General features: G+C 71.9%; 106 protein-coding genes and 4 tRNA genes (1 of these 110 only partly in view). 55 read left to right on the top strand and 55 right to left on the bottom strand.

Annotated elements, in window-relative coordinates:
• Positions 1-111: 111 nt before the first annotated feature.
• Positions 112-2,136, bottom strand: a complete 2,025-nt coding sequence (locus tag AC3EN4_RS22455) for a carboxypeptidase-like regulatory domain-containing protein (protein ID WP_435207683.1) — start codon at positions 2,134-2,136, stop codon at positions 112-114.
• Between the two features lie 160 nt (positions 2,137-2,296).
• On the opposite strand from AC3EN4_RS22455, the gene AC3EN4_RS22460 reads away from it, so the two are divergent.
• The 5 genes from AC3EN4_RS22460 (at position 2,297) to amcA (ending at position 7,009) form a co-directional block, all read left to right on the top strand.
• Positions 2,297-2,650: a sterol carrier family protein gene (locus AC3EN4_RS22460; protein ID WP_435207684.1), complete on the top strand. Its 354-nt coding sequence runs from the start codon at positions 2,297-2,299 to the stop codon at positions 2,648-2,650.
• 168 nt (positions 2,651-2,818) lie between these two features.
• Positions 2,819-4,357, top strand: a complete 1,539-nt coding sequence (gene purF / locus AC3EN4_RS22465) for an amidophosphoribosyltransferase (RefSeq protein ID WP_355048409.1) — start codon at positions 2,819-2,821, stop codon at positions 4,355-4,357.
• Positions 4,358-4,419: 62 nt separating this feature from the next.
• Positions 4,420-5,574, top strand: coding sequence for a phosphoribosylformylglycinamidine cyclo-ligase (gene purM, locus AC3EN4_RS22470; RefSeq protein ID WP_355048408.1), 1,155 nt, complete (start codon positions 4,420-4,422; stop codon positions 5,572-5,574).
• Between the two features lie 126 nt (positions 5,575-5,700).
• A complete protein-coding gene (amcB, locus tag AC3EN4_RS22475) occupies positions 5,701-6,804 on the top strand; it encodes a cyclophane-forming radical SAM peptide maturase AmcB (RefSeq protein ID WP_435207774.1) in 1,104 nt (367 codons plus the stop codon).
• Positions 6,773-7,009, top strand: coding sequence for a multiple cyclophane-containing RiPP AmcA (gene amcA / locus AC3EN4_RS22480; RefSeq protein WP_422737713.1), 237 nt, complete (start codon positions 6,773-6,775; stop codon positions 7,007-7,009). Before amcB ends, amcA begins: the two co-directional genes overlap by 32 nt.
• A 142-nt stretch (positions 7,010-7,151) precedes the next feature.
• Here amcA and AC3EN4_RS22485 read toward each other — a convergent pair whose 3' ends face one another.
• A complete protein-coding gene (locus AC3EN4_RS22485) occupies positions 7,152-7,367 on the bottom strand; it encodes a DUF3073 domain-containing protein (protein ID WP_007454329.1) in 216 nt (71 codons plus the stop codon).
• A gap of 302 nt (positions 7,368-7,669) precedes the next feature.
• A complete protein-coding gene (locus AC3EN4_RS22490; protein ID WP_435207685.1) occupies positions 7,670-8,752 on the bottom strand; it encodes a Glu/Leu/Phe/Val family dehydrogenase in 1,083 nt (360 codons plus the stop codon).
• A 194-nt stretch (positions 8,753-8,946) separates the two neighbouring features.
• On the opposite strand from AC3EN4_RS22490, the gene AC3EN4_RS22495 reads away from it, so the two are divergent.
• Both AC3EN4_RS22495 and AC3EN4_RS22500 read left to right on the top strand, forming a co-directional pair.
• Positions 8,947-9,786, top strand: a complete 840-nt coding sequence (locus AC3EN4_RS22495; protein WP_422737715.1) for a DUF8083 family protein — start codon at positions 8,947-8,949, stop codon at positions 9,784-9,786.
• A gap of 251 nt (positions 9,787-10,037) precedes the next feature.
• Entirely contained in the window at positions 10,038-10,247 is a 210-nt protein-coding gene (locus AC3EN4_RS22500) for a BldC family transcriptional regulator (RefSeq protein WP_007073996.1), read from the top strand.
• An 87-nt stretch (positions 10,248-10,334) separates the two neighbouring features.
• Here AC3EN4_RS22500 and AC3EN4_RS22505 read toward each other — a convergent pair whose 3' ends face one another.
• Positions 10,335-10,730 (bottom strand): PPOX class F420-dependent oxidoreductase, encoded by a 396-nt coding sequence (locus AC3EN4_RS22505; RefSeq protein WP_435207686.1) that lies wholly within the window; start codon positions 10,728-10,730, stop codon positions 10,335-10,337.
• A gap of 53 nt (positions 10,731-10,783) precedes the next feature.
• Here AC3EN4_RS22505 and AC3EN4_RS22510 point away from each other — a divergent pair, with 53 nt between their 5' ends.
• Entirely contained in the window at positions 10,784-11,563 is a 780-nt protein-coding gene (locus tag AC3EN4_RS22510; protein WP_435207687.1) for a class I SAM-dependent methyltransferase, read from the top strand.
• A 45-nt stretch (positions 11,564-11,608) separates the two neighbouring features.
• On the opposite strand, the gene AC3EN4_RS22515 is transcribed toward AC3EN4_RS22510, so the two are convergent.
• A complete protein-coding gene (locus AC3EN4_RS22515; protein ID WP_435207688.1) occupies positions 11,609-11,896 on the bottom strand; it encodes a hypothetical protein in 288 nt (95 codons plus the stop codon).
• 160 nt (positions 11,897-12,056) lie between these two features.
• Between AC3EN4_RS22515 and AC3EN4_RS22520 the strand changes: the two genes are divergently transcribed.
• Both AC3EN4_RS22520 and AC3EN4_RS22525 read left to right on the top strand, forming a co-directional pair.
• Positions 12,057-12,914, top strand: a complete 858-nt coding sequence (locus AC3EN4_RS22520; RefSeq protein WP_435207689.1) for a 3-hydroxyacyl-CoA dehydrogenase family protein — start codon at positions 12,057-12,059, stop codon at positions 12,912-12,914.
• Positions 12,911-13,654 (top strand): enoyl-CoA hydratase/isomerase family protein, encoded by a 744-nt coding sequence (locus AC3EN4_RS22525; protein WP_422737720.1) that lies wholly within the window; start codon positions 12,911-12,913, stop codon positions 13,652-13,654. The genes AC3EN4_RS22520 and AC3EN4_RS22525 overlap by 4 nt, the downstream gene beginning before the upstream one ends.
• 66 nt (positions 13,655-13,720) lie before the next feature.
• Here the strand turns inward: AC3EN4_RS22525 and AC3EN4_RS22530 are convergent, their stop codons facing one another.
• Positions 13,721-15,064 (bottom strand): ABC transporter substrate-binding protein, encoded by a 1,344-nt coding sequence (locus AC3EN4_RS22530; protein ID WP_435207690.1) that lies wholly within the window; start codon positions 15,062-15,064, stop codon positions 13,721-13,723.
• 155 nt (positions 15,065-15,219) lie between these two features.
• On the opposite strand from AC3EN4_RS22530, the gene AC3EN4_RS22535 reads away from it, so the two are divergent.
• Positions 15,220-15,609: a hypothetical protein gene (locus tag AC3EN4_RS22535; protein WP_435207691.1), complete on the top strand. Its 390-nt coding sequence runs from the start codon at positions 15,220-15,222 to the stop codon at positions 15,607-15,609.
• A 39-nt stretch (positions 15,610-15,648) separates the two neighbouring features.
• Here the strand turns inward: AC3EN4_RS22535 and AC3EN4_RS22540 are convergent, their stop codons facing one another.
• Positions 15,649-16,098 (bottom strand): hypothetical protein, encoded by a 450-nt coding sequence (locus AC3EN4_RS22540; RefSeq protein ID WP_435207692.1) that lies wholly within the window; start codon positions 16,096-16,098, stop codon positions 15,649-15,651.
• Between the two features lie 128 nt (positions 16,099-16,226).
• On the opposite strand from AC3EN4_RS22540, the gene AC3EN4_RS22545 reads away from it, so the two are divergent.
• Positions 16,227-16,931, top strand: coding sequence for a DUF2786 domain-containing protein (locus AC3EN4_RS22545; RefSeq protein ID WP_435207693.1), 705 nt, complete (start codon positions 16,227-16,229; stop codon positions 16,929-16,931).
• Positions 16,932-16,935: 4 nt separating this feature from the next.
• Here AC3EN4_RS22545 and AC3EN4_RS22550 read toward each other — a convergent pair whose 3' ends face one another.
• Positions 16,936-17,457, bottom strand: a complete 522-nt coding sequence (locus tag AC3EN4_RS22550) for an SRPBCC family protein (RefSeq protein WP_435207694.1) — start codon at positions 17,455-17,457, stop codon at positions 16,936-16,938.
• 167 nt (positions 17,458-17,624) lie between these two features.
• Here AC3EN4_RS22550 and AC3EN4_RS22555 point away from each other — a divergent pair, with 167 nt between their 5' ends.
• On the top strand, positions 17,625-18,878 hold the full coding sequence (locus AC3EN4_RS22555; protein ID WP_435207695.1) for a hypothetical protein: 1,254 nt from the start codon (positions 17,625-17,627) through the stop codon (positions 18,876-18,878).
• A 194-nt stretch (positions 18,879-19,072) separates the two neighbouring features.
• Here the strand turns inward: AC3EN4_RS22555 and AC3EN4_RS22560 are convergent.
• From AC3EN4_RS22560 to AC3EN4_RS22595, 8 genes are all read right to left on the bottom strand, one after another.
• Positions 19,073-19,146: transfer RNA gene (locus AC3EN4_RS22560), tRNA-Phe, on the bottom strand.
• Positions 19,147-19,245: 99 nt separating this feature from the next.
• Positions 19,246-19,319: transfer RNA gene (locus AC3EN4_RS22565), tRNA-Asp, on the bottom strand.
• 31 nt (positions 19,320-19,350) lie between these two features.
• A tRNA-Glu gene (locus tag AC3EN4_RS22570) sits at positions 19,351-19,423 on the bottom strand.
• A 143-nt stretch (positions 19,424-19,566) separates the two neighbouring features.
• Positions 19,567-20,373, bottom strand: coding sequence for a polysaccharide deacetylase family protein (locus tag AC3EN4_RS22575; RefSeq protein ID WP_435207696.1), 807 nt, complete (start codon positions 20,371-20,373; stop codon positions 19,567-19,569).
• A 76-nt stretch (positions 20,374-20,449) separates the two neighbouring features.
• Positions 20,450-21,394: a MerR family transcriptional regulator gene (locus AC3EN4_RS22580; RefSeq protein WP_435207697.1), complete on the bottom strand. Its 945-nt coding sequence runs from the start codon at positions 21,392-21,394 to the stop codon at positions 20,450-20,452.
• On the bottom strand, positions 21,384-22,004 hold the full coding sequence (gene idi / locus AC3EN4_RS22585) for an isopentenyl-diphosphate Delta-isomerase (protein WP_435207698.1): 621 nt from the start codon (positions 22,002-22,004) through the stop codon (positions 21,384-21,386). The genes AC3EN4_RS22580 and idi overlap by 11 nt, the downstream gene beginning before the upstream one ends.
• On the bottom strand, positions 22,001-23,482 hold the full coding sequence (crtI, locus tag AC3EN4_RS22590; protein WP_435207699.1) for a phytoene desaturase family protein: 1,482 nt from the start codon (positions 23,480-23,482) through the stop codon (positions 22,001-22,003). Before crtI ends, idi begins: the two co-directional genes overlap by 4 nt.
• A 28-nt stretch (positions 23,483-23,510) precedes the next feature.
• Positions 23,511-24,653, bottom strand: coding sequence for a polyprenyl synthetase family protein (locus tag AC3EN4_RS22595; protein ID WP_435207700.1), 1,143 nt, complete (start codon positions 24,651-24,653; stop codon positions 23,511-23,513).
• A gap of 64 nt (positions 24,654-24,717) precedes the next feature.
• Between AC3EN4_RS22595 and AC3EN4_RS22600 the strand changes: the two genes are divergently transcribed.
• Together AC3EN4_RS22600 and AC3EN4_RS22605 are read left to right on the top strand one after the other, a co-directional pair.
• Positions 24,718-25,641, top strand: coding sequence for a phytoene/squalene synthase family protein (locus AC3EN4_RS22600; RefSeq protein WP_435207701.1), 924 nt, complete (start codon positions 24,718-24,720; stop codon positions 25,639-25,641).
• Positions 25,638-26,963 (top strand): cryptochrome/photolyase family protein, encoded by a 1,326-nt coding sequence (locus AC3EN4_RS22605; protein ID WP_435207702.1) that lies wholly within the window; start codon positions 25,638-25,640, stop codon positions 26,961-26,963. The genes AC3EN4_RS22600 and AC3EN4_RS22605 overlap by 4 nt, the downstream gene beginning before the upstream one ends.
• 1 nt (position 26,964) lies before the next feature.
• On the opposite strand, the gene AC3EN4_RS22610 is transcribed toward AC3EN4_RS22605, so the two are convergent.
• Positions 26,965-28,041: a serine hydrolase domain-containing protein gene (locus AC3EN4_RS22610; RefSeq protein WP_435207703.1), complete on the bottom strand. Its 1,077-nt coding sequence runs from the start codon at positions 28,039-28,041 to the stop codon at positions 26,965-26,967.
• A 90-nt stretch (positions 28,042-28,131) separates the two neighbouring features.
• Between AC3EN4_RS22610 and AC3EN4_RS22615 the strand changes: the two genes are divergently transcribed.
• The 8 genes from AC3EN4_RS22615 (at position 28,132) to AC3EN4_RS22650 (ending at position 43,024) form a co-directional block, all read left to right on the top strand.
• Complete coding sequence (locus AC3EN4_RS22615) at positions 28,132-29,607, top strand: dihydrolipoyl dehydrogenase family protein (protein ID WP_435207704.1); 1,476 nt, start codon at positions 28,132-28,134, stop codon at positions 29,605-29,607.
• Positions 29,608-29,708: 101 nt separating this feature from the next.
• Positions 29,709-30,713: a LacI family DNA-binding transcriptional regulator gene (locus AC3EN4_RS22620; RefSeq protein WP_422737735.1), complete on the top strand. Its 1,005-nt coding sequence runs from the start codon at positions 29,709-29,711 to the stop codon at positions 30,711-30,713.
• 291 nt (positions 30,714-31,004) lie between these two features.
• The gene (locus tag AC3EN4_RS22625; protein WP_435207705.1) at positions 31,005-32,384 is read left to right on the top strand and encodes an ABC transporter substrate-binding protein; all 1,380 of its coding nucleotides are present in this window, start codon (positions 31,005-31,007) and stop codon (positions 32,382-32,384) included.
• Positions 32,385-32,466: 82 nt separating this feature from the next.
• Positions 32,467-33,423, top strand: coding sequence for a carbohydrate ABC transporter permease (locus AC3EN4_RS22630; protein WP_422737737.1), 957 nt, complete (start codon positions 32,467-32,469; stop codon positions 33,421-33,423).
• An 11-nt stretch (positions 33,424-33,434) separates the two neighbouring features.
• A complete protein-coding gene (locus AC3EN4_RS22635) occupies positions 33,435-34,322 on the top strand; it encodes a carbohydrate ABC transporter permease (protein WP_435207706.1) in 888 nt (295 codons plus the stop codon).
• A 97-nt stretch (positions 34,323-34,419) separates the two neighbouring features.
• A complete protein-coding gene (locus AC3EN4_RS22640) occupies positions 34,420-36,081 on the top strand; it encodes a glycoside hydrolase family 13 protein (protein WP_435207707.1) in 1,662 nt (553 codons plus the stop codon).
• Between the two features lie 153 nt (positions 36,082-36,234).
• Positions 36,235-39,126: a galactose-binding domain-containing protein gene (locus tag AC3EN4_RS22645; protein WP_435207708.1), complete on the top strand. Its 2,892-nt coding sequence runs from the start codon at positions 36,235-36,237 to the stop codon at positions 39,124-39,126.
• 187 nt (positions 39,127-39,313) lie between these two features.
• The gene (locus tag AC3EN4_RS22650; protein ID WP_435207709.1) at positions 39,314-43,024 is read left to right on the top strand and encodes a discoidin domain-containing protein; all 3,711 of its coding nucleotides are present in this window, start codon (positions 39,314-39,316) and stop codon (positions 43,022-43,024) included.
• A 31-nt stretch (positions 43,025-43,055) separates the two neighbouring features.
• Here the strand turns inward: AC3EN4_RS22650 and AC3EN4_RS22655 are convergent, their stop codons facing one another.
• A complete protein-coding gene (locus AC3EN4_RS22655) occupies positions 43,056-43,826 on the bottom strand; it encodes a crotonase/enoyl-CoA hydratase family protein (RefSeq protein ID WP_435207710.1) in 771 nt (256 codons plus the stop codon).
• A 185-nt stretch (positions 43,827-44,011) separates the two neighbouring features.
• Here AC3EN4_RS22655 and AC3EN4_RS22660 point away from each other — a divergent pair, with 185 nt between their 5' ends.
• Positions 44,012-44,866, top strand: a complete 855-nt coding sequence (locus AC3EN4_RS22660; RefSeq protein WP_435207711.1) for a Rieske (2Fe-2S) protein — start codon at positions 44,012-44,014, stop codon at positions 44,864-44,866.
• Positions 44,867-45,192: 326 nt separating this feature from the next.
• Here AC3EN4_RS22660 and AC3EN4_RS22665 read toward each other — a convergent pair whose 3' ends face one another.
• Genes AC3EN4_RS22665 through AC3EN4_RS22720 form a run of 12 tightly spaced genes read right to left on the bottom strand, consistent with a single transcriptional unit; the run spans position 45,193 to position 54,356 of the window.
• Positions 45,193-46,509 carry a LysM peptidoglycan-binding domain-containing protein gene (locus AC3EN4_RS22665; protein ID WP_435207712.1) on the bottom strand — a complete coding sequence of 439 codons (1,317 nt, stop codon included), beginning with the start codon at positions 46,507-46,509 and terminating at the stop codon, positions 45,193-45,195.
• A 14-nt stretch (positions 46,510-46,523) separates the two neighbouring features.
• Positions 46,524-46,958, bottom strand: a complete 435-nt coding sequence (locus AC3EN4_RS22670; protein WP_435207713.1) for a pilus assembly protein TadG-related protein — start codon at positions 46,956-46,958, stop codon at positions 46,524-46,526.
• Positions 46,955-47,422 carry a TadE/TadG family type IV pilus assembly protein gene (locus AC3EN4_RS22675; RefSeq protein WP_422737746.1) on the bottom strand — a complete coding sequence of 156 codons (468 nt, stop codon included), beginning with the start codon at positions 47,420-47,422 and terminating at the stop codon, positions 46,955-46,957. The genes AC3EN4_RS22670 and AC3EN4_RS22675 overlap by 4 nt, the downstream gene beginning before the upstream one ends.
• Positions 47,419-47,865, bottom strand: a complete 447-nt coding sequence (locus AC3EN4_RS22680; RefSeq protein ID WP_422737747.1) for a TadE family protein — start codon at positions 47,863-47,865, stop codon at positions 47,419-47,421. The genes AC3EN4_RS22675 and AC3EN4_RS22680 overlap by 4 nt, the downstream gene beginning before the upstream one ends.
• 5 nt (positions 47,866-47,870) lie before the next feature.
• On the bottom strand, positions 47,871-48,074 hold the full coding sequence (locus tag AC3EN4_RS22685; RefSeq protein WP_354853908.1) for a hypothetical protein: 204 nt from the start codon (positions 48,072-48,074) through the stop codon (positions 47,871-47,873).
• 25 nt (positions 48,075-48,099) lie between these two features.
• On the bottom strand, positions 48,100-48,969 hold the full coding sequence (locus tag AC3EN4_RS22690) for a type II secretion system F family protein (protein ID WP_435207775.1): 870 nt from the start codon (positions 48,967-48,969) through the stop codon (positions 48,100-48,102).
• Between the two features lie 37 nt (positions 48,970-49,006).
• Positions 49,007-49,909, bottom strand: a complete 903-nt coding sequence (locus AC3EN4_RS22695; protein WP_435207714.1) for a type II secretion system F family protein — start codon at positions 49,907-49,909, stop codon at positions 49,007-49,009.
• Between the two features lie 4 nt (positions 49,910-49,913).
• Positions 49,914-51,449 (bottom strand): TadA family conjugal transfer-associated ATPase, encoded by a 1,536-nt coding sequence (locus tag AC3EN4_RS22700; RefSeq protein ID WP_435207715.1) that lies wholly within the window; start codon positions 51,447-51,449, stop codon positions 49,914-49,916.
• Positions 51,439-52,239, bottom strand: a complete 801-nt coding sequence (locus AC3EN4_RS22705) for a CpaE/TadZ family protein (protein ID WP_435207716.1) — start codon at positions 52,237-52,239, stop codon at positions 51,439-51,441. Before AC3EN4_RS22705 ends, AC3EN4_RS22700 begins: the two co-directional genes overlap by 11 nt.
• A 2-nt stretch (positions 52,240-52,241) precedes the next feature.
• Positions 52,242-52,901 carry an SAF domain-containing protein gene (locus AC3EN4_RS22710; RefSeq protein WP_435207717.1) on the bottom strand — a complete coding sequence of 220 codons (660 nt, stop codon included), beginning with the start codon at positions 52,899-52,901 and terminating at the stop codon, positions 52,242-52,244.
• A 34-nt stretch (positions 52,902-52,935) separates the two neighbouring features.
• On the bottom strand, positions 52,936-53,838 hold the full coding sequence (locus tag AC3EN4_RS22715) for a hypothetical protein (protein ID WP_435207776.1): 903 nt from the start codon (positions 53,836-53,838) through the stop codon (positions 52,936-52,938).
• Positions 53,839-53,846: 8 nt separating this feature from the next.
• Positions 53,847-54,356, bottom strand: a complete 510-nt coding sequence (locus tag AC3EN4_RS22720; protein ID WP_435207777.1) for a hypothetical protein — start codon at positions 54,354-54,356, stop codon at positions 53,847-53,849.
• 580 nt (positions 54,357-54,936) lie between these two features.
• Here AC3EN4_RS22720 and AC3EN4_RS22725 point away from each other — a divergent pair.
• Positions 54,937-55,794, top strand: a complete 858-nt coding sequence (locus tag AC3EN4_RS22725) for a prepilin peptidase (protein ID WP_488179848.1) — start codon at positions 54,937-54,939, stop codon at positions 55,792-55,794.
• A 4-nt stretch (positions 55,795-55,798) separates the two neighbouring features.
• Here AC3EN4_RS22725 and AC3EN4_RS22730 read toward each other — a convergent pair whose 3' ends face one another.
• Complete coding sequence (locus AC3EN4_RS22730) at positions 55,799-56,425, bottom strand: phosphatase PAP2 family protein (protein ID WP_435207719.1); 627 nt, start codon at positions 56,423-56,425, stop codon at positions 55,799-55,801.
• 137 nt (positions 56,426-56,562) lie between these two features.
• On the opposite strand from AC3EN4_RS22730, the gene AC3EN4_RS22735 reads away from it, so the two are divergent.
• Positions 56,563-58,959, top strand: a complete 2,397-nt coding sequence (locus AC3EN4_RS22735; protein ID WP_435207720.1) for a glycoside hydrolase family 65 protein — start codon at positions 56,563-56,565, stop codon at positions 58,957-58,959.
• Between the two features lie 11 nt (positions 58,960-58,970).
• On the opposite strand, the gene AC3EN4_RS22740 is transcribed toward AC3EN4_RS22735, so the two are convergent.
• Complete coding sequence (locus tag AC3EN4_RS22740; RefSeq protein ID WP_435207721.1) at positions 58,971-59,441, bottom strand: hypothetical protein; 471 nt, start codon at positions 59,439-59,441, stop codon at positions 58,971-58,973.
• Positions 59,442-59,595: 154 nt separating this feature from the next.
• On the opposite strand from AC3EN4_RS22740, the gene AC3EN4_RS22745 reads away from it, so the two are divergent.
• Both AC3EN4_RS22745 and AC3EN4_RS22750 read left to right on the top strand, forming a co-directional pair.
• Positions 59,596-60,756, top strand: a complete 1,161-nt coding sequence (locus AC3EN4_RS22745) for a low temperature requirement protein A (RefSeq protein ID WP_435207722.1) — start codon at positions 59,596-59,598, stop codon at positions 60,754-60,756.
• A 181-nt stretch (positions 60,757-60,937) separates the two neighbouring features.
• Positions 60,938-61,828: a CDP-diacylglycerol diphosphatase gene (locus tag AC3EN4_RS22750; RefSeq protein ID WP_435207723.1), complete on the top strand. Its 891-nt coding sequence runs from the start codon at positions 60,938-60,940 to the stop codon at positions 61,826-61,828.
• A 55-nt stretch (positions 61,829-61,883) separates the two neighbouring features.
• On the opposite strand, the gene AC3EN4_RS22755 is transcribed toward AC3EN4_RS22750, so the two are convergent.
• The 3 genes from AC3EN4_RS22755 to AC3EN4_RS22765 all read right to left on the bottom strand — a co-directional run bounded on the left by AC3EN4_RS22755 (position 61,884) and on the right by AC3EN4_RS22765 (position 66,543).
• Positions 61,884-63,800 (bottom strand): ABC transporter permease, encoded by a 1,917-nt coding sequence (locus AC3EN4_RS22755; RefSeq protein ID WP_435207724.1) that lies wholly within the window; start codon positions 63,798-63,800, stop codon positions 61,884-61,886.
• 101 nt (positions 63,801-63,901) lie between these two features.
• On the bottom strand, positions 63,902-65,332 hold the full coding sequence (locus tag AC3EN4_RS22760) for an extracellular solute-binding protein (RefSeq protein WP_435207725.1): 1,431 nt from the start codon (positions 65,330-65,332) through the stop codon (positions 63,902-63,904).
• A gap of 440 nt (positions 65,333-65,772) precedes the next feature.
• Positions 65,773-66,543: an IclR family transcriptional regulator gene (locus tag AC3EN4_RS22765; protein ID WP_435207726.1), complete on the bottom strand. Its 771-nt coding sequence runs from the start codon at positions 66,541-66,543 to the stop codon at positions 65,773-65,775.
• A 144-nt stretch (positions 66,544-66,687) separates the two neighbouring features.
• Here AC3EN4_RS22765 and ybiA point away from each other — a divergent pair, with 144 nt between their 5' ends.
• The 6 genes from ybiA to AC3EN4_RS22795 all read left to right on the top strand — a co-directional run bounded on the left by ybiA (position 66,688) and on the right by AC3EN4_RS22795 (position 71,399).
• On the top strand, positions 66,688-67,257 hold the full coding sequence (gene ybiA, locus AC3EN4_RS22770) for a riboflavin biosynthesis intermediates N-glycosidase (RefSeq protein ID WP_435207727.1): 570 nt from the start codon (positions 66,688-66,690) through the stop codon (positions 67,255-67,257).
• Positions 67,258-67,347: 90 nt separating this feature from the next.
• Positions 67,348-67,899 (top strand): RNA polymerase sigma factor, encoded by a 552-nt coding sequence (locus AC3EN4_RS22775; RefSeq protein ID WP_435207728.1) that lies wholly within the window; start codon positions 67,348-67,350, stop codon positions 67,897-67,899.
• Positions 67,896-68,702, top strand: coding sequence for a zf-HC2 domain-containing protein (locus AC3EN4_RS22780; RefSeq protein ID WP_435207729.1), 807 nt, complete (start codon positions 67,896-67,898; stop codon positions 68,700-68,702). The genes AC3EN4_RS22775 and AC3EN4_RS22780 overlap by 4 nt, the downstream gene beginning before the upstream one ends.
• An 11-nt stretch (positions 68,703-68,713) precedes the next feature.
• Positions 68,714-69,511: an ATP-binding cassette domain-containing protein gene (locus AC3EN4_RS22785; protein ID WP_435207730.1), complete on the top strand. Its 798-nt coding sequence runs from the start codon at positions 68,714-68,716 to the stop codon at positions 69,509-69,511.
• Entirely contained in the window at positions 69,508-70,830 is a 1,323-nt protein-coding gene (locus AC3EN4_RS22790) for a hypothetical protein (RefSeq protein ID WP_435207731.1), read from the top strand. Before AC3EN4_RS22785 ends, AC3EN4_RS22790 begins: the two co-directional genes overlap by 4 nt.
• Entirely contained in the window at positions 70,827-71,399 is a 573-nt protein-coding gene (locus AC3EN4_RS22795; RefSeq protein ID WP_435207732.1) for a hypothetical protein, read from the top strand. Before AC3EN4_RS22790 ends, AC3EN4_RS22795 begins: the two co-directional genes overlap by 4 nt.
• 33 nt (positions 71,400-71,432) lie before the next feature.
• Here AC3EN4_RS22795 and AC3EN4_RS22800 read toward each other — a convergent pair whose 3' ends face one another.
• The 3 genes from AC3EN4_RS22800 to AC3EN4_RS22810 form a co-directional block, all read right to left on the bottom strand.
• Positions 71,433-71,834: a type II toxin-antitoxin system VapC family toxin gene (locus tag AC3EN4_RS22800; protein ID WP_435207733.1), complete on the bottom strand. Its 402-nt coding sequence runs from the start codon at positions 71,832-71,834 to the stop codon at positions 71,433-71,435.
• A complete protein-coding gene (locus AC3EN4_RS22805; protein ID WP_435207734.1) occupies positions 71,831-72,085 on the bottom strand; it encodes a FitA-like ribbon-helix-helix domain-containing protein in 255 nt (84 codons plus the stop codon). Before AC3EN4_RS22805 ends, AC3EN4_RS22800 begins: the two co-directional genes overlap by 4 nt.
• A 72-nt stretch (positions 72,086-72,157) precedes the next feature.
• Positions 72,158-72,229 (bottom strand) — tRNA-Lys (locus AC3EN4_RS22810).
• Positions 72,230-72,442: 213 nt separating this feature from the next.
• On the opposite strand from AC3EN4_RS22810, the gene AC3EN4_RS22815 reads away from it, so the two are divergent.
• Positions 72,443-73,525, top strand: a complete 1,083-nt coding sequence (locus AC3EN4_RS22815; protein WP_435207735.1) for an NAD-dependent epimerase/dehydratase family protein — start codon at positions 72,443-72,445, stop codon at positions 73,523-73,525.
• A 55-nt stretch (positions 73,526-73,580) separates the two neighbouring features.
• Here AC3EN4_RS22815 and AC3EN4_RS22820 read toward each other — a convergent pair whose 3' ends face one another.
• From AC3EN4_RS22820 to AC3EN4_RS22850, 7 genes are all read right to left on the bottom strand, one after another.
• Positions 73,581-74,759, bottom strand: coding sequence for a hypothetical protein (locus tag AC3EN4_RS22820; RefSeq protein ID WP_435207778.1), 1,179 nt, complete (start codon positions 74,757-74,759; stop codon positions 73,581-73,583).
• 111 nt (positions 74,760-74,870) lie between these two features.
• Positions 74,871-75,620: a ZIP family metal transporter gene (locus AC3EN4_RS22825; RefSeq protein WP_435207736.1), complete on the bottom strand. Its 750-nt coding sequence runs from the start codon at positions 75,618-75,620 to the stop codon at positions 74,871-74,873.
• A 123-nt stretch (positions 75,621-75,743) separates the two neighbouring features.
• Positions 75,744-76,934, bottom strand: a complete 1,191-nt coding sequence (locus AC3EN4_RS22830; RefSeq protein WP_435207737.1) for a GNAT family N-acetyltransferase — start codon at positions 76,932-76,934, stop codon at positions 75,744-75,746.
• Between the two features lie 53 nt (positions 76,935-76,987).
• Positions 76,988-77,680: an ABC transporter permease gene (locus AC3EN4_RS22835; protein ID WP_435207738.1), complete on the bottom strand. Its 693-nt coding sequence runs from the start codon at positions 77,678-77,680 to the stop codon at positions 76,988-76,990.
• Positions 77,677-78,522 (bottom strand): ATP-binding cassette domain-containing protein, encoded by an 846-nt coding sequence (locus AC3EN4_RS22840; protein WP_435207739.1) that lies wholly within the window; start codon positions 78,520-78,522, stop codon positions 77,677-77,679. Before AC3EN4_RS22840 ends, AC3EN4_RS22835 begins: the two co-directional genes overlap by 4 nt.
• Entirely contained in the window at positions 78,519-78,857 is a 339-nt protein-coding gene (locus AC3EN4_RS22845; RefSeq protein WP_422737777.1) for a PadR family transcriptional regulator, read from the bottom strand. Before AC3EN4_RS22845 ends, AC3EN4_RS22840 begins: the two co-directional genes overlap by 4 nt.
• A 104-nt stretch (positions 78,858-78,961) precedes the next feature.
• Positions 78,962-79,681, bottom strand: a complete 720-nt coding sequence (locus AC3EN4_RS22850) for a PP2C family protein-serine/threonine phosphatase (RefSeq protein ID WP_422737778.1) — start codon at positions 79,679-79,681, stop codon at positions 78,962-78,964.
• Between the two features lie 62 nt (positions 79,682-79,743).
• Between AC3EN4_RS22850 and AC3EN4_RS22855 the strand changes: the two genes are divergently transcribed.
• Positions 79,744-80,763 (top strand): LuxR C-terminal-related transcriptional regulator, encoded by a 1,020-nt coding sequence (locus AC3EN4_RS22855; protein ID WP_435207740.1) that lies wholly within the window; start codon positions 79,744-79,746, stop codon positions 80,761-80,763.
• Between the two features lie 7 nt (positions 80,764-80,770).
• Here AC3EN4_RS22855 and AC3EN4_RS22860 read toward each other — a convergent pair whose 3' ends face one another.
• Positions 80,771-81,331 (bottom strand): helix-turn-helix domain-containing protein, encoded by a 561-nt coding sequence (locus tag AC3EN4_RS22860; RefSeq protein ID WP_435207741.1) that lies wholly within the window; start codon positions 81,329-81,331, stop codon positions 80,771-80,773.
• A gap of 58 nt (positions 81,332-81,389) precedes the next feature.
• On the opposite strand from AC3EN4_RS22860, the gene AC3EN4_RS22865 reads away from it, so the two are divergent.
• Complete coding sequence (locus tag AC3EN4_RS22865; RefSeq protein WP_435207742.1) at positions 81,390-82,604, top strand: benzoate/H(+) symporter BenE family transporter; 1,215 nt, start codon at positions 81,390-81,392, stop codon at positions 82,602-82,604.
• 85 nt (positions 82,605-82,689) lie between these two features.
• On the opposite strand, the gene AC3EN4_RS22870 is transcribed toward AC3EN4_RS22865, so the two are convergent.
• The 4 genes from AC3EN4_RS22870 to AC3EN4_RS22885 form a co-directional block, all read right to left on the bottom strand.
• Positions 82,690-83,058, bottom strand: coding sequence for a hypothetical protein (locus AC3EN4_RS22870; RefSeq protein ID WP_421474041.1), 369 nt, complete (start codon positions 83,056-83,058; stop codon positions 82,690-82,692).
• A 187-nt stretch (positions 83,059-83,245) separates the two neighbouring features.
• On the bottom strand, positions 83,246-83,497 hold the full coding sequence (locus tag AC3EN4_RS22875; protein WP_435207743.1) for a hypothetical protein: 252 nt from the start codon (positions 83,495-83,497) through the stop codon (positions 83,246-83,248).
• Positions 83,498-83,578: 81 nt separating this feature from the next.
• Positions 83,579-84,052 carry a large conductance mechanosensitive channel protein MscL gene (mscL, locus tag AC3EN4_RS22880; RefSeq protein ID WP_435207744.1) on the bottom strand — a complete coding sequence of 158 codons (474 nt, stop codon included), beginning with the start codon at positions 84,050-84,052 and terminating at the stop codon, positions 83,579-83,581.
• Between the two features lie 38 nt (positions 84,053-84,090).
• Positions 84,091-84,786 (bottom strand): FadR/GntR family transcriptional regulator, encoded by a 696-nt coding sequence (locus tag AC3EN4_RS22885; RefSeq protein ID WP_435207745.1) that lies wholly within the window; start codon positions 84,784-84,786, stop codon positions 84,091-84,093.
• A 50-nt stretch (positions 84,787-84,836) separates the two neighbouring features.
• On the opposite strand from AC3EN4_RS22885, the gene AC3EN4_RS22890 reads away from it, so the two are divergent.
• Entirely contained in the window at positions 84,837-86,105 is a 1,269-nt protein-coding gene (locus AC3EN4_RS22890) for an MFS transporter (RefSeq protein ID WP_435207746.1), read from the top strand.
• A gap of 13 nt (positions 86,106-86,118) precedes the next feature.
• Here the strand turns inward: AC3EN4_RS22890 and AC3EN4_RS22895 are convergent, their stop codons facing one another.
• Entirely contained in the window at positions 86,119-86,475 is a 357-nt protein-coding gene (locus AC3EN4_RS22895) for an STAS domain-containing protein (protein ID WP_007454464.1), read from the bottom strand.
• A gap of 166 nt (positions 86,476-86,641) precedes the next feature.
• Here AC3EN4_RS22895 and AC3EN4_RS22900 point away from each other — a divergent pair, with 166 nt between their 5' ends.
• From AC3EN4_RS22900 to AC3EN4_RS22940, 9 genes are all read left to right on the top strand, one after another.
• Positions 86,642-87,502, top strand: a complete 861-nt coding sequence (locus AC3EN4_RS22900) for an STAS domain-containing protein (RefSeq protein ID WP_435207747.1) — start codon at positions 86,642-86,644, stop codon at positions 87,500-87,502.
• Complete coding sequence (locus tag AC3EN4_RS22905; protein WP_435207748.1) at positions 87,502-87,912, top strand: STAS domain-containing protein; 411 nt, start codon at positions 87,502-87,504, stop codon at positions 87,910-87,912. Before AC3EN4_RS22900 ends, AC3EN4_RS22905 begins: the two co-directional genes overlap by 1 nt.
• A complete protein-coding gene (locus AC3EN4_RS22910) occupies positions 87,909-88,328 on the top strand; it encodes an anti-sigma regulatory factor (protein WP_422737785.1) in 420 nt (139 codons plus the stop codon). Before AC3EN4_RS22905 ends, AC3EN4_RS22910 begins: the two co-directional genes overlap by 4 nt.
• Positions 88,325-89,332 carry a SpoIIE family protein phosphatase gene (locus AC3EN4_RS22915; RefSeq protein ID WP_435207749.1) on the top strand — a complete coding sequence of 336 codons (1,008 nt, stop codon included), beginning with the start codon at positions 88,325-88,327 and terminating at the stop codon, positions 89,330-89,332. The genes AC3EN4_RS22910 and AC3EN4_RS22915 overlap by 4 nt, the downstream gene beginning before the upstream one ends.
• Complete coding sequence (locus tag AC3EN4_RS22920; protein ID WP_435207750.1) at positions 89,329-90,699, top strand: sensor histidine kinase; 1,371 nt, start codon at positions 89,329-89,331, stop codon at positions 90,697-90,699. Before AC3EN4_RS22915 ends, AC3EN4_RS22920 begins: the two co-directional genes overlap by 4 nt.
• A gap of 2 nt (positions 90,700-90,701) precedes the next feature.
• Positions 90,702-92,240 carry a SpoIIE family protein phosphatase gene (locus tag AC3EN4_RS22925; RefSeq protein ID WP_435207779.1) on the top strand — a complete coding sequence of 513 codons (1,539 nt, stop codon included), beginning with the start codon at positions 90,702-90,704 and terminating at the stop codon, positions 92,238-92,240.
• 190 nt (positions 92,241-92,430) lie between these two features.
• Positions 92,431-92,967, top strand: a complete 537-nt coding sequence (locus AC3EN4_RS22930; protein ID WP_435207751.1) for a PadR family transcriptional regulator — start codon at positions 92,431-92,433, stop codon at positions 92,965-92,967.
• Complete coding sequence (locus AC3EN4_RS22935) at positions 92,964-93,665, top strand: ABC transporter ATP-binding protein (RefSeq protein ID WP_435207752.1); 702 nt, start codon at positions 92,964-92,966, stop codon at positions 93,663-93,665. The genes AC3EN4_RS22930 and AC3EN4_RS22935 overlap by 4 nt, the downstream gene beginning before the upstream one ends.
• A complete protein-coding gene (locus AC3EN4_RS22940) occupies positions 93,662-95,188 on the top strand; it encodes an FtsX-like permease family protein (protein ID WP_435207753.1) in 1,527 nt (508 codons plus the stop codon). Before AC3EN4_RS22935 ends, AC3EN4_RS22940 begins: the two co-directional genes overlap by 4 nt.
• An 86-nt stretch (positions 95,189-95,274) precedes the next feature.
• Here AC3EN4_RS22940 and AC3EN4_RS22945 read toward each other — a convergent pair whose 3' ends face one another.
• The gene (locus tag AC3EN4_RS22945; RefSeq protein ID WP_435207754.1) at positions 95,275-97,371 is read right to left on the bottom strand and encodes a S9 family peptidase; all 2,097 of its coding nucleotides are present in this window, start codon (positions 97,369-97,371) and stop codon (positions 95,275-95,277) included.
• Positions 97,372-97,467: 96 nt separating this feature from the next.
• Here AC3EN4_RS22945 and AC3EN4_RS22950 point away from each other — a divergent pair, with 96 nt between their 5' ends.
• Positions 97,468-98,826 carry an FAD-binding oxidoreductase gene (locus AC3EN4_RS22950; RefSeq protein ID WP_435207755.1) on the top strand — a complete coding sequence of 453 codons (1,359 nt, stop codon included), beginning with the start codon at positions 97,468-97,470 and terminating at the stop codon, positions 98,824-98,826.
• A 67-nt stretch (positions 98,827-98,893) separates the two neighbouring features.
• On the opposite strand, the gene AC3EN4_RS22955 is transcribed toward AC3EN4_RS22950, so the two are convergent.
• A complete protein-coding gene (locus AC3EN4_RS22955; RefSeq protein WP_435207756.1) occupies positions 98,894-100,963 on the bottom strand; it encodes a SpoIIE family protein phosphatase in 2,070 nt (689 codons plus the stop codon).
• A gap of 251 nt (positions 100,964-101,214) precedes the next feature.
• Here AC3EN4_RS22955 and AC3EN4_RS22960 point away from each other — a divergent pair, with 251 nt between their 5' ends.
• Both AC3EN4_RS22960 and AC3EN4_RS22965 read left to right on the top strand, forming a co-directional pair.
• Positions 101,215-105,582 carry a HAMP domain-containing protein gene (locus AC3EN4_RS22960; RefSeq protein ID WP_435207757.1) on the top strand — a complete coding sequence of 1,456 codons (4,368 nt, stop codon included), beginning with the start codon at positions 101,215-101,217 and terminating at the stop codon, positions 105,580-105,582.
• A complete protein-coding gene (locus AC3EN4_RS22965; protein ID WP_422737795.1) occupies positions 105,579-106,133 on the top strand; it encodes a response regulator in 555 nt (184 codons plus the stop codon). Before AC3EN4_RS22960 ends, AC3EN4_RS22965 begins: the two co-directional genes overlap by 4 nt.
• On the opposite strand, the gene AC3EN4_RS22970 is transcribed toward AC3EN4_RS22965, so the two are convergent.
• Positions 106,125-106,622: a GbsR/MarR family transcriptional regulator gene (locus AC3EN4_RS22970; protein ID WP_435207758.1), complete on the bottom strand. Its 498-nt coding sequence runs from the start codon at positions 106,620-106,622 to the stop codon at positions 106,125-106,127. The two genes, AC3EN4_RS22965 and AC3EN4_RS22970, sit on opposite strands and share 9 nt — an antisense overlap.
• Positions 106,623-106,715: 93 nt before the next feature.
• Between AC3EN4_RS22970 and AC3EN4_RS22975 the strand changes: the two genes are divergently transcribed.
• The gene (locus AC3EN4_RS22975; RefSeq protein WP_435207759.1) at positions 106,716-107,612 is read left to right on the top strand and encodes an ABC transporter ATP-binding protein; all 897 of its coding nucleotides are present in this window, start codon (positions 106,716-106,718) and stop codon (positions 107,610-107,612) included.
• Complete coding sequence (locus AC3EN4_RS22980) at positions 107,609-109,246, top strand: ABC transporter permease (protein ID WP_435207760.1); 1,638 nt, start codon at positions 107,609-107,611, stop codon at positions 109,244-109,246. The genes AC3EN4_RS22975 and AC3EN4_RS22980 overlap by 4 nt, the downstream gene beginning before the upstream one ends.
• 118 nt (positions 109,247-109,364) lie before the next feature.
• Here AC3EN4_RS22980 and AC3EN4_RS22985 read toward each other — a convergent pair whose 3' ends face one another.
• On the bottom strand, positions 109,365-109,700 hold the full coding sequence (locus AC3EN4_RS22985; protein ID WP_421474061.1) for an STAS domain-containing protein: 336 nt from the start codon (positions 109,698-109,700) through the stop codon (positions 109,365-109,367).
• 199 nt (positions 109,701-109,899) lie between these two features.
• Here AC3EN4_RS22985 and hemL point away from each other — a divergent pair, with 199 nt between their 5' ends.
• The 3 genes in view from hemL to AC3EN4_RS23000 are tightly spaced (at most 6 nt apart) and all read left to right on the top strand, a layout consistent with a single transcriptional unit that may run on beyond the window.
• A complete protein-coding gene (gene hemL, locus AC3EN4_RS22990) occupies positions 109,900-111,237 on the top strand; it encodes a glutamate-1-semialdehyde 2,1-aminomutase (protein WP_435207761.1) in 1,338 nt (445 codons plus the stop codon).
• A gap of 6 nt (positions 111,238-111,243) precedes the next feature.
• The gene (locus tag AC3EN4_RS22995; protein WP_422737800.1) at positions 111,244-111,891 is read left to right on the top strand and encodes a histidine phosphatase family protein; all 648 of its coding nucleotides are present in this window, start codon (positions 111,244-111,246) and stop codon (positions 111,889-111,891) included.
• Positions 111,891-112,080, top strand: the 5' portion of a protein-coding gene (locus tag AC3EN4_RS23000) for a TlpA family protein disulfide reductase (RefSeq protein ID WP_435207762.1). 380 nt of this gene lie beyond the right edge of the window; the window shows 190 of its 570 coding nt (coding positions 1-190); its start codon is at positions 111,891-111,893; its stop codon lies off the right edge, out of view. The genes AC3EN4_RS22995 and AC3EN4_RS23000 overlap by 1 nt, the downstream gene beginning before the upstream one ends.

Raw genomic sequence — 112,080 nt, forward strand, 5'->3', positions numbered from 1 at the left:
GGGCAATAGCTTCATGATCAACCGGGCTGAGACGGGGGGCGGGGGGACAGTGGAACGGCCGCCCGGGAAACCGGGCGGCCGTTCCACTGTGGTGTGGGTGATGTCTGGTGCTCAGTCGTCCAGCCAGTCGAGGCGGCGGCCGCCGCGCTCGGTGGGCGGGGGAGTGTCCGGGCGGGCCCGGCCACCCTGTTGCTGGCCGTAGCCGCCCTGGTCGTAGCCCCGGTCGTCGTAGCCGCCGCGTTGCTGCGGGGGCTCCTGGCCGTAGCCGCCCTGCTCGTACCCGCCGCCGCCCTGGCCGTAGCCGCCCTGGTCGTAGCCCCGGTCGTCGTAGCCGCCGCGTTGCTGCGGGGGCTCCTGGCCGTAGCCGCCCTGCTCGTACCCGCCGCCGCCCTGGCCGTAGCCGCCCTGGTCGTACCCGCTGGTCTGCTGGCCGTAGCCGCCACCCGACTCCGCCCCGCGACCGCCGCCAGACGGGGCGGTCGGATCGGGCTGGCCGTAGCCCTGGCCCTGCTCCGGCTGGTACACGCCGGTGGCGTACGGGTCGGCCGGTGCCGGGTACTGCGTGCTGTCGCCGTTGTACCGGCCGGTCGGCTCGTCGAAGCGCTCGCCGTAGCCACCGGCCGCCCCACCGGCCGGCGCCGGCGGGTAGCCGGCCGCGCCGGCCGGCGCGGTGTAGTCCCGGCTGCCGTAGCCACCGCCCGAGGAGGGGGCGCTACCGTAGCCGCCGCCGGGGGCCGTGGCGCCGCCGTAGCCCGCGCCGGAGCCGGGTGCGGTGCCGTAGGCGTCCGCGCCACCGCCGTAGCCGCCGTCCGGCGTCGCCGCCGTGCCGTAGCCGCCACCGGAGGCGGGGGCGTTGCCGTAGCCGCCGTAGCCACCCTGGCCGGGTTCGTCGTCGTAGCCGGTGCCACCCCACCCTTGCTGGTCCGCCGCGCCGTAGGGCTGCGCCGGCGCACCGTACGGGTCCGGAGGGACGTCGTCGACGACCGGGCGGTGCATCATCGTCGGCGCCTCGCTCAGCGCCGCGCCGCCGACCATGGTCGGGTCGGGGCCGGCACCGGCACGGTTGACCACCCGGGTCTGGTCGTCGGCTCCACGGAAGGCGCCACGGGCCGCCGGCACCGCGCCACCGGCACCGGCCGCGCCGGCCGTCGCCGACTCGTCATCGTCGTCGCCGTTCTCGCGGCGCTTCATCCAGAGCAGGACGATGGTACCGACGCCGGCCGCGACCAGCAGGCCGCCGAGCAGGATGATCAGGTACGAGCCGAAGCCGCCGCCGTCGTCCTCCTTGCTGGCGTTCGCCGGGGCGCCCGGGCTGGCCTCCTCGGAGGGCTGCTCCTCGGTGCCCTCCTCGGTCGCCTCGTCGGTGGGGGTGGCGTCGGCGGTGGGTGACGGGGTGGCGCTCGGCGTCACCTCGACCTTGATCTCCAGGCTGATCCGCTGGCCGGTGATGGTCTGCCCGGCGCTGGCGTTGAAGCTCTTGATCGCGTTGATGTTGTTGGCCGACGCGCCCACGTCGATCCGGCCAGGCGTGATCGGGTTCTGGCTGCTGCCACTGAACCGGAAGTTGCCGCTGCCGTCGCTGATCGTGTCGTAGCGGTGGCCGCCGGTGTCCTGCAGGATGACGATCGCGTTCGGCACGGCCTCGCCGTTCGCCTTCACGACCACCTTGCCGGAGACCGACTTCACCGTCTGGTTCTGCGGCGGAGGCGGCGGTGCGGCCTTGCCCTTGACGGTCAGCGAGACGTTTGCGGTGTCCGGACCCGAGGCGGCTTCGACCGCCACCGTGATGTTCGTGGTCGCGTCGCCGGCGTTGTCGTTGGCCGCGATCCGGACCAGCACCGACCCCTTCGGGCCGCCGAGGCCGCCGCCGGAGAGTTTGACATCGCCACAGCCGCTGGCGCAGCTGACGCCGGACGGCAGGCCGGAGAGGCTGACCTTCGCCGACTCGTCATTGTCACCGCCGGTGATGCGCACGGTGATCGTTGCGTCGCTGCCGGCGTTCACCGTGACCGAGCCGGGGGAGACGTCGACCTCCGCGGCCATGGCCGGTGTGGCGGGGACGGCGAGCAGAGCGCCGGCAACCAGCGCTACGACCACACCGGCCCGCTGCTTCCAGGCACGTCGGTGTGTTGACACGTCCACCGCCTTCCGGGCTGACGTCCCTCGGCCGGCGGGGCGCCGGGCCGGGGATCATCACGGTACGAATACGCCGTCGGCCACTATGCCTTGTCTCACTGGATCGGCGCGACCCAGGGCCAGCGTCAGGTGCTCCACCTGTGGGTCGTATCGTCCCGTCGTGTCCTCTCCGCACAGTAAGTCCGCCGCCGTCGTGGCAGCTCTGTCGGCGCTCGACGAGGGGCGTACGCCCGAACGGCCGGTACTCCGGGAGGCGGTCCGGTCCTTGTTGGCCGCCCTCGCGGAGCGCGCCCCCGGCCGATCGGTGGAGGTGCGCGTCCCACCATACGGTGCGATCCAGTGTGTCCCCGGTCCTCGACACACCAGAGGAAACCCGCCGAACGTGGTCGAGATGTCGCCGCAGACCTGGTTGGAGCTGGCCGCCGGCCGGATCGAGTGGGCTGACGCGGTCACCGATGGACGTGTTCAGGTGAGTGGCATCCGGGCGGACATCTCGGCATATCTGCCCCTCTAGCTGCGCCGATGTCCGAGTGATCGTGACTCTCGGCAGGGAAATCGTGACTATCTGTATTGACACCGACTCGCGTACACTGTCAGGCGACGACAGTGGTCCCGGCCGAGAAGTGTGGATCCGCCCCGTGATCCCCGCCAGGCCGGTCCAGACCAGCATGAGGGAGCGGTAGTGCCCCGAGGCGACGGCCGGCTGAGCCACGACCTTGACCCCCAACGACCTGGCCCCCAGGATGCCTGCGGCGTCTTCGGCGTGTGGGCCCCCGGCGAAGAGGTCGCGAATCTGACCTACTTCGGCCTCTACGCCCTACAGCACCGCGGCCAGGAGGCGGCGGGCATCGCGGTCAGCGACGGCTCGGGCGTGGTGGTCTACAAGGATCTCGGCCTGGTGGCCCAGGTCTTCGACGAGCCCACCCTGGCCAGCCTGCGCGGCCACCTGGCGATCGGGCACGCCCGGTACTCCACCACCGGCGCGTCCAACTGGGAAAATGCCCAGCCGACCATCCGGTCGACCGATTCCGGCACGACCATCGCGCTGGCCCACAACGGCAACCTGGTCAACACCGCCGAGTTGGAGAAGGAGGTCGCCGAGCGCGGCCTGGTCGCGGACGGCTCGACCAACGACACCTCCCTGGTGACCATGCTGCTGGCCAGCCGCCCCGACCTGTCGGTCGAGGCCGCCGCGCTCGAGGTGCTGCCGCAGCTTCGCGGGGCGTTCAGCTTCGTCTTCATGGACGAGTCGACGCTGTACGCGGCCCGCGACCCGCACGGCGTACGCCCGCTGGTGCTCGGCCGGCTGGAGCGGGGCTGGGTGGTGGCGAGCGAGACCGCCGCGCTGGACATCGTCGGCGCGAGCGTGGTGCGCGAGATCGAGCCCGGCGAGCTGATCGCGATCGACGAGGAGGGTTTGCGGTCCACCCGGTTCGCCGCGCCCGAGCCGAAGGGCTGCCTCTTCGAGTACGTCTACATCGCCCGTCCCGACGCGACCATCGCCGGGCGCAACGTGCACGCCGCGCGGGTGCAGATCGGCCGGCAGTTGGCCAAGGAGCACCCGGTCGAGGCCGACCTGGTCATCCCGGTGCCGGAGTCCGGCACGCCGGCCGCGATCGGTTACGCCGAGGCGTCCGGCATCACCTACGGCGCGGGCCTCATGAAGAACCCGTACGTGGGGCGTACCTTCATCCAGCCGTCGCAGACCCTGCGTCAGCTCGGCATCCGACTCAAGCTCAACCCCCTGCGCCAGAACGTCCGGGGCAAGCGGCTGGTGGTCGTGGACGACTCGATCGTGCGCGGCAACACGCAGCGGGCCATCGTCCGGATGTTGCGCGAGGCGGGGGCGCTCGAGGTGCACGTCCGGATCTCCTCCCCGCCGGTCAGCTGGCCGTGCTTCTACGGCATCGACTTCGCCACCCGGGCGGAGCTGCTGGCCAACGGGCTGGACAACGACGGCATCCGGCGCTCCATCGGCGCCGACACGCTGGGCTACGTCTCACTTCCCGGCCTGATCGCCGCGACCGAGCAGCCGAAGACCCGGCTGTGTCGGGCGTGTTTCGATGGGGAGTACCCGATCGAGCTGCCGGCTGGCAACCTGATCGGCAAGCACGTCCTCGAAGGGATGGGCCGCCGGGTCGCCAACGCGACGCCGGAGGCTCCGGAGAGCTTCGGCTCGCTCGTCGCCACTCCGGGTGGCGTGACCGCAAACCGCCCGTAGCACCAACCGGCGCGGCCCGGCCACCGCCGGCGCGGCACCGAGAACCACAAAAGGGGAGAACCGTGACGCACGTGTCCGAGCGCAGCGGCGCAGGAAGCAGCCCGAACGGCGCTGGTAGCGACCACCAGCCGTGGACGGGTGGTGCCGGCCGCCAGCGGGGCAAGCGCTCCGTCTCGTACGCCGACGCCGGGGTCTCCATCGACGCGGGCGACCGCGCGGTCGAGCTGCTGAAGTCGAAGGTGCGCGAGACCCGCCGCCCCGAGGTGCTGGGCGACCTCGGCGGCTTCGCCGGCCTGTTCCGGCTGGACACGAAGAAGTACAAGAACCCGATCCTGGCGTCCTCGACCGACGGTGTGGGCACCAAGCTGGTCATCGCCCAGCAGATGGACATCCACGACACGGTCGGCATCGACCTGGTCGCGATGGTCGTCGACGACCTGGTGGCCTGCGGTGCCGAGCCGCTGTTCCTGCTCGATTACATCGCCACCGGCGAGGTCGTGCCGGACAAGGTCGCCGAGATCGGCGCGGGCATCGCCGACGGCTGCCGGTACGCCGGCTGCGCGCTGCTGGGCGGGGAGACCGCCGAGCACCCCGGTGTGCTGCGCCCGGACGAGTACGACATCTCCGCGACCGGCGTCGGTGTGGTCGAGGAGGCCGACATCCTCAGCCCGGAGCGCGTCGAGGTGGGTGACGTGGTCATCGCCATGCGCTCCTCCGGACTGCACTCCAACGGCTACTCCCTGGTCCGGCACGTGCTGCTCGGTGCCGCCCGGATGCGGCTGGACATCGTGATCGACGACTTCGGCCGGCAGCGGACCCTCGGTGAGGAGCTGCTGACTCCCACCAAGATCTACGCCAAGGACTGCCTCAAGCTGATCGAGGAGGCCGAGGTGCGGGCGCTGTCGCACATCACCGGCGGCGGCATCCCGGGCAACCTGGTGCGGGTCCTCCCCGAGCACGTCGACGCGGTGGTCAACCGGTCCACCTGGAAGCCGCAGCCCATCTTCGACCTGATCCAGTCCAAGGGTCGGATCGACGACCAGGACATGGAGTCGACGTTCAACATGGGCGTCGGCATGTTCGCGATCGTCTCCGCCGAGGACGCCGACCGCGCCCTGGCCACGCTCACCGGCCGTGGGGTCGAGGCCTGGCAGGCGGGCGAGATCATCGAGGGCACCGGCAACGTGCAGATGGTGGGTCAGCACACCCGGGGATGATCACGCTCCGGTGACCGTACGGGTACCTGATCAGGGCTTCACCCGAGTGGCCAGCGCCGCCTAGCCTGAAAGGCTCGGGCTGGGCGGAGGAGGGTGATGGCTGCTGGAGAACCGATGTTCAGCGGGATGCGCGGACTGGCCGCGGTCCCGTCGTACGTCGTCATGCAGCCCACCACCCTGTGCAACCTCGACTGCGCGTACTGCTACCTGCCGTTCCGGGCCGTCGACCGGCGGATGTCGGTGCCGGTGGCCGAGGCGGTGGCGGCGGCGGTCAACCCCTGGGCGGCCGCCGGGCGTTTCTCCGTGGTGTGGCACGGCGGCGAGCCGCTGGCTGCCGGTCGGGACCACCTGGCCGCCCTGATCGCGCCCTTCGGCCCCGAGGTCGAACACCATGTGCAGACGAACGCCACGCTGATCGACGACGAGTGGTGCGAGTTCTTCGCCCGGCACGAGATGCGGGTGAGCGTGAGTGTGGACGGGCCGCGCGAACGCAACGGGGACCGGGTCAACCGGGGCGGTCAGCCGGCGTACGACCGGATCCTGCGCGGTGTGGCCGCGCTGCGTCGGCACGACCTGCCCTTTTCCGCGCTGGCCGTGGTGTCCCGGCCGGCGCCGGGGCTCGCCGCGGAGCTGTACGACTACTTCCTCGACCTGGGCTGCGATGTGCTGGGCATCAACATCGAGGAGACCGAGGGCGTCAACACCCGTGACAACAGCCACGACCCGGCGGCGGTGACCACGTTCTGGGCCGAGTTGGTGACGGCCTGGCGGCGGGCCCCCCGGATCCATCTCCGGGAGGTCGAGTGGTCGTTGCGGTACGCGGCGGCGGTCCTCGACGGCACGGCGGACGGTGTGTTGCCCCGCCGGTTGGATCCGATACCGACCATTGGGCACGACGGGTCGGTGACGGTGCTCTCCCCGGAGTTGGCCGGCTTCACCGACCCGCACTACGACGACTTCAGCAGTGGGAACGTGCTGACGACCCCGCTGGCCCGGATCCTGGCCGGTGCCACGTCGACTCCGTGGGTCGGCGAGTTCCTGACCGGCGTGGAAGCGTGTCGGGCGTCATGCCCGTACTTCGGCTTCTGTGGTGGCGGCCACGCCGCCAACCGTTACTTCGAGCTGGGGCGTTTTGACGGTACGGAGACCGAGCACTGCCGCAACAGCAAGATCCGCCTATTGGAGGGAGTGTTGGAGCATGCCCGAGACCACCAGTCACCGGCGGCCTGAGCGCGAAGCGGACGATGCCCCGGACGACGTCACCGAACGCGTGCGGGAGGCCGCCCCCGGGCTTGTCGCGCTGTTGCAGGAGGCCGCGGACGCGCGGCGGCTGCGGGCCGAGGTGCCGGGCGGCGACGGCGTCAGTGCCGTCTGCGCCTGGAACCACTTCGAGAACATCCCGACCTTCTACAACTGGAACAACCGGCCGCGCTAGGGCGGCCGTGATCAGGGGCCTGTCGGTCGGTCGGGGTTGTCCCCGGCCAGGGCAGGCCCCTGATGATCGGCACCGATCTCGCTCCCGAAGGACACATGCGTGAGCACGCGGGGGTTACCGCGTGCTCAGCTGCGTCGAGAGGTCAGCGGGTCGGACGGACCCAGGGATCCGGGTCGTCGTCCGCGTGATTCTCATCATCGTCGTCGACGAACTCTTTTGAGTCGTCGTCGAAGTGGTGCTCAGACTTACCAGCACCCGCCAGTTCGCGCTGCAAGGCGGTGAGGTCGGTGTTCGGGGAGTGGTACTTCAACTCCCGGGCCACCTTCGTCTGCTTGGCCTTAGCACGGCCGCGCCCCATGGCTCGACCCCCTCGCACAGAATGCGGGGCAGCCCGAAGGCGGGCCCCGATGACGTCAGGCATCTCTCGTGGCTCTTACGGTACATGGGGATGCCATCGTTCGGCACCTCGGGTTACCGTCAGCCGGCTCTGCGCGTCGCGGCGATCCGGCCGTCACCCAGTGTACCTGGTAAGGAGCGGAACGGAGAGCACCCGTGACACCGGGCAAAACACGCCAAACGTGACCCGGGGCTCAGCTTACCGAGTCACGCCGGTACGGGAGGCCCGGAGGCGGATCCCGGTCGATCCGCCTCCGGGGTGGGTCAGCGCAGGTGGATCGTGCGCAGCCGGCCGACCTCGGCCATCCGCCGCTCGGCCAGCCGGTCCGCGGCGACCGCGGGCGGCACGCCCTCCGCGTCCGCCAGGCGCAGGATCTCCCGGGTGGTGTCGTAGATCCGGGTGGCCCGCAGCTTCGCCCGGTCGAAGTTGAAGCCCTCGATCTCGTCGGCCACCTGGATCACGCCGCCGGCGTTGACCACGTAGTCCGGCGCGTAGAGGATGCCCCGGTCGGCCAGCAGCTTCTCGATCCCGGGGTGCGCGAGCTGGTTGTTCGCCGCGCCGGCCACCACCTTGGCGCGCAGTGCCGGAACGGTGTCGTCGTTCAGCGCGCCGCCCAGCGCGCAGGGGGCGTACACGTCGATGTCCGCCGCGGTCAGCGCGCTGGCGTCGTCCACCAGGGTGACCTGCGGGTGGTTGGTGCGTACCCAGGCCAGGGCCTTCGGGTTGACGTCGGTGGCGACCACCTCGGCGCCGTCGTCCAGCAGGTGCCCGGTCAGGTACTTGCCGACCTTGCCCAGGCCCGCGACGCCCACCCGGCGGCCGCTCAGGCTCGGCGTGCCCCAGACGTGCTCGGCGGCCGCCCGCATGCCCTGGAAGACGCCCCAGGCGGTCAGGATCGACGAGTCGCCGGCACCCCCGTGCTCCACGCTGCGGCCCGTCACGTAGCGGGTCTCGCGGGCGATGACGTCCATGTCGGGTACGTAGGTGCCGACGTCGCAGGCGGTGTAGTAGCGGCCCGCCAGCGACTCCACGAACCGGCCGTACGCGCGCAGCAGCGCCTCGCTCTTGATCTGCTCCGGGTCACCCCAGATGACGGCCTTGCCGCCGCCCAGGTCCAGGCCGGCGAGCGCGTTCTTGTACGCCATCCCCCGGGACAGGTCGAGCACGTCGGCGAGGGCGTCTTCCTCGCTGTCGTACGGGTAGAAGCGGGTGCCGCCGAGCGCGGGCCCCAGCGCGGTGGAGTAGATCCCGATGATCGCCTTCAGGCCGCTCTGCTTGTCCTGGCAGAAGACGACCTGCTCGTGGCCGGTTGATACCGGGTCGTCGGTGCTCGCGAATACGCCCATGACTGGCTCCTACGGTGGTGTGCGTTCCTTGTGGGACGCGGACCTGGTGGACCCCGGCGGGGATGCTGCCGGTGTGATCGAGCCTAGTATCGGCCGCCCTGTGGGTGCCCGACGCGCCGCCGCCGTCCCACGGTGCGGCGCGCACGGTCCGGCCGCTGGCCGCGCGGGGATGCGGTTCGTGGGAGGATCGCGCGGTGCCGTCGCTCTTCGCTTCTTACCTGCGCGTGTACGAGCCGCTGACCGCCTTCGACCGGGACCGGCAGAGTTACTGGCGTCGCTACGTCTCGGAGGGGCGGGCGGTCGCCCCGGTCGAGGGACCCGGCCGGCAACGGACGGCGGTGATCGAGGCGCTGGGCGCGGGCTGGACCCGGCTGCCCGACCTGCCCGAGGAGGCGTACGTCCTGGAGACGGACGAGAGCCTGCTGGTCTGCCCCTGGAACCTGCGCATCCGGGTCGCTGAGGCGGCGCTCAACGCCCGGGACGGGGTGCCCCCGGTGCTCGCCGACGCCTTCGTGCCGCCGGTGCTCGCCGGGCAGGCCCGGGCGGTCGTCGACGACTGGCGCAGCGGCGCGCGGGTGTTGGAGCACGGGGTGCCCCGGGTACACGAGCAGATCGCCACCTGGGGCGTACCCCTGCGGTGGTTCGTGCTCTTCGACCCGGCGGAGCGGGACCACGTCACCCAGCCCGGCCGGCGGGCGCTGCGCTACCGGACGGAGATCTCCAAGGCCCGTCGGCGCTCGTCCCGGGCGTTGTCGGTGCTGCGCAAGTCGGTGGGCGAGGCGCCGATCACCGAGGCGGTCCAGGAGGCGGCCCGCTGGTTGGAGGAGTTCCATCCGCGCTCGGTGGTGGAGCTGGACTACGGCGGCCTGGTCGACCTGCTCTCCGACGAGACCCTCGCCGCGGACGACTCGCCGGAGCTGGTCGCCGGTGGCCTCGCCGGCCTGTCCCGGGGGGAGGCGGACGAGGCGTCGGCCGCGTACGACAAGTTGGTGGCCCGCTGGCGCGCCGTGCAGCTGCTGGAGCGGTGCAACTAAGGCAAATCGCCCCTAGGAGCGCTCCCAAGGCGAGGGTGTCTCGTAGTTGACGCATCACGAACCGTGATCATGAGTCCGAATAAGGTACTTTCTGCCGTGTAAAAGTCGTAAAAATCGGGCATGGTTCATCCGTCCGTCTAGGGACCTTCATCCGTTCGGCCCATGTCGGACATCGGGGACTAGCCGGACCATGGGAGACGCGTCGGCCGGCGGGACCCCGGCCGATGTCTATACATGTGGAGGAGTGACCGATGGCATCGCGAACGCACGAACCAGAGCCGCTGCTCACACCGGCCGAGGTGGCGTCGATGTTCCGTGTCGACCCGAAGACGGTGACCCGGTGGGCGAAGGCCGGCAAGCTCAGCGCCATCCGCACCCTGGGTGGCCACCGTCGATACCGCGAGTCGGAGGTCAGGGCGCTGCTACAGGGCCAGATCCCGCAGCAGCGGCAGGGCGACTGACCGATAGAGCTTTCCGAAAAGGGGCGGTGGATCTCGATCCACCGCCCCTTTTCCTGTCTGCTCCGCGCCGCCCTCGGTTTCCGCGCGTCAGTCCGCGTCGTCGGGGCCGGTCAACGTCACCCGGATGCCGATCGTGCCCCCCTCGCCGCGCCGCAACCGGCTGCCCAGCAGGCTCAGTCGACCGATCAGGCGGTACTTGTGCTTGAGCAGGTCGCGGACCCGGCCCGTGTCGCGGCCGCCGTAGAAGGTCGCGTGGGCGGGCACCTCCGCACCGTGCGGCCGACCCCGCACATCGCACGGCGCCACGGTCACCTCGCCGTTGTGGCGGATCCGCTTGACCTTTCCCGAGTCGGCCCGGGTCCACACCGCCAACGCGTCCCCGTCGCGGACCGCCCACACCGGGGTCGGCACCGCCCGGCCGTCCTTACGGAAGGTCGTGAGCAGGAGGTACTTCTCGGCCGACAGCCGGTCCAGCGTGGTCACGCCGACAGGATAGGCCGCTGCGGGCCGCTGAGCGGCCAGATAGCGTGAACAGCGTGACGGGCGAGCCTGCAATCGGTGACGTGGTCGGCGAGCTGCTGCGGGACGCGCTCGCCGTGGCGACCGGGGTCGGCCCCCGGCCGATGGTCGGCGGTCGGCTGCCCCGGCCGGTCATCGAGATCATCGAACGGGACGACGGCCTGATCAACGGCGCTCTGGCGGCGCACTACCTCGACGGGCCGGCCGACTGGCAGCCGTACGACCACCGGGCCGTCGACCGGGCCCGGGGCGAGACGCTGGACGTCGGTACCGGGGCGGGCCGGATCGCGCTGCTGCTCCAGGAGCGGGGCGTACCCGTCACCGGGCTCGACACCTCGGCGGGCGCGTTGGACGTGAGCCGGCGTCGGGGCGTACGACGGCTGGTGCACGGCACGGTGGACACGCACGTGGCCGACGGCCGGCGGTACGACACGTTCCTGCTGCTCGGTAACAACCTCGGGCTGTTCGAGGGGCGCGAGCGGGCTCCGGTGTTCCTCGCCGCACTCGCCGCGCTGGCCCGACCGGGTGCCCAGATCATCGCGCACGGCACCAACCCGTACGGCACCCGCGACCCGGTGCACACCGGCTACCACGAGCGCAACCGGCGGCTGGGGCGGTTCGGTGGCCAGCTCCGGCTCCGGCTGCGCTACCGGGAACTGGGCACCGAATGGTTCGACTACCTTGTCTGCTCGCCGGACGAGTTCGCCGAGCTGGTGCACGGCAGCGGGTGGCGGTTGACCGATGTGGACGACCGGGACGCCCCCTACTACCTGGCCACCCTGCGGCTCGCCGGCTGAGCGACGGCTCCTGCGCCGCGTCGGGTGCAGGAGCCGTCGTACGGCTCAGACCTGAACGGTCGGGGGCAGCGGCTCGGGCGGAAGGCCGCCGTCGCCATCGACGACCTCGTCGGGGGTGCCGTCCTCGTCGATGTCGACCATGGTGATGTCCACCTTGCCGTCACCATCGGTGTCGAACTGGAACAGGTCGGCCTTGCCGTCGCCGTCGGTGTCCACCACCCACACGTCGGTCTTGCCGTCGTTGTTGGTGTCGGCGCGCAGCAGGTCGACCCGCTCGTCGCCCCGGGTCTCCACGGTCTCGGAGTCGGTGGTGACGCTCTCCGGTTGGCTCATCTCGATGCGGTCCTTCCCTTTGGTTGACGGGCCGTACGTACCCGATCCCGCGCTCCCCCACGCATCGGCCGGCTCGGGCGCTGTCTAGGGTCGCACCATGAGTGAGCGTGGCTGGCGTGGCGGAGATCCCGCGCGTCGCCGGGGCGGACAGGGAGGCGTGATGAACGATCGTTTCGTGGTCGTCGGTGCGGGCACGATGGGGCTCGGCATCGCGTACGTGGCGGCCGGCGCCGGCCACGCCGTCGAACTGGTCGAGGTGGACGCGGACCGGGGAGCGACCGCGCTGACCCGGCTCGCCGACCTGTGGGAGCGCGCGGTGCAGCGCGGCAAGCTGACCGCCGACCAGGCCGCCGCGAACCGGGAGCGGGTGATCCTGCGGCCGAGTCTCGCCGAGGTCGCCGCCGCGCCGCAGGTGGTCGTCGAGGCGGTGCCGGAGCGGCTGGACCTGAAGCGGGCGGTGCTGCGCGACGCCGCCGCCCTGGAGCCGGCCCTGCTCGGCAGCAACACGTCAAGCATCGCCATCGGCGAGCTGGCCGCCGGGCTGGCCGCCCCGGAGCGCTTCCTCGGCCTGCACTTCTTCAACCCCGTCTGGGCGATGCCCCTGCTGGAGATCGTGGTCGGCCCGGCCACCGCCGAGGAGACCACCACCGCGGCCGTCGCGCTCGCCGGTCGGTTGGGCAAGGACCCCGTCGTCGTACGCGACATGCCCGGCTTCGCGACCTCCCGCCTCGGGGTCACCCTCGGGCTGGAGGCGATCCGGATGGTCGCCGACGAGGTGGCCAGCCCGGCCGACATCGACAAGGCGATGGTGCTCGGCTACCGGCATCCCATCGGGCCCCTGGAACTGACCGACCTGGTCGGCCTGGACGTGCGCCTCGACATCGCCCGTACCCTCCAGGCCGCGTACGGGGAACGCTTCGCGCCACCGGAGCTGCTGGTGGAGATGGTGGCCGCCGGGCGGCTGGGCAAGAAGTCCGGGCACGGCTTCTACCGCTGGGAAGGCGGTGTCAAGCAATGAGTGGTCTGCGGATCGAGGAGCGGTCGGACCGGCTCGTGGTGACGCTGGCCCGGCCGGAGAAGCGCAACGCCATCGACGCCGACCTGATCGGCGAACTGCACGAGGTCTGCGCCGAGCTGGAGGCCCGCCCCCGGCTGCTGCTCCTGACCGGCGGTGCGGAGGGCATCTTCGCCGGCGGCGCCGATATCGGTCAGCTCCGCGAGCGGGGCCGCACGGACGCCCTGGCCGCGATCAACTCGGCGGCCTTCGCGCGGATCAGGGCACTGCCCATGCCGAGCGTGGCCGCCGTCGACGGGCCGGCGCTGGGCGGCGGCGCGGAACTGGCGTACGCCTGCGATCTTCGGGTGTGCACGGCCCGGGCGGTCTTCGGTCAGCCGGAGGTGCGGTTGGGCATCCTGGCCGGCGCCGGCGCGACCCACCGGCTGCCGGCCCTCGTCGGCGAGGGGCGGGCCAAGGAGTTGCTGTTCACCGGCCGTCGGGTGGACGCCGCGGAGGCCCTGCGGATCGGCCTGGTGAACCGGGTGGTGGACGAGCCCGGCGAGCTGCTGACGACGGCGCACGGGCTGCTGGACGAGATGGCCCAGGCCTCGCCCCTGGCATTGCGGCTCACCAAGCTGGCCGTCGACGCGCCGGCCGCCGCGCACCCGCAGCTCGACCTGGTGAGCCAGGCGGTGCTCTTCGAGGACGAGGAGAAGCACCGCCGGATGACCGAGTTCCTGGACCGCCGCCGGGCCCGCTGACGCGGCGACGGAAACGGCCGCACCGGCTGCGGAGCCGGTGCGGCCGTCGAGGTCCGCGGATGACGCTCAGTGCCGGATCTGCACCCCGGAGTCGGCGAGCGCCCGGATCACCTGGGCCGACTCACCGAAGCCGATGATCAGCACGGCGTCGGCGCCGAACTCCTTGATCTCCTTCGCACCGCCGGAGAAGTCCACCGGCGCCGCCTTGGCGTCGGCCGGCGGGTCGTACGTGAGCAGCTTGAGCCGGTCACCGGGGATGCCGGCCTTCTCCAGCTCGTCCCGGACGGTGGCCTGCAGACCCTCACCGTAGGAGTCCTTGCGGGCGACGATGACGATCTTCTGCGACCCGTCGCGGAGGACCACGTCGGCCAGTGCCCGGCCCTGGAGGCTGTCCGGCGGGGCGGTACGGAAGTAGAGGCCCTTGTCCTCGACGTCGGTCAGGCTGGCGTCGGTGTTCGACGGCGAGAAGAGGATCTTTCCGGCCTTGACCACGTCCGGCAGCACCTCCCGGGAGATGCCCGAGGCGCCCGCGCCGATGATGATGCTGACCCCGTCCGCCACGTGCTTGGCGACGGTCGCCTTGGCCACCGCCGGGCTGGTGCCGTCGTCGCCGTCCTTCCACGTCACCGGCTTGCCCAGCACGCCGCCGGCGGCGTTGATCTCCCGGATGGCCAGTGCCGCGCCGGCCGCCATCGGCGGGTACGCGATCGCCAGGTCACCGGTCTTCGGCAGCAGACCGCCCACGATCAGCGGCTTCTGGTCGTCGGCGTCACCGGGGCGTGGCTTCTTGCCCTTCGGCGGGGTCTTGGTGCTCGCCGCCGACTCGGCGCCCGCGCCGACGAACTCGGTCTTGCCGTCGTTGAGCTGCTGGCCGTCGAAGGTCAGCGTGGCGTAGCTCGCGGTGGCCGGCTCGCCCTTGTCGGTGAAGCCGGCGCGGGTCAGCGAGACGCTGCGGTACTCGATGTCCTGCCCGGCCCGGGCCAGCGTGAGACAGCTGGCCGGGTCCTCGCAGCGCTGACCGTTGTTGGTCACGCCGACGATCTGCTTGGCGATGGCGGCCGGGTCGGTGCTGCCGGCCAGTTGCGCGGCGAGCACACCGATGACCACCGCGTCGTACGTCTCGGCCGAGTAGAGGTAGTCCGTCAGCGCCGGATTGACGGACCGTAGCCGGCTCTTGAAGTCATCGGGCAGCGGTGTGAGCGGCGTGGTCCCCTTCATTCCGTCGACGAGGTCGGCACGCTCCTTCAACTCCGCTGGGTAGGAGTTCAGCATGTTGCCGTCCGTGCCGTAGAGGCGCACCTGTTGGGCGCTCCCCTCCTCGGCCTTGTCATCCCCGCAAGCGCTCGTGGCGAGCAGGATCGTCGCGCAGGCGGCCAGTGTGGCCACCCGCGAGCGGCGTGATACGAGCATGGTCGTCCTTCCTCCGGCGAAGGTCCGCTGCGCACATTAGCGTGCCGGGGCCGGTCGCGGTGCCGTGGAGGTGGCGCAATGCGTAGGTAGCTCACGTTGAATACGCAGAGTGACGGAAGTGCGAGGGCTTGACCCCTCCTCCTACTGTGCGCTGGGTGACGGACCTACCACAGCAGACGTTCGACGACGCGACCGCCGTACTCCGTTCGGCGCTGGCCGGGGACTCCGACGCCGTGACGGGTGCGTTCGACGCCGTCGTCGACCGGGACGGCCTGTCCGGGGCGTACGGGGTCGCCTGGTGCCTGGCCGCGACGATGGTCGGTGACGCGCCGACGAGCACCGGATGTGCGCTGGACTTCCCGGGCATCGAGCAGGCGGACTACGACACCCGCTGGGTGGCCCGCTTCGTGAGCGCCTACGCCAACCGGGACGTACCGACCGGCGAGGCCCTGTTCGGCGCGGCGGCGGCCGACGGGCTGCTCGCCGACTGCCTGCGCACGCTGGCCGGTTCGACGATCGCCACCCTGCGCAGCCGCGCCGAGTGAACGCGGCACCCGCGTCGGGCGCCGCGTCCCCGGGACCGTTCAGAAGGCGTGGTACGCCACCAGCGGCTCGTACTCGTAGCGCAGGTTCTCGAAGCGGACCCGGAAGTTGACCCCGTCCCGGACGTTGGTCGCGACGGTGGTCCAGCCGGAGTTGGCCGGGAGGTAGGTCCAGTAGTTGCAGTTGCCGGTCTTGTCGATGAAGATCACGCAGGCTTCGGTGGCGTACGCGCTGGTGTTGCGGACGTTGATGTCGCGGCACCGGCTCGTGGTGCGGTACGGACCGGCCTGGCCGCCGTACCCGCCCGTCTGGAAGAACGAGCGGACCGCGCCGCCGTAGCAGGTGGCGAGCGGGGCGAAGAGGTTCGGCCCCGAGGTGAAGTCGGTGGAGCCGGTGCCCGGGGTGGCCGTGGCGGCCTGGGCGGCTGCGCCGGTGGCGAGCAGCGCGGCGGCGGTGGCGACGGCGAGCAGGCGAGCGGTCGGGGATGACATGCAGGCGGCCTCCAGAAACAGTTAACTAACTGTCCGTATTGGACGGACGAGCTGACCGTGACGATGATACTGATCGATCAATAGCGGCGTGATCCCGGATCGTCGGTCGGGTGTGATAGCTCTGGGGCATGTCCGAGGCCATGCTCAGCAAGGTGCGCAAGCTGCTCGCCCAGGCCGAGGACCCGGCCTGCACGCCCGCCGAGTCGGCGGCGTTCACCGCCAAGGCGACCGAGCTGATCGCCCGCTACGGCGTCGACCGGGCGCTGCTCGCGGTCCGCGACCCGACCACCGACCCGGTCGGCGACCGCGTGCTCGACATCGTCGCCCCGTACGCGCGGGACAAGGTCGGCCTGCTCGCGGCGGTCGCCGAGCCACTGCGCTGCCGCTGCGTCCGGCGCAAGCAGGGCAACGGGTTCGTCGCCCACCTGTTCGGCTTCGCCAGCGACCTCGAACGCGTGGACCTACTCTTCACCTCACTGCTCGTGCAGGCCGCACACGGCCTCGCGGCCACGGCGGTGCCGGCGGACGACCATCCGGCCGCCTTCCGGCGGTCCTGGCTCGCCGGCTTCGCGGAGGTGATCGGTGGGCGACTCTGGGCGGCCGAGTCGGCGGCGGCCAGTGAGTCGGGTGCCCCGTCGATGGCGTTGGTCCTGGCCGACCGCTCCGACCGGGTGCAGCGGCGGCTCACCGAGGAGTACCCGCGACTGCGTACCGCCCCGGCCCGTCGGCTCGGCGGCACGGGCTTCAGCTCCGGCGCCGAGGCGGGCAGTCGCGCGCACCTGGGCGGCCGGAATCTCGACACCGGCCGGGTCGGCCGAGAACTCGGCCGCTGACTGGTCAGGCGGTCTGCTGGCCGCGGGACACCGCAGCGAGATAGCGGGTCAGCAACTCGTGCCAGCCCGCCGTGAGCGCCTTGCGATAGCCCTCGGCCGCCTCACCGTGCCGGTCGAAGTGCCGGTGCTCCAGCTCCACCCGGGTCCGCTCCGGCCCGTCGGCCAGGAACAGGACCTCGACCTCGCTCGCCTTCGCCGGGTCCGGCACCGGTACCCGGTCCGGCCCGAGTTGCCAGGCGAAGACCAGCCGTCGCGGCGGATCCCAGGTGAGCACCCGACCCCAGTCGGCACGGAAGCCGTACGGGCCGATCTCGTAGAGCATGCCGCCGGCCCGCGGCTCCATCCCCAGCTCGGCGAGAGCCTCCGGCCCGGACCAGGTGTACTCGGTGACCCACCACTCGGTCAGCTCGTCGGTGAACACGGCGAACGCCCGCTCGGCGGAACCGGGGACGAGGAGGCTGCACCGTAAGGAGAACCGCTCCAGGTCCTGCCGGATGTCGGCCGGATCAGCCATCCCCTGTCCCATAGGCCCGGACCATACCGGCTGATGCCCGGGTGTGCAGCTTCGCGCGGTGCCCTGTTCCAGACAGTGGGTTGCCGAGCCGTCACGGACGGGATGCCCCGCCGGAAAGCGGGTAACCGCGCCGGACGGCCCGAACGACCGGGTCGGCGCGACGGGCGGAGCGGGAGAGCATGAGCGAGAACGCGCAGCAACGAAGGCCGGACCGGGACGCCGACGTCGGAGACCCGGACGTCCTGCTCGACATTCCGAAGGTCTCGGTCGACTCGATCCGGCTGGCCGTGGACGGGCTGGACGCCGACCTCTCGCTGCGCGCCCGGCTGGCCAACCTGCTCCAACTCGACGCCGGCGTACGGGTCCACCTGCGCGGCGTCGAACTGGACATCGACGGGGTGCAGGCCGAGGCTCAGCTTCGGGTACGACTGGAGCAGTTGGTGGCACTCCTGGGCCGCGCGCTCGACACCATCGACAACAACCCCCAGGTCATCGAATCCCTCTCCCGGGCGGGCGGCGGCGCGCTCGACGACGTCAACCGGAGTACCCAGCAGGTGGCGGCCGGCGCCGCCGAGATCACTGCCCGCGCGCAGCACGGCAACGTCCGCGACGAACTGGCCCGACAGGCGGGTGTACCCGGCGGGGTCGGCGAACCGACGCGGGCACGCCCGGTCCGCCCGGTGAGTCCGTCGGCCGGTCCGTCCGTCTCGACCCCCGCTCCGGGCCCGTCCGGCCCTCCCGCCGGCGACCGAGGTGACAGGGGACAGCCCGAGGGTGGTCCGGGCGGTGGCGGTCCGTCCGGGGGCGACCAAGGCGGTGGTGGTCCGGCTGGGACTGGTCGGGCTGGTGGTGGCCCGGCGGGGCGCGGCGCGGACGGCCAGGGTGGTCGGGCTGAGGGCGGCCACGCCGGCGGCGGTCCTTCTGGTAGCGGGCCGACCGGTGGTGGTGCCCAGGGCGGCGGCCAGCAAGGTGGCGGCGGCCAGCAGGGTGCCGGCCAGCAGGGTGCGGGCCAGCAGGGCGGCGGCCAGCAGGGTGCCGGCCAGCGCGGCGGCGGACAGGGTGCCGGTCAGCACGGCGGTGGCCAGCAGGGCGGCGGACAGGGTGCCGGCCAGCAGGGCGGCGGACAGGGTGCCGGCCAGCAGGGAGGCGGCCAGCCGGGTGCCGGTCAGCGCGGCGGTGGCCAGCAGGGCGGTGACCAGCCGGGTGCGGGCCAGCACGGCGGTGGACGGCAGGCCGGTGGTCAGCAGGGCAGTGACCAGCGCGGCGGGCCGGCTGGCGCTGGTGTCGCGGGCGGGGCGCAGGCGGCGGCACAGAGCGCGGCGCAGCTCGCCGAGCAGGCGAGCGAGAGTATCCGTCAGGCCGGGCGCAGCGTGTGGGAGGCGATCCAGGGCGGGATTGCCCAGCACCGCCAACAGGGCCGCGGCGACCAGTGACCACCGCCCAGCGCGTCCGACCCGGTTGATCGACTCGACTTCGGCGATATCGCGGTATCCCGGTCGCTGCGATACCCCGACTTCGCCGAAAGCGAGTCGATCAAGGGGTAGGCAGGGCGCTCAGGGCACAAAAAGCAAGATCCCCACCTGCGTATTCGCTGGTGGGGACCTCTGTAGCCCGGCGAAAGGCTATGTGGCCAGGGGCGGGGTCGAACCGCCGACCTTCCGATTTTCAGTCGGACGCTCGTACCAACTGAGCTACCTGGCCGCGTTGCTCGGCTCATGCTACCCGTCAGCAGATTGAACTGCTCACAGGATCACACGCTCCGATACGCAGAACGCCGCGCGATGCGCGGCGTCAGCGCTGCGGTCCTGACGGGACTTGAACCCGCGACCTCCGCCTTGACAGGGCGGCGAGCACTCCAACTGCTCCACAGGACCTAGCTTGTGTTGCTCCGACTTGCGCCGGTCGTGCCCCCAACGGGATTCGAACCCGTGCTACCGCCTTGAAAGGGCGGCGTCCTGGGCCGCTAGACGATGAGGGCGGCCCCGCCATCATTGCACATTCGCAACTTCAAGCGGACTTGCTCCCATCCGGCCCCGCCGGAGGCTTGGAAAGCATACGTGATGCCTGGCCGGTCGACAAAACCGGTATGGCCGGGGCCGTCGTGGAGCGCATAACCGCAGGTCAGGGCCCATCCACTCGGAGTCGGGCGATGCCGAAGCGGTGCTTCAGGTCGGCGATCAGGTGGGGGCAGGCGGCGAGCGTCGCGGCCCGGTTTCCGCCCCCGTCGTGCAGCAGCACGATGGAGCCGGGACGTGCCGCGTTGTGGACCCGCTTGGCGATCGTGGCGGCGGTCGGCTTGTCCCAGTCCTGCGGGTCGACGGCCCAGTGCAGCGGACGCATGCCGAGCTCCTTGGCCACGGTGAGGACTTCCGGCGTCCACCGGCCGCCGGGCTGGCGGTAGAAGGGCACCGGTGTGCCCGGGGCGGCCGTCTGGATGGCCTTGTTGGTGCGGGCCAGGTCGGCCTTGATGTCGGCGACCGGCCGGCGGGCGAGGTCGAGGTCGTGTCGCCAACTGTGGTTGCACAGTTGGTGGCCCTCCCGGACGATCCGTCGGATCAGCTCCGGGTGTCGCTGGGCTTCCTGGCCCACCACGCAGAAGGTGGCCGTCACGTGGGCCGCCTTCAGTTGGTTGAGCACCTTCGGTGTCCAGGCCGGGCTGGGACCGTCGTCGAAGGTCAGCGCCACGGGTCGTACGCCGGTGTTGCGCCGCAGCCCGGCCGGGAGCTTCGCCGGCAGCGGTCGCAGCGGCGGCTTGGTGGGCTTGGCGTGGGTGGCGCTCGGCGAAGGGGTGGGCTTCGGCGTGGGTACGGCGGACGACTCGACGGGCTGCGGTGGCCCGGCGACGTGGATGGCAGTGTCTGGCTGAGCGCAACCGGACAAGACCAGCACCACGGCGAGGACGGACGCCAGGGCGGCGCGGGCTTGCATCTGTTCGCTCCCGGAGGGTCGGGGTGGGCGGACCACTCCGACGGTAGTGGAAGCGACCAGGGAGCCGACAGGTCGGTCAGGCCTCCCGCGACTGGTCCAGCGAGTCGCGCACCGCCATCGCCAGCGAGACCGCTTCGGCCAGGTCGACCGGGCGGACCACGCCGGCGGGTAACCCGTCGGCCCGCCAGCCCGGGCCGGCGGCGAGGATCAGCAGCGGGCGGCGGGGTGCGGCGAGCAGCGCGCTGAGCTGGGCCGGGTCGGCGGTGGACCGGGTATGCGACCAGAGCACCACGGCGGCCGGTCCGGTCCGGTTGACCGCCTCGACGAGGGCGGCCACCGGCACCCGGGCGCCCAGCATCCGGTAGCCCACCCCGGCCTCGGCGAGCGCGGCGGCCAGTGCTTCCAGGGGGAGGGTGTGCTGCTCCTCGTCGGCGCAGGAGAGCAGGATCCGGGCCGGCCCGGCGGGCGGGTTGGCCCGGCTGGCCGCGGCGAACGCCTCCGACACGCACCGGGAGACCAGGTGTTCCACCTCAATGAGGCCGGAGGTGGCGACGTGCCGCTCACCGATGCCGGCGAGCACGGGCCGCAGCAGGGTCTCCCAGGTGGTGATGATCCCGCTGGCGGCGATCGTGTGCGCGATCGTCTCGTTGATCGCCGCTGCGTCCAGGCGCATGGCGGCGCGGGCCAGGCCCCGGGCCGCCGGGCCGGCACGGCCCACCCCTATGGCGCCGCCCCCGTCGCGGCTCGCCGGTCGGATCCGGCCCCGGGTGGCGGCGTCCAGAAGGGTACGGTCCGGCGTCTGCCGGGCCCACCGGGCCGCCTCGGCCGGGCTGACGCCCTCGGCGGTCAACCGCCGCATGGTTTCGAGGCGGGCCAGGTCGGCCGGCGTGTACCGACGGTGATGGCCGGGCACGTGCTCGCTGGGCCCGAGCCCGTAGCGCTGGTGCCAGGTGCGCAGGGTGGTGACCGCGACCCCCAGCCGGCGCGCGACGGCGCCCGCGCTCAACGCCTCATCGGCCACCCGACCGCTCCGCCGCGTCGTCCGCCGGCGCTCCGGGCGGGGTCGTGGTGAAGCCGGGGACGTCCGACGAGGACCCCGAGGGGCGCAGCAGCCGGTTCACCACCCCGCCCAGCCAGGGGGCGTACGACCGGGGGTCCTGGTCGAGGTCGGTCTCCAAGGCGGCCGGGTCGGTCCAGCGCACCTCGGCCACCTCGTCCGGGTCGGGGCGCAGTGGCGCGGCGGGTAGGAACTCGCCGCGCAGCACATGGTCGTACTCGAACTCGACCCGGCCGGTGGCGGGGTCCTCGGCGTAGTAGACGTAGACGCCCACCTCGGTCAGCTCGACCGGACCGGTGCCCAGTTCCTCGCGCAGCCGTCGGTTCGCCGCCTCGGTGAGCGACTCACCCGGGCGCGGGTGGCCGCAGCAGGAGTTCGCCCACCGCAGCGGGAACCGGGTCTTGACCGCGGCCCGTCGCTGCAACAGCACCTGGCCGTCCGGGTCGACGAGCATCACCGAGAACGCCCGGTGCAGTTGCCCCGGCGGTTGGTGAGCGGCGGCGACGGTGGTGTCGCCGTGGGCTCGCCCGGCGTCGTCGACCAGCTCGACGAGATGGTCCTCGCGGCTGCTCATCGTCCCTCTCCCGTGATCCGGCCGGCGGCCAGTTTGCCAGAAATCAACACCATCGGTACGCCCACGCCGGGCTGCGTGCCGGAGCCGACGAAGACGACGTTCGACAGGTGGCGGTGCAGGTTCGACGGGCGGAACGGTCCGGTCTGGAAGAGGGTGTGCGCGGCGGCGAACGGTGTGCCGGCGGCCATCCCCTGGTCGGCCCACTCGGCGGGGGTGATCGCCCGCAACACCTCCACCCCGGCGCCGAACCCGACGTAGCCACGCTCCTCGAGCGTCGCGATGAGCTGGTCGCCGTAGCGCTGGGTCAGGTCGCCGCGCCACTCGAAGGGTGCCCGGTCGAGGTTCGGCACGGGCGCGAGCACGTAGTAGGTGTGCCGGTCCGGTGGTGCCACCGACGGGTCGGTCCGGCTGGGATTGGTGACCAGCAGCGACGGATCGGTCATCAGGTCGCCCCTGCGGATGACCTCATCGAAGGTGCCCTTCCACGCGCGTCCGAAGTGGATGTTGTGGTGGGCGATCTTCGCATAGCCCTGCCGCGAGCCGACGTGCAGGACGACGCAGGAGGGCGAGTAGGTGAGGCGGCGCGCGGGCGCGGCGGGGAGCAGGTCCCGGTAGGCGACCGGCAGGTCCGGGTTGAGCACCACCACGTCCGCCGGCACCAGCTCGCCGTCGGCGGTCAGCACGCCGGTGGCCCGCCCGTTCGCGGTCTCCACCCGGGTCACCGTGGTGTCGTACCGGATCTGCACGCCGTGCTTCTCGGCCGCGCCGGCCATCGCCCGGGAGACCGCGTGGATGCCGCCGCGGGGGAAGTAGACCCCGGCCACCGAGTCGAGGTACGCGATGACCGCGTAGATGGCCAGCGCGTCGTGCGGGGCGAGCCCGGCGTACATCGCCTGGAAGGAGAAGATCCGCTGGGTACGGGGGTCCCGGAAGAATTGGTTGATCTTGGTCTGGAGGCGGCGGAAGGCCCCACCGGTGAGCAGCTTGAGCAGGTTGCCGGTGAGCAGGTCGGTCGGCGCGTCCAGGTTGCGCTCGATGAAGTCGGCCCGCTCCAGCCGCCACAGCTCCCGCGCGTAGTCGACGAAGCGCAGGTAGCCGTCGGCCTCGCGGGGACCGCAGACGCGGGAGATCTCGGCCGCCATCCGGGTGGTGTCGGTGCGTACGTCGAGGGTCGACCCGTCCGGGTAGTACGCCCGGTACGCCGGGTCCAGCGGAGTCAGGTCGAGCCAGTCGCGCAGCTCCTCGCCGACCGATCCGAGCGCCTCGGCGATGAGGTCGGGCATGGTGAGCACGGTCGGGCCGGTGTCGAACTCGTAGCCGTCGACCGCGAGGCGCCCGGCCCGTCCGCCGGGGACCGACTCGCGCTCCAGCACCGTCACCTGCCGGCCGCTGCCGGCCAGGTGCAGCGCGCAGGCGAGGCCGCCCAGCCCGGCGCCCACGACCACCACCCGATCCGTTCGTCCCGTCACCGTCCGCACGTGACCACCTCCTCGAGATCCTCGATCATCAGGCCCGCCGACTGGTGGCAGCGGTGGCCAACCCGGTCAGCGCGGTACGCGCTGTCCGGTCCACGGGCGCGCTGTCGAGCGCGGCCAGGGCCTCGCCCACCCGCTCGGCGATCATCCGCTCCACCCGGGCCACCGCGCCGGTCTCGGCGACCACGTCGGCGAGCCGTTCCACAGGTTCGTCGTCGATCTGCTCCAGCGCCCGGAGCTGGCCGGGGTTGGCGAGTTGGCGGGCCAGCATGAGCAGCGTGGTGGGCTTGCCGACGCGCAGGTCGTCGCCGGCCGGCTTGCCGGTCGACGCCGGATCGCCGTAGACGCCGAGCAGGTCGTCGCGGAGCTGGAACGCCTCACCGACGGCCAGGCCGTAGCGGGTGTACGCGGTGACCAGCGCGGCGTCGGCCGTCACCCCGGCCAGGCACGCGCCGAAGAGCAGTGGTCGTTGCACGGTGTAGCTGGCGGTCTTGTAGCGGGCCACCCGCAGCGCCCGGTCGACCGACCAGCTGTCCGGGTCGTTCTCGCCGAGCACGTCCAGGTACTGCCCGGCGACCGTCTCGACCCGCATCTGGTCGTAGCAGCGGCGGACCTCGAACAGTCGGGCCGGGGTGATGGTGGCGCGGGCGAGCAGCTTGTCGGCCCAGACCATGCAGAGGTCACCGATGAGCACGGCGGCGGCCTCACCGAACCGGTCGGGGTCGCCCCGGTGGCCGGCGGCGACGTGCTGGGCGGCGAGCGCGACGTGGGCGGTGGGCCGACCGCGACGGGTGGTGGAGGCGTCCATCACGTCGTCGTGGACCAACGCGAAGGTGTGCAGCAGTTCGAGGGAGGCCAGCGCGGGTAGGACTGCGGGAAGCGGTTCGTCGCCACCGACCGCTCCCCGCCAACCCCAGTAGCCGAACGTGGACCGGATCCGCTTCCCCCCGGACAGCACGGCCGCGCGTGCGGCGGACGCGAAGCCGCCCATGGCTGCGTCGATCTCGGTGAGTGCGTCGACTTCGGCGGTGAGGAAGGTGGACAGGGTCTCGTTGACCGCCGTGATCAGGTCCTGGGTGTAGGCGGCCAGGACAGCGCGGACCGGATCGTCCCGCTCGCCCGGCTCCACCGGCGCCACACGTACCGCGTTGCCCGCAACTGCGTCGTTGGCCATGTGGGCGAGCGTACCCTAGGGTACGAGTTGCGTCGATTGGTGCGTCGATATTTGAGGAGGGCCGGTGGACGTCGATCTCACCGCTGCCTATGACCGGTGCCGTGAGCTGCACAAACGCCATGGCCGCACCTACTATCTCGCCACCCGGCTGCTCCCCGCGTGGAAACGGCGACATGTGCACGCTCTCTACGGATTCACCAGGTACGCCGACGAGATCGTGGACAGCACCGAGGACCTGCCACCGGCCCAGCGGGCCGCCCTGCTCGACGACTGGGCCAGCAGGTTCGTGGCCGGATTGCACGGCGCGTCGGTTGACGACCCGCTGCTGCCGGCCGTGCTGCACACGATCGCCATCTTCGATCTCGACCGGGACGACTTCGCGTCGTTTCTCAAGAGCATGGCGATGGACCTGACGGTCACCTCGTACCCGACGTACGACCACCTGCTCGACTACATGGAGGGTTCGGCGGCGGTGATCGGCACCATGATGCTGCCGATCCTGGGCAGTTCCGACCCGGCGGCGGCCCGCGAGCCGGCCCGGCAACTCGGCTTCGCCTTCCAGCTCACCAACTTCATCCGGGACGTCGCCGAGGACCTCGACCGGGGCCGCACCTACCTCCCCGACGAGGACCTGGCGAAGTTCGGCGTCACCCGCGAGGAGCTGATCGAGGCCCGCGACCGGGGGCGGGGCACGCCCCGCACGCGCGAGCTGATCGAGTACGAGGTGACCCGGGCCCAGGCGCACTACGCCGCCGCCGCGCCGGGCATCACCATGCTCGCTCCCGCCTCGCAGGCCTGCATGCGCACGGCGTACGCGCTCTACGGCGGCATCCTCGACGAGGTGGCCGCGCAGGACTACGACGTCTTCACCCGCCGCGCCCTGGTGCCGCAGCGTCGACGGATGGCGGTGGCCGCCCGCGCTCTGCTCACGTCGACGGGTACCCCGGTCACGATCCCGGGCCCGACGGTCCAGCCGGCGGCCCGGTGAGCGGGGCCACCGCGGTCGTGCTCTTCACCCGCGACCTGCGGGTGCACGACCACCCGGCGCTGGCCACCACCTGCGCGGCGTTCGACCGGGTGGTGCCGCTGTACGTGCTCGACCCGACCCTGGCCGGGCTGTCCGCCAACCGCACCCGGTTCCTGCACCAGGCGCTCGTCGACCTGCGCGACGCGCTGCGTGAGCGCGGCGGCGACCTGGTGGTGCGCCGCGGCGACCCGGTGGCCGAGACGATCCGGCTGGCCGGCAAGGTCGGTGCCACCGCCGTCGCCCTCTCCGCCGACGTCAGCCACTACGCCCGTCGCCGGGAGCGTCGACTGCGCGCCGAGTGCGAGCGGCACCGGCTGCACCTGCGGCTCTTTCCGGGGCTGACGGTCGTCGAGCCGGGTGCCCTGCGGCCCGGCGGAGGTGGCGACCACTACCGGGTGTTCAGCCCGTACCACCGGGCGTGGGCCGGCGCGCGGTGGCGCGAGGAGTTGGCCGCGCCCCGCCGGGTCGTGTTGCCCGACGGGGTGAGCGTGGGCCGGTTGCCGGCGCCGCCGGCGGGGGAGTCGCCGGAGGCGGCCGTCGGCGGTGAACGCGTGGCCCGGCAGCGCCTCACCGACTGGCTGCCCGAGCTGAGCCGGTACGACGACCAGCACGACGACATGGCCGGCGACGACACCTCCCGACTCAGCCCGTACCTGCGCTTCGGGTGCGTGTCGCCGTTGTCGGTGGCCAACCGTGCCGGCGACCGGTCCGGACCGTTCGTGCGGCAGATCTGCTGGCGCGACTTCTACTACCAGGTCACCGGCGCCTTCCCGGACATCTCGACGGCGGCCTACCGACGGGGCGCCACCGAGGAGTGGCGCTACGACGACGACGCCCTCGCGGCCTGGGCCGAGGGCCGGACGGGCATGCCGATCGTGGACGCCGGGATGCGGCAGATGCGGGCCCAGGGGTGGCAGCACAACCGGGCCCGGCTGATCACCGCCGGCTACCTGACCAAGCACCTGGGGCAGGACTGGCGGGCCGGCGTGCGGGTCTTCTTCCGCTGGCTCCTGGACGGCGACGTGGCCAACAACTCGGGTAACTGGCAGTGGGTCGCCGGCACCGGCAACGACACCAAGCCGTACCGGGGGTTCAACCCGGTCCGGCAGGCCGAGCGGTACGACCCTGCCGGCGACTACGTACGCCGCTGGGTGCCGGAGTTGGCGCAGGTCACGGGCAAGGCCATCCACCAGCCGTGGAAGCTGCCGGACGACGTGCGCCGCACGCTGGACTACCCGCCGCCGCTCGCCGTGCCGGGCACCGATCCGGTCTGGTTGCGGTGATTCAGAGGCAGGAGTGCAGCGCCTCGGCCACCTCGTCGACCCGGTCGTGCTCGGCGAGGTGTGCGGTGACGTACGCGAGCGTGTACCCGCGCACCGGGTCGGCCCACGCGCTGCTGCCGCCGATCCCGCCCATGCCCCAGCTCCCGTCCGGCTCCCACTGCATGCCCAGCGTCCATCGGGCCTGGCGGTCCAGCACCAGGTCCGGCCCGTCGTACTGGACCCGGGTCGCCTCGTCGAGGAGGGCGGGGCTGAACAGTCGTACGCCGTCCAGGACGCCGCCGGCCAGCAGACCGGTGTAGAGCCGGCCCAGGCCGACGGGGGTGGCGTGCAGGTTCACCGCCGGCATCTCGGCACCCCGCCACAGCGGGCTGTTCAACACGGTGAGGTCCAGCCCACCGGCCGGGTTGCCCAGTGCTCTCGCCCGCAGCGTGCCGGGGTCGCCCAGCTTGCGGACCGGCCACTCAGGGTCGCCGTAGCGCAGGTCCGCACAGCGCCGCTGGTCCGCCTCGGCCAGCCCGAACCCGAGGTCGAGCTGCCACGGGCCGGCGATCTCGTCGGCCAGGAAGCGGCCCACGCTCCGGCCGTCGACCCGGCGGACCAGCTCGCCCACCAGGTGGCCGTACGTCCAGGCGTGCTCGCCGGCCAGCGTGCCCGGCGGCCATTCGGGCTCGGCGGCGGCCAGGTCGCCGGCGAGCAGGTCCCAGTCCGCGACCGCGGTGGCCGGCCGGGGCACCGGGAACGCGGGCAGCCCGGCGGTGTGCGACAGGACGTGTCGCACGGTGGCCGGGGTGCGGAACTCGGGCCAGTACCGCGCGACGGGCGAGTCCAGGTCGACGCGTCCCCGCTCGACGAGCAGCAGCTGGCACAGCGCGGCCACCGGCTTGCCCACCGAGTAGACGTTGACCAGGGCGTCCGGCCGCCACGGTTGCCCGGACGCCCGGTCGCCGACCCGGATTCCGCCCACCAGGTCGACCACCGGTTGGCCGTCGTACCAGATGGTGAGGCCGGCGCCGGTCTCCCGGCCGGCGGCCAGCAGGTCGTGGAAGCAGTCCCGGACGGGGGCGAAGCGTGGGTGCATCCGATCACCGTAGGCGCTCCGGCACGGTGAGCCCGCCGACTTTTCCGGACCCCGGTGGCTGGGGCGGGGCCGCTGGGGGATGCTGTCGGGGTGGCAGAGCCGGAGCTGGTTGACGTTGTCGTGGTGGGGCTCGGGGTCGGCGGCGAGGAGGTGGCCGAGCGACTCGCCGACGCCGGTCTGAGCGTCGTCGGCATCGAACGGGACCTCGTCGGCGGCGAGTGCCCGTACTGGGGCTGCATCCCGAGCAAGATGATGATCAGGGCGGCGAACGCGCTGGCCGAGGCGCGTCGGGTCGACGGGCTCGCGGGCACCGCGCAGGTCCGGCCGGACTGGGCGCCGGTGGCGAGGCGGATCCGCGAAGAGGCCACCGACACCTGGGACGACAAGGTCGCGGTCGAGCGGTTCACCGGCAAGGGCGGCCGGTTCGTCCGGGGCAGCGGCCGGCTCGACGGCCCAGGCCGGGTGCGGGTGGGGGACCAGGTCTTCCAGGCCCGGCACGGCATCGTCCTGGGCACCGGCACCCGGCCCTCGGTGCCGCCGATCGACGGCCTGGCCGACACGCCGTACTGGACCAACCACCAGGCGATCGAGGTCGAGGAGCTGCCGGAGTCGCTGCTGGTGCTCGGTGGCGGCGCGATCGGGCTGGAGTTGGCGCAGGTCTTCGCGCGCTTCGGCGTCCGGGTCACCGTGGTGGAGGCGTTGGACCGGGTGCTGGCCGTGGAGGAACCGGAGGCGTCCGAGGTGGCCGCCGCCGCGCTGCGCGCCGACGGCGTCGAGATCCACACCGGAATACGCGCCGAACGGGTCGAGCACGACGGCGACCGTTTCACGCTGCGCGGCGGGGGCGGAGCGGAGTTCACCGCCGAGCGGCTGCTCGTGGTGACCGGCCGCCGGGCGCACCTGGAGGAGTTGGGGCTGGACACCGTCGGTGTCGACGCCAACCAGCGTTTCCTGCCGGTGGACGACCGGATGCACGTCACCGACGACATCTGGGGGGTGGGCGACCTGACCGGCGAGGGAGCGTTCACCCACATCGCCATGTACCAGGCGGCCATCGTGGTGTCCGACCTGCTCGCCCACTACCGGCAGGCGACGGCCGGCCCGGACGCCAGCGGGACCGCCAGCGTCGTCGGCGGCGCGATGGGCGCTTCCAGCGCGCTGGCCGCGAGCGGATCGAGCGGATCGGCCGGCACCGTCCCGCGCGCCGACTACCGGGCGCTGCCCCGGGTGACCTTCACCGATCCCGAGGTCGGGGCGGTCGGACTGACCGAGCAGCAGGCCCGCGAACGCGGCATCAACGTGCAGGTCGGGTTCACCAAGCTGAGCAGCTCGACCCGGGGCTGGATCCACCAGGTCGGTGACGAGGGCTTCATCAAGCTCGTCGCGGACGCCGACCAGGGTGTGCTGATCGGCGCGACGTCGGTCGGCCCGGCCGGTGGCGAGGTGCTGTCGGCGCTCGTGGTGGCGGTGCACGCGGCCGTGCCGCTGAGCCAGCTGCGGCACATGATCTACGCGTATCCGACCTTCCACCGGGCGATCGAGGACGCGTTGCGCAACCTGTCCTGACGACGAACCGGCGGAATCCTGGCAAGCTACGACAGTTGCATAGCAAAACCCGACCGTTTTCCGGTTCATTTCTTTCATTTCCGTGACGTACGATTGCGGCCGTGACCAAGCGGTTGACTGAAGTTGCCAAGAAGGCGGGCGTCAGCGAGGCCACCGTCAGCCGGGTGCTCAACGGTCGGGACGGTGTCTCCGAGGCGACCCGGACGGCGGTGCTCACCGCGCTCGACGTGCTCGGTTACGAGCGGCCGACCAAGCTGCGCGGCGAGCGTGCCCGGCTGGTCGGGCTGGTGCTGCCCGAGTTGCAGAACCCGATCTTCCCGGCGCTCGCCGAGGTGGTCACCGGCACCCTGGCCCAGCGTGGCTACACCCCGGCGCTCTGCGCCCGCACCATCGGTGGCGTGTCCGAGATGGACTACGTCGAGATGCTCCTCGACCACCAGGTGTCCGGCGTGATCTTCGCCGGGGGCTCGTACGCGCTCGCCGACGCCAAGCACGACCACTACCGGCGGCTGACCGACCGAGGTCTTCCGGTGGTGCTGGTCAACGCCGGCGTGGACGAGTTGGGCTTCCCCCGGGTCTCGACCGACGACGCGGTGGCGGTGGAGCAGGCGTACGGGCATCTGCGCTCGCTCGGCCACGAGCGGATCGGGATGGTGCTCGGCCCGGAGGGGCACGTGCCGTCCCGCCGCAAGCTGGACGCGATGGTCCAGGCCGCGGACTGGGGCGCCGCCGAGCGGGAGTGCGTCGAGCGGTCCAGCTTCTCGATGGAGGGCGCGCGGGTCGCCGCGACGAAGCTCGTCGAGCGCGGCGTGACCGGCATCATCTGCGCCAGCGACGTGCTGGCGCTGGGCACGATCCGGGCCGCCCGACGGCTGGGCCGCGCGGTGCCGACGGACATCTCGGTGGTGGGCTTCGACGACTCGGCGTTCATGACCTGCACCGATCCGCCGTTGACCACGGTCCGGCAGCCGATCGAGACGATGGGCCAGGCCGCGGTGGACCTGTTGGTGACCCAGATCGAGGGGGTCGGCGTGCTCCAGGACGAGCTGCTCTTCGAGCCGGAACTGGTGGTCCGCGGCTCCACCGCGCCCGCGCCCGCTCGCTGACCCTGCTCACGGCCTACTGACCGACCTTCTCGAAGGCCGCCGACCGCACTCGCGGTCGGCGGCCTTTTTGGTGCCCAAGTAGCCCCATAACGGGTGCAATCCCGCATCCTGTCGCCCTCTGCCGTCAGGATGTCGTGTCCTTTCAAAACATCGTCGACACCTTGCTGAAATGAGTCGTGCTCGTTACAGTGACTCCACTCACACCTGGCTCCGGCGCAGCTACAGGGCGTCAGGTCGTATCACCGCATCAGCGCACCTCACGGAGACACCCGTTCCCGAAGGGATGGACAGATGTCCGTACCGCAATACCGAAGGGCTGCCACCCTGGCGCTCGTGGCCGGCCTGGGGCTGAGCCTCACCGCCTGCTCCACGAAGAGTGACGACAAGGACGCGACCGCCGGCGGCAAGATCACCATCACCGTCGACTGCCAGCCGGTCGGTGCCCAGAAAGAGCTGTTGCAGAACTGGAACGACGACGTCGCCGCGTTCCAGAAGGAGAACCCGGACATCGTCGTCAAGAGCGTGAGCGTCGGCGAGCAGTGCAACAACCCGCCGGACTTCACCGCCCGGCTGGCCGGTGGCACCGTGACCGACGTGTTCTACGGCTACATGACCGACGTCCAGCAGGTGCTCGACTCCGGCCAGGCGATGGACATCACCGAGTACGCCAACAAGGACACCATCCCCACCTGGGACAGCGTTGACCCGGCGCTCAAGGAGGTCTTCACCGACGGCGGCAAGCTCTACGCCGTACCGGTGAAGAACTACTCGATGGGCCTGATCTACAACAAGGTGCTGTTCCAGCAGGCCGGCCTGGACGTGAACAACCCGCCGAAGACGTGGGCGGACGTCCGCGCCGCCGCCAAGAAGATCTCCGCCCTCGGCAACGGCATCGCGGGCTACTCGGAGTACAGCGCCGGCAACACCGGCGGCTGGCACTTCACCTCGCTGCTCTACTCGCAGGGCGGCCAGGTGCTCACCGCCGACGGCAAGAAGGCCGACTTCAACAACGCCCAGGGCAAGCAGGTCCTGCAGAACCTGAAGGACATGCGGTACGGCGACAACAGCATGGGCGCCCGCCAGTTGCTCCAGTGGGGTGACCTGCTGACCAACGCCGGCGCGGGCAAGGTGGGCATGTTCATCGGCGCACCCGACGCCACCCAGGCCATCGTCAGCCAGTTCCAGGGCAAGTTCCAGGACTGGGCGATGGCCCCGCTGCCCGGCCAGGACGGCCCGGCGAAGGGCACGCTCGGCGGCGGCGAGGGCTACTTCTTCAAGAAGGGCCTCTCCCCGGAGCAGGTCAAGGCCGGTCTGAAGTGGATCGCGTACCAGAAGCTGACCCCGGGCAAGGGCCAGTTCGACTACGTCCGCTCCAAGCCGCAGAACTACCCGGTGGGTCTGCCCCAGCCGCTGCTGTTCGCCAACGGCAGCGACGCGCAGAAGCAGGAACTCGACCTGCGCAAGGCGAACGCGAACGTCGACACCGCCAACTTCGCCCTCTTCGAGGCGACCCCGGTGCCGATCAAGGGTGAGCCGCGGAACGCACAGGCGATCTACGCGGTGCTCGACGCCGCGATGTCCGGGGTGCTGACGAACCCGAACGCGAACATCGACGCGTTGCTCAAGACGGCCGAAGACAAGGTCAACCAGCTCCTGGCCGCACAGAGCTGAGCCACGGGTGTGGGGGTCGGCACGCCGGCCCCCACACCCCGCGCCGCACCGTCCGCCTCACCGACCTTCGCAGGAGAGTGCCGTGGCGATCACCGCCGCCCCCCAGGCCCCCGGGAGACCGGGCCGCCCGATGCCGTCGTACGCGGCAGGGCCGAAGCGTACGAGCCTCGGCCGCAAGGTACGGGACAACCTCACCGGGCACGCCTTCCTGATCGGCGCCGTGCTCTGCTTCGTGGTCTTCTCCTGGTACCCGATGGTCCGTGGCGTCGTGATGAGCTTCCAGCGGACCAGGCGCGGCGAGACGACCTGGGTGGGCTGGGACAACTACACCCGTCTTCTCGCCGATCCCAGCTTCTGGCCCGCGTGGAAGAACACCTTCTACTTCACGCTGCTCGCGCTCGTGCTCGGGTACGCGGTGCCGTTCTTCGTGGCGATCCTGCTCAACGAGTTCCGGCACGCCAAGGGGTACCTGCGGATCCTGGTCTACCTGCCGGTGATGCTCCCGCCGGCCTCGGCCCTGTACCTGTTCAAGTTCTACGCGTACGACCCGAGCGAGGCGGGCCTGTTCAACGCGATCCTCAAGGCGCTGCACCTGCCGACGTCGCAGTGGATGCAGTCGCCCGAGATGACGATGCCGGCCATGGTGATCGCCTCCACCTGGATGAACATGGGTGGCGCCGTGCTGATCTACCTGGCGTCGTTGCAGAACATCCCCGGCGAGCTGTACGAGGCCGCCGAACTCGACGGCGCCGGGATCCTCAAGCGGATCCGGCATGTGACGATCCCGCAGACCCGGCTCATCCTCGCGCTCCTCGCGATGATCCAGATCGTCGCCACCATGCAGCTCTTCATCGAGCCACTGATCCTCGCCAACGGCGCGGGCGCGGAGGATTCCGCGACCACCGTGGCGTACCTCATCTACCAGCACGGGTTCTTCCAGAACGACCTCAACGGCGCGGCCGCACTGGGCGTGCTGATGCTCGTCGTGCTGGCCGGCTTCTCCGCCGTGTACGTGCGGCTGACTGCGAAACAGGACTAGGACGGCGCGCGATGGCACAGGATTCCGGCACCCGGACCCTCATCTCCCATGCCCAGATCAGCCGGGGACGCGGGCGGGTCATCTACTGGACGCTGCTGGTCGTCGTCGTGACGGCGTTCACGCTCGTCTTCCTCGGACCGCTCTACTGGATGGTCACCGGCGCGCTCAAGTCCGGCCAGGAGATCGCGCAGACCCCACCCACGCTGTTCCCGAAGGACCCGCAGCCGCAGAACTACATCGACGCCTGGAACAATCTGGAACTCGCCAAGCTGCTGTTCAACACGTTCTACTACGCGATCGGCGCGGTGCTGTTCCAACTCGTCCTGGACGCCGCCGCCGCGTACTCGCTGTCGAAACTGCGACCGATCTTCGGCAACCTGATCCTCGGGCTGATGCTCGCCACGCTGATGATCCCGGCGATGGTGCTCATCGTCCCCCAGTACGTGACCGTGATCGACCTGCCGATCCTGCACCTCAATCTGCTCGACTCGCCGTTCGCCATCTGGCTGCCGCTGGTGGCGAACGCTTTCAACATCTTTCTGCTGAAACGGTTCTTCGACTCCATTCCCGAGGAGTTGATGGCGGCGGCCCTGGTGGATGGCGCGACGTCACTGCGTACGCTCTGGTCGATCATCCTGCCGATGTCGCGCCCGATCCTCGGCGTCGTCGCGATTCTGGCCATGACGGCGGTCTGGAAGGACTTCCTCTGGCCGAAGCTGGTCATGCCCTCGCCGGAGACCCGGACGGTCAGTGTCGGCATCTACTCCTTCGCGGGTGGCACGCCCATGAACGTGGTGATCGCCGCGTCGGTCATCGCCGCCATCCCCACCGTTATCGTCTTTTTGATCTTCCAGCGGAACATCATGTCTGGCCTGACCGCCGGCAGCATCAAGGGATAGCCACCCTCGCAGGCAGCGGAGCGAACAACGGCCGTTCGTCCGACACCCCATCGCCACCGGCGTACCCGGCGACGTACGACGCAGAAAGCAGGTGCTCGTGTCCACAGCAGACAGCAGTCCGTGGTGGCGTGGAGCCGTTATCTACCAGGTGTACCCGCGCAGCTTCGCCGACGGCAACGGCGACGGCATCGGTGACATCGCAGGTATCCGGTCCCGCCTGAACCACCTGTCCGCGCTTGGCATCGACGCGATCTGGTTCAGTCCCTGGTATCCGTCGCCGATGGCCGACGCCGGGTACGACGTGTCGGACTACCGCGACATCGATCCGGTCTTCGGCACCCTCGCCGAGGTCGAGGCGCTGATCGCGGAGGCGCACGAGCTGGGCATCCGGACCATCGTCGACGTGGTGCCCAACCACTGCTCCGACGCGCACCCGTGGTTCCAGGCCGCGCTGGCCGGCGGTCCGGGAGCGCCCGAGCGGGACCTGTTCTGGTTCCGGCCCGGTCGGGGCCCGAACGGCGACCAGCGCCCCACCGACTGGGTCGGCGAGTTCGGGGGCGAGACCTGGACGCGCACCACCAACCCGGACGGCACGCCCGGCGACTGGTACCTGCACCTCTTCGCCCCCCAGCAACCGGACTTCAACTGGGACCACCCCCGGGTACGGGCCGAGTTCGAGGACATCCTGCGGTTCTGGTTCGACCGGGGCGTCGACGGCATCCGGATCGACTCCGCCGGGCTGCTGGTGAAGGACGGGACGCTGCCGGAGGTCGAGCCCGACCGGCCGCACCCGTTCCACGACCTGGACGGCGTACACGACATCTACCGGGGTTGGCGGCGGGTCGCCGACTCGTACGCGGACCGCGCGCTGATCGGCGAGGTGTGGCTGCCGGACCGGCAACGGTTCGCCAACTACCTGCGCCCCGACGAGTTGCACGCGGCGTTCAACTTCGACTTCCTCGGCTGCGCCTGGGACGCGTCGGCACTGCGGGAGAGCATCGACGGGACGTTGAGCGCCCACGCGCCGGTCGGCGCGCCGGCCACCTGGGTCCTCTCCAACCACGACGTGACCCGGCACGTCACCCGCTACGGCCGGGCGGACACCACGTTCAGCTTCGCCGCGAAGCGCGAGGGCATCCCCACCGACCTGGAGCTGGGCACCCGTCGGGCGCGGGCCGCCGCCCTGCTGTCGCTGTCGCTGCCCGGCGCCGTCTACGTCTACCAGGGCGAGGAGCTGGGGCTCTGGGAGGTCGAGGACATCCCGTACGCGCTGCGGCAGGACCCGATGTGGGAACGCTCCGGTCGGGTCGACCCCGGTCGGGACGGGTGCCGGGTCCCGTTGCCCTGGGCCGGTGACGAGCCGCCGTTCGGGTTCAGCCCGGAGGGCTCGGCGACGCCCTGGCTGCCGCAGCCGGCGGACTGGAAGGACCGTACGGCGTCGGCACAGACCGGCGACGCCGCATCGATGCTGGAGCTGTACCGGGCGGCCATCCGCATCCGGCGGGCCGAGGCGGCGCTCGGCGACGGCGACATGACCTGGCTGCCCGCCCCGGACGGCGTGTTGGCCTTCAGCCGTGGCGGCGGCTTCCGCTGCCTGGTCAACCTCACCGACACGGCGGTGCCGATGCCCGCTGACGGGGAGGTGCTGCTGGCCAGCGGCCCACTCGACGACGGGCTGCTGCCGTCGGACACCGCCGTCTGGCTGCGTACCCCCGAAGAGGCGGACGGGCCGCGCGCGGACGCCGCCGCCCTGACCTGACCTGATCCGACCCGACGTGGTGCCGGCGGTCCCGTCCCGGCCGCCGGCACCCACACCACCCGCGCACCGCGCCCACGAGAGGAGGACGAGGGACCGCCACGCCGCACCGACACGGGGGACCTGGCCTGCCTGACGAAAGGGAGAGCGCAGCTCATGGCCAACCACACCACCGGCACGTCGTACCAACTCAGACGCCCGACCCGGGCGGGGCTGGCCGCCGTCGCCGCCACCCTGCTCGCCGCGACCTCACTGACCGCCCTGGCGGTCACCGGCGGCGCCACCCCGGCCTCGGCGGCCGGGTTGTCCCCCTTCGACATCTCGGGCCGTGGCGCCACCGTCCCCTTCATCGAGCAGGAGGCCGAGAAGGCCGCCCACAACGGCACGAAGATCGGCCCGGACCGGCGCTACGGCACGCTGCCGTCGGAGGCGTCCGGCCGGGAGGCGGTCACCCTCGACGCCGTCGGTGAGTACGTCGAGTTCACGCTCACCGCCCCGGCCAACGCGGTCACCTTCCGGTACAGCCTGCCGGACAACTCCGCCGGCACGGGCCGGGACGCCACCATCGACCTGCGGGCCAACGGCAACCTGCTGAAGTCGGTCCCGGTGACGTCGAGGTACGGCTGGTACTACGGCGGCTACCCGTTCAACAACAACCCGGGCGACACGAACCCGCACCACTTCTACGACGAGACCCGGGCGTTGTTCGGAAGCACCCAGCCGGCCGGCACGAAGATCCGGTTGCAGGTCTCCTCGACCGCCCAGTCACCTACCTTCACCATCGACCTGGCCGACTTCGAGGTGGTCGCGCCGATCGCCAAGCCCTCCGGTGTCATCGACGTGGTCACCGACTTCGGCGCGGACCCGACCGGCGCGACCGACTCGACCGCCAAGTTCCAGGCGGCGGTCGACGCCGGCAAGGCCCAGGGCCGCCCGGTCTGGATCCCGACCGGCACCTTCACCCTCTGGGACCACGTGGTGGTCGACGGGGTGACCCTGCGCGGTGCCGGCCCCTGGTACTCGGTGCTCGGCGGTCGGCACCCCACCGACCGCAAGCGGGCCGCCGGCATCTACGGCAAGTACGTCCCCGGTGGCGGCTACACCGGTGAGATCCGGTCGCACGAGGCGAACGGGCCGAGCCGCAACGTCACCCTGCGGGACTTCGCCATCATCGGCGACATCCGCGAGCGGGTGGACGACGACCAGGTCAACGCGCTGGGCGGGGCGATGACCAACTCGGTGGTCGACAACCTCTGGTTGGAGAACACCAAGGTCGGCGCGTGGATGGACGGGCCGATGGACAACTTCACCATCCGCAACAGCCGGATCCTCGACCAGACGGCGGACGGGGTGAACTTCCACACCGGCGTCACCAACTCGACGGTGACCAACACGTTCGTCCGCAACACCGGCGACGACGCCCTGGCCATGTGGGCGCAGAGCGTGCCGAACGTCAACAACTCGTTCACGCACAACACCATCGGCGTGACGCTGCTGGCGAACCACCTGGTCAGCTACGGCGGTCGGGACATCAAGATCACCGACAACGTGACGGCCGACTCGCTGACCAACGGCGGCGGCATCCACGTCGCCAACCGCTACCCCGGCGTGCAGGGCGACACCGCGGTCCGGGGCACCTGGACCATCGCCCGGAACACGTTGATCCGCAACGGCAACTCGGACTACAACTGGAACTTCGGCGTCGGGGCGATCTGGTTCTCCGCGCTCAACGAGGCGTTCCAGCAGGCCACCATCAACATCACCGACACCGACATTCTGGACAGCTCGTACGCGGCGCTGCACTGGATCGAGGGTCAGACCAGCGGCATCAACCTCAACAACGTCCGCATCGACGGCGCCGGCACGTACGCGCTCCAGGTGCAGGCGCCCAGCCAGGTGTCGTTCACCAACGTACGGGCCACCAACATCGCGCAGAGCAACCCGATGCACAACTGCGTGGGTGGCGGTTTCCAGATCACCCAGGGCACCGGCAACTCGGGCTGGTACACCTCGACGCCGTACTGCGGCCCGTGGCCGGAGCCGCAGTGGAATGGTGGGCCCAGCACCCCGCCGACCACCGGCCCGACCACCGCGCCGCCCACCACCGCGCCCCCGACCACGGCACCGCCGACGACCCCGCCGCCCAGCGGTGGAAACCTGGCGCTGAACCGGTCGACGACCGCGACCAGCACCAACCAGAACTACACGGCGGGCAACGCGGTCGACGGCAACGCCTCGACCTACTGGGAGAGCGCCAACAACGCCTTCCCGCAGTCGGTCACCATCGACCTGGGCGCGGCCCGCTCGGTCGACCGGGTGGTGCTCAAGCTGCCCGCCGGCTGGGAGCAGCGCACCCAGACCCTGTCGGTGCTCGGCTCCACCGACGGCTCGTCGTACGGCACGCTGGCGTCGTCCGCCGGTCGGGTCTTCGCCCCCGGCTCGGGCAACACCGTGTCGATCGGGCTGCCCTCCGGTGACCGCCGTTTCATCCGGGTCACCGTGACCGGCAACACCGGCTGGCCGGCCGCACAACTCAGCGAGGTCGAGGTGTACGGCGGCACCCAGAGCACGCCCCCGCCCACCACCGCGCCCCCGACGACCACCCCGCCCCCGACCACGCCCGCCCCCACGGGCAACCTGGCCGCCGGGCGGTCGGTCACCGAGACCAGCCACTCCGACGTGTACGCCGGACCCAACGCGGTGGACGGCAACGCGAACACCTACTGGGAGAGCGCCAACAACGCCTTCCCGCAGTCGTTGACCGTCGACCTGGGCGCGACCCGAACGGTGTCCCGGGTCGTGTTGAAGCTGCCACCGTCATCGGCCTGGCAGACGCGTACCCAGACGCTGGCGCTGCTCGGCTCCACCGACGGCTCGTCGTTCAGCACCGTCAAGGGGTCCGCCGGCTACACCTTCAACCCGTCCAGCGGCAACACGGTCACCGTGACCTTCACGGCGACCAGCCAGCGCTACCTGCGCCTGACCGTCACCGGCAACACGGGCTGGCCCGCCGGTCAGCTCGGCGAGTTCGAGGTCTACTCCAGCTGACCCGGCGGCCCCCGCCCGGCCAGGGCGGGGGCCGCCGGAGCCGGCGGGTCCGGCGCAGCGCGGCACCGGCCCACCCGCACCCGTCCCACCGCACCGTCCCCCACCTGTCGCGGCACGATGGGCGTACCCCTGCACCCGTCACCGGGCAACGCACCCCACACCACCCCCGAAAGAGGTGTAGCGACCGATGTCCAGAAACGGCCCCACCCGAGGCACCCCGCGAACCGGCTCGCCCGGTTCCGCCCACCCGACCGGCCGAGCACCGGCCCGCCGACGGCTGCTCGCCGGTGCGCTCGCCGGACTGCTCCTCGCCGCCGTTCCCGCCGTCACCCCCGCGACCGCGGCACCGGCAGCGACGCCCGCCTCCGCACCGGCGGGCTCCGCCCGCGCGGCCCTGCTCGCCGGGGTCTCCGCCACGATGAGCGCCAGCAGCTACAACCAGAACTACGTGGCGAGCAACGCGAACGACGGCAACGCCTCGACCTACTGGGAGAGCGCCAACAACGCCTTCCCGCAGTGGATCCAGGCCGACCTGGGCGCCACGCTGAACGTGGACCGGGTGGTGCTGAAGCTGCCGCCGTCGTCGGACTGGCAGACGCGTACCCAGACGCTGTCGGTGCTCGGCTCCACCAACGGCTCGTCCTTCAGCACCCTGAAGTCGTCCGCCGGCTACACCTTCAACCCGAGCAGCGGCAACACCGCCACCGTCAGCTTCACCGCCGCCAGCACCCGCTACGTACGGGTGCAGGTCACCGGCAACACCGGCTGGCCGGCCGCGCAGTTCTCCGAGGTGGAGGTGTACGCCGCCACCGGCAGCACCGACACCCAGGCACCGAGCGCCCCCGCCAACCTGGCGTACACCCAGCCGGCCAGCGGCCAGATCCGACTGACCTGGTCGGCGTCGAGCGACAACGTCGGCGTCACCGGGTACGACGTCTACGCCAACGGCGCACTGCGCGGCAGCGTCGGCGGCTCGACACTGACGTACACCGACAGCCAGGCGGACAGCGCCACGGTCTCCTACTACGTACGAGCCAGGGACGCGGCCGGCAACCAGTCGTCGAACAGCAACACGGTGACCCGTACCGGCACCGGCAACCCGCCGACCGGCAGCAACCTGGCGATCGGTAAGCCGATCACCGCCTCCGGGTTCGTGCACACGTTCGTGGCCACCAACGCCAACGACAACAACGTGGCCACCTACTGGGAGGGCAACGGCAACCCGAGCACGCTGACCGTGCAGCTCGGCGCGAACGCCAGCCTCAGCCAGATCGTGCTGAAGCTCAACCCGGACTCGGCGTGGGGCACCCGTACCCAGAACATCGCCGTCCTCGGCCGGGACCAGAACTCGTCGACCTTCACCACGCTTGTCGGCGCGACGAACTACACGTTCAACCCGGGCAGCGGCAACACGGTGACCATCCCGGTCTCCGCGTCCGCCGCCGACGTCCGGCTCTCGATCGCCTCGAACACCGGCGCGCCGGCCGGTCAGGTGGCCGAGTTCCAGGTCTTCGGCACCCCCGCGCCGAACCCGGACCTGACCGTGACCGGCATGTCGTTCAGCCCGTCCGCGCCCGTGGAGACCAGCACCATCACGCTCTCCGCGACCGTCCGGAACGCCGGCTCGGCGGCCTCCGCCGCGACCAACGTCAACTTCTACCTGGGCTCCACCCGGGTCGGCACCGCGTCGGTCGGTGGCCTCGCGGCCGGCGCGTCGACCACGGTCAGCGCCAGCATCGGCACCCGCGACGCGGGCAGCTACCCGCTCAGCGCGAAGGTGGACGAGTCGAACACCGTCGTGGAGATCGACGACACCAACAACAGCTACACCAACCCCAGCCCGCTGGTGGTCAGCGCGGTCGCCAGCTCCGACCTGGTCGCCTCCGCCGTCGACTGGTCGCCGGGCAACCCGCCGCCGGGCAGCACCGTCACCTTCTCGGTGTCGGTCCGCAACGCCGGCAACCAGGCGTCCGCGTCCGGCGCGCACGGCATCACCCTCACCGTGCTCAACGAGTCCGGCACGGTGGTACGGACCCTGACCGGCTCGTACTCCGGCGTGATCAACGCGGGCGCGACGGTCGGCCCGATCAACCTGGGCACCTGGACCGCCGCCAACGGCAAGTACACCGTCCGGGTCGTGGTCGCCGTGGACGGCAACGAACTGCCCGTCAAGCAGACCAACAACACCAGTGACCGGCCGCTCTTCGTGGGTCGCGGCGCCAACCTCGGCTACGACATGTACGAGGCCGAGGACGGCACCATCGGCGGTGGCGCCGGGCAGGTCGGACCGAACCGGGAGATCGGCAACCTGGGCGGCGAGGCGTCCGGGCGTCGGGCGGTCACCCTCAACAGCACCGGCGCGTACGTCGAGTGGACCACCCGGGCGGCGACCAACACCCTGGTCACCCGCTTCTCCATCCCCGACTCGGCGGGCGGCGGGGGCATCGACTCGACGCTGAACATCTACGTCAACGGCACCCTGCACAAGCCGATCAACCTGACCTCCAAGCACATCTGGCTGTACGGCGCGGAGGCCGGCCCGAGTGACTCGCCGAGCGCCGGGGCGCCTCGCCACCTGTACGACGAGGCGAACGTGATGCTGAACTCGACCATCCCGGCCGGCAGCAAGATCCGTCTCCAGAAGGACCCGGCCAACACCACCACGTACGCGATCGACTTCATCAACCTGGAGCTGGTCGCGCCGCGCGCCAACCCGGATCCCTCGCGGTACCGGGTGCCGTCCGGCTTCAGCCACCAGGACGTGCAGAACGCCCTGGACGCGGTCCGGATGGACACCACGGGCAACCTGGTCGGGGTCTACCTGCCGGCCGGCACCTACGAGACCGCGCAGAAGTTCCAGGTGTACGGCAAGCCCATCACCGTGACGGGCGCGGGCATGTGGTACACCCGCTTCCAGACGCCGACCGGCCAGCAGAACACCGACGCGGGTTTCCGGGTGGAGTCCTCGGCCAGCGGGTCGACCTTCTCCCACCTGGCGTTCTTCGGCAACTACACGAACCGCATCGACGGGCCGGGCAAGGTCTGGGGTGAACTGAAGGACGTCGACAACATGACGCTGGACAGCGTCTGGGTCGAGCACACCGTGTGTGCGTACTGGGGGGTGAGCGTCAGCGGGTTGACCATCCGCGACAGCCGCTTCCGCAACACCTTCGCCGACGGGGTGAACCTCACCAACGGCAGCACCAACAACCTGGTCACCAACACCGAGGGGCGGTCGAACGGGGACGACGCGTTCGCCCTCTTCTCGGCCACCGACCAGGGCGCGTCGGTCGGCAACAACGGCAACGTGTTCGAGAACCTGACGGCCACGCTGACCTGGCGGGCGGCCGGGCTTGCGGTGTACGGCGGCTACAACAACATCTTCCGCAACCTCTACATCGCGGACATGTTGACGTACTCCGGTATCACCATCAGCTCGCTGGACTTCGGGTACCCGTTCATCGGGTTCGGATCCAGCCCGCCCACCCAGTTCCAGAACATCTCGATCGTCCGAGCGGGTGGGCACTTCTGGGGCTCGCAGACGTTCCCCGCGATCTGGGTGTTCTCGGCGTCGAAGGAGTTCCGGGGCATCCGGGTGTCCGACGTGGACATCGTCGACCCGACGTACACCGGAATCATGTTCCAGACCAAGTACAACGGGTCGCAGCCGGAGAACCCGATCACCGACACGGTCTTCACCAACATCTCGATCAGCGGCGTCCGCAAGAGCGGTGACGCGTACGACGCGAAGTCGGGTTACGCGGTCTGGGCCAACGAGATGCCGGAACCCGGTCAGGGCCCGGCGGTCGGCTCGGTCACCTTCAACAACCTGCGGCTGACCAACAACTACCAGGACATCCGCAACACCACGACGACCTTCACCATCAACCGCAACTGATTCACCCGGTAGCCGACGCCGTCGGGAGGTCTCACCCTCTCGGCGGCGTCGTGCCGTGCCGGCCCTCGCCCGCGGCGAACCGGGCGGCGCCGGCCGTCGCGTCGGTGGCCAGCGAGTCCATCCCGTACGCCAGCTCGGTCGCCAGGGCCTCCGCCTCGGGTCGCCCGGCGCCGGCCAGCAGGGCCGCCCGGTCGTTGCGCAGGCAGGTCTGCGGATGTCGGGCGATCTCCGCCGCCAGTTCCTCGGCCGCCGCCCGGGCCTGGCCCGGCGGCACCACCCGGTTGACCAACCCCATGGCGTACGCCTCGTCCGCCGGCACCGCCCGCCCGGTGAGGATCAGGTCCATCGCCCGGCTCTCCCCGATCAGTCGGGGCAGTCGGACCGTGCCGCCGTCGATCAGCGGTACCCCCCAGCGCCGGCAGAACACCCCGAGCGTGGCGTCGGATTCGGCGACCCGCAGGTCACACCAGAGCGCCAACTCCAGGCCGCCGGCCACCGCGTACCCGGAGATGGCCGCGATCACCGGCTTGCTGAGCACCATCCGGGTGGGACCCATCGGGCCGTCCCCCTCCGGCTCCACCCGGTTGCCCCTCGGCGTGCCGATGGCCTTCAGGTCGGCTCCGGCGCAGAACGTGCCCCCCGCACCCCACAGCACGGCCACCGCCGCGTCGGGATCGGCGTCGAAGGCGCGAAACGCGTCGGCGAGCGCCCGGGCAGTAGCCCCGTCAACAGCGTTCCGAGCCGCCGGCCGGTCCAAAATAACGGTGCTGACAACCCCGCGACGCTCCACCCGCACACCCACCCCGCCAGCATGCCCCCTGCCCCGCGCCCCGACAATCCTCGTCGATCTTGCACTTTGGGTTGTCGTTTTGTGCCCTTGGGTTGGGTTTGTCGCAGCAGAAACTACAAGATCGGCGGGAGAGGGGGCGTGGCGGGTTTGTCGTTGAGTTCCGGTTTGGGAGGGGGAGGGGTGGGAAGTCGGTAGTTGTGCGAGCGCTATTGACGAAAGTTGAGCAGGACTCCCGGCTGGACCGCGCGGGTGACCGGTTGCAGAAGGCGGTCCTGGGAACGCTGCGCCCGCGGCGTCTGCGGGACCTGTTGCACGGCGTGACGCTGGGGCATCCGCTGCATCCGGCCATGGTGCAGGTGCCGGTCGGGGCGTGGATCAGTGCCGCCGTGCTGGACCTGATGCCCGGGCAGCGTCGGCCGGCGACCGTGCTGGTCGGCCTCGGGACGGTCAGCGCCCTGCCGGCGGCGGTAGCCGGGCTGAACGACTGGGCGGCGCTCTCCCGGGACCAGCGCCGGGTCGGTCTCGTGCACGCCGCCGCGAACGCCGTCGGGGTCGGCCTCTACGCCGGCTCGCTGGCGGCGCGACTCTCCGGGCGCAGCGGCGTCGGCAAGGCGCTCGGCTTCCTCGGCCTCTCCGCCGTCAGCCTCGGCGCGTACATCGGCGGGCACCTCGCGTACAAGCAGGGCGCCCAGGTCAACCAGAGCGTGTCCGAGCTGCACCGGATGAGCGACGGATGGCACTCGCTGGCGGACATGGCCACCCTGCCGCAGCGCACACTGATCACCCGAGAGGTGGACGACGACATCTCGGTGATCCTCTACCGGCACGGTGACGAGGTCACGGTGATGCTGGAGCGGTGCCCGCACCAGAGCGGACCGTTGGGCGAGGGCGAGGTCCAGGAGATCGACGGCCACGCGTGCGTGGTCTGCCCGTGGCACGGCAGCGCGTTCCGGCTCAACGGCGGCGAGGTCGTGCAGGGGCCTTCCGGCAACGACCAGCAGATCCTGCCCACGCGCATCCAGGACGGGGTACTGCAGACCCGCCTCCCCTGACAGCGACCGGTCGCACCCTCAACGTGCTGATGCCGCACAGTCATCTTGATGACTGTGCGGCATCAGCGTCTGTGGGGTGTCGCCTCCCGCGCGCCGGGCCGGGTGCCGGCCTCGACTGCGGGCATCGGCCCTGCTCGGGCCACCGCGCTCGGGCAGTAGCCGCACCACTCCCACACCGTCGGCCCTGTGCGGGCCACCGCACCCGGGCATCGGCGCCGCTCGGGCCACCGCGCTCGGCATCGGCCATGCGTGGACCCCAGCTTCCGGTCATCGTCGGCGCGTCGATCTCGACGTCCGGGCCGCGACCTACGCGGGCGGGTTCCGGCTCAACCGCGCCGGTGCCGACCGCCCTGGACGCCGTCGTCGGTGTCCCACTCGCCGACAGCTCCGGCACTGTCACCGGGCAGGGCCAGCGGCGTGCCGGTCGGCGGTGCGGGCGTCTCGGTGGCCGCCGCCGCACGACTGGCGGCCCAGGCGGCGCCACTGTCAGCTCGGCCCGCGGTACCGCTTCGACCGGAGCTGCCGGTGCGAGCGGCGCGGCTCTCGCTGATGGAACTGCCGCCGGTCGCACGGCGTCGCGGCGTACGGGCTGCCGCAGTCAGCCGGGGTGCCGCCCCGGCCGTGGCGGGCCGCCGACGCAGACCGAGAACCGCGCCGATCTGAGCGCCGACGATGCTCGCCACGGCCAGCACGGCGGAAACGGCAAGCGGTCGGTTCACCCGGTCGGTGGTGCCCGCCCGGGCCGCCCCGACGGTCATCGTGGGGGCCTGGCCCGTCGACTCCGTACCGCTGGGTGGTGCCTGCTCCGCGGGCTGCGGCGTCGACCGCTCGGGCGTCGGTCGTGCTGCGGGCGGCTTGGGCGCGGCGGGCCGACCGACGAGTTTGCCGGTCGCGTGCGCGCGTGCGCCCTGGTCGGTGGCCTCCGCCGGGAGCCGGAGCAGCTGCCCGGGGCGGATCCGGTCCGGGTCGTCCAACCGGTTCAGCTTGGCGAGTTGCCGGTAGTCGTCGAACTCGTCCAGGTACCGCTCGGCCACCTCGCCGAGGTAGTCGCCCCGGGCGACGCGGTACACCGGCGCGGCCTGGTCACCGGCGTCCGGCCCGCCGGGCGCGACGAGTCCGAGCGGCCCACTTCCCAGGGCCTCGCGGGGCCCGCTCGCGGCCAGGCCCAGCGGCGCGCTCTCGGTGAGCCGCGCGGTGGTGGCCGACGCGCTCGGCTGGGCGTACGCCGGGCCGGCGTAGACCGCGGCGGCGCTGGCGGCGGCCGGGCTGGCGGCGAGGATCAGGGCGACCGAACCGACCAGCGCGGCGGCGGCCTTCTGCTGGCGGCTCATCCCGGGCAGCTTCGGCGCCGGCCGGCGCAGGGTCTGCGCGCCCAACTCGACGAGGACGGAGAAGGTGAACGTGGCCCACCCGAACCAACCGGCCAGCGCCAGCGCCCGCAGGAAGAGTTGCCCGTCGTCCCGGCTGGTCAGGGTGGTGCCGACCTCGGCGAGGGTGGGCAGATGGTCGGGCAGGGGATTGCCGGCGAAGGCGAGCAGCGCGACCGGCGCGCCCGCCACCAGGGCGCAGAGCACGACGAGCGCGCCGAGGCCGGTGAGGACGCGTCCCGTCCGCCGTACGACGGACCGACCCGATGCGGACATGGCTGCCTTCCTTCCTACGGTCCTGCGGTGATGGCCCGCGCGGTCGCCTCGCCGGTGATGGTGACCTGGTCGGCGAAGCCGAACAGCCCGAGCATCGAGCGGCGGTAGGTGATCGTGAGGCGGACCCGGACGACGGTCTCCCCGGCGATCTGCGGGAAGCTCACGGTGTGGCCGGTGGTGGTGCCGGCGGCGGCGAGAAAGTCGGCGACCGCGACGCGCGCCTGCGGCTGGTTGATCCGCGTCGGCCCGCCCTCGATCGCGGTGGCCCGGTCGATGGCCTGCCCGCCCGCGCGGGCCGCCTCCGCGGCCAGGTTGTCGGCGCGTTGCAGCGTGCGGAGCTGGCCCGCGCCGTCGAACGAGAGCCCCACGATGGCGAGTACGCCGATCATCGCCACGGCCAGGAAGATGCTGACCCGGCCCTGGTCGCCGACGAGCGCACGATTGTTCATCGTCGACTCCGGTAGCGGTCCAGTGGGGAGGTGAAGCTGGCCTCGACGCGGTTCTCGGTGGGCATGCCGGGGATGGCGTTGAGCCGCAGATCGCGGAACGAGACCCGGCACTCGACCGTGACGGTGACCGTCGCGGCCTGGCCGAGGGCGCTGCTGTACGCCTTGTCGAAGCCGGTGATGTCGCCACCGACCGAGCCGCTGAACCTCAGGGTCGGCGTGCCGTCGCAGTTCAGCCCGTGCCAGTCCAACTGCTCCTGCGCCGCCTTGCGCGCCTGCTCCTGGCCGTCGGCCGCGGTGCGGGAGATCGAGGCGGCGCGGGCCGCGTCGTGCGCGGCGGCGTCGACGGCCTCCGCCGCGACGGCACTGCGTCCGGCCACCCCGGCCAGCACCATCAGCGCGATGAACGCGGGCGCGAGCACCGCCACCTCGATGGAGACCGAGCCCCGCTCGGCGGTCCGGTTCACGGCGCGGTCACCCGCTCCACCGGTCCGTGCGCGGTCTGCTCGATCGGGAAGTCCACACCGGGTACGACCGACAGGGACCGGCCGCTCACCGTGCAGGTCACGTCGACGTCGCTGGTCACGCAGCTCGGGCCGCCGGCCTTGCTCCAGCCCAGCAGCCAGCCGCCGGTGGTGGACAGGAACCGGGTGGCGCTGGCGACCCCGGCACCGTCGGCCGCGTTGTACCGCCGCTGGGCGTTCACCCCGCTCTGGGCGGCGTTCAGCGCCGTGGACCGGGCCAGGAAGACGGCCGCCACCTGGAGCGACCCGAACAGCAGCACCAGGATCAGCGGCATCACCACGGCCAGCTCCACCGGGTTCGCGCCCCGCTCCCGGTCGCCGGCCACGAGACGACGCCGGGCGGCGAGAACCGCCCGGCGCCACCTCGGGTACGTGGCTCGGCGCATGCCGGCTACTTCGGGTTCGTGTGGTTCGGGATGGCCTTCATCCAGTCGTTGGCCTTGCCGAGGGCCAGGCCGGTGACGATGGTCGCCACGAAGACCAGGCCGAAGATGATCACAGCGGTCGGCACCGGGCTGTCGCCCCGCTCGCCGTCCCGGCGTAGCTCGGCGAAGCGCGTCGTCACCACGACGTGCAGGTAGGTGAGGATGGACATGGCGTACTCCTTCTCGGGGGTCGGGTCAGACACGGGCGATGAACGGGTAGACGACGAAGCCGAGCAGCACGAAGACGAGCAGTGCGCCCGGGATGTCGAGCTTGCTGGTCACGCCCTCGGCGCGGGCCAGGTTGTCGGTGCGGATCTGGTCGCGCAGCGAGTCGGCCCGGCTGCGCAGGGTCTCGTGCACCTGCGCGCCCTCGCTGCCGGAGGAGCGCATGATCGCGCCGACGTCGCCCAGCTCCGGGATGCCGATCTTGTCGGCGAGGTCACGTAGCTCGTCCCAGGGCGCGTGCATCTGCATCTGGGCGATCCGCAGCGCCTCCTGGAGGCGGTCGAACACCCAGCCGTCGCAGACCGCGGCGGCCCGCTCCAACGACTGCACCGGCCCGTGCGCGGCGGAGAGCTGCAACGCCACCAGATCCAGGTAGGTGCAGACGGCCTGGCGGAACTCGTCGCGGGCGGCGTCCGCCTTGGCCAGCACCGACCGGTGCGCCAGCAGGCCGGCGATCAGTGCCATGCCGAGGCCGCCGAGCACCGGTACGACAAGCGGCAACGAGATGCCGAGGACGAACAGCGCCACCCCGAGCAGGGTCGGCGTGGCCAGCCCGATCAGCGCGGACAGCAGCACCGACAGCGCGTACTGCTCGGGGGTCTGGCCGATCAGGGCGAGTTGCCGATGGGGCGGTCGCAGCCAGCGGGACAGCCCGGTCAGCCAGTCCAGTCGCCGGGAGGCCGGAGCGGCAACCCGGCCGGTACCCGGCGGCTGATGCAGGCGACGCAGCGCCGGACCGAGCGCGGGAGTGGCCGGGACCAGTTCCCGGATCACCAGGAACAGGCCCAACCCGATCGCCGCGCCGCCGGTCACGGCCACGCCCAGGAGCCAGTTGACGATCATCGTGGGTCTCCCGCCGGCCCGGTGACGTTCGTGCTCACGCGACGACCTCCTGCGGGTCGGGCGCCGGCAGGAACCGGGCCGGCCGCTGCGGCTGACTCATCGAGCGCACCCAGGCGAGCAGGCCGATGAAGGCGACGCCGAGCGCGGCCATCACCAGCTGGCCCGTCGCGGTGCCGTACGGCTCGATGTACTCGGTGTTGATCAGCCCGTACGCCAGCGTCGCCAGCGTCATCCCGGTCAGGAAGCGGACCGCGAACCGGGGCTGGGTGCGCTTGGCCTCGATCTCCCGCCGGGTCGCCACCTCGGCGGCCGCCGCGCCGGCGATCGAGCCGAGCACGTCGCCGAGCCGCTCACCCCGATCGGTGAGGTGCAGGATCAGCGCCGCCACCACCTGGTCGCAGACCGGGTCGCCGATCTCGTCGGCGAACGCCAGCAGCGCGGAGCGGGCCAGCCAGCCGGCCTGCAACCGGGCGGCGAGCAGCCGTACCTCGTCCTCGATGCCGGGCGGGACGCTGCCGATCGTGCTGATGATCGACTGTTGGAGGCCCTGGCCCGTACCGGAGACGTCCTTGAGTCGGCGGGTCCACTCGCCGACGGCCTCGATCCGCGCGATCGCCCGCTGCTCCGCCTTGCCGACCGCGAACAGCCACGGCGTGCCGGGCACCGCCACCGCCACCAGCAGGCCCACCACCGGCAGCCCGGTCAGCAGGAACGCCAACGCCCCGGCGACCACCGCGGCGAGCAGCAGCGCCTGGTAGGCGCGCCGCTCGGCGGGCGTGGCCCCGGAGCCGCGCCAGAGGCGGCTGAGGCCGGGCCCCTCGCCGGGGCCGGGACCGGCGGGTCGGCGGGTGCCCACCAGGGCGACCACCGCCAGCAGAAGCCCCGCCACGCAGGCGGCCCCGGAGACCACCGCGATCAACTCCAGGCTGTTCCCCATCAGGTCACCGCCGGGCCAGTCGGGTCTGTCGGGGTCGTCGCCACGCACCCGTGCCGGCCTCGATCCACCGGGTCAACAGCCGGGCGTCGTACCCGACGCGGAGCAACTGGTCGCGGACCCGCTCGGGCAGGTGGCGGGGGACCGCCCGGCCGTCCGGACCGGGACCGAAGACGGTGGTGGTGGTGATCCGTCCGGCCTCGCCGGCCCCGATCACCTCCTCCACGTGCGACACGAACCGGTGCTTACGCCCACCGATCGCGCTCTCGTCCTCGACGGTGACGTAGACGATCAGGTCGAGGGCGTTGCCGGCCATCCGACGCGCCTGGTCGACGGTCATCTCGCGGCCGTGCGCCAACGCCAACTCGACGATCCGTTCGCCCACACCGGCGGCCGTCCGGGCGTGGATAGTGCACATCGACCCCCGGCTGGTGGTCATCGCCTGGAGCATCGGCACGATCTCGCGGGACCGCACCTCACCCACGATGATCCGCAGCACGCCCATCCGCAGCGACAACGGGATCAGGTCGGCGATCGTCACCTCGCCCGCCGGACGGCCGTCGAAACCACGCTCGCCGTGCCCCTCCCGGGCCTCGAAGCTCATCACCGCCCGGTGCCGCTCGCGGCGTCGGGCCGGCAGCAACTCCCGGCTCTCCTCCAGCAGCACGTACGGCTCGTCGGGCGGGATCTCGTTCATCAACGCCCGGATGATGGTGGTCTTTCCGGCGCCGGCCAGCCCGGCGACCATGATGTTCAACCCGGCGCGCATCGCCGCGCGCAGGAAGTCGCGCAGCAGCGGGTCGATCATCTCGTCCAGGTCGCCCCGGCTACCGGCCACATCGTCGAGGCTCACGTCCAGGGTGTTGTGCTTACGGATCACCGCGTACGGGCGGTGGCTGACCAGGAACACCGCGGCGAGCCGGCTGCCGTCGGGCAGTTGCAGGTCGAGGGTGGGCTTCACGGTGGACAGGGACCGCTCGGTCGCGCCCGCCCGACGGGCAGCCGCCTGGAGGATCTCCACCAACTCCGAGTCACTGTCGGCGATCGGCTCACCCCAGTCCACCCCGCCGCCGTGCCGGGTGATGCGCACCTGGTCGCAGCCGAGGATGTGCACCTCCTCGATGGTGTCGTCGACCAGCAGGGTCTGTAGCCGACCGAGACCGACCAGCTCGGCGGTCACCTGGTCGAGCAGCAGGCGTTCCGCCCCGGCGGCCATCGGTGTGCCGGCCCGGCGGACCGCGTCGGCGTACTCGGCGACCACCTGGACGGCCAGCCGGGCCCGCTCGGTGTCCTCCTCGTCGACGGTGAACTCCCGGCCGCGTTGCCACAGCGTGAGTCGTTCGGTGAGTTCCCTCCGCAGCTCCCGGACGACCTGGAAGTCCATCCGGGGTCGGGGCTCGGGCGGCGGCGTGGCCGTGGGCATCGGCTGCGGCATCGGCGTCACCTGGTGGTGCCGACCGTTCGTCGGGGCCAGCGGCGGCGCGGTGGACGTCGCGGCCGGCGGCTGCTGACGCGGGTCGGCGGAGACGGGTTCAAACCGCATCCGGCACCCCCTGCTGCACCGGCCAGGCCAGCCGGGCCCGTCGGCGTTCCAGCAGCGCCCCGACCGGCACCTCCAGGGCGGTCGCCGCGCGCAGCAGCGGCCGTCCGGCCCGCACCGTCCCACCGAGGGCGAGCACCCCCGCGGTACGGGGGTCGTGCGGCAGCCGGGCGATCACCGGCAGCTTCAGCCCGCGACTGATCTCCGCGCGCCCGTGCCCGTCGCCGACCAGCAGCAGGCGCAGGGTGCCCGGCGGTACCCGGTGCTCGGCGAAGTCCCGCTCGATCGCGGTGACCACCGCCCGCGTCCCGGACAGGTCGGGCAGGTTTGCCCGGGTCACCAGCAGCACCACCGAGGCGGCCCGCAGCAGCGGCCACGGTGGGCCGTTGACGTGCAGTCGGCCACAGTCGACGAGCACGTCGTAGCCGGGAGTGCCCCGGTCCAGGGCGTTGAAGTAGTCGGCGAAGCGCTGCCACAGCGGGGTGACACTGCCGGCCTGCGCCGGGTCGACCAACCCGGGCAGCAGCAGCCGTTCCCGGCGCGGCGCGTCCAGGTCGACCAACTGGGACCAGAACGCGGTCTCCAGGTTGCCGTCGCGTAGCTCGCCGACGGCCAGCTCCCCGATGCCGCGCGGCCCGTCCAACTGGCCGCCGAGGTAGCCGGCGAGGATCGACCCGCCGGCCGGGTCGCACTCGGCGAGCACCAGCCGGCGGTGCCAGGTCAGGGCGCAGGCCAACGCCGAGGTGGTCACGCCGGGCGAACCCTTCGCGGACACCAACGCGATGATCGCCATCGTCAGGCCGCCTCGGTCAGCACGACGGCGACCCGCTCCTGGGCGGCCAACGCCACCACGGCGGGTACGTCCCGGATGAGGAGCGCCAGGTACAGCACCTTCTCGTCGTCCGTCGGGCTGACCATGTCGATGACGGTGGCCGTGAACCGGGTGCCCGCCGTGGCGGCCGCTCCGGTGGCGTTGTCGTCCGGGGTGCTGACCAGCAGCACCTTGTCGCCGGGGTGCAGTTCGCGGGCCGGCACCTGGGCGGTCTTCAGGCCGAGCGCGATCTGCTGCTGTCCCGGGCCGAGCAGGGGATCGTCGGTGACCTGCCCGAGGGTGAGCAGGGTGCCCGGCACCAGCGCCACGGCGGCCCGCTTGCCGACGATCTCGTCCAGCCGGCCCGCTGGTACCGGGTTCAGCCCCTGACCGCCGGCGACCTGCACGGTGATCAGGTCGGCGGCGGTGACCTCGCGGCCCACCTCCACCGGCCGGGCAACCGCGAGGTAGCTGCCGGTGGCCCGGACCGAGGTGACCGCGAACGCGGCCCCCAGCCCACCGAGGGCGATCAGGAGTACGGCGAGACCCAGCAGCCCTGGGCGGACCCGGCGCTGCCGGACCACCTTGGGCGGGGTGACCGGCGCGTCCACCGGGCCGGTCGCGTCACGCGTCGCCAGACTCACCGTTCGATCTCCATTCGTGCCTGGGGTGCTCGCATCACTTGGTCACCACTTGGAGTTCGTTGATCCGTACCGGCACGGTGCCGCTGGTCCGGGTCTGCGCGATCGGGTCGCCCTCGACGCCGTTGTCGGTCCACCACCGGACCGTCCAGTACGTGGTGGCGCCCACCCGGTACGTGCCGGCCTTCGGGTAGCCGTGGTCGTAGCCGCAGTCCGGCGAGGTACGGCCGGCGCGCGTGCCCTTCGGGTCGTACGGGGTGCCGGGGGTGGTGCAGGTGACCGTGTCGCCGTTGCCCATGCTCCAGACGATCCGGTCGACCTTGGCCTCGATGGAGACGGTCAGCCCACGGTCGGAGGCGGAGGCGTTCAGCGGCCCGAAGTAGCTGGCGCTCGGCGTGGCCCACATCCACACCGGGAGGCCCACGAGGCCGGGGCCGATGTCCTTGCGGGGCGCGACCCGGAGGTGCGCCGGCAGGAGCTTGATCGACGCCAGGGCCCGGCGGGCCAACTCCTCCGGGTCCGGTGGGGCGCCGAAGCCGGGCGGCGGCCCGTCACGCAGCACGGTGTTCTGCGCGCCGAGGTCGCCGCCGTTGCAGGTCTGCACGTACCACTGCTGGCCCTCTTCGGCCGGCTTCTGCGGCACGGCGAGTTTGTAGTAGCAGCCGTCGCCGTTGTTGAACCAGCCCAGCAGGTCGTCGTAGCAGGGGATCGTCTTTCCGCCCCACTGGCAGACGCCGCCACCCCCACCGCCGCCGGAGTCTCCGCCGCCGTTGTCCCCGCCGCCGCCGGGGTCGCCGGGGTGGCCGGGCTCGTCGTCCCAGACGTTGCAGTCCGGTTGGCCGGGCGGGCACTCCACCCCCGGGCCGGCGCGTCGGGCGGCGGCGGCCGGCAGGGTCGTACCGAGCAGCAACAGGACCGCCAGGCCGGCTCCCGCGGCCATCCGGCGGCTCAGCACGGCTGGTCCTGGTGCGCGGTGCCGGCGCTGATCAGCCACCGGCCGTCCGGATAGCGGGTGGCGGTGGCGGTGGCCAGGTGTCTGCCGCCACCGCTGCCCGGCACCACCCGCTGATCCTTGGTGTAGACCAGCCGGTAGCCGGTGGCGTCCAGGCAGTCCTGGATCTCCACGGTGGCCGGGTCCGACTCGATGTCGACAGCGATCACGGTGGGGTCGGATCTCAACGTCCCGGTACGCATCGCGCCGTGCTCCTTAGCGTCGCGAATGGACAATTGCACCCGGGTCAACAGTGGATCAGCGAGAAACTTGGACAGTTCCGGCGCGTGCGGATCGCTGCGCCGACTCGCCGCCCGCGAGGCCGCGAGATATCCGGAGTACGCCTCGAGCGCGGCCTTTTCCGCCGCCCGGTGCTCGGCATCAGAATCCGTTCGCGCCCTGTCGTTCCGCTCCGACGTCGGTCGGTCGACCGCCTCCGGCCCGCTGCCACACGCGCTGACCGCCATCGTCGCCACGATCGCCAGCAGGCAGGTTGCCGCTCGCCCGAGCTGCCGTCCGCGCACTGCCGAACCCTCCTCGTGATAGCCCGACGTGGCGACGGGGCGCCGGTGTCGGGCATGCGAAAGCGCGCCCGGATCAATACCTCCGGCCGTTCATTGCGCTTCTGCATTCACCGTTGCGGATCTTCTACAAATGCAAGGTCCCGTGTTGTCCGGTCGTCGAGGTGAGGCTTGCGTCACACCCAAGGGGCGAGCATAAGCTCACGATCGCCGATGCAACAGAGGCAATTCAAGCGAACACTCAGCGTGATGACGGGTGGTGGTGGCGGGTGTCCGAGCCGTGCTGCGGGCGGCGACCGGTCGAGGGGTCGCCGGCGGTCTGGTCCCGTCGGCGCGGGTCGATCCGCCGTGCCCCCTGCTCCCCGTGCGGAAGTGGGACATCACGCCCGCATCCCGACACCCGGCCCGCCCTCTGCCGCTCCCTGCGGCGCGTGTCGCCAGGTCCGATCCGGGATGGAGGTGACCGGCGGTGGACGTCGCTTTCCGCGCCATCCGCCACACCCGAGTTAACGTTCAGTCACGATCCGTGTTCACCTTTTGCGACGACCGTCCGACGATCGGCGGGGTCGACATGGCGTTGACGGCTGAACCGTCCGGCCGACCGGCCGCCTCCACCGGCCCTGCGGCCACCGAGGTGGGACCGGTCCCGGGTGCCGCCCGCCGCCGGCTCGCCCCGGTGGCGGCATCCCTGCTCCTCGCTCCGCTGCTGCGGCTGGCTGTCGCGCGCTACGCCGTACCGTCGGGCACTCTTCGCCGGACCGGCTGCGACGCCTGCGGGGCCGCGATCAGCCTGGCCAGGCCGTGGCCCGCGCTCGGCCCGGCGGCCCGGTGCGGCCGGTGCCGCGCCCGGGTCGGGCCGCCGCCCGGCACGGTCGAGGTGGCCGTGCTCGCCGCCGTCGCGCTGCTCGTGCTCGTCGGCCCACCGCTGGGCGCGTTACCGGCCGTGGCCTGGTGGTTGGGCTGGACGCTGCCCGCGGTCTTCGTCGACCTGGCCGTGCACCGGCTACCCGACCGACTCACCCTGCCCGCGGCCGCCGGGACGTGGCTGCTGCTCGGCGTGGCGGCACTCGTCGACGCCGGGGCCGGTCCGTGGCTGCGAGCCGTTGCCGCCGGTGCGGGGCTGGCGCTGTTCTTCGCCGCCAGCACGCTGCTGCTCGGTCGTCGGGGCTTCGGGCTGGGTGACGCCAAGCTGGCGCTCGGCGTGGGCGCGCTGCTCGGCTGGTACGGCTGGCCCGTGCTGGTGTTCGGGCTGCTGCTCACGTTCGGGCTGTCCGCGCTGGTGAGCCTGGTACTGCTGGTCGCCCGACGGGCCCGCTGGACCAGTCACCTGCCGTTCGGTCCGTTCCTGCTGCTCGGTACGGCGGGCGCCCTCCTGGCCGGCTGACCGGCTACGGGCGTGGTCGGCCGGCCAGGTCGGGTACCGGGCGGCGGGCGTCGGTGCGGCGACGCAGCGCCTCGGCGGTCGGGCGGGCCAGCAGTGGGGTCGCCACGAGCGCGACCAGTGCGCCGAGCAGCAGGCCAGCGGCCACGTCGTGCGGGTAGTGCACGCCCACGAAAACCCGGGAGAACGCGGCCAGGACGGCCAGCGGCAGCGCGACCAGCCCGAGCCGCCGGGAGAGCAGCAGGGTGGTGACCGCCAGCGCGCCGGCGAGGGTCGCGTGGTTGCTCGGGAACGAATAGTCGCCCGGTGGTGGACAGGCGCCGGCGATGATCGCCCGCCCTATCGTCCGGCACGGCCGGTCCTCGTCCACCATCGTCTTGATCCACTCGCTGCTCGCGTACGCCAGGAGCGTCGGCAGCGGCGCGACCAGGGCGAGTGCCCGGTTGTGCGGGCCGCCGGCCAGGCGGCGCAGCGCGGCCGTCACCAGCAGTGCGCCGAGCAGCAGGATCACCGCCTCGGTGGCGTGCCCGACGAACCACTGCACCGGGTGCGGGGTGCCGGCGGCGGCGTCGACGATGTCGCGGTACCACTCGGCGCTGATCTCTGGGACGTCCGTGCTGCCGTTGTCGGCCATGAATCACCTCACCAGACGTTCATACCGCGTTCAACTTGGAGACATCTTGGAAACGCGAAGGTGGGCGCCTTCGTTCAGCTTTCCTCCAGGCGTTCCTGCTTGGCTGGTGGGAAGTCGTCGACACCTCAGGAGGTCTCGTGCACAGCGGTCCGGCCACCGACCAGCCGCCACCCGCCGCCGTGCCGGCGGACGAGACCTGGCAGATCCGGCGTACGGCGGCCGACCTGGATCGCCTCGGCGAAACCGAGTCGATCTTCGCGCTGGGCAACGGGTGGGTCGGGTGGCGCGGCGTTCTCGACGAGGGCGCGCCGTGCGGGATGCCGGGCAGCTACGTCAACGGCTTCCACGAGCGGCGGGAGCTGACCTACCCCGAGGAGGGGTACGCGTTCCCGCAGTCCAGTGACACCGTGATCAGCGCGCCGAACGCCGCGTTGGTCCGGCTCTGGGTCGACGGCGAGCCGCTGGACATCCGGACCGGCACGTTGCGGGGTCACGAACGGGTACTCGACCTGCGGGCGGGTGTGCTGCGCCGGGAGACGGAGTGGATCTCGCCGGGCGGGCGTCGGGTGCTCGTCCGCAGCACCCGCCTCGTGTCCCTGCCGCGCCGGCCGGTCGCCGCCGTCCGCTACGAGGTCGAGCCGCTGGACGGTCCCGCCGACCTGCGCGTCTGTTCGGATCTGCTGGCGAACGAGCGGGTACCGGAACGCTCCGACGATCCACGTGCGGCGTCGGTGCTCACCGACCCGCTGACCGCCGAGACGCACCGCACGACCGGCCTCGACGGGGTGCTGGTGCACCGCACCGAGCGCAGCGGCCAGCGCGTCGCGGTGGCGGTCAGTCACCTGGTGGACGCGCCGGCCACGGCGACCACGACCAGCGACGGCACGCCCGACCGGGTACGGCTCACCGTGGCCGCCCGGCTGCACCCGGGCGAGCGGCTGTGCCTGACGAAGTTCGCCGCCTACGAGTGCTCGACGGTCGACGGGGTGCCCGCCGACGAGCTGGCCGACCTGGTCGTCGCCGAGGCGGACGCCGCCCGCGCCGACGGCTTCGCGGCGCTGCTGGCCGACCAGCAGGCCAGTCTGGACGCGGCCTGGCAGGTCGCCGACGTGCGGCTCGACGGTGACCGGGAGCTCCAACAGGCGCTCCGGTTCGCGATGTTCCACCTGATCCAGGCGGGTCGCCCGGACGGCGACCGGACGATCTCGGCCAAGGGGCTGACCGGCAACGGCTACGACGGGCACGTGCTCTGGGACACCGAGACGTACGTGCTGCCGGTGCTCACCTACCTCGCGCCGGCGGTGGCCCGCTCGGCGCTGGCCTGGCGGCACGCCCACCTCCCACAGGCTCGGGAGCGGGCCGCCGAGCTGCGGCTGACCGGCGCGACGTTCCCGTGGCGGACCATCGGTGGCCGGGAGTGCTCCGGCTACTGGCCGGCCGGCACCGCCGCCCTGCACGTCAACGCCGACATCGCCGACGCGGTGCTGCGCTACGTGGCGGCCACCGACGACCAACGGTTCCTCGCCGACAAGGGCCTGGAACTGCTGGTGGAGACCGCGCGCCTGTGGCACGGCTTCGGACACCGGTCGGACGACGGCGGATTCCACCTGTACGGGGTGACCGGCCCGGACGAGTACGCCGCGCTCGTCGACGACAACGTCTTCACCAACCTGATGGCCCGCCGCAACCTGCGGGGCGCGGCCGACGCCGCCGAGCGGCACCCCGACGTGGCCGGCCGGCTGGGTGTGGACGCGGCCGAGATCGCCGGCTGGCGGGCCGCCGCCGACGCGCTGGTCGTGCCGTACGACCGTGCGCGTGGGGTGCATGAGCAGTCCGCCGGGTTCACCGCGCAGCCCGAGTGGGACTTCGCGCACACCGGCGAGGACGACTACCCGCTGCTGCTGCACTTCCCCTACCTGGAGTTGTACCGCAAGCAGGTGGTCAAGCAGGCCGACCTGGTGCTGGCCATGCAGTTGTGCCCGGGGGAGTTCACCGCCGACGAGAAGGCTCGCAACCTGGCCTACTACGAGGCCCGGACGGTCCGCGACTCGTCGCTCTCGGCCGCGCCGCAGGCCGTGCTGGCCGCCGAGGTCGGGCACCTCGACCTGGCGTACGACCTGTTCGCCGAATCGGTGTCGCAGGACCTGGCGGACCTGGGCGACAAGACCGCCGACGGGCTGCACCTGGCGTCGCTGGCCGGGGCGTGGCTGGCGCTGGTGCAGGGCTTCGGCGGGCTGCGCGACGACCGGGGAGTGCTCTCCTTCGACCCTCGGCTACCCCGGCGGATCGACCGGTTGGGCTTCTGCCTGCGGTGGCGGGGGCACCGGCTACGGGTCACGCTGACCGCCGCCGAGGCGAGCTACGAGCTGCCCGACGCCGCCGGGAACGCCGAGGTCGAGCTGTGGCACCACGGCGAGCGCCTGCGGGTCACCGCCGCCGGGCCGGTCACCCGACCGATGCCGCCGGTGCCCGACCCCGGACCGGAGCCGCCGTCGCCGCCGGGTCGCCGCCCCGCCCGCCGCTCGGCCGACTGACCGGCGGGCGCTCAGAGCTGCGCCGACCCCGGCCCGCCGTTCATCCGCTTCCGGACCGCCTCCAGCGCTTCGAAGGCGTACGCCCAGTTGTGGCACTTGAAGCTGCGCAGGCCCGCGATGGGGGTGTGGCAGTCGGCGCAGTGCACCCCCGCGATGGCGTCCGGAACCTCGGTGTTGACGTACTTGTGATCGCCGAGGATGACCTCGGCGATCATGCCCTTGTCGTGCAGCCCGGTGACCGCCGAGGAGACGATGTCGTACCAGGTGATCCGCCGGCCGCACTTCGGGCAGTCCGGCTCGTCGCCGCTGACCCAGAGCGGGGCGCCGATGGTGCGCGCGGGCATGCCGAGCAGCTTCTCCAGCCGCCGGACGTCCGACTCCGGGGTGGTCCACCGGTGCCGGCCGGGCAGCGACGCGGGCGAGTCGTACACGGCGCGGAACAGATCTTTGTCGACCCGTACGGTCTCCCGTTGACTGGTCATCGGCGTCCCTCCTCGTGCGTGGGTGCCCCCACCGTGGTCGGCGCTGACCAGGGGTGCAGCCGGATCAACGACACGAGGGGCGGCCCGTTTCGCCTCCTGCGGCCCGTCCCCGGTGGTACGACGGACGCAGGGCGTGCCACCGGGAGGAGCGCCGATGGCGAGCAAGCCCGAACGGCTGTTGCGGGGAGGCGACGCGCCACTCAGCGCCTCTTTTCTGGAACTCTTCTTCGACCTGGCGTTCGTCATGGCGCTCAGTCAGTTGACCGAGCATCTGCTGCACGACCTCACCCTGGCCGGCGCGCTGCGTACCGCCCTGCTGCTGGCCGGCGTCTGGTGGATCTGGGTGACGACCACCTGGTTCGCCGACTGGTACGACCCGGAGAGCCCGGCCATCCGGGGGTTGCTGATCGTCGCCGCGCTGGCCAGCCTGCTGGCCGGGGTGGCGGTTCCGCAGGCGCTGGACGGCCGGGGGCTGCTCTTCGCCGGCGCGTACGTCGGGTTGCACGTCGGCCGGAGTCTGATCACCGCAGTGACGTTGCGGGGGCATCCCCGGCAACGTCGGGCGGTACGGATCCTCGGTTGGTACGCCGTCTCCGCCCTGCCGTGGTTGGCGGGCGTCTGCTGGGCGCGGTGGCGGGTGCCGCTCTGGACGCTCGCCCTCGCGATCGACTACATCGGCCCACGACTCGGCTGGCCCACGCCACTGCTGGGCCGCGCCGACCGCAGGGAGTTGCACCTAGCCGGTGAGCACTTCGCGGAGCGGTACCAACAGATCATGATCATCGCGCTCGGCGAACTCGTTCTGGTGGCCGGCCTCTCGTTCGCCGACACCCGGCTCGACCTGCCGGAGATCGCCGCGTTTCTGCTGGTCTTCGCGACGGCGGTGCTGATCGGTCTGCTCTACGTGACGCCCGCCGGCCAACGTCTGGGCCCGGCCATCGAGCGCGCCGACCCGGCCCGGCTCGGCGTCATCACCGGATACCTGCACCTGGTGATGGTCGCCGGGTTGGTGGTCACCGCCGTCGGCGCCGAGCTGAGCATCGCGCATCCCACCGAGACCAGCGACACCACCTCCGCCCTGGTCATCATGGGCGGGCCCACGCTGTTCCTGGTCGGTCGGATCCTGTTCTCCCTGGCGATCCACCGCCGGGTGTCCTGGCCCCGGGTGACCGCACTGTTCGTGCTGGGCGGCGTGGCTGTGGCCCTGCGACCGCCGCTGCTGGCGCTCAGCGCGGTCGCCACGGTGGTGGTGCTCGTGGTCGTCGTCCTGGACCGCGCCGGCATCATGGCCTACCGCCAGTCCCGCCCGGCCTGACCGGGTGCGGGACGGTCGGCGACGTGCTCGGGCACCGCACCCGGCGGACACGATCAGGGGATCCCGGCCCGGCGGCTCGCCGACCTGACGGCGATTCGTCCTAATGTGAACGCGTTCCAGCCTTCACGTCCGAATCCTCGGACCAGCGGAGGGCTGCCGATGGTCGCGGTGGAGGGTGACAGTGGGCAACAAGCGGAACGACACGATCCACCGACGCCAGTTCGTGAAGCTGTCCGGGGTGGCCGGGGCCGGCGGACTGCTGGCGCTGGCCGGCGCGGACGGCGGCATGGCCGACGGCGGCCAACCACCCGAGCCGACGCCGCCCCCACCGGGCGGCGCGAACTGCCCGACACCGTCGGCCCTGTGCGGCTTCCCCAACCAGACCGGTGGTCGGTACGACCTCTGGGACCGGGTGCAGGTCTGCCTCGGCACGCGGACCACGCCGCCGACCAACTGCCTGACCACGACGTCCGACTACGTGGTGCTCAACGGTAGGCCGCAGAACAACCACAACTTCCTGCTGGTGCCGACCTGCCGGATCAGTGGCATCGAATGCCCGTGGATCGCGACCGCCGCCGCGCCGAACTACTGGCTGGACGCGTGGATCAACGCCCAGCCGGGGCAGCCGTCGCACGTCGTGTACCCGAACATCGGGCTCGGGATCAATTCGGCCGACGCCCGGCAGCAGGACCAACTGCACATCCACCTAACGGGCATCCACAGTGGCATCCAGACGCAGCTCAACAACTACGACAACGTGATCACCAACAACCCGACGAACTGGCCGAACCAGATCGTCCCGATCTGGGGCCTGACGAGCACCGGGATGCCCGCCCCCCGCTCGTACCGGGTGCTGCACGTCTCGAACCTGAACACCAACCTGTTCACCCTGCTGCGCGACAACGTCGTGGGACCCACCGGGGCCCAGATGCGGAACCAGGCCCTGGCGGTCACCCCACGCCTGGTCGGCAACGGCGGTTTCTACGTCGTCAACAGCGAACCCGCCCTCCAGACCCCGCCGGGCCAGCCGGGCGGCACCGGCACCGTGGACCTGCTCCTCGCCTACAACTGACCCCGCACCACCGCCATACGGACCGGTCCGGACCGTACGGCGGTGGTGGGGGTCGTCAGCCCTTGACCGCGCCCGCGGTGAGCCCTTCGGTCAGGAAGCGCTGCCCGAGCGCGTACATGATCACCACGGGGATGCTGACGAGCAGCGAGGCCGCGGCGAGCTGTCCCTGCGGTACGACGTCTCCGGCGATCATCGACTGCATTCCCACCGGCAACGTCTTGTACTCGTCCTTCGTGATGAACACGAAGGCGAAGAGGAACTCGTTCCAGGCGTTGGTCAGGGTGAAGAGCGCGACCGCCAGCAGTCCGGGCTTGGCCAGCGGCAGCACCACCCGGCCGAACGCCTGTAGCCGGGTGCAGCCGTCCACGAGCGCGGCCTCCTCCAGCTCCACGGGGATCGAGGAGAAGTAGCCGACCAGCAGCCAGGTGGCGAACGGCAGCGTGAACGTCGGGTACGTCACCACCAGCGACCACAACGAGTCGGTGAGTCGCACGCCGATGAGCATCTGGTAGAGCGGAATGAACAGCAGCGCGCCCGGCATCACGTAGGTGAGCAGGACGGTGACGGTGAACCCCTGCGCGCCCCGGAACCGCAGCCGGGCCAGCGCGTAACCCGCGAGAGCGGCGCAGACCAGCGCCACCGCGGTGGACGCCGCGGACACCAGCAGGGTGTTCAGGTACCAGCGACCGAACGGCTGGTTGGCGAAGAGCGCGGTGAACTGCTCCGTGGTCCAGGGTGTCGGCCACAGGTCGTCGGTCCGCATGACGACCTGGCCCTCGGACTTGAAGGCCGTGACGCCGATCCAGTACAGCGGGCCGAGCACGAAGAAGAGCAGCCCGGCGAGCGCGACCCAGGATCCCAGGCTCGACACCGCCGACGAGGACCGGCGACCGCCACGCGACTGGAGGGTCGACACCACCCGACCGACCGCCGCCGCGATCAGCAGGATCACCCCGAGGATGACCGCGGCCTTCCAGAAGATCTCCGGCGACGCCCAGATCAGCAGGCCGGTGACCACTGCGGTGATCACCCACGGCAGGGCCTTGCGCGCCCGCGTGCCGACCCGCAGCGTCGTGCGTCGGGCCCGGGGCAGTTTCGCCCCCGAATCCTGGCGCAACAGCCGGACCAGGAAGAACACCAGCCCACCGATGACCGGCAGCATGACCAGCGTGACCGCCGCGCCCGCGCCGTACTGCAACTGCAGGATCGCCTTCGAGTACGCGACGAGCACGTACGGCGCGGTGACGTCGCCCGGGCCACCCTGGGTCAGCAGCCAGACGAGGTCGAAGTTGTTGAAGGTCCAGATCGACGACAGGGTCACCGTCACGGTGATCACGTGGCGCAGGCCGGGCAGCGTCACGTTGGCGAACCGCTGCCACGCCGAGGCCCCGTCGATGGTCGCTGCCTCGTACAGGTCGGCCGGGATGGCCTTCAACCCGGCGAGGAAGCATACGGTGAAGAAGGGCACCCCCTTCCAGACGTTCACCATGATCACCGACGGCATGGCCAGCGACGGGTCGGAGAGCCAGCCGGCCGGCCAACTGTCGACCAGGTGCAGGTCGACCAGCAGCGGTCCGATCCCGGTGGTGGTGAGCAGCGTGTTGACGCTGCCGAAGATGGGGTCGAGCAGCGAGCGCCAGCTGAAGGCCGTCACCACCGTCGGCACCACCCACGGCACCAGGAGCAACCCCGCCAGCACCGCCCGTCCGCGGCGTCGGTGGTGCAGCAGCAGGGCCGCGGCCAGCCCGAGCACGACCTTGAAGATCTCGGCGTACGCGGTGAAGACGAACGAGTTCACCACGCCCGTGTGGAACTGGTCGTCACCGACGAGGTGCAGGTAGTTGTCCAGGCCGACGAACACGGATTCCTGCCCGTGCCGCTCGGTGGTGCTGGTGACGACCGACCGGGCGATCGGTACCAGCACGAGACCGCCGACCAGCACGGCCATCGGCGTCAGGAACAACGCCGCCATTCGCCAGTCACGACCCAGCCGGCGCTGGGTCGCGGTGAGGGAGCCGGATCCCGGCGGCGAGGACGCCCTCGCCGCCGGGACCCGCGCGGGACGGAGCGTCCTCACTGCGGCAGCCCCTGCTGATTGAAGATCTGCACCATCTTGGTGTGGGCCGCCTTCACGGCCTGCGCGGGCGCGGTGCCCTGCACGACCTGCTGCATCATGTCGGTGAGGACGTACGCCGAGCCGACGGCCTGCTGGCCGGCGCTTGCCTTCTGCGGGAAGGTCAGGCCGTTCTTCGTGTTCAACGGCAGCTGCAACTGGGTGATCTTGCGCAGCATGGGGAACGCCGGGTCGCCGCTGGTGAAGAACGGGTCCGCGTCCCAGACCTTCTCCCAGGCGGGCATCACCAGACCGGGCGCCTCCTTCGCCACGCCGAGCAGCGCGGGCGCACTGACCAGGTACTGCGCCAGAAGCTTGGCGAGCGCGGGGTTCTTGGCGCCCTTGAAGACGACGAAGCCCTGCGACTGGCCGAGCAGCAGCGGATTGTTGGTGGCCGGCCCGATGCAGTCGGAGAAGACGTGGGTGTTGGCGTGCACCGGGTTCTTCTTGGTCCGCGAATCCGCGTAGACGCTGAACTGGTTGCGGGTGTAACCCAGGATTCCCGCGAGCCAGTTCTCGTTGTTGCTGGTGTCGGTCCAGCTGGCGATCCCCGGCGGCAGCATCGGCTTGTACTTCGGATTGGTGTAGATGTCGCCGAGGAAGGTCACCGCCTGCACCGTCTCCGGTGACTCGAAGGTGACCTTCCTGCCGTCGTTGGAGGCGATCGACCCGCCGTACGCGTTGATCAGCGCCTCGATCATGCCGTTGGCGTCACCGGACCGGTTGATCGTCATGCCCCAGCCGAACCGGCGCTTGCCGGGATCGGAGATCGCCAGGCAGACGTCCCGCAGCTCCTCCCAGCTGTAGATGTCCTTGGGCGTGATGCCCTTCTCCTGCATCCAGTCCTTGCGCAGGAACGACCCGATCCCGATGAAGTGGTACGGGATCGCGAACCACTTGCCGTCGAAGACGCAGAAGTTCTTGGCCTCCGCGCACGGCTCGCCGTACTTGGCGGTCAGCGCCTGCACGACGTCGGTGACGTCCTCCAGGTCGCCCAGTGCCTGGAACTGGGCGACGAACCGGGAGTCGGTCATGAACGCCAGGTCACGAGCCACCCCACCCTTGACCTCGGCATCGATCTTGGCGACCACGTCACCCGCGTCGGCCTGGACCAGGCTGTTCTCGATCTTCGTGCCGGTGCTGTCGGCGAACTTCTTGATCGAGCTGTCGAGGGCGTCGTTCGCCGCCGTCGAGTACAGCTTCTGCGACAACATCCCCATCGAGGAGCCCTTCATCGACGCGGCGGCGTCGATCAGCTCCTGCGGGACCTCCGGCTGCACCTTGGTCGGCGACTCGGAGGTGCCCCCACACGCGGCCAGACCCGCCGCGCCGAGTACCCCCACCCCCATTCCCAGCACGCCGCGCCGGGACCAACCCGATTTGTCCTCCATGGACACCCGCCTCCTTCGTCTCGCCGCGTACGGCCGCACGCCGAAGGCGCACCCGGCGAACGCCGCGATCGTCGTGTTTCCAGTTGGGCTTCTTGGTGGCGACCACGGCCGGTCGCCCGTCGAGATCAGTTCGTTCGTCGGTCGCCGTGGCAACGAGCGGGCTCGCCGGCCGCCACGGAGCGTCCGCGCATGCACGCTCCGTCCGAGCCACCCGAGATCTGTCGGGTGCCGCACCTCGGACGGTGCGACGTGGTCGAGGCGATCGGCGACAGGGCCGAGACAGTGGCGCTGACGTTCCGGTTCGGTCGTGTCACGGGACCACCGCCGTTCGAGATTTCGAACTAGGTTCGATATACCGCATCGAGTGGTGCGACGCTAGAGCAGCCCGGTAAGCGATGTCAATGTTTCGATGCTGTTTCGAACCGAAAGCGGGAGTTTTGTTACCGGGGCTGGGCCCGGTAACCCATCCGCGCCGACAGCGCGGCCGCGCCCTCGCGAACCAGGCCCGTCCACTTCCCCTGCACCTGCGGCGTCCAGCGGATGATCGGCGCGGACAGGCTCATCGCGGCGATCACAGCGCCGGAGTGGTCCCGGATCGCCGCCGCGACACAGCGCATCGCACTGTCCGACTCGCCGACGTCGACCGCGACACCCTCGGCCCGGACCTGGTCGAGATGCTCCCGCAGGAGGTCCGGGTCGGTGATGCTCTCCGGCGTCATGCCCGGCAGCGGATCCTTCATCAGGACCGCGTCCAGCTCTTCCGGATCGAGGGCGGACAGCAGCACCTTGCCGACCGCCGTGCAGTGCGCGGGCAGCCGCAACCCGACCCCGGACACCATCCGTACGGGGTGGATGCTGTCGAACTTGACCAGGTAGACCACGTCGGCGCCGTCCAGCACCGCCACGTGAACCGCCTCGTCGCAGGCGGCCGCCACGTCCCGCGCGACACCCTGTGCCTCGCGTACCAGATCAAGCCGACCCGCGAACGCCGCGCCCAGCTGGAACAGCGGCATCCCGAGCCGGTACTGCACCGGTTGACCCGGCACGGAGATCAGGTACGAGCGAGCCTCGAGCGTCACCAGCAGCTCGTGGACGGTGGTGCGCGGCAGGTCGAGCCGCTCCATCACCTGGCGGGCCGACAGTTGAGGGCAGTCCAGGAACAGTTCGAGGACGTCGAGTGCGCGGATAACTGCCGGTACCACACGGGGCATGTCGCTAGTCCCTTCGAAATGCCGGACCCGTGTCAACGATCTCCACACGGCCCAGCACCTGAAGAGGATAGCCACGTGAGCCGTCCGCGCCAGGCTCCGAGCGCCCAGCGCTCGATGTCACACAGGTCTGGGACGCTGCGGGACGTGAGCACGACGGATCCGTTGCCCCGCGACCTCACCGGACTGCGCGCCCATGTCGCCGGCGGCGGGCGTCCCAAGTACCTGTTCTTCTGGGGTCACCGGCCCCAGGCTGACGGCAGCATCGGACCGGGGTGCCTGAGCCAGTGGTGGCCGGCACCATTCACTGTGGACGGCACTCGTTATCTGACCGCTGAGCACTACATGATGGTCGGCAAGGCCCGCCTGTTCGGTGACGACGCGATCGCCGCTCAGATGTTGACGGCGTCGCATCCGGGCGCGGTCAAGACCCTGGGCCGGCAGGTACGCGGATTCGATCAAACCGTCTGGGACGAGCACAGTTTCGGTCTGGTCGTCGCCGCCAACGTGGCGAAGTTCAGCCAGCACCCCGACCTTGGGCAGTACCTGTCCGGCACGGCCAACCGGATACTGGTGGAAGCCAGTCCCGTGGACCGGGTCTGGGGCATCGGACTGGCGGCAACGGACCCACGCGCCGACGACCCGGCCCAGTGGCGCGGCCAGAACCTGCTCGGGTTCGCCCTGATGCGCGCCCGTGCACAACTTGACGCTCGATAACCTCAGGCTCGGCCCGGACCGACGCACGTTAGTGACGGCGGTCACAGTGACGGGAGACCCGATCCCGAGGAGGCCGTCGTCTTACCTGTCGTGAGACGAAGCCTGGACGCGGCGGACGAGCAGGAACTCGTCCGCCGGGTGGCCCGTGGTGACCGGCGGGCCTTCGACGAGTTGTACCGGCGGACCGCGCCCTGGTTGGAGGTGCGCCTGCGACGGCGGTGCGCCGACCCGGACATGGTCGCCGACGTCCTCCAGGAGACCTACCTCGCGGTCTGGCGGGCGGCCGGCAGCTTCACCGGCCACCAGGTGAGCGGCAGCGCCGTCGGCTGGCTGTGGACCATCGCCGCGCACCGCCTGGTGGACGCGTTCCGGCGTCGTTCGCGGCAGGCCCGGGTGCCGCAGGTGCACCCGGTCGAGACGGTCGTGCCCGCCGCCGAGGACGAGGCGCTCGCCGGTCGGGTCGGGCAGGAACTCGAACAGGCCCTCGCCGTGCTGCCGCCCGAGGTCCGCGCGGTGCTGCGCGCCACCGTCCTGGACGGCTTCACCGTCCGCGAGACGTCCGTGCTGCTGGGCGTACCCGAGAACACCGTCAAGTCCCGGATCCGTCGCGCCCGGATCGTCCTGCGGGAGGCACTGTCATGAGCACGCATCCCACCCTGAACGACATCGACCGCTACGCCGATGGCGATGCCGGTCTCGACGAGGCGACCGTCTGGTCGATCGAGGTGCACCTGGAGAGCTGTGCCGACTGCCGGGCCCGCCTGGCCGGCAGCACCACGGCAGCTTCGCGCGCCCTGGTCGCCCAGGTCGCGGCGGCCGTCGACCGCACGATCGCCGCCGGTCCCGCTCCACGATCCAGGACATTCCTTCGTACGCCGATGCGACAGCGCTGGTTCGTGGCGGCGCTGCTGCCCTGGGTCGCCATGACCGCCGGCGTGCTCGGCAGCGCGGCCCTGCTCACGTACTTCCTGTCCGAGCTGCCGTCGATCGTGCTGCTCCTCGCGCCCCTCGCGCCGCTGCCCGGGGTCGCGGCGGCCTGGAGCAGACGCGGCGACCCGGCCTGGGAACTGGTCGTCGGTACTCCCTCGGCCGGTCTGACCATGTTGCTGCGGCGTACCACGGCGGTGCTCGTTCTCGTCATCCCGCTGCTCGCCGTGCTCGCCGCGTACGGGGCCAGCCGGGTGAACCCCGCGCTGATGCTGCTGCCGTGCCTGGCCTTCACCGCCGCCACCCTGCTGCTCGGCTCCCTCATCGGCGTACGCCGTGCCGCGGTCGGGCTGATGGCGGCCTGGGCCGCCGCTGTGGTCGCGCCCAGCCTCGCCACCGCCGAGTTGCCGGTGCTCCTGGAGCCGACGGCCATCGACGGGTGGGCCTTCGTCACGGTCGTGCTGGCCGCCCTGACCCTCCTGCGCGCCAACAGCTTCCGGCGCCTCACCTCGTTCTGAAGGGAACAATCATGCGAGCGGTGAGCCTGGCCGAGACGGCCACCACCATCCACCCCTGGGCCATTCAGGCCGAGGCGCTGAAGGTACGGGCCGGCCGGCACCTGGCCGTCGACGGGCTCGACCTGAGCCTGGCCGCCGGGGTGCACGGCCTGTTGGGGCGCAACGGGGCGGGCAAGACGACGTTGATGCGTGCGTTGGCCACCGTGATCAAACCCGCCGGAGGGCGGCTCACCCTGCTCGGCAGTTCGGTGGACGGCCGTGCCGACCTGCGCCAGGTACGGCGTTCGTTGGGCTACCTGCCGCAGCACTTCGGCTACTACCCGCGGTTCACCGTGCGGGAGTTCGTGTCGTACCTGGCCTGGTTGAAGGAGATGCCGAAGGCCGACATCCCGGCGGCCACGCAGCGCGCCATCGACCGGGTCGGGCTCAGCGCCAAGGCCGACGCCAAGCTCCGGACCCTCTCCGGCGGGATGCTGCGCCGCGCCGGCGTCGCCCAGGCCATCGTCAACGATCCACGGGTGCTGCTGCTGGACGAGCCGACCGTCGGTCTCGACCCCGAGCAGCGCCTCGACCTGCGTGAGCTGCTGCGCGACCTGGGTACGGACGCCTGCGTGCTGGTTTCCACCCACCTCGTCGAGGACGTGGTCGCCGCCTGCACCGAGGTGGTGCTGATCAACGAGGGTCGCTTGGTGTGGCAGGGCATGCCCGCCGGTCTGGCCGCCGAGGGCGACGAGCGCCACCCGGGCGACAGCCCCGCCGAACGCGGCTACTCGGCGCTGCTCCGCCGTCACGAGGAGGCCGGCCGATGAGTGCGCTGCGGATCGAACTCCGGCGCTCCGCCGCGGCCGGCGCCGCACTGCTCGCGGTGGCGGTCGGCGTCGCCGCCCTCTACCTCGCCCCGGGCCGCTGGTCGGAGGGGTGGATGTCGCTCACGCTGACCATCAAGGAGTACCTGCTCCTGCTCTGGCCGATCGCCCTCGCCGCTGGCGCGTGGCAGGGCCGCCGCGAACACCGGGCCAAGGTCGGGGAACTGTTCACCAGCACACCCCGGTCCCGCGCCCGCCGGATGCTGCCGGTCCTCGTCGCGATGGGCGCCACGCTCGGGCTCGCGTTCCTGCTGGTGGTCGGCGCGGGCGGCATGCGGATCGCGTCCACGGCCGCGTACTTCCCGCCGGACGTCGTCGCCATCACGCTGGTCGGCGCGTTCTCCCTGGTCGCGGCGGCGTGGCTCGGCCTGGGCATCGGGCGGCTGCTGCCCGCTCTGGTGACCGCGCCGGTGCTCGCCGTGGCCGGTGTGCTGCTGGTCTTCTTCACCGCGGTCATGCGGCCCGACTGGATGGGCGCGATCCTGTCCCCCGCGTACGGCAGCAGCCCGTTCTACCCGTTCCAGACCATCGACCCGCGGGTCACCGCCGCACTCGCCATCTTCATGGGCGGGCTCGCGCTGACCGGCGTACTCCTGCTGGTTGCGCAGGGTCCACGGACCGCGACGGCCGCCGCCCTGCCGGTGCTGCTCGGCTTCGGCGTCGCGACGGCGCTGGTCCCCCGCGACGAGGCCAGCCTCGTCGCACCGATCGACCCCGTGGCCCGTGAACTCGTCTGCACCGACGACGCGCCGAAGGTCTGCGTCACCCGGGTCAACGCGAACGTGCTGGACGCGCTGACCCCGCTCGCCCGCCAAGGGCTGGCCGCCCTCGCCAAGATGCCGAACGCCCCCACGCAGGCACACGAGGACACCCGGGCCTACCTCAGCGAGGACCTGCCCGCCCGTGACCCTGCGGTCGTCACGATCACCGTCCGGATCGACGAACACGGCGGCCTGGCCCACCCCGCCGCCGTGGTGCCCGAGATGGTGTTCGGCCTGGGCACCGGGTACGGCAACCTCGACTGCGAGCGCGACGGCGCCGTCGAACGGGCCGCCGCCTACCACCTGCTCGGCCGCGAGCCGGTCTCCGACGTCGGTGTCATCCCCGGGATGATCGAGGAGGATCCGCAGCTCAACGCCGAGGCGGTAGCCCTGTGGCGGGACCTCCAGAAGCTGCCCGCGCCGGAGGCGATCGCCCGCGTGACGGCGGTACGGGACGCGATCCTGGCCTGCCAGAACCCCACCGGACTCCTGTCGCGATGATCCTGTACCTGCGCGCACGACGCGTACCCCTGGCACTTGCCGCCTCCGTCGGCGCCGCCGCCCTGATCTGGGCGCTGTGGCTGACGCTGTCCACCGAGCGCGACGTCATCCTCCTGCTCGTCGTACTGGCCGTCACGCTGATGGTGGCGGTCCTGTCGACCACGCTGGCCGCCCCCGACGAAGACCTGGAACGCACCGCCGCACTGCACTGGCCGTGGCGTCGGCTCCTGCACCTGCTGGGCGCGCTGGCGGTCGTACTCGTCGTGCTGCTCGCCACCCAGCCCACCGGCGCCCGGTTCGGCCCCGTCGCGCTGGTGGTCCGCGACGCGGCCGGCCTGCTCGGCCTCACCGCGCTGTGCGCGACGGTCGTGGGCGCGGCCCGCGCCTGGTTCCTCCCCGTGGGCTGGGCGATCACCGCCGCCATGTTCCCGCAGACGAGCACGTGGGGCGCGCTCGCCACCTGGCCCGGCCAACCCCACACCAGCCGGTCGGCGGCCGTGGTCGCGGCCGTCCTGGCGGTGACGGGCCTTGTGGCGTACGGGTTGCGCGGCGCCGCCCGCCGCGACTGACGGCGTAATCGATTCCCGTTTGATCGCCGGCGCTCAGGACACCGCGAGCAGCCGGAACTCGCAGCGGACGCCGCTGGCCTTGGCGAGCCGACCATCACCGGTCACGAGTGGGCAGGCCAACAGCTCCGCCGCCGCGACGTAAGCAGCGTCGTACGCCGTGACATTTCCCCGCAACTGCCACATCCGGTCGACCAGCATGGCAATGGCAACCTCATCGACAACCAACGAAGGCAGGGTGCCGATCGCCTCCTGAGCCCGGGCAAGGCCCAGCTTCCCGCCGAGAACCTTGCCCCTGATCACCGACATGACCTCGACCAGGAGATGGCTTGGTGCGGCCCAGTGTGGATCTGCGGTCAGCTCCGTTCGCGCCGCGTCGCCGACCGGTCCGTCGTCGACCAGGGCATCGGCCAGAACCGACGCGTCCACGACGATCATGCAGCGCTACCCCATGGTCCGCGCTGCTCCCGCTGGTCGTCCAACTCGGCCGCGCTCTCCCCTGGCAGGGAACGAGCACCATCAGACCGGCCGGCGAAGTGATCAAGGATAGCCGTGTTACGCAGCCGCCGAGCCTGCGTCTCCACCAGATCCAGCAGGTACGCCTGGAGTGACTGTCCGCGCGCCTTGGCCTGCGCCGCCAGGGCGTCTCGTACTTCCTCCGGCACGTCCCGAATCTGCAGCGCAACCATGCATTTATTATGCATGCAGCATCACTCGCTCATCAGGAAGAACCGCGAGCGGCCTATTGGCCTGTGGGAGAGTGGGCCGCCAGGGACTCGAACCCTGAACCTATGGATTAAAAGTCCACAGCTCTGCCATTGAGCTAGCGGCCCGCGCGCTCAGGTTACCTGACAGTCAACGATGCCGGCTCTCGGCTTCCGGCCAGCCGTCGATGCCTCGCCAGCGACGTGATCAACTCGACTTCCAGGAAGGCGGGGCATCCGGGCGGCCGGGATACCCCGACTTCCGCGAAGGCGAGTCGATCACGCAGCTCACGTCGGGTCGGACGGCGGTTGAGGGCCTGCTGGGCGGGTACCGGGTCGGACATGCGGATCGTGGTGGTGGGGGCGAGTGGCAACGTCGGTACGGCGGTGCTGCGGCGGCTGCGCCGGGAGCGCGGGGTGGAGCTGGCCGGGGTGGCCCGGCGGTTGCCCGGCCCGGACGCCGGTACGCCGTACGACCAGGTGGAGTGGCACTCCTGCGACGTCGGTGCGCCGGGGGCCCCGGGCCAGTTGGCCGAGATCTTCGCGGGGGCGGACGCGGTGGTGCACCTGGCCTGGCAGATCCAGCCCAGTCATGATCAGCGGATCTTGCGGCGGACCAACGTCGACGGCAGTCGGGCGGTGTTCGACGCGGTGGTGCGGGCCGGGGTGCCGGCGCTGGTGTACGCGTCGTCGGTCGGCACGTACGCGCCCGGGCCGAAGGACCATCCGATCAGCGAGCGGTGGCCCGCCACCGGAGTGTCCGGCTCGTCGTACAGCGAGCACAAGGCGGAGGTCGAGGCACTGCTGGACGGGTTGGAGCGGGACCATCCGGCGTTGCGGGTGGTACGGCTGCGACCGGGGCTGATCTTCCAGAGGGACGCCGGTGTGGAGATCACCCGCTACTTTCTCGGCCCGTTCGCGCCGGTACGGCTGCTGCGCTTCGGTCGGATTCCGCTCGTACCCACCAACCGGCGGCTGCGGATGCAGGCGGTGCATGCCGACGATGTGGCTGACGCGTACGCCAGGGCGGTGCTGGGTGATGCGCGCGGCGCTTTCAATGTCGCCGCGGACCCGGTGCTGACCCCGGAGCTGGTGGCCCGGCACTTCCACGGTTGGACGGTGCCGGTCGCGGCGCCGGTGCTGCGGGTGGCGGCAGCGCTGACGTGGCGGGCGCGGCTGCAACCGGTCGACGCGGGCTGGGTCGAGCTGGGCCTGAACGCGCCGCTGATGTCCAGCGAGCGGGCGGAGACCGAGCTGGGCTGGACACCCAGGATCGACGCGTTGACCGCGCTGAAGGAGCTGTTCGCCGGCATGGCCGGTGGCGAACACACCCCCAGCCCGCCCTTGTCGGCGGCGTCCCACCAACCCGGCCGCCCCACCGGCCTCCTGGCGGGCAACCCCCCGGGCCAGGGCAACCCCTACTGAGGTGATCAAGAGGTTCGCGTCACCAGACGGACGAGATCTGACGCGAACCTCTTGATCACCGCGCCGAAAGGCTTGCGCCCAGGAAGAAGATGCCGGGGTGGCCGGGCGTCTCGAACTTGCCGCTGGGGTTGCGGCGCAGGGTCGAGCTTTCGATCTTCATGGTGCCGGTGCGGTTGTTGCTGACGAAGAAGATCGCGCCGCCGCCCTCGTTGGCCTTGTTGTTCTCGATGACCGTGCCGGCGATGCGGACGGCGAACTCGTTGCCGTCGCAGTAGATCGCGCCGCCGCTGCCGCCGCCGGGCGTACCCGACTTGGCGGGATTGGCGCCGTTGCCGATCGCCTCGTTGTTCCGCAGCAGACTGTTCAGCACCGTCCACGACACACCGATGCTGCTCAACGCCCCTCCGTTGGAGCAGGAGCCGCCGTCGAAGGTGCTGCTCACCACGTACACCGGCTTGTTCTCGTACTGGCTCAGTACCCGCACGGCCGCCCCACCCAGGTCCGGGCCGGTCCGGTCGCAGCGGTTGTGGACGAAGCGTGAGTTGACGATCTTGAGCCGCCCGCCGCGTACGAAGATCGCGCCACCGCCGCCACCCTCGGCCCTGTCGCCGGTCGAGTTGCCGTCGGCGAAGGTCAGGTTCTGCACGGTGAGCTGCGGGTGGTCCTGGTTCTGGCAGTGCGAGGTGGTCCAGCCCTGGGCCTCGTCGCAGGTGTTCATGTAGAGGATGCGGCGCTGCCCCTGGCCGCTGAGCGTGACCTTGCCGCCGCCGTCCAGCACGACCTTCGGCCCGTTGGCGTTGCGGACCTTCGCGGTCGCGGCCATCTTGATCGTCACCGGAGCCGGTCCACAGTCGAACGTGATGATCCCGCCGGCGGCGACGGCCTTCACCACGGCCGCGGAGGTGCAGCTCGCCGGGGTGCCGGTACCGACCGTCCGGGTCGGCTTGGCGGTGTCCACGGCCCGGGCCTCGGCGGGCACGCTCGCGTGGCCGTTCGGATTGCCGGCCGCGAGTGCCTTGGCGGCCGGGGTGGTCGGCTTCGGGCTCGTGCTGGCCCCGGGGCCACCGAGACCGTCCCGGCCCGCCGCTGCGACACCCTGGTCGCCGGTCGAGAGAGCGTCCGGCGTGGCCTCGGGGGTGGCCGACGCGCCGGCCGGCGCAGGATCGGTGGACCCGCAGGCCGGCAGGGTAGCGGTGGCGACACCGAGGACGAGCAGAGCGGCAAGCGACGTCATGCGCACCCCGTGACTCTAGGAGCCGTGACGCCACGCCGCCGAATCCGCCGTGCCGGCTTAATCCGCTGCTAAGCAACGCAACGCCACCCGGCGATGGTCAGCGCGGCCCGGTCAGGCGTGGGAGAGGGCGAACGCGGTCAGGAAGCCGGCGACCGTGATGAGGCCGACCAGTAGGTGGGCGTCCTCGAACGCCTCCGGGACCATGGTGTCGGTGATCATGGCGAGGATCGCCCCGGCGGCCAGCGCGGTGATGGCGGCCAGCGCCTCCGGTGGCGCGCCGCCCAGCAGCGTGTTGCCGACCAGTGCGGCGAGTCCGCTGATCAGCGCGATCCCGGTCCAGAGCAGGAACACGTACCGGCGGGTCCGGCCGGCCTGGCGCATGCCGGCCGCGCTGGACAGCCCCTCCGGGATGTTGCTGAGGAACACCGCGACGACCGTGACCAGGCTGACCGCGCCGCCGGCCAGCAGGCTCGCGCCGATCACCACCGATTCGGGTACGCCGTCCAGCAGCGCTCCGACGGCGATGGCCGACCCGGAGCCGGGGTGCTCACCCTCGGAGGGCTGCTGACCACCCGAGCGCTTGCGGTTCCGCGCGCCGCGCCGGGCGAGGCCCACGTTGGCGAGGGTGTACGCGCCCGCGCCGCCGGCCGCGCCGATCACGGTGGGCAGCATGCCGCCCTGGTCGTGCGCGACCTCGATCAGCTCGTACGAGACGGCGGAGAGCAGCACGCCCGCGCCGAACGCCATGACCGACGCGATGAGCCGCTGGGGTACCCGTGCGAACCAGCCGACCGCCGCCCCGATCAGCAGCGCCGACCCGGCCAGCAGTCCCCATCCGCCCGCCTGCAACCACTCCGGCATTCCCGGGACCGTACCCCGTGCGGCGGGGGCGGCAAACCGTGCGGCGGGGGCGGCGAACCGTGCGGGGGCGGTGAACCGTGCGGTGGGGGCGGCAAACCGTGCGGCGGGGGCGGCGAACCGTGTTCAGAAGTCGGCGAAGAGGTACGGCACCGCCCGCGGGAAGATGCCGCGCAGCTCGGCGGCGGCGTCGACCGGCACCTCGCCCAGCCCGCGCAACGGCAGCTCGGACGGATCCAGCACCCCGTACGCCAGGGCGGAGAGCCCGGCCGCGGTGAGCGTCGCGGTCGGCACCGGACCGCTGCCGGCGTCCGTGACCTCCAGGGTGCCGCTCGTGCCGTCCAGCAGGTGGGTGCCGGCCAGCCACCGGTCCCCGGTCAGCTCCACGCGTACCCGACCCTGCCCGGCGGGCAGCCCGTGCAACGCGTCCAGCGACAGCAGCCGAGCCATCGGCGCGGACGCCCCGGGACGGCCCGCCCGCGCCTCGACGTGCACGTCCAGGTCGGTGAGCCACAGCTCGGGCAGCTCGTCCGGCGGCACCTGGAGGCTGACCCGCTCGACCTGGTCGACGTGCCGGGCGAGAAACTGCAACAGCAGCATCCGGGCGAGCGGGTCGGTGGCGAGCAGTTCGTTGCCGTGCAGCGTGCCGCCGTACTCATCGATCCGGTAGGTGACCGCGCCGGTCACCTCGCCGTCCACCCGGGCGGTGAGCAGCCAGTGCTCGTCGCGGTCACGCAGCCCGACGGCGCGGTAGTCCGGGAAGAGCGAGAAGCCGTGCCGGTCCCGTAGGCAACGCTCGGTGAACGCCCGCCACGCCGGGTAGCCCGCCCCGATCCGCTCCCAGCCCACCTCGCCGGGCAGTTCGGCGCGCAGCAGCGGCCCGAGGTCGGCCGGGTTGAACGAGACCGTACGCGGCTTGGGCAGCCCCAGGTAGCCGAACCGGGCGTAGAAGCTGGGCCGGAACGGGTAGAGCGCGCTGAGCGGGTGCCCCTCGTCTCGCATCTCGTCGAGCAGTCGCTGCAGCAGCGTCCGTACGTGCCCCTGCCGGCGGGCCAGCGGATGGGTGGCCACCCCGGCGACACCGGCCATCGGCAGCACCACCCCGCGCAGGTTCTGCCGCATCGGAATGGCCGAGACGGCGGCCAGCGTGGTGCCGTCCTCCTCGACGGTGAGCGTCGTGTTGCCCTCGTTGTAGGGCAGGTAGTCCCGGAACTGCTCGACCCGCGCGGCAGTCAGCGGTGACGCCTCGAACGCGTACGCGGCCAGCGGGAAACTCGTGGTGAGACGGTCGTCGGCGGTCACCCGGCGGATGGTCATCCGCCCATCTCAACCCGCCCGGCAGCCGGCAGCAACCGGATTGCCGGATCCGCTCAGCCGACGGGCAGGTGGCGCAGGTGCCGGCGGCGGCGCAACCGCACACTGGCCACGGCGGCCACGCCGACGACCAGCAGGGCGGTGACGGTGAGGCCGTGCAGCACACCCCGGGTCAGGTAACCGTCGTCGGTGTGGTCCACCGCCCAGGTCGCGATCTCCCGGCTCGACCAGAACGGCGTCAACCTCGCCCCCGACTCGGCCGGGTCGATGAGCATCTGCACGGTCACCACCGTGAGCAGCAGCAGCGTCCCCTCCATCTCGCGGGGCAGCAGCGTGCCGATCAGCATCCCGAACGGCGCCGCCACCGCGACGCAGCACAGCAGCGCCGCGACCAGGCCGCCGTAGCGCAGGTCCGCGCCGTCGAGCATCGGCAGGAGGAAGAAGGGTACGGCGATGACGAGCCCCACCGCCCACAGGCCGACCATCCGGCCGAGGTAGAGGTGGTGCGGACGGTAGCCGGCCAGCCGGAGCCTCGGCTCCAACTCCCGCGCCGCGGTGGTCGCGAAGAGCGCCGCGGTGCTCACCGCCCAGCACACTCCGAGCAGCAGCGACCGGACCGACTGCCCGAGGTACGCGTCCCGCCGGATCATGTAGAAGGTCAACGGCATCAACAACAGCAGCAGGAGTACGCCCCGCCGCCGCAGCAGTTCCCGCAGCGTCATCTCGGCGACGGTGACGAGCCTGTTCACGGGCGGCCTCCTCGAACACCGGGCGCGACCCGCCCGGACTGGTGTGCCGGGGTCAGGTCGAGCACGGTGTCCACCCGGTCGAGTTGGTTGAGCAGGTGGGTCACCACGACGATCGCGGCGCCCTCGTCCCGCAACCGGCTGAGCTGGTCCCAGAAGTTGACGTAGGTGCCCTGGTCGAAGCCCTGGTACGGCTCGTCGAGCAGCAGGACGTCCGGCTCGCTGAGGGTGGAGATGGTCAGGTTGAGCTTCTGCCGGGTGCCACCGGAGAGATGCCGGGCCTGCACGGCGCCGCCCGCCTCCCAGCCCAGCTGTCGGGCCGCCGCCCGGCCGGCGCGGCGGGCCGGTCCACGGGCGATGCCCTGGCCGGCGCCGACCAGCACGAAGTGCTCGTCGGCGAGCAGGAAGTCGGCGGTGCCGCCGGACTGCGGGCAGAAGCCGAGCCGCCCGCTGACGGTCACCTCACCGGCGTCGGGTGACATCAGCCCGGCGCAGATCCGTAGGAAGGTGCTCTTGCCGCAGCCGTTCGCGCCGACCACCGCCGCGATCTGTCCGGCCCGGACGGTCAGTGCGACGTCCCGCAGCACCGTCTGCCGGCCGTACCGCTTGGTGATGCCCGCCGCGTGCAGCCGGACCGGTCCGGGGCGCGGCCCGGGCGCGGTGCCGATGCTCTCCACGATCGCGCCCGCGTACTGCTGGGGTGGGCCGAAGACGATCCAGGGGTCGCCGCCGGAGTCGCGCAGGTGTGTGGCGGCCTCGGCGACCACGTGCCGGGCGGCGTCCGCCGCGACCCGGCGCTGGTGCAGCTCGGCGGCGAATGTCCGGAGCCAGTCGTCAGCGTTCACCCGGCAACCCCCTTCGTGACGATGTCGTTCACCGGCCGCACGAAGGTGAGCCAGGCGCTGCCGCCCTCGCGCAGTGCCACCTGCCCGTCGTCGGTGAGCCGGTAGTACTTGCGAGCGGGCCCGGCGGTGCCCTCCCGCCACTGGGCGGTCACCAGACCGGTCTTCTGCAGGCGCAGCAGGACGGGGTAGAGCGTGCCGCCCTGGATCGGCCCGACGCCCGCCGCGTCGAGCGCCTGGGCGAGTTGGTAGCCGTAGGACTCGCGTTCGGCCAACAGGGCCAGGACGCAGATGTCGAGCACCCCTCGCAGCCACTGCCCGCGCCGGTCGGAATCCACAGCCGGGACACTAGCGCCGCAACCTAGATGGCACAACCATCTAGTCGAGCCGGGCCGGATCCGACCGGCGGTCCCGGTGGGACCGTCGAGCGGGCCGGACCGGATCAGCGGGTGGTGACGTCCGAGACGACGACGGTCACGTTGTCCGGCGCGCCGGCGTGGTGGGCCAGCTTCACCAACTGCTCGCCGCACTGCTGGCGGTCGGCGTACATGCCCAGCGCCGCCGCGATGGCGTCGTCCTCGACGTAGTCGGAGAGCCCGTCACTGCACAGCAGCAGCCGATCGCCGGGCACCACGGTGAGCACACCGACCGCCGGCGGGGTGTCCGCGCCCTGCACGGCCCGGGTCACCAGGGAGCGCTGCGGGTGGTGCCGCGCCTGGTCGGGGGAGAGGGTGCCCTGGTCGACGAGCGCCTGCACGAACGTGTCGTCCCGGGTGAGCTGGGTCAGCTCCCCGTCCCGCAGCAGGTAGCAGCGGGAGTCGCCGACCTGGGCCAGCACCAGCGTCTCGCCGGCCAGCAGCGCGGCGGTGAGCGTGGTGCCCATCCCCTCGCGCGCCGGGTCCACCGTGATCGCGGCGTGGATGCGCTGGTTGGCGGTGCTGACCACGGCACGCAGGGCGTCCGCGGCCGCGTCCGGTTCGGTGGGTGGGGTCAGCTCGTCCAGGATCCGGATCACGATCTCGCTCGCCACCTCACCCGCGGGCAGGCCACCCATGCCGTCGGCGACGGCGATCAGGCGGTCACCGGCGAGGGCCGAGTCCTCGTTGTTGGTGCGGACCAGGCCGATGTCGTTGAGGATGGCCGAGCGGAGGATCAGCGTCATGGTGCCAGCTTGCCAAGAACACCCCGCCTTCGTCTCTACGCACTACTGCGTAGGGTTGAGAAATGATGCCGGTGTCCATGGTCGGACGCGCCGGCGAGCTCGCCGAGCTCGACCGGGCGTGGTCCGCCGTGGCGGCCGCCGAGCGCCGCGCGCCGACCGTCGCGGTGCTCACCGGTGCGGCCGGCGTGGGCAAGAGTCTGCTGGTCGCCGCCGCGGTGGACGCCCTCACACCGCGTCCGTCAGTGGTGCTCTCGGGTGCCGCTCGGGTGCACGGTCCGGCCCCGTACGACTGGTTGGCGGCGGTGCTCACCGGCCGCGACACCGGCTCGCTCGCCCTGCCGCCCGACGCGCTGGCGTGGCTCGCCCAGCAGCCCACCGCGCCGCGCGAGCGGTACGCCCCGGGCACCCTGCTGCGCCTCGCCGTCCGTACCGTCCAGTTGCTGGTCGGCGCCGGGCCTGCCGTACTGGTCGTGGACGACCTGCACGCGCTCGACCCGGCAAGCGTCAACCTGGTCGGTGAGTTGGCCACCGTGGCCGAGTTGCCGGCGCTGCTGGTCGTCGCCAGCCGGCCGGCCGCCGACGCGGTGGCCCCGGACCTCACCCGCCGCGCGTTGGCCCGCCTCTGCGGGGTACGCGGCGTCGTCCGCCAGCACCTGGGCCCACTGCGTCCGGCCGAGGTCGCCGAGGTGCTGACCCAGGTGTACGCGAACAGCCCTTCCGAACGGCTGGTCACCTCGGTCTGGCGACACACCGGCGGCAATCCGTACGCGTTGACCGAGCTGCTGGCCGCGTACGCCGGTCAGGGGCCGGACGCCCTGCTGCGGCGGCTGCCCGGGCCACGTACGCCCGTCGGCCCGGTGGAGGCGGTCGAGGTGGAGCTGACCGCCCGGGAGGTCGAGGTGCTGGGCTGCCTGGTCGGCGGCATGTCGAACAAGCAGGTGGCGAAGGCGCTCGGCATCTCGGTGCGTACGGTCACCGTGCACGTGTCGAACCTGCTGCGCAAGACCGGCTCGGCGTCGCGGACCGAGGTGGCGCTCTGGGCGGTACGCCGGCGGTTGCCGGTCCCCGCGCCGGTGGACTGAGCCGGGTTCAGCGACGGGGGTAGCGCAGCAGCAGGCTCGCGGCGACCTCCTCGTCGCCCACCGCCGCGTAGGTGTGCGGCACGTCGGAGACCCACCGGAGGTGACCGCCGGCCGGGGCGGTCAGTGGCGCGTCGGCCGGTCCGGCGCGCAGCACCCCGGCGAACACGGTGATGTGTTCGGTGACGCCCGGCTGGTGGGCGGGGGACGTCTGCACGACGCCCGGCGCGACGCGCATCCGGTACAGCTCGTAGGTCGCGTCGGTGTCGTCGAACACCTCCAGCAGGGTGGCGGTGACGGCGGTGCCGTGTACCACCGGCCCGGGGGTCGGCTCGGCCAGCAGGGCGGTGAACGGTACGCCGAGCTGCGCGGTGACCGCCCAGAGCGTCTCCAGGGTCGGGTTGCGGGTGCCGTGTTCCAGGCCGGAGAGGGTCGCCTTCCCGATGCCGGCGAGCCGGGCCAGTGTGGACAGCGAGATCCCCCGCTCCTCGCGCAGGGCGCGTACGCGCCGACCGACGACGGCGGGGTCCACGTCGAGGCCCGGACGGCCCGCTGGTGGTGGCTGCGGCATCCGACTATGGTGCTACACACTGTCGTTCCGTAAACGGAACACTCGGGGGGTGGGTGGCATGGGCGGGCGCGCGCAACCGGTACTGGCCGGCGTGGTGACCGCGCTGGTCGGCTTCGCCAGTTCGTTCACCGTCGTCCTGGCCGGGCTCCGGGCGGTCGGCGCGTCGGACGCGCAGGCGGCCTCCGGCCTGCTCGCCCTCTGCGTGGCGTGCGGGCTCGCCGCCGCCTGGCTGGGCTGGCGGCACCGGATTCCGATGAGCGTCGCCTGGTCCACGCCGGGTGCGGCGCTGCTGGTGGCGACCGGGCCGCCGCCCGGCGGCTGGCCGGTCGCGGTGGGCGCCTTCCTCGTCTCCGGGGCGCTGATCGTCGCGGCCGGTCTCTTCCCGCCGCTGAGCCGGGCGGTGGCCGCCATCCCCAAGCCGGTGGCCGGCGCGATGCTCGCCGGGGTGCTGCTGCCGCTGTGCACCGCACCGGTCCGGGCGCTGGTCGAGCTGCCCCTGGTGGCCGGTCCGGTGGTGGTCGGCTGGTTGCTGCTGCACCGGTTCGCCCGTCGCTGGACGGTGCCCGGGGCGCTGCTGGTTGCCGTGGTGGCGCTCGCGCTGACCGCGCCGCCGGCCGGGCTGAGCGGTGCCGCGCTGATCCCGTCGGTCACCCTGACCGCGCCGGCCTGGAGCGTCTCCGCGCTGGTCGGACTGGCCCTGCCGCTGTTCCTGGTCACGATGGCGGCGCAGAACGTGCCCGGCATGGCGGTGCTGGTCGGCTACGGCTACCGTCCGCCGTTCGGTGCCGCGCTCCGCGCCACCGGGCTCGCCAGCCTGCTGGCCGCCCCGGCCGGCGGACACGCCGTCAACCTCGCGGCGATCACCGCCGCGCTGGCCGCCGGCCCCGACGCGCATCCGGATCCGGACCGTCGGTGGGTCGCCTCGGTCACCGCCGGCGTCGGGCTCGCCCTGCTCGGGCTGGGTGCGGGCGTCGCCACGGCCCTGGTCGCGGTCGCGCCGCCGATCCTCATCGAGGCCGTCGCGGGGTTGGCCCTGCTGGGCGCGCTCGCCACCGCGCTCGCCGCGGCGGTGACCGAACCCGAGGGCCGGGAGGCCGCCGTGGTCACCTTCGTGGTGACCGCCTCGGGAGTGACGCTGATCGGCGTGGGGGGCGCGTTCTGGGGGCTGATCGCCGGCTGCCTGATGCTGCTGCTCTTCCGCCGCCGCCCGGCCCCGCCCGTCCCGCCCTCGCCCGTCCCGCCCGCCCCGGAGAGCTCACGGCTCCCGGCCTGATCCACTCGGGTTCCTGAAAGGCGGGGTGTCCGGGACGCGGTGACGCCCCGGTTCGCGTGAACCCGAGTCGATCAGGGCGCCGGGGTCACTCCTCGCGAGGGAGGTCGGTCATGCCCACGGCGAGGAGGACCCGGCCGTCGGCCACCGAGCCGATCCGGTCGGCCGGGACGTACACGGCACCGTCGGCCGACTCGGTGGAGACCTTCAGGTAGCCGGTGTGCAGCAGACGTGCCGCCAGGTCGGCCGGCACGTCCGGCTCCTCGACCGCCGTCGCCTCGATCAGCTCGTCCAGGCTGCTGCCCGGGTCGGCGGTCGGGGTCTGCACGGTCACCGCGTTCGGGTCGCCCCGCTGAACGAGGTCCACGGTGCCGATCTCGGTGCCGGCGACGTCGATCACCGGCATCCCGGTGGTGATCCGCGAGATGGTCGCCTGCTGCTCGTCCTGCTGGTCCATTTCTCAGCGGTTCCCGAGGCGGCGCGTCACTAAACGCCATCGCCGGACGGCCCGGAGGCGACCACCCCGGAGCGCCTGATGACTCTCGGGCATAAATATGCCGCAGAGTCATCACCGCCAGAAGCGACATCGCCCCCGAGCCGCGCGCAACAGTGGCGGCCGTCCAGCGCCACCGTCCGGCCTTCGGTCAGCCGTTCGGAAGGGCCCAGCCGCCCGGCGGACGGGGAGACAGCTCCCGCCAGGTGTCCGTGCCGTCGAGCAGCGCCCGGACCGTCTCCTCGGCCTCGTCCGCGCTGCCGTACTCGTAGAACCGGGAGATGCCCTCGGCGCCGCCGGCCCGCTGCTCGACGTGCCACCGATCGGCGTCCACCCGGAGGAAGACGTCCCGCCGGGCCAGCCGCCCCCACTTCCCGTTCCACCAGTGCTTGCGCTGCTCCATGGCCGGACTCTATCGAACACACGTACGAGAAGATGCGGCCCCTGCGGGAATCCCGCAGGGGCCGATGTGCATCCGCTCCGGTCAGCGCGGCGCGGGCGGCTCGGTGCGCCGACCCAGCACGTCGTCAAGCGCCCCGCGCTGCTGGCCCGGGGTGGTGTGACCGGCGGAGACCAGGGCGTCCCGGATCTCGGTGAGCAGCTTGACCTCCTCGCTGGGCGCGGCCGGCGGCGGCTCCTCGCCCCGCTTGCGCCGCTCGGCCAGCCGGTTCATCGGGTAGACGACCAGGAAGTAGAGCGCCGCCGCGGTGAGCAGGAAGGTGATCACCGCGTTGACGAAGGCGATCCAGTCGAACGCGATGCCGCGGAACTCCGGGGCGGTGCCGGCCAGGCCCTTGTCGCTGCCGGTGATGAGCAGCACGAAGACCCGGATGAGCGGGTCGAGGAACGACTTGGTGAGTTGGGTGACCACGCCGGTGAACGCGGCGCCGATGACGACACCGACCGCCAGGTCGACGACGTTGCCGCGCATGATGAAGTCTTTGAAGCCCTTGAGCATCCGTACTCCCGAGGTGTCCGTTTTCCGTCGCGGACAACCTATGCCCCGTCGACCGGCTCCAGAAAAGCACCGGCCTCGATCGCCGCCCGGCCCGCGTCGCCGGCCCGGATCGCCTCGACCAGCCGGGTGTGGTCGACGTAGCGCTCGGGCGTGAGCGCGTCACCCATCGCCTGGGCGACGGTGCTGCGCAGGGCGACGCCGACCGAGGCGTACAGCTCGGCGAGCATGGCGTTGTGCGCGGCGGCGACCACCGCGACGTGCAGGGCCGCGTCGGCCTCCACGAACGCGTCGACCCGGCCGCCGCGCCAGGCCGCCTCGCGGTCGGCGAGCGCGCCGTCGAGCGCCGCCAGATCCTCCGGGGTACGACGCAGCGCGGCGAGCCGGGCCGCCTCCACCTCGAAGGCGCGGCGTACCTCGATGACCTCGGTCATCCGGTCGTCGCCCAGTCGACGGGCCACCACCGGGGCCAGTTCGTCGGTGGACACCACGTAGGTCCCGGAGCCCTGCCGGCACTCCAGTACCCCGGCGTGCACGAGGGCGCGGACGGCCTCGCGGACCGTGTTGCGCCCGACGCCCAGCGCGGCGACCAGCTGTGGCTCGGTGGGGATGCGACCACCCACCGGCCACTCCCCGCCGAGGATCCGGGCCCGGAGCTGCTCGATGGTCTGCCGGACGCGGTGCCCCCGGGGAGGCACGGCCGGCTGCGCGGCGGGGGAATCGACCGACGGTGGCACTGGTTACATCACCGGCCCAGAATTCATCCCATGATTGTAGGTTAGAGGTCATGACCCCGCCAGCCGCCGCCGCTCCGGCCCTGCCCGCACCCGTCGTCGACACCCTCCCGACGCGGGAACCCGCGCCCCGGCGGACGCACCCGGTGACCGGTGGCGCGCTGGTGCTGGTCGGGATGCTGCTGGTGGCGCTGAACCTGCGCATGGCGGTCACCAGCCTCGGCGCCCTGCTCGACGAGATCCGCGACGGGCTGGGGCTCTCCGGGGCCATGGCCGGGCTGGTCACCACCCTGCCGACCATCGCGTTCGCCGGCCTCGGCGCGCTCACCCCGTGGCTGGTCCGCCGGGTGGCCCCGGCCCGGGTGCTGGTGGTCGCCATGATCGCCCTGGCCGTCGGTCAGGTGCTCCGGGCCGCCACCGACTCCGCCTGGATCTTCGTGCTCACCAGCGCGCTGGCGCTGGCCGGCATCGCGGTCGCCAACATCCTGCTGCCCATGCTGGTCAAGCAGCACTTCGGTCACCGGACCGGCCTCGTGACCGGGGCGTACACCATGGCGTTGACGCTGGGCACGACGGTGGCCGCCGCCAGCGCCGTGCCGATCGCGCACGCCTTCGGGTCCTGGCGGGCCGGGCTGGGGGTCTGGGCCGGGCTGGCCGCGGTGGCCGTACTCCCGTGGGTGCCGCTGGCGCTACGGACCCGCCGGGGCGCGCGGCGCGCGACCCCGACGGCGGCCGTCGCCGCGCGGGTCCGGCCGGCGCGGACCCGGCTGGGTTGGGCCATGGCGATCTACTTCGGGGCGCAGTCGCTCAGCGGGTACGCGATCATGGGCTGGCTGGCCCAGCTGTTCCGCGATGCCGGCTACCGGCCGGAGGCCGCTGGGCTGCTGCTCGCCGGGGTGACCGCGCTCGGCGTGCCGATCGCGCTGCTGATGCCCACCCTCGCCGGTCGGCTCGCCACCCTGCGGCCGCTGGTGCTCGGCCTGACCGGCGCGTCGGCGCTGGCCTACCTGGGGCTGGCGCTGGCACCGCACGGCGCCGCGTTGCTCTGGGTGACCCTGCTGGCGCTCGGACAGGGCGCGTTCCCGCTGATCCTCACCACGATCGGCCTGCGCGCCCGCACCGCCGAGGGGACCGTCGCGCTCTCGGCCTTCGCGCAGAGCACCGGGTACGTGATCGCCGCTCTCGGCCCGCTGTCGGTCGGCATCCTCTACGAGATCACCGGCGGCTGGACGGCACCCATCGGATTCCTGCTGGCCGCGCTCGCCGTGCAGACGGCGGCGGGCATGGCAATCGCCCGTCCCCGCTACGTCGAGGACGAGTAGGTCGAAACAGCGATCAGGAGGACGCCGGGGTCGGTTCGCCGGCGACGGCCTCGTCCACCGTCGGATAGGTGTGCAGCACCTCGACGAGCCCGCTCACCTCGAGGATGCGCAGCACGCCGCGCTGCGGAGCGGCCAACCGCACCACACCGCCGGCCTCGTCACAGCTGTTCTTGGCGCGGACGAACACCGACAGACCGGTCGAGTCGCAGAACGAGACGTCCGCCAGGTCGAACACCAGCCGGTTGCGGCCCTTGTCGAGCAGGTCGGTGATCTGGTCCTGCAACTGCGGTGCGGTTGCCATGTCCAGCTCGCCCGCGACCGACACGACGACCACGTCGCCGCGTTGTTCCGTGTGCACCGTCAGGGACATTCGCCAGCCCTCCTGTTATCGGGGGAACGGTATCCCACGGCTGGGGTCGTACGCAGAACGGGAGCCGGCATTCGGTGGCCATCGTCATTCCATTGCTGTGCAGCAAGTAGTTGTGCAGACCCCGGTGATAGAGTCCGGCCGGTCCAGGTCGAGGGGGGTTTTCGCGATGGCGTTGAACGCCGAGGAAAGTGGTCGGCTGGCCGCGCTGCTGGGCGGGCACGCCGAGCAGATCACGCAGCGGTGGACCGACATCGTCGCCGGCTCGCTCCGGGGCCGGCTGAGCCACGCCGAGCTGCGCCGGCAGGTCGAGGACCTGCAGCGGGCCATCGTCGGCACCGCCGAGCAGGGCAGCGTCGACCTGTCCGCCGAGAACGCCGGCGAGCTGCGCGCCACGCTCTCCGAGCTGTCCCGGGGCAGGGCCCGGCAGGGCTTCTCCGCCACCGAGACGTCGATCAGCGTCTTCGCGCTCAAGGACGTGCTGGCCGAGTTGCTCCAGGAGTCCGGCGCCGCCGACGCGCTGCACGATTTCGTCGCCTACTCCAGGCTGGTCGACGAGCTGGGCCTGTTCACCTTCGAGAGCTTCGTGCGTACCCGCGAGAGCCTGATCGCCGACCAGGCCGAGCAGCTGCTCGAACTCTCCACCCCGGTGGTCAAGCTCTGGGAGGGCGTGGTCGCCGTCCCGCTGGTCGGCACCCTGGACTCCGCCCGGGCCCAGGTGGTCATGGAGCGGCTGCTGCAGACCCTGGTCGACACCGGCTCCCCGTACGCGATCATCGACATCACCGGCGTCCCGGCCGTGGACACCCAGGTCGCCCAGCACATCCTGAAGACCGTGGTGGCCGCCCGGCTGATGGGCGCCGACTGCATCATCTCCGGCATCCGCCCGCAGATCGCGCAGACCATCGTGGCGCTCGGCATCGAGTTCGGCGACATCGCCACCAAGGCCAGCCTCGCCGACGCGCTGCGCCACGTACTACGGCTCACCGGAGTCGAGACCGCCCGCCGCCAGCCACGCAGGGACGCCTGATGGAACGCGTACCGATCCTCAAGATCGGTGACATCCTGCTGGTCTCCATCCAGCTCGACATGTCCGACCAGACGGCGGTGCAGCTCCAGGAGGACCTCGCCGAGCGGATCGTGGCCACCGGCTGCCACGGCGTCATCATCGACATCACGGCGTTGGACATCGTCGACTCGTTCGTCGGCCGGATGCTCTCCACCATCGCCTCGATCTCCAAGGTCCTCGACGCGGAGACGGTGGTGGTGGGCATGCGGCCCGCCGTCGCCATCACCCTCGTCGAACTGGGGCTCTCACTGAACGGCATCCGTACCGCGCTGAACGTCGAGCGCGGCATGGAGCTGATCGCGGCGGCCAACGCGGACGACCTCGACCACCAGTTCGACGACGATCCGAACGCCGAGACGGCCACGCCGTGACAACGGGCATCGAACTGGGCCACCCGCAGGCGCAGTCGGTCCGCAGCGACGAGGACGTGGTCCGCGTCCGGCAACTGGTCCGGTCGGTGGCGGTCGCCGTCAAGCTGTCGCTCGTCGACCAGACCAAGGTGGTCACGGCCGCGAGCGAGCTGGCCCGCAACACCCTGGTGTACGGCGGTGGCGGCACCGTGGAGGTCACGACCGTGGACAGCGGTCGACGCAAGGGCCTCCGGATCGTCTTCGCCGACTCCGGCCCCGGCATCGCCGACCTCGACCTGGCCCTGACCGACGGGTACACCACCGGTGGTGGCCTCGGCCTCGGCCTCAGCGGGTCCCGGCGGCTGGTCGACGAGTTCGAAATCGAGACATCGGCGGAGACCGGCACCCGGATCACCGTCACCAAGTGGGCCCGGTGAACGGAGACGCGGTCACCGACAGTGGGCTCTGGTTCCGCGTGGAGGCCAGCAGCGCGGCCAGCGCCGTACGACGGGCCGCCGAACGCCTCGGTGAGCAGGTCGAGATGGACGCGTCCCGGATCGCGGACCTGGCCATCGTCGCCGCCGAACTGACCAGCAACCTCGTCAAGCACGCCGACGACGGCGTCCTGCTGCTGCGACCGGTCCGCCGCGCCGGGCAGGCCGGCGTGGAGATGATCGCCATCGACTCCGGGCCGGGCATGGCCGACCTCACCGTCTCCTCCCGGGACGGGCACTCCACCACCGGCACGCTCGGCATCGGCCTCGGCGCCATCGTCCGGCAGGCGAGCTGGTTCGACGGCTACTCCCTGCCCGGCAAGGGGACCGTCTTCGCCGTCCAGGTCTGGCCGGGCGAACCGGCGAAACCGTCCTGGGCCGGCGGTCTCACCCGGCCGATCCCCGGCGAGACGGTCAGCGGTGACGGGTACGCCGTCCGGCTCACCGACGGTCGGCACCAGGTGCTCGTCAGCGACGGTCTCGGGCACGGCCCGCTGGCCGCCGCCGCCACCGAGGCCGCGCTCGCCGCCTTCCGGAACGCTCCGGCCGGCCCGCCCGCAGCGGTCGTGAGCCACCTGCACCGGAGCATGTCGCACACCCGGGGGGCCGCGATCGCGGTCGCCGAACTGGCGTCCGGCGTCCTGCACTACGCCGGGCTCGGCAACATCGCCGGCGTGATCGTCGACGGTGACGGGCAGCGCCGAGGGCTGGTGTCGCTGCCCGGCATCGCCGGGCACCAGCGGCCGACGGTACGCGGCTACGACTACCCGTTCGGGCCGGACGCCCGGCTCGTGATGCACAGCGACGGCGTCGTCGACCGCTGGCGGTTGACCGACTATCCGGGCCTCGTCGAACGGTCTCCGCTGGTGCTGGCGGCCACCCTGCTGCGTGACGCCGGGGTGCGGCGCGACGACGCCTGTGTCCTGGTGGCGAGGTCCCGGGCATGAGCGTCGATCCGGGCGTGCCGGCCGCCGAGCCGCTGCTGCAGATGGCGCTCCGCGTCGAACAGGACATCTTCGTCATCCGCCAGCGTGGCCGCGAGGTGGCCGGTGTGGTGGGCCTCGAACACCAGGACCAGGTACGGATCGCCACGGCGCTCAGCGAGGTGGCCCGGGACCTGTTGCGGACAACGGATGGCGCGGACGTCACCTTCCACGTCGACGGAGGCGGCGACGGCCGCTTCCACCTGCGCGCCGACCTGGCGCCGGTGACCCCTCTGCCGGACGGCCGGTACGAGCCGCAGTCCGGCGCGGTGTCCCGCCTGGTCGACACCCTGAGCGTCATGACCGTCAAGGGGGTTACGGTCGTACGGATGTCCCGCAGAGTCCCGGCGAACGCGCCGGCGCCGACTCCGGAGCGGCTGGCCGAGTTCCGTGCCGAACTCGGCCGCACCGCGCCGGGCAGCGCGCTGGACGAACTGACCGTGCAGAACGGCCAGCTCATCGCGGCCCTCGACGAGGTGCGCAGCCAGCGCGACGAGTTGGCCGTGCTGAACGAGGAGCTGGCCGAGACCAACCGCGGTGTGCTGGCGCTCTACAACCAGCTCACCGAGGAGTTGGAGGAGACCAACCGGGGAGTCGTCGCCCTCTACGCCGAGCTGGACGAGAAGTCGGCCCAGTTGCGCGCCGCGAGCGAGTCGAAGAGCCGCTTCCTGGCCAACGTGAGCCACGAGCTGCGGGCCCCGGTGACCGCGATCATCGGGCTGGGCCGCCTGCTGTCGGACTCCTCGTCCGACCCCCTCACCACCGAACAGGTCCGCCAGGTCGGCCTCATCCGCTCCTCGGCGGAGGATCTGCTCGGCCTGGTGAACGAACTGCTCGACCTCGCCAAGGCCGAGTCCGGTCGGATCGAGCCGGACTGGGCGGACGTGGACCTGCGGCCGGTCTTCGGGCAACTGCGCGGCACCATGCGGGCGCTGGCCACCCGGCCCGGGGTGGAGCTGACGGTGGAGGAGCCGACCGCGCCGGCCGTGCTGCGCACCGACGAGGTGCTCCTCGGTCAGGTGCTGCGCAACCTGCTGCACAACGGTCTCAAGTTCACCGAGCGCGGCGAGGTACGGCTGCGCGCCCGACGCCACGACGACCGGTGGAACTTCGAGGTCAGCGACACCGGCCCGGGCATCGCCCCGGAGCTGCACGACCGGATCTTCGAGGAGTTCTACCAGGTGCCCGGCGCGACCCGGGTCGGCGGCACCGGCCTCGGCCTGCCGTACGCCCGGCGGCTGGTGACCCTGCTCGGTGGCACGCTGGAGTTGGCCAGCGAGCCCGGGCGGGGCAGCACATTCACCGTCTCCCTGCCCACCGGCGGAGCGTGACGGTGGACGGCGGGCCGACGACCGTCCTGGTGGTCGACGACAGTCGTACCAAGCGGTACCTGCTGGTCAGTTGGCTCACCCGGGCCGGCTACACCGTGCTCGAGGCGGAGAACGGCACCGAGGCGCTGGCCCGGGTCGAGACGGACCGCATCGACCTGGTGGTGCTGGACGTCCGGCTGCCCGACCTGAGCGGCTACGAGGTGTGCGAGCGGATCAAGGCGGCGCACCCGGCGATGCCGGTGATCCACGTTTCCGCGCACGCCGTGGACGTCACCGACCGCGCCCAGGGGTTGACCCGGGGGGCGGACGCGTACCTGGCCGAGCCGATCGAGCCGGAGGAGCTGATCGCCACCTCCCGGGCGGTCCTGCGCTACTACCAGGCCCGGCAGCGCGCCGAACTGCTCGCCGAGCGGCTGCTCGGCCTCGCCGACACCACCGTCGCCGTGCACGCCGCGTCGACCTTCGCGCGGCTGCTCGAAGCCGCCGCCGAGGGTGCCGCGCAGATCTTCAAGAGCCCCGCCGCCGTGATCGCCGAGACGTTCGACGGTGACTGCATCGCCGGCGTCTGCGCAGGTCCCGGCGCGGACGCCGCCATCGTGCCGTGGATCGTCGACGACACGGGGGTGCCCACCGGCGCGACCGTGCGGGTGGAGTCGCCGGAGAACTGGGGGCTGCTCAGCTGGCCCACCGACGACACCGTGACCGTGGCCGCGGCGCGGCTGCGGGAGGACCGCGCGCCGTTGTACGTGGTGGTCCCCACCGCCACCCAGACCGCCCGGACGCCGGTGCTCGTGCAGCTCGCCCAGGCCGTGGCGGCGGCCGTCGAGGCCCAGCGCTCCTTCGACGAGGAGCACCGGATCGCCGTCACCCTTCAGCGCAGCCTGCTCCCGCGCAGCCTGCCCACGATCGCCGGACTGGACCTCGCGGTGCGGTACGAGCCGGCCAGCGCGCAGACCGAGGTGGGCGGGGACTTCTACGAGCTGGTGATGCTCGACGGGCACCTCCTGCTGGCGATCGGGGACGTGGCCGGCCACTCGCTGCACGCGGCCACCGTGATGGCCGAGCTGCGGCACGCGGTCCGGGCGTACGCCGTCGAGGGGCACCAGCCCGGCGAGATCCTGCACCGGGTCAACGAGCTGATGCGTACGCTGCTGCCGAACGAGCTGGCCACGCTCTGCGTCCTGCTGCTGCACCCGCCGAGCGGCCGGGTCCGGCTGGCCAGCGCCGGTCACCTGCCGCCGCTGCTGCACCGCGACGGCAAGGTCGAGTTCGTCCAGCACTCGGCGCCCCTGCTCGGCGTCCGCGCGCCCCGACCGGCCGACCTGGAGTTCGTCCTGCCGACCGGCGCCACGCTGGTGTTCTACACCGACGGGCTGATCGAGCGGCGGGACGCGACCATCGACGAGGGCCTGGCCGCGCTGGCCGCGGTGTCCGCCACCGTGGACGCGAACCTGGACGACTTCTGCGCCCGCCTCCTGGTCGAACTGGCCCCCGACAAAATCCAGGACGACGTAGCCGTAGTAGTCCTCCGCCGCCACTGACCCACCCCACCCGCACCCGGCTCCCGGCCGGGCTCCCGCCTATTTGCCCCGGTGATCATGAAGTTATTGCTCGCCGGGTCGGCGTGTCGTGGCAATAACTTCATGATCACCGGGGTGGGCGGTGGGGCGGGCACCGGGGTGGGGGTGGGTGGGTGTTGACTGGGGTATTCGCTGGGTGAATAGTTGAGGGGTGTCTACGCCGCATGTTCTGCTGGGGTTGCTGGCTGGGGGGAGTCGGCACGGGTATGAGCTGAAGCGGGCGCATGACCAGCGGTTGCCCCGGGCTCGGCCGCTGGCGTTCGGGCAGGTGTACGCCACCCTGGGTCGCCTCGAACGGGACGGTCTGGTGGCCACCGCCGGTCAGGATCGGGCGTCCGGGCCGGATCGGACGGCGTACGCGCTGACCGACGAGGGCCGCTCCACCCTGGACCGGTGGCTGTCCGAAGTGGAGTCGCCGATGCCGTACGTGGCCAGCACGCTCTTCGCCAAGGTCGTGGTGGCGCTGCTGGTCGCCGACGTCGACCGGGCGCGTTCGTACCTGATGGACCAGCGCGCCGCGCACACCGCGCGGCTCCGGGAGCTGACGGCGGTCAAGACCGACCCGGCCGCCACCCTCAACGACGTGGTCGCGGCCGATTTCGCGATCGCCCATCTCGACGCCGACCTGCGGTGGCTGCACACCACGCTGGGCCGGGTCGCCGACTGGCACCGGGAGGTGCACGCGTGACGCAACTCCAGGCTCGTGGCGTGGTTCGTTCGTACGGCCCGACGCCCGCCCTGCGCGGTGTGACGCTCGACGTGGCCGAGGGCGAGATCGTCGCGGTCACCGGGCCGAGTGGCTGCGGCAAGTCGACCCTGCTGCACTGCCTGGCCGGGATCCTCCGGCCCGACGCGGGCGAGGTCACCTGGCGCGGCCACCGGATCGACACCTGGTCGGAGGCCGCCCGGTCCCGGCTACGGCGTACCGAGTTCGGGGTGTTGTTCCAGTTCGGGCAACTGGTCGCCGAGCTGACCGCGGCCGAGAACGTGGCGCTGCCCCTGCTCCTCGCCGGCACGGGGCGGCGAGAGGCACGGACGGCGGCCCTGACCTGGCTGGACCGGTTCGGGGTGGCCGAACTGGCCGACCTGCGGCCCGGCGAGATGTCCGGCGGTCAGCAGCAGCGCTGCGCCACGGCGCGGGCGCTGGTCACCGAGCCGCGGGTGCTCTTCGCCGACGAGCCGACCGGCGCGCTCGACACGCTCACCGGCGAGCAGGTGCTCACCCAACTGGTCCGGCTCGCCCGGGAGCAGCGCACCTCCGTCGTGCTGGTCACCCACGAGCCGCGGATCGCCGCGTACGCCGATCGGGAGATCGTGCTGCGCGACGGTCTGGTGGACCACACCGGCCTGGGGCTCGACGTGCCGTTGGCCGGCGGCGCACGGTGAGGCCGGCGACGCTGGTACGGCTCGCGCTGGCCGGCAACCGGACGGACACGGCACGCGTCGTGCTGACCGCGCTCAGTGCCCTGCTGGCGACGCTGGCCGGGCTGGCGGCGCTGACCGTGCTCGCGATCCAGAAACCGGCCGGCGATGCCTGGGCACAGTCCGAGCAGTACCGCAACGCGTTGCTGCGTGAGCCGGGGCTGCGTGGCGGGACCGCGTTCGCGCTGCTGATGCTGACCGTCCCGGTGCTGGCCCTGGCCGGCCAGTGCGCCCGGCTCGGCGCGCCCGCCCGGGACCGGCGACTCGCCGCGCTCCGGCTGGCCGGCGCGACCCCCGGCCAGGTCACCCGGCTGGCGATCCTGGAGACCGGCCTGGCCAGCCTGCTCGGCACCCTCGCCGGGCTGGGCGTCTACCTGGTCGGTCGCAACCTGCTGCACCGGCCGGACGACCAGGGCCGGTTGGCGCTGCCCACCGACGTGCTACCGCCGACCGGCGCGCTCGTCGCGGTGGTGCTGGGTCTGCCGGTGATCGCGGCGCTGGCCACCGCCCTGATGCTGCGCACCGTCACGACGAGCCCGCTCGGGGTCAGTCGCAAGGCCGCCCGCGAGCGGGGTCCACGCCCGTGGGCCGGGCTGTTGATCGGTCTGGGTCTGGGGTCCTTCATCGCCGTCCGCCCGTTGCTCTACCGGGTCGAGGGCAACTCCGTGCTGCTGGGCTGGCTGGTGCCACTGCTGTTCCTGGTGAGCGGTCTCACCGCGATGATCGGGGTGGTGGTCGGCGCCGGTTGGATCTCATACACCTGCGGGCGGCTGCTGCGCCGGCACGCCCGGGGTGCGTCGGCGCTGCTCGCGGCGGGCCGGCTGATGGCCGACCCGTGGGCGGGCAGCCGGACGTTCGCCGCGCTGCTGGCCGCCGTGATCTTCGGTGCCGGGGCGGCTGCCCAGCGCGCCTACTTCGTCGCCCAGGACGCGCTGGAACGGGAGCAGAACCGCCTCGCCGGGGTGGACGACGGCGGCGCCAACCCGTTCTACCTGTCGACAATGGACCTGGTCGACGCCGCGGTGGCCGTCGCGGTGCTGATCGCGGCGGGCGGTCTGATCGTCGCGCTGGTCGAGGGGATCGTGGCCCGCCGACGCGCGTACGCGGCGCTGGTCGCCACCGGCGTGCCCCGGGCCACGCTCAGCGGGTCGGTGGCCTGGCAGGCGCTCACCCCCGCGGTGCCGGCGATCCTGCTGGCGCTCACCGTCGGAGTGCTGCTGGGCAGGGGACTCTTCCCCAACGTCAGCGTGGGCGGATCGTCGGAGCTGGTGTGCGACGCGACGGCGGCGCTCTGCGCCGACCCGGCCACCCGTGACCAGTACACCCGGGTCGTGCAGACCGCTGCGGAGGAGCGGACTGTCGCCGTACCTCTGGAGCACCTGGCGTGGCTCGGCGCCGGCGCCCTGGCGGCGGTGCTGGTGACGGTCGGTGTCGGCCTGCTCTTCCTGCGGGTGAGCACGGCGGTGGACGAGTTGCGGACGGCCTGAGCGAGGACGACACCGGTCTGATCGCGCCGTTTCGCGGAGGTGGTGGCCTCGACGGCGTGTGCGGCCACCACCTCCGGGATCGAGCGTCAGGCGCGGCCCAGGCGGTCCAGGATCCAGGCGTTGATGAACGCCTCCTCGCGCCAGGCGTCGTAGCGACCGCTCGGGCCACCGTGCCCGGCGCCCATCTCGGTCTTGAGCAGGTAGTCGCCCTGCGGTGCGGTGGCCCGCAGCCGCGCGATCCACTTCGCCGGCTCGGAGTAGAGCACCCGCGTGTCGTTGAGGCTGGTCACCGCGAGGATCGCCGGGTAGTCCACCGCCGCGACGTTCTCGTACGGCGTGTACGACTTCATGTACGCGTACACCTCGGGGTCTTCGAGCGGGTTGCCCCACTCCTCCCACTCGGTGACGGTCAGCGGCAGCGACGGGTCGAGGATCGAGGTGAGCGCGTCCACGAACGGCACCTGCGCCACGATCCCCGTGAACGCGTCCGGGGCGAGGTTGGCGACAGCGCCCATCAGCAGGCCGCCGGCCGATGCGCCCCGGGCCACCAGCCGGTCGCTGGCGGTCCAGCCGGCCTTGACCAGGTGCCGGGCGCAGGCCACGAAGTCGGTGAAGGTGTTCTTCTTGGCCAGCATCTTGCCCTGGTCGTACCAGCGCCGGCCCAGTTCACCGCCGCCCCGGGTGTGCGCCACGGCGAAGACCACGCCCCGGTCCAGCAGGGACAGTCGGGCCACCGAGAACCACGGGTCCATGCTGGCCTCGTACGAGCCGTAGCCGTACAGCTCGCAGGGGGCCGAGCCGTCCCGGGGCGTGCCGACCCGGCAGACCAGCGAGATCGGCACCCGGGTGCCGTCGTCGGCGAGCGCCCAGTCGCGGTGCTGCTCGTACTCGGCCGGGTCGTACGGCCGGCCGTCCGGTCCGGGCAGCACCGGCTTCTGCTTGCGCAGCACCATCTGCCGGGTCACCAGGTCGTAGTCGTACACCGAGTCCGGGGTGACCAGCGAGGAGTAGCGCAGCCGGACCTGACCGGTGCGGTACTCCGGGTTGGCGTCCAGGCCCACGCTGTAGAGCGGCTCGGGGAAGTCGATGTCGTACCCGTCGTCGCTGCCGATCGGGAGCACCCGTAGGCCGGTGAGGCCGTCGGTGCGCAGGGACACCACCAGGTGGTTCGCGAACGCGTCCACCGCCTCCAGCCGGGTGCCCGGGCTGTGCTCGATCAGCGGCACCCAGTCGCCCGGGGTGTCCGCCGAGGTGAACGCCAGCGCGAAGTCCTCCGCGCCGTCGTTGTGCAGGATCAGGAAGCGGTGGCCATGGTGCTCCACCGCGTACTCGACGCCCTGCCGGCGGGGTGCGATCACGGCCGGGGCGCCGGTGGGGTTGCCCGCCGGGATCACCAGCACCTCGCTGGTGATCTTGCTGTGGATGTCGACGAGGATGAACTTCTCGGAGCGGGTCAGCTCGACGCCCACCCAGAACCGCTCGTCGTCCTCCTGGTGCACCACCACGTCGTCGGCCGCGGCCGAGCCGATGGTGTGCCGCCAGACCCGGTTCGGTCGCCAGGCGTCGTCGACCGTCACGTAGAACAGCACCGACGCGTCGGCCGACCAGGCGGTGCCGTAGAACGTGTCCGGCACCTCGTCGGGCAGCAGCTCCCCGGTGCTCAGGTCCTTGACGCGGAGGGTGAAGCGCTCGTCGCCGGAGAAGTCCGTCGAGTACGCCAGCCAACGCCCGTCCGGGCTGACGTCGAACGCGCCCAGTGAGAAGAAGTCGTGCCCCTCGGCCAGCAGGTTGCCGTCGAGCAGTACCTCCTCACCGTCGAGCGGGGCGCCGTCCGCGCTGACCGGCGGGTCGGACTCGCCGTCGCGGACCGCACGCCGGCAGTGCACGCCGTACTGCTGGCCCTCGATCGTGCGGGTGTAGTACCAGTACCCACCCTTGCGGGTGGGCACGGACAGGTCGGTCTCGCGGGTGCGCTGGCGGGTCTCCTCGAACAGCTCCGCGCGCAGGGCGGCCAGGTGCGCGGTGCGCTCCTCGGTGTACGCGTTCTCGGCGGTCAGGTAGGCGATCGTCTCCGGGTCGTCCTTGGCGGCGAGCCAGGCGTACTCGTCGACGACGGTGTCGCCGTGGTGGGTGCGCTCGGTGGGCACCCGCTTCGCCGCGGGCGGGGCAGTCTCGGTGGTCACGGCGGCCACGTTACCGGCCGGCTCACCCTGTGTGCCGGACCAGTGGCATCCCGAACACCACCACCTTGGCTTTCGAACACATGTACGATAGCCGGCATGGCGGCAGCAGCGAGTTCCCTCGGCCGGTCCGGAGCCCTCGAGATCACCCGGCGATTGACGGCGATCTGCGGTCCGCCGTTCGCCCGACTCGCCGGCCCGGCCGACGAGGTGGCCGGCCGGCCGGCCCGCTGGGTGGCCGTGCCCGGCGGTCCGCACGCGGCGGCCGAGGTGCTGCGGCTGGCCGCCGCGCACGACCTGGCGGTGGTGCCCCGGGGCGCCGGCACGAAGATCGACTGGGGTGCCACCCCGACGCAGGTCGACATCCTGCTCGACACCGGCCGGCTGGCCGGCATCGGTCACGAGCCGGTGGGCGCTCCGGTGGCCGAGGTCGGTGCGGGCACTCCACTGCGGGCGGTACAGGCCACTCTGGAACGCACCGGGCAGCGGCTCGCGATGGACGCCCCCTCGCCCGGCGCGACCCTCGGCGGGGTGCTCGCCGCCGGGGAGACCGGTCCGCTGCGGCACCGCCACGGCAGCCCGTGCGACCAGCTCGTCGGCGTCCGCTATCTGGCCGCCGACGGTGAGCTGGTCAGCGCCGGCGGCGGCGCACCCGGGCTGGACCTGGCCCGGCTGCTCTGCGGTTCACAGGGTGCGCTCGGCGTGCTGGTCTCGGCGAGCCTGCGGGTGCAGCCGGTACCGGCCAGCCGGCTCTGGGTGTCCCGGCCGGTGTGGACCCCGCTGGAGGTCCACGAGCTGATCCGGTCGATCCTCGCCGCCCGCCTGGAACCGGCGGCCATCGAGCTGGACCTGCCCGGTGGTCTGCCCCGGCCGCGCACCGCGTACCCGCCGGGCCACCCGGCCGCCACCGCCCGCGAACGGCACCCGTCGATGTCCGGCCGGTCCGGGGCGCCGTCCCGGGCGGGCAGCCTCGTCGTGCTGCTCGAAGGCGGCCCGGCCGAGGTGAACGAACGTGCCGAACGGCTGGTCGGCCTGCTGCACGGCGAGGCGACCGTCGCCCATTCGGCACCGACGTGGTGGCGTCGCTATCCCTTCGCGCCCGGTGACACGGCGCTGCGTCTGGAGGTGCCGATCAGCGACCTGCACGCCGCCGTGTACGCGCTGCGCGACGCGGCCGGCGCACCCGTGCCGGTGCGCGGCTCGGCCGGTCTGGGCGTGGTGCACGCGGCCCTGCCCGGCACGGTGCCGCCCGACCGGGTGGCGTCCATCCTGGCCGCCGTCCGTGGGGTGCTGCTGGCCCGGCAGGGCCGCTGCCTGGTCGTCTCCGCACCGGCAGCGGTCCGGCAGGCCGTCGACCTGTGGGGCGAGCTGGCCGGCCTGGCCCGGTTGGAGGCTGCCAAGGAACACCTCGACCCGGAGCGCCGCCTGGCCCCCGGCCGCCTCCCCGGCGGCCTGTGAGGTCGTCGAACCGCCCGTGCGGCCGCGCCGGTCCGTGCGGCTGTGCCGGTCGGTGACGCCGCGCTGTTCAGACCGCGTCGTTGCGGAGCACCAGGACGGCGATGTCGTCCCGGGGTGGCTCGACCGAGAAGTTGATGGCGGCGGCGCGCAGGCGGGCGGCGACCACGTCGGCGGAGTAGCCGGCCAGCGGCGCGGCCGCGTCCCGCAGCCGGTCGGTGCCGAACAGCTCCCGGCCGCGCCGCCGCTCGGTGACCCCGTCGGTGTAGAAGATCAGCGAGTCGCCGGGGGCGAGCGTGATCTCGGTCGTCGGTGAGGTGATGGTGTCGAGCAGTCCCAGCGCCGTACCGCCGACCCCGACGAACCGGGCTCCGCCCGCGCCGGCCAGCAGCACCGGCCGGTCGTGCCCGGCCAGGTGCAGGGACACGTCGAGGTGGTCGCCGTCGCCGGGCCCGACCGCGGCGAGGGCCAACGTGCAGTACCGCCCACCACCCCGCTCGACGAGCGTCTCGTTGAGTCGGGCCAGCGCCTCCGGCAGCGGCTTGCCGTCCCCGACCAGCACCCGGATCACGTCGCGGACCAGCCCGGTGACCGCAGCCGCCTGGACGCCCTTGCCCGACACGTCGCCGATCACCACGAGCCAGCGCCCGTCGGGCAGCGGCACCACGTCGTAGAAGTCGCCACCCACCTCGGCGTCGTCACCGGTGGGCACGTACTCGGCGGCGAAGCCGATGCCGTCCACCACCGGCAGCACGGGCGGCAGCAGGGACTGCTGGAGCGTCTGCGCGACCCGTCGGCGCTCGGCGTGGATCCGGGCGTTCTCGATCGCCAGCGCGGCCCGTCGGGCCACGTCCTCCAGGACGGCCACCTCGTCCGGGTCGTGCCGGTGCCGTTGGTGCCGGCCCACCGCGAGGGTGCCGAGCCGCTGGCCGCGGGCGATCAGCGGGACTGCGAAGCCCTCCATCGGGCCGCCCAGCGGAATCTGCGCCGCGCTGCGGGACGCCTCCCGCAGCCGGGCCTGGATGGAATCCGGGCCGGTCTCCGCCAGCACCCGGTGCAGCTGCGGCAGCACCGACTCGTCGGCGTGGCTGGTCGCGGCCAGCCGCAACCGGCCCCACTCGTCGGTGGTGTGCACGGCGCACCACTGACCGAGCCGGGGCACCACCAACTGCGGGATCAGGGCCATGGTCAGCTCGACGTCCAGCGACTGGGCCAGCAGCTCGCTCGCCTCGGCGAGGAACGTCAACCACGCCTGCCGCCGGACGTCCGCCCGGCGCAGCCGGTCGTTCTCCAGGTGCAGCGACAGCCGCTCGGCCGTGAGCGCCGCCAACGGCCGGGCGTACGCGGACGGCGCGGCGTCCAGCTCCAACTCCCCGGCGTACGGGCGGTGCACGGTCAACGGCACCCGCAGCAGCTCGCTGTCGGGGCGGGGCTGCCGACCGAACCGGGCCAGCAACTGTCGGCCCTGTCCGTCGCCCCGGTCCAGGCGGACCGCCCCACCGGCCGCGCCGACCATCTCGGCGACCCGGCTGAGCAGGCTGGCGGCGAAGTCGGGCAGCGGGTCGTCGGCGTACATGTCGGGGGCGGTCTGCATGAGTTCGCTCATCGCGCCCGCGCTCGGCGCCGATCCGTCGACGGCTCCGGGGTCGCCGGCCAGTGACGTGCCACCGGCGCTGGAGCCGGCGCCCGGCTCGGTGCCGGGCCGGTCGAGGCGGAACCAGACGCCCTTGCCGGTGGGCAGGTACGTGGTGCCCCAGCGGCTGGCGAAGTGGTCGACGAGCAGCAGTCCGCGACCGCGCTCGGAGACCTCGTCGATCTCGGTCGTGTCGTTGCGGGCCCCGACGGCCAGCTCGTCGTTGCCGGAGCTGGGGGCGAAGTCGGAGACGGTCACGGAGAGCCCGACACCGTCCGCCACGACCTCGATGTCCAGTTCGGTGCCGGCGTGCTCGACGGCGTTGGTGGTCAGCTCGGTGGTGAGCAGCAGCGCCTCGTTGATCAGGTCGTCGAGGTGCGCCTCGGTGAGGACGGAGCGGACGACCGCGCGGGCGGCGGCGGGCGTACGGCGGTCGGCGGGCAGACGGACACGCCGGACGGCCCCGTTCCGGCCCCCGGCCGTCGCGGGCCCCGCCTCGGCTGACACCCCCGTATCCTCTACCGTCCCCCGGCCAGGTGCCAAGCCGATCCGTGATCGGTGGGAGGCGCTGCGGCCTCTCCGACGTGACGAGCGCCACTCGGCGCGTCTGTGTCGGGTTGGGTACCGGCGCGAGGATCGCGGGGGCCGCCGGGGCCGATCGGCGGGTCGCGCACCCTGGCACTACGGCCGGCGCGGGCACAATATGGGGTGCCGGTGTGTCTGTACGGGCACGGACCCCCCCAGGTGAGCGAGGCATCATGACCACGGCGAAGCAGTCGTACGCGGATCCGTCCGCGCCCGACCAGGAGGCGCTTCTCGGTGAGCTGACCGAGGCGCTGCGACGGGTGCGTCGCGGTGATCTGAAGGTCCGGTTGCCCCGCCGCGCCGGCAAGGCTGGTGAGGTGGCGGACGCCTTCAACGAGGTGGTCTCGCTCCAGGAGCGGCAGTACCTGGACCTGCGGCGGATCAGCCGGATCGTCGGCCGGGACGGACGGCTCACCGAGCGGCTGGACGACGAGGGGCTGGACGGCTCCTGGGCGGAGGGGCAGCGGGCGATCAACTCGCTGATCGACGACCTGGGCCGGCCGACGACCGAGATCGCCCGGGTCATCGTGGCGGTGGCCGACGGCGACCTGTCCCAGCACATGGCGTTGGAGATAGACGGTCGGCCGTTGCGCGGTGAGTACCTGCGCATCGGGCGCACCGTGAACACGATGGTCGACCAGTTGTCGTCGTTCTCCAACGAGGTGACCCGGGTGGCCCGCGAGGTGGGCACCGAGGGCAAGTTGGGCGGCCAGGCCGACGTACGGGGTGTCGCCGGGACGTGGAAGGACCTCACCGACTCGGTGAACACCATGGCGTCGAACCTGACCGGCCAGGTGCGGTCGATCTCGCAGGTGGCGACGGCGGTGGCCAAGGGCGACCTGTCGCAGAAGATCACGGTCAGCGCGCGCGGTGAGGTGGCCGAGTTGGCCGCCACGATGAACTACCTCACGGACACGCTGCGGCTCTTCGCCGAGCAGGTGACCCGGGTGGCCCGTGAGGTGGGCACCGAGGGCAAGCTGGGTGGGCAGGCCGAGGTGCCGAACGTGGCGGGCACCTGGAAGGACCTCACCGACAGCGTCAACTCGATGGCGTCGAACCTGACCGCCCAGGTCCGCAACATCGCGCAGGTCTCCACGGCGGTGGCGCGCGGTGACCTGTCGCAGAAGATCACTGTCGCGGCGCAGGGCGAGATCCTGGAGCTGAAGGACACCGTCAACACGATGGTGGACCAGCTGTCGTCGTTCGCCGACGAGGTCACGCGGGTGGCCCGTGAGGTGGGCATCGAGGGCAAGCTGGGCGGTCAGGCGCAGGTACGCGGCGTCTCCGGCACCTGGCGGGACCTGACCGAGAACGTCAACCAGTTGGCCGGCAACCTGACCAGCCAGGTCCGCAACATCTCCCAGGTCTCCACCGCGGTGGCGAAGGGCGACCTGTCGCAGAAGATCACCGTCGACGCGCAGGGCGAGATCCTGGAGCTGAAGAACACCGTCAACACGATGGTGGACCAGCTCTCGTCGTTCGCGGACGAGGTGACCCGGGTGGCCCGTGAGGTGGGTACCGAGGGCAACCTGGGCGGCCAGGCACAGGTCAAGGGCGTGTCCGGTACGTGGCGGGACCTGACGGACAACGTGAACTCGATGGCGTCGAACCTGACCAGCCAGGTCCGCAACATCGCCTCGGTGACGACGGCGGTGGCGAAGGGTGACCTGTCACAGAAGATCACGGTGGACGCGCGGGGCGAGATCCTGGAGCTGAAGTCGACAGTCAACACGATGGTCGATCAGCTGTCGTCGTTCGCGGACGAGGTGACCCGGGTGGCCCGTGAGGTGGGCACCGAGGGCAAGCTCGGCGGCCAGGCCCAGGTGCGCGGGGTCGCCGGCACCTGGCGGGACCTGACCGACAACGTGAACTCGATGGCGTCGAACCTGACCGCCCAGGTCCGCAACATCGCCCAGGTCTCGACGGCGGTGGCGAAGGGTGACCTGTCGCAGAAGATCACGGTGGACGCGCGGGGCGAGATCCTGGAGCTGAAGTCGACAGTCAACACGATGGTCGATCAGCTGTCGTCGTTCGCGGACGAGGTGACCCGGGTGGCCCGTGAGGTGGGCACCGAGGGCAAGCTCGGTGGTCAGGCGCAGGTCAAGGGCGTGTCCGGTACGTGGCGGGATCTGACCGACAACGTGAACTCGATGGCGTCGAACCTGACCAGCCAGGTCCGCAACATCGCCTCGGTGACCACGGCCGTGGCGAAGGGTGACCTGAGCCAGAAGATCACCGTGGACGCCCAGGGCGAGATCCTGGAGCTGAAGTCGACCGTCAACACGATGGTGGACCAGCTCTCGTCGTTCGCCGACGAGGTCACCCGCGTCGCCCGCGAGGTCGGCATCGAGGGCAAGTTGGGCGGTCAGGCGCAGGTCAAGGGCGTCTCCGGCACCTGGCGGGACCTGACCGAGAACGTCAACCAGCTCGCCTCCACGCTGACCACCCAGCTTCGGGCCATCGCCCAGGTGTCCACCTCGGTGACCCGGGGTGACCTGACCCAGCGGATCGCCGTCAAGGCGCAGGGCGAGGTCGCCGAGCTGAAGGACAACATCAACCAGATGATCGTCACCCTCCGGGAGACGACCAAGAAGAACGCCGAGCAGGGCTGGCTGGACTCCAACCTGGCCCGCATCGGTGGCCTGTTGCAGGGCCAGCGTGACCTCGGCGAGGTCTGCCGCATGATCATGACCGAGGTGACGCCGCTGGTCGACGCGCAACTCGGCGCGTTCTTCCTCGCCGACGACACCGACGGCAGCATGCGGCTGCGGTTGACCTCGTCGTACGGCTATGTGGCGCGGGGGCACGACGTGACCTTCGGGCCGGGCGAGGGACTGGTCGGGCAGACCGCCCTCTCGCGCCGGACGATCCGGGTCAGCGCCCCGCCGAACAGCCGTCTCACGCTGCGCTCCGGCCTGGCCGAGACACCCCCGACCGACCTGGTGGTGCTCCCCGTGCTGTTCGAGGGGGAGCTGCTCGGGGTGATCGAGTTCGCCAGCGTGTCCGCCTTCTCCGAGCTGCACCTGTCGTTCCTGGAGCGGCTGGTGCTCACCATCGGCATCGCGGTCAACACCATCCAGGCCAACCGGCGTACGGAGGAGCTGCTGGCCCAGTCGCAGCGGCTGGCGCACGAGATGCAGGAGCAGTCGGCGGAGTTGCAGCGCACCAACGCCGAGCTGGAGGAGAAGGCCACCCTGCTCTCCGAGCAGAAGGGCAACATCGAGACCAAGAACCGGGAGATCGAGCTGGCCCGACTCGGCCTGGAGGAGAAGGCGCAGCAACTCACCCGGGCGTCGGCGTACAAGTCGGAGTTCCTGGCCAACATGAGCCACGAGCTGCGTACGCCGCTGAACTCGTTGCTGCTGCTGGCTCGTCTGCTGGCGGAGAACTCGGAGCAGAACCTCAGCCCGAAGCAGATCGAGTTCGCCCGGACCATCCACGGCTCCGGCTCCGACCTGCTGCGCCTGATCGACGACATCCTCGACCTGTCCAAGATCGAGGCGGGCCGGATGGACGTCGAGCCGACCGAGATCCGCTTCACCGAGCTGCGCGGCTTCGTCGAGCAGGCGTTCGCGCCGCAGGCCGAGGAGAAGAATCTCGACTTCCAGGTACGCGTCAGCAAGGACCTGCCGCCCGCGCTGGTCACCGACGCGCAGCGGTTGCAGCAGATCCTGCGCAACCTGCTCTCCAACGCGGTGAAGTTCACCGACAACGGCGCGGTGACGTTGCGGATCGCCCCGGCCGCGCCGAACGCGGTGTTCGACGTGCCCGCGCTGACCAACGCCCAGCAGGTGATCGCCTTCACGGTGATCGACACCGGGATCGGCATCTCCGACGACAAGCTGTCGATCATCTTCGAGGCGTTCCAGCAGGCGGACGGCACGACCAGTCGCCGCTACGGCGGCACCGGTCTGGGTTTGTCGATCAGCCGGGACCTGGCGCGACTGATCGGTGGCACCATCACGGTCTCGTCGGCGCCCGGGCAGGGCTCGACGTTCACCCTGTTCGTACCGCAGGTCCTCGCTCCGGACGCGGTGGTCGCGCCGCAGTCGCCGTCGCCGCAGCGCGCCGGCCTGCCGTCGTCGCTGCTGATGCCGCCGCTGGAACTGTTGCCGGAGCGGCCGGAGGCGCCGGCCACCCGGCAGTTGGACGGCGCCACCGTGCTGATCGTGGACGACGACGTGCGCAACGTCTTCGCTCTGACCAGCGCGTTGGAGCTGCACGGCATGACCGTGCTGTACTCGGACAACGGGGCGGACGGCGTCCGCCTGCTGGCCGAGCATCCGGAGGTGGACATCGTGCTGATGGACGCCATGATGCCCGACCAGGACGGATACGAGACGACCCGGCAGATCCGGCGTAATCACCGGTTCGCCGACCTTCCCGTCGTCTTCCTGACCGCGAAGGCGATGCCGGGCGACCGTGAGTCGGCGCTCGCGGCCGGGGGAAGCGACTACATCACCAAGCCGGTCGACCTCGACGACCTGATCGAGCTGATGTCGTCCTGGATCAGCGGCAGCCGCACCGAGGAGACTTCGTGACCCAGATGGCCAAGGCGCTGCTCGTGGACGACCGTCGGGAGAACCTGATGGCCCTGGAGGCGATCCTCCAGGGCCTGCCGGTCCAGTCGGTGGCCGTGGAGAGCGGTGAGGCGGCGCTCAAGCAGTTGCTGGTGGACGACTTCGCGGTGATCCTGTTGGACGCGCAGATGCCGGACATGGACGGCTTCGAGACGGCCAGTCACATCAAGCGCCGCGAGCGCACCCGACACGTGCCGATCATCTTCCTCACCGCCGCCGACCGGGACGCCCAGCTCGCCCTGCGGGGCTACCAGGTGGGTGCCGTCGACTACCTGACCAAGCCGTTCGACCCGTGGGTGCTGCGGGCCAAGGTGTCGGTCTTCGTCGAGCTGTGGGTCAAGACCCGGCAGTTGGCCGCCCAGTCGGACCTGGTGCGGGAGCGCGACGCGCAGTGGCGGCGACTCACCGACGCGGTGGACGAGGCCACCACGCTCCTGCGCTCCGACGACTCCGAGGCGCGGGACCGGGCGATGGAGTTGCTGGAGCAGGCCCGCTGGGGCAGTTCAGCCTGACTCACCCGGGCGCAGGTGGCCGGTCTGGGCACGGCGGATGCGCCAGCGTTCGCCCAGTGAGTCGATCTCTTCCTGGACGAAGAGGAAGAAGTCCCGCATCTCGGCCACCCGTTCGCCGGCCGGCGTGTCCGGGCCGAGGGCCCCGATGCCGCCTTCGGCGACGTCGATGAACGTCTTGTAGATCGCGGTCTTCGTGATCGTCCCCTCGTACCAGGGGTTCTCCGGCATCCGGTAACGGTCGCGGCGGGAGCGGGGGACCGGCTCGCGGATCAGCATGCCGAACTGGGTGAGGTAGCGGACCGCCCCGCTGACCGCCGCCGCGCTGACCCCGAGGCGCTCGCCGATCTCGGCGGCCGTCAGTGGGTCGTCCGCGCTCATCACGGTGAACAGCACCCGAGCGGCCATCCGCGGAAAGCCGACCTCGGCGAACGTGAGCGCCATCCGTTCCACGAAGAGGTGCACCGGGTCGTGGCCGTCGGCGTCCGCCATCTCTGGTCCCCCTTCTGACCGTGTCGTGGGCACCGATGGTGCCCGGCTCACACTGTCTTCACAACTTTGTGAAACGAGTGTAGCTTCCGATATATGGAAACTCCGATTGAGGTATCCGGCCTGGTCAAGACCTTCGGCCGGGTCCGGGCGCTCGACGGTCTGGACCTGACCGTCCGCGCCGGCGAGGTGCACGGCTTCCTCGGCCCGAACGGCGCCGGCAAGTCGACGACCATCCGGGCGCTGCTCGGCCTGCTGCGGACGGACGCGGGGGTCGTCCGCCTGCTCGGCGGCGACCCGTGGCGCGACGCGGTGGCCCTGCACCGCCGGCTGGCGTACGTGCCGGGCGACGTGACGCTCTGGCCCAACCTCTCCGGCGGCGAGGTCATCGACCTGCTCGGCCGGATGCGCGGCGGCCTCGACCCGGCCCGCCGCGCCGAACTGCTGGACTCCTTCGAGCTGGACCCCCGCAAGAAGGGCCGGACGTACTCCAAGGGCAACCGGCAGAAGGTCGGCTTGGTGGCCGCTCTCGCGTCGGACGCCGAACTCCTCATCCTGGACGAGCCGACCTCCGGCCTGGACCCGCTCATGGAGGACGTCTTCCAGCACTGGGTACGCCGGGCGAAGGCCGACGGTCGAACCGTGCTGCTCTCCAGCCACATCCTGGCCGAGGTGGAGGCGCTCTGCGACCGGGTGACGATCATCCGCAACGGGCGGGACGTGGAGACCGGCACCCTGAGCGAGCTGCGACACCTGCGGCGCACCTCCATCGAGGCCGAGCTGACCGGTCCGGTGGACGGGCTGGGGCAGCTCACCGGCGTACACGACCTGCGGGTGGACGGGCAGCGGGTGCGCTTCGACGTGGAGGACGCCGCGCTGGACGTCGCGCTCCGTCGGCTCACCGAGATCGGCGTACGCAGCCTGGTCAGTCAACCGCCGACGCTGGAGGAGCTGTTCCTGCGGCACTACCAGACCGAGCAGGTGTCGTCGTGAGCGCGCGGAGTGAGCCGGGCCCGCGAGCGAGCGCGTTCACCGGCACCCGACACCTGGTCCGGCTGATCCTGCGCCGGGACCGGATCGTGCTGCCCATCTGGATCCTTCCGCTGGCCCTGCTGCCGGCCAGCTACGCCAGCGCGTACGCCGGCCTGTATCCGACCGCCGCCGAGCGGGCCGAATACCTGGCCGGCACCGCGAGCAACCCGTCGATCGTCGCGCTGCTCGGTCCGGTGTACGGCGACAGCATTGGCGCGCTCACCGTCCAACGGGCCGGGCTGTTCGCGGCGGTCGCCGCCCTGGCCAGCGTGCTGACGGTGGTGCGGCACACCCGTACCGAGGAGGAGGCCGGTCGGCGGGAACTGCTGGGCGCGTCGGTCCTCGGCCGGTACGCCGGGCTGACCGCGGCGCTGCTGGTCACGTACGCCGCGAATGTGCTGCTCGGCCTGCTCATCGCCGGCGGCCTGGCCGCGGCGGGTCTGCCCGGGGCCGGATCGCTGCTCTTCGGCGCCGGCGTGGCGCTGACCGGCATCGCGTTCGCCACGGTCGGCGGCCTGGCCGCGCAGCTCACCCAGAGCGCCGGCGGGGCGCGCGGCATCGGCCTGGGCGTGCTCGGGGTGGCGTTCGCGCTGCGGCTCGGTGGCGACGCCGGAGGGTCCGGCGGTGCCGGCGGAAGCGCCGAGTGGTTGAGCTGGATCTCCCCGCTCGGCTGGGCGCCCCGGGGACGCGCCTTCGCGGGCGAGCGCTGGTGGGTGCTGCTGTTGCCGGTGCTGTTCAGCGCGGCGGTGGCGCTCGTCGCGTACCCCGTCTCGGTGCGTCGGGACGTGGGTGCCGGCGTGCTGCCGCCCCGGCTCGGTCCGGCCGCCGGCGCGCTGGCCGGTCCGTTCGGCCTGGCCTGGCGGCTGCACCGTGGCCAGTTGCTCGGCTGGACCATCGGTTTCGGTCTGCTCGGTCTGGTGCTGGGCGGCGCGGCGGACGCGGCGGGCGACGCGGTGCAGGGCAACGAGCAGATCGCCGAGCTGCTGGCCCGGCTGGGTGGCTCGTCGACGTTGGCCGAGGCGTACCTCGGGAGCACGTTGAGCCTGACCGCGTTGGCCGCCGCCGGGTACGGCATCCAGGCGGCGCTGCGGGCGCGGGCGGAGGAGACCGCCGGGCGGGCCGAACCGCTGCTCGCCACGGCGGTGAGCAGGTCCCGCTGGCTGGCGGCGCACCTGCTCTTCGCGCTGCTCGGCCCGGTGGTGGTGCTGGCGGTGACGGGGGCGGCGACCGGACTGTCGTACGGCCTCAGTGTCGGTGACGTCGGTGGCGAGGTGCCCCGGATGCTCGGTGTGGGCCTGGCCCAGGTGCCGGCGGCCTGGGTGCTCGCCGGGCTGGCGGCGCTGCTGGTGGGCTGGCTGCCCCGGTTCTCCTGGGCGGCCTGGGCGGTGCTCGCCGGCTGCCTGCTGCTGGGTCAGATCGGCGCGATCCTGGACCTGAGCCAGTGGGTGCTGGACATCAGCCCCTTCACCCACACCCCCCAGGTGCTGGCCAACAACTGGACCGCAACCCCCCTCGTGGCCCTGACCGCCCTGACCACCCTCCTGCTGGCCCTGTCCCGCAAAACCTTCCAGTCCCGAGACGTCCCCACTCCCTGACCCACCCCCTTGAAGCGCGGTGATCAAGAGGTTCGCGTCAGTGGAGGCGCGATTTTTGACGCGAACCTCTTGATCAACAGGGTGGTCGAGGGCCGACAGTGCCCGGGGAGGGTGGGGGTTAGCCGGTGGGTTGGTCGTTGCGGATCATCAGGGCGCTGCGGAGGCCGGTGATGTCCAGGACGCGGATCAGGAAATCGCCCACATGGGTGAGCATCAGCAGGCTCTGCGCGTGGCTGGCCTTGCGGCTGAGCACCACGAGGGTGCCCAGGCCCTGCGAGTCGCAGAAGGTGACGCCGCCGAGGTCGAGCACGATCCGCGGAGGCGGGTCGGTCAGCACCTCGTTGACCACGGTGCTGAGCTGGGCGGCCGTGAGCATGTCGATCTCACCGGCCAGGCGAAGTACTGCTTCGTCACCCGTCCGGTGTAGCGTGATGGACAGTTCGGCACGATCCACCCGGTCAGCCTAGCGCGATCTAGCTGACCCGGCCTGTCGAGGCGACGAGCCGCGCTGCGACCCCGCGCCACCCGACACCCGGCCGGACGCCCGCACCGCCCGCCGAGCCCGTGACGAGCGTCGGAAGCGGGTGAGCCCGGTAACCCTCGCCCGGGGTGGCTGCTGCCTGACGGTCCGGCGCTGACACAATGGCCGCATCGTGACCGACATCGTTTCCGCCGGATCTGGCCGTTACCCGGCCGACGCGCCGGCCTCCGAGGCCCTGTTCGACCGCGCCCGCGCCATCGTGCCCGGCGGGGTCAACTCCCCCGTGCGTGCCTTCCAGGCGGTCGGTGGCACCCCGCGCTTCATGGTCCGTGGTGAGGGGCCGTGGCTGTTCGACGCCGACGGTCGTCGCTACGTCGACCTGGTGTGCTCGTGGGGTCCGCTGATCCTCGGGCACGCCCACCCCGAGGTGGTGGACGCCGTGCAGGCGGCCGCCGCCCGGGGCACCAGCTTCGGCACGCCCACGCCGGGCGAGGTGGAGTTGGCCGCCGAGATCGTCGACCGGACGCCGGTGGAGCAGGTCCGCCTGGTCAACTCCGGCACCGAGGCGACCATGTCGGCGATCCGGCTGGCCCGTGGCTTCACCGGTCGCTCCAAGATCGTCAAGTTCGCCGGCTGCTACCACGGTCACGTCGACGCGCTGCTCGCCTCCGCCGGTTCCGGCGTGGCCACCCTCGGCCTGCCCGACTCGCCCGGCGTCACGGGCGCGGCGGCCAGCGAGACGATCGTGCTGCCGTACAACGACATCCGGGCCGTCGAGGAGGCGTTCGCCGCCGAGGGCCCGCACATCGCCGCCGTGATCACCGAGGCCGCCGCCGGCAACATGGGCGTGGTCGCCCCCCGCGACGGCTTCAACCAGCAGCTCGCCCGGATCGCGCACGCGCACGGCGCCCTGCTCGTCGTCGACGAGGTGATGACCGGGTTCCGGGTCTCCCGCGCCGGGTGGCACGGCCTCGACGCCTCCGACGCGGACCTGTGGACGTACGGCAAGGTCATGGGTGGTGGCCTGCCCGCCGCGGCGTTCGGCGGGCGCGCGGACATCATGGCGCGTCTCGCGCCGGCCGGCCCGGTCTACCAGGCCGGGACGCTCTCCGGTAACCCGCTGGCCTGCGCCGCCGGTCTGGCGACCCTGCGGCTCGCCGACGACGCGCTCTACCGCAAGCTCGACGACACGGCCGCCGTCGTGGGCAAGCTGGCGTCCGACGCGCTGGCCGCCGCCGGGGTCCCGCACCGCCTGTCGTACGCGGGCAGCATGTTCTCCATCTTCTTCACCGACGCCGACGTGGTCGACTACGACAGCGCGCGCACCCAGCAGGTGCCGGCGTTCAAGGCGTTCTTCCACTCGATGCTTGCCGCCGGCGTCTACCTGCCGCCGAGCGCGTTCGAGTCGTGGTTCGTCTCGGCGGCGATCGACGACGCCGCTCTGGAGCACATCGCCGCCGCGCTGCCGACGGCGGCGAACGCGGCGGCAGCGGCCGGTCACGGGGGGTAGTGAACAGTGGCGAAGACGGTGGTCCACGTGCTCCGGCACGGCGAGGTGCACAACCCCGACCAGATCCTGTACGGGCGGCTGCCCGGTTTCCGCCTCTCCGAGCTGGGCGTGCAGATGGCCAAGGCCGCCGCGCAGGGGCTCGCCGAGCGGGAAATCGTGCACGTGGTGGCCAGCCCGTTGGAGCGCGCCCAGCAGACCGCCGAGCCGATCGCCGCCCAGTTCGGGCTGCCCGTCGGGGTGGACGAGCGGCTGATCGAGAGCGCCAACTGGTTCGAGGGCAAGAAGGTCTCCCCGGGCGACGGGTCGTTCCGCGACCCGCGCAACTGGTGGGTGCTGCGCGACCCGGTGACGCCGTCCTGGGGTGAGGCGTACCGGGCGATCGCCGAGCGGATGTTCGCGGCCGTGCACGCCGCCCGGGTCGCCGCCGAGGGGCGCGAGGCGGTGCTGGTGTCACACCAGCTCCCGATCTGGACGCTGCGCCGCTACGTCGAGCGCAAGCGGCTCTGGCACGACCCGCGTAAGCGGCAGTGCGGGCTGGCGAGCCTCACGTCGTTCCACTTCGACGGCGCGAAGGTGGAGGGCATCGGCTACAGCGAGCCGGCCGCGCACCTCGTCGCTCTCTCCGCGACAGCCCGGACGGCCAAGGGGGCCTGATGAACGCCCGGAGGTGGACCGCCGGTCTGCTCGCCGCCGTCGCCGCGGTGGCGCTGGTCGGCTGTACGTCGGCGAAGGGGCAGGAGAAGACCTGCTCGACCACCTCGGACGGCATCATCGAGTGCGCGCCGGACCAGCGCTCGGCTCCGCCGAAGCTCGCCGGGGAGCTGCTCCTCGGCGGCACGTACG

This window comes from Micromonospora sp. bgisy143 (genome assembly GCF_057708145.1).

What these genes read in the sequence shown, in the direction of transcription:
- amcB (WP_435207774.1), top strand. Translation starts at nt 5,701, where the DNA reads ATGCGCGGACTGGCCGCGGTCCCGTCGTACGTCGTCATGCAGCCCACC.
- amcA (WP_422737713.1), top strand. Translation starts at nt 6,773, where the DNA reads ATGCCCGAGACCACCAGTCACCGGCGGCCTGAGCGCGAAGCGGACGAT.
- AC3EN4_RS22485 (WP_007454329.1), bottom strand. Translation starts at nt 7,367, where the DNA reads ATGGGGCGCGGCCGTGCTAAGGCCAAGCAGACGAAGGTGGCCCGGGAG.
- AC3EN4_RS22490 (WP_435207685.1), bottom strand. Translation starts at nt 8,752, where the DNA reads ATGGGCGTATTCGCGAGCACCGACGACCCGGTATCAACCGGCCACGAG.
- AC3EN4_RS22500 (WP_007073996.1), top strand. Translation starts at nt 10,038, where the DNA reads ATGGCATCGCGAACGCACGAACCAGAGCCGCTGCTCACACCGGCCGAG.
- AC3EN4_RS22515 (WP_435207688.1), bottom strand. Translation starts at nt 11,896, where the DNA reads ATGAGCCAACCGGAGAGCGTCACCACCGACTCCGAGACCGTGGAGACC.
- AC3EN4_RS22520 (WP_435207689.1), top strand. Translation starts at nt 12,057, where the DNA reads ATGAACGATCGTTTCGTGGTCGTCGGTGCGGGCACGATGGGGCTCGGC.
- AC3EN4_RS22525 (WP_422737720.1), top strand. Translation starts at nt 12,911, where the DNA reads ATGAGTGGTCTGCGGATCGAGGAGCGGTCGGACCGGCTCGTGGTGACG.
- AC3EN4_RS22530 (WP_435207690.1), bottom strand. Translation starts at nt 15,064, where the DNA reads ATGCTCGTATCACGCCGCTCGCGGGTGGCCACACTGGCCGCCTGCGCG.
- AC3EN4_RS22540 (WP_435207692.1), bottom strand. Translation starts at nt 16,098, where the DNA reads ATGTCATCCCCGACCGCTCGCCTGCTCGCCGTCGCCACCGCCGCCGCG.
- AC3EN4_RS22545 (WP_435207693.1), top strand. Translation starts at nt 16,227, where the DNA reads ATGTCCGAGGCCATGCTCAGCAAGGTGCGCAAGCTGCTCGCCCAGGCC.
- AC3EN4_RS22550 (WP_435207694.1), bottom strand. Translation starts at nt 17,457, where the DNA reads ATGGGACAGGGGATGGCTGATCCGGCCGACATCCGGCAGGACCTGGAG.
- AC3EN4_RS22555 (WP_435207695.1), top strand. Translation starts at nt 17,625, where the DNA reads ATGAGCGAGAACGCGCAGCAACGAAGGCCGGACCGGGACGCCGACGTC.
- AC3EN4_RS22575 (WP_435207696.1), bottom strand. Translation starts at nt 20,373, where the DNA reads ATGCAAGCCCGCGCCGCCCTGGCGTCCGTCCTCGCCGTGGTGCTGGTC.
- idi (WP_435207698.1), bottom strand. Translation starts at nt 22,004, where the DNA reads ATGAGCAGCCGCGAGGACCATCTCGTCGAGCTGGTCGACGACGCCGGG.
- AC3EN4_RS22595 (WP_435207700.1), bottom strand. Translation starts at nt 24,653, where the DNA reads ATGGCCAACGACGCAGTTGCGGGCAACGCGGTACGTGTGGCGCCGGTG.
- AC3EN4_RS22610 (WP_435207703.1), bottom strand. Translation starts at nt 28,041, where the DNA reads ATGCACCCACGCTTCGCCCCCGTCCGGGACTGCTTCCACGACCTGCTG.
- AC3EN4_RS22625 (WP_435207705.1), top strand. Translation starts at nt 31,005, where the DNA reads ATGTCCGTACCGCAATACCGAAGGGCTGCCACCCTGGCGCTCGTGGCC.
- AC3EN4_RS22635 (WP_435207706.1), top strand. Translation starts at nt 33,435, where the DNA reads ATGGCACAGGATTCCGGCACCCGGACCCTCATCTCCCATGCCCAGATC.
- AC3EN4_RS22645 (WP_435207708.1), top strand. Translation starts at nt 36,235, where the DNA reads ATGGCCAACCACACCACCGGCACGTCGTACCAACTCAGACGCCCGACC.
- AC3EN4_RS22650 (WP_435207709.1), top strand. Translation starts at nt 39,314, where the DNA reads ATGTCCAGAAACGGCCCCACCCGAGGCACCCCGCGAACCGGCTCGCCC.
- AC3EN4_RS22665 (WP_435207712.1), bottom strand. Translation starts at nt 46,509, where the DNA reads ATGTCCGCATCGGGTCGGTCCGTCGTACGGCGGACGGGACGCGTCCTC.
- AC3EN4_RS22670 (WP_435207713.1), bottom strand. Translation starts at nt 46,958, where the DNA reads ATGAACAATCGTGCGCTCGTCGGCGACCAGGGCCGGGTCAGCATCTTC.
- AC3EN4_RS22680 (WP_422737747.1), bottom strand. Translation starts at nt 47,865, where the DNA reads ATGCGCCGAGCCACGTACCCGAGGTGGCGCCGGGCGGTTCTCGCCGCC.
- AC3EN4_RS22685 (WP_354853908.1), bottom strand. Translation starts at nt 48,074, where the DNA reads ATGTCCATCCTCACCTACCTGCACGTCGTGGTGACGACGCGCTTCGCC.
- AC3EN4_RS22695 (WP_435207714.1), bottom strand. Translation starts at nt 49,909, where the DNA reads ATGGGGAACAGCCTGGAGTTGATCGCGGTGGTCTCCGGGGCCGCCTGC.
- AC3EN4_RS22700 (WP_435207715.1), bottom strand. Translation starts at nt 51,449, where the DNA reads ATGCGGTTTGAACCCGTCTCCGCCGACCCGCGTCAGCAGCCGCCGGCC.
- AC3EN4_RS22705 (WP_435207716.1), bottom strand. Translation starts at nt 52,239, where the DNA reads ATGGCGATCATCGCGTTGGTGTCCGCGAAGGGTTCGCCCGGCGTGACC.
- AC3EN4_RS22715 (WP_435207776.1), bottom strand. Translation starts at nt 53,838, where the DNA reads ATGGCCGCGGGAGCCGGCCTGGCGGTCCTGTTGCTGCTCGGTACGACC.
- AC3EN4_RS22720 (WP_435207777.1), bottom strand. Translation starts at nt 54,356, where the DNA reads ATGGCGGTCAGCGCGTGTGGCAGCGGGCCGGAGGCGGTCGACCGACCG.
- AC3EN4_RS22730 (WP_435207719.1), bottom strand. Translation starts at nt 56,425, where the DNA reads ATGGCCGACAACGGCAGCACGGACGTCCCAGAGATCAGCGCCGAGTGG.
- AC3EN4_RS22740 (WP_435207721.1), bottom strand. Translation starts at nt 59,441, where the DNA reads ATGACCAGTCAACGGGAGACCGTACGGGTCGACAAAGATCTGTTCCGC.
- AC3EN4_RS22745 (WP_435207722.1), top strand. Translation starts at nt 59,596, where the DNA reads ATGGCGAGCAAGCCCGAACGGCTGTTGCGGGGAGGCGACGCGCCACTC.
- AC3EN4_RS22755 (WP_435207724.1), bottom strand. Translation starts at nt 63,800, where the DNA reads ATGGCGGCGTTGTTCCTGACGCCGATGGCCGTGCTGGTCGGCGGTCTC.
- AC3EN4_RS22760 (WP_435207725.1), bottom strand. Translation starts at nt 65,332, where the DNA reads ATGGAGGACAAATCGGGTTGGTCCCGGCGCGGCGTGCTGGGAATGGGG.
- AC3EN4_RS22765 (WP_435207726.1), bottom strand. Translation starts at nt 66,543, where the DNA reads ATGCCCCGTGTGGTACCGGCAGTTATCCGCGCACTCGACGTCCTCGAA.
- AC3EN4_RS22780 (WP_435207729.1), top strand. Translation starts at nt 67,896, where the DNA reads ATGAGCACGCATCCCACCCTGAACGACATCGACCGCTACGCCGATGGC.
- AC3EN4_RS22785 (WP_435207730.1), top strand. Translation starts at nt 68,714, where the DNA reads ATGCGAGCGGTGAGCCTGGCCGAGACGGCCACCACCATCCACCCCTGG.
- AC3EN4_RS22790 (WP_435207731.1), top strand. Translation starts at nt 69,508, where the DNA reads ATGAGTGCGCTGCGGATCGAACTCCGGCGCTCCGCCGCGGCCGGCGCC.
- AC3EN4_RS22795 (WP_435207732.1), top strand. Translation starts at nt 70,827, where the DNA reads ATGATCCTGTACCTGCGCGCACGACGCGTACCCCTGGCACTTGCCGCC.
- AC3EN4_RS22800 (WP_435207733.1), bottom strand. Translation starts at nt 71,834, where the DNA reads ATGATCGTCGTGGACGCGTCGGTTCTGGCCGATGCCCTGGTCGACGAC.
- AC3EN4_RS22805 (WP_435207734.1), bottom strand. Translation starts at nt 72,085, where the DNA reads ATGGTTGCGCTGCAGATTCGGGACGTGCCGGAGGAAGTACGAGACGCC.
- AC3EN4_RS22815 (WP_435207735.1), top strand. Translation starts at nt 72,443, where the DNA reads ATGCGGATCGTGGTGGTGGGGGCGAGTGGCAACGTCGGTACGGCGGTG.
- AC3EN4_RS22820 (WP_435207778.1), bottom strand. Translation starts at nt 74,759, where the DNA reads ATGACGTCGCTTGCCGCTCTGCTCGTCCTCGGTGTCGCCACCGCTACC.
- AC3EN4_RS22825 (WP_435207736.1), bottom strand. Translation starts at nt 75,620, where the DNA reads ATGCCGGAGTGGTTGCAGGCGGGCGGATGGGGACTGCTGGCCGGGTCG.
- AC3EN4_RS22830 (WP_435207737.1), bottom strand. Translation starts at nt 76,934, where the DNA reads ATGACCATCCGCCGGGTGACCGCCGACGACCGTCTCACCACGAGTTTC.
- AC3EN4_RS22850 (WP_422737778.1), bottom strand. Translation starts at nt 79,681, where the DNA reads ATGACGCTGATCCTCCGCTCGGCCATCCTCAACGACATCGGCCTGGTC.
- AC3EN4_RS22855 (WP_435207740.1), top strand. Translation starts at nt 79,744, where the DNA reads ATGATGCCGGTGTCCATGGTCGGACGCGCCGGCGAGCTCGCCGAGCTC.
- AC3EN4_RS22860 (WP_435207741.1), bottom strand. Translation starts at nt 81,331, where the DNA reads ATGCCGCAGCCACCACCAGCGGGCCGTCCGGGCCTCGACGTGGACCCC.
- AC3EN4_RS22865 (WP_435207742.1), top strand. Translation starts at nt 81,390, where the DNA reads ATGGGCGGGCGCGCGCAACCGGTACTGGCCGGCGTGGTGACCGCGCTG.
- AC3EN4_RS22870 (WP_421474041.1), bottom strand. Translation starts at nt 83,058, where the DNA reads ATGGACCAGCAGGACGAGCAGCAGGCGACCATCTCGCGGATCACCACC.
- AC3EN4_RS22875 (WP_435207743.1), bottom strand. Translation starts at nt 83,497, where the DNA reads ATGGAGCAGCGCAAGCACTGGTGGAACGGGAAGTGGGGGCGGCTGGCC.
- mscL (WP_435207744.1), bottom strand. Translation starts at nt 84,052, where the DNA reads ATGCTCAAGGGCTTCAAAGACTTCATCATGCGCGGCAACGTCGTCGAC.
- AC3EN4_RS22890 (WP_435207746.1), top strand. Translation starts at nt 84,837, where the DNA reads ATGACCCCGCCAGCCGCCGCCGCTCCGGCCCTGCCCGCACCCGTCGTC.
- AC3EN4_RS22895 (WP_007454464.1), bottom strand. Translation starts at nt 86,475, where the DNA reads ATGTCCCTGACGGTGCACACGGAACAACGCGGCGACGTGGTCGTCGTG.
- AC3EN4_RS22900 (WP_435207747.1), top strand. Translation starts at nt 86,642, where the DNA reads ATGGCGTTGAACGCCGAGGAAAGTGGTCGGCTGGCCGCGCTGCTGGGC.
- AC3EN4_RS22905 (WP_435207748.1), top strand. Translation starts at nt 87,502, where the DNA reads ATGGAACGCGTACCGATCCTCAAGATCGGTGACATCCTGCTGGTCTCC.
- AC3EN4_RS22920 (WP_435207750.1), top strand. Translation starts at nt 89,329, where the DNA reads ATGAGCGTCGATCCGGGCGTGCCGGCCGCCGAGCCGCTGCTGCAGATG.
- AC3EN4_RS22950 (WP_435207755.1), top strand. Translation starts at nt 97,468, where the DNA reads ATGGCGGCAGCAGCGAGTTCCCTCGGCCGGTCCGGAGCCCTCGAGATC.
- AC3EN4_RS22960 (WP_435207757.1), top strand. Translation starts at nt 101,215, where the DNA reads ATGACCACGGCGAAGCAGTCGTACGCGGATCCGTCCGCGCCCGACCAG.
- AC3EN4_RS22970 (WP_435207758.1), bottom strand. Translation starts at nt 106,622, where the DNA reads ATGGCGGACGCCGACGGCCACGACCCGGTGCACCTCTTCGTGGAACGG.
- AC3EN4_RS22975 (WP_435207759.1), top strand. Translation starts at nt 106,716, where the DNA reads ATGGAAACTCCGATTGAGGTATCCGGCCTGGTCAAGACCTTCGGCCGG.